Source organism: Pseudomonas sp. URIL14HWK12:I12, assembly GCF_003097135.1.
Taxonomy (GTDB): domain Bacteria; phylum Pseudomonadota; class Gammaproteobacteria; order Pseudomonadales; family Pseudomonadaceae; genus Aquipseudomonas.
This window is the reverse complement of record NZ_QEQL01000007.1, coordinates 279765-364679: the sequence shown is the minus strand read 5'-3', so window position 1 is coordinate 364679 and position 84915 is coordinate 279765. Positions and strand designations below refer to the sequence as shown.

General features: G+C 61.6%; 84 protein-coding genes and 1 pseudogene (1 of these 85 cut by a window edge). 42 read left to right on the top strand and 43 right to left on the bottom strand.

All coding sequences use genetic code 11. The features are described from left to right. The 7 genes and pseudogenes from F474_RS21020 to F474_RS20990 all read left to right on the top strand — a co-directional run. Positions 1-1050 (top strand): annotated as a pseudogene (locus F474_RS21020) (hypothetical protein); the annotation flags it as partial. A gap of 2 nt (positions 1051-1052) precedes the next feature. Further along, complete coding sequence (locus F474_RS23385; protein WP_371919437.1) at positions 1053-1835, top strand: DUF6708 domain-containing protein; 783 nt, start codon at positions 1053-1055, stop codon at positions 1833-1835. A gap of 83 nt (positions 1836-1918) precedes the next feature. Then, on the top strand, positions 1919-3226 hold the full coding sequence (locus F474_RS21010; RefSeq protein WP_097087699.1) for a CitMHS family transporter: 1308 nt from the start codon (positions 1919-1921) through the stop codon (positions 3224-3226). A gap of 31 nt (positions 3227-3257) precedes the next feature. Next, positions 3258-3998 (top strand): TerC family protein, encoded by a 741-nt coding sequence (locus F474_RS21005; RefSeq protein WP_097087702.1) that lies wholly within the window; start codon positions 3258-3260, stop codon positions 3996-3998. A gap of 113 nt (positions 3999-4111) precedes the next feature. After that, complete coding sequence (locus tag F474_RS21000) at positions 4112-5761, top strand: Na/Pi cotransporter family protein (protein ID WP_097087704.1); 1650 nt, start codon at positions 4112-4114, stop codon at positions 5759-5761. Positions 5762-5839: 78 nt separating this feature from the next. Beyond that, positions 5840-7234, top strand: a complete 1395-nt coding sequence (locus F474_RS20995) for a pitrilysin family protein (RefSeq protein ID WP_097088434.1) — start codon at positions 5840-5842, stop codon at positions 7232-7234. A gap of 67 nt (positions 7235-7301) precedes the next feature. Continuing rightward, on the top strand, positions 7302-8357 hold the full coding sequence (locus F474_RS20990; protein WP_097087706.1) for a DUF5924 family protein: 1056 nt from the start codon (positions 7302-7304) through the stop codon (positions 8355-8357). Here the strand turns inward: F474_RS20990 and F474_RS20985 are convergent. The 6 genes from F474_RS20985 to F474_RS20960 form a co-directional block, all read right to left on the bottom strand. Then, complete coding sequence (locus F474_RS20985) at positions 8339-9568, bottom strand: nucleoside recognition domain-containing protein (RefSeq protein ID WP_097087709.1); 1230 nt, start codon at positions 9566-9568, stop codon at positions 8339-8341. The genes F474_RS20990 and F474_RS20985 overlap by 19 nt on opposite strands. Before the next feature lie 47 nt (positions 9569-9615). Continuing rightward, positions 9616-10947: a glutamate/aspartate:proton symporter GltP gene (gene gltP, locus F474_RS20980; protein ID WP_097087712.1), complete on the bottom strand. Its 1332-nt coding sequence runs from the start codon at positions 10945-10947 to the stop codon at positions 9616-9618. A gap of 505 nt (positions 10948-11452) precedes the next feature. Continuing rightward, positions 11453-11920, bottom strand: coding sequence for an inhibitor of vertebrate lysozyme family protein (locus tag F474_RS20975; protein ID WP_097087715.1), 468 nt, complete (start codon positions 11918-11920; stop codon positions 11453-11455). Position 11921: 1 nt separating this feature from the next. Beyond that, a complete protein-coding gene (locus F474_RS20970) occupies positions 11922-12086 on the bottom strand; it encodes a DUF1328 family protein (RefSeq protein WP_097087718.1) in 165 nt (54 codons plus the stop codon). Positions 12087-12115: 29 nt separating this feature from the next. Next, the gene (locus F474_RS20965) at positions 12116-12394 is read right to left on the bottom strand and encodes a hypothetical protein (RefSeq protein ID WP_097087720.1); all 279 of its coding nucleotides are present in this window, start codon (positions 12392-12394) and stop codon (positions 12116-12118) included. Positions 12395-12570: 176 nt separating this feature from the next. After that, a complete protein-coding gene (locus F474_RS20960; protein ID WP_256577819.1) occupies positions 12571-13404 on the bottom strand; it encodes a BON domain-containing protein in 834 nt (277 codons plus the stop codon). A 207-nt stretch (positions 13405-13611) separates the two neighbouring features. Between F474_RS20960 and algB the strand changes: the two genes are divergently transcribed. Then, the gene (gene algB, locus F474_RS20955) at positions 13612-14958 is read left to right on the top strand and encodes a sigma-54-dependent response regulator transcription factor AlgB (protein ID WP_097087726.1); all 1347 of its coding nucleotides are present in this window, start codon (positions 13612-13614) and stop codon (positions 14956-14958) included. Then, positions 14955-16742, top strand: a complete 1788-nt coding sequence (locus F474_RS20950) for an ATP-binding protein (protein ID WP_097087728.1) — start codon at positions 14955-14957, stop codon at positions 16740-16742. The genes algB and F474_RS20950 overlap by 4 nt, the downstream gene beginning before the upstream one ends. A gap of 3 nt (positions 16743-16745) precedes the next feature. Here the strand turns inward: F474_RS20950 and F474_RS20945 are convergent, their stop codons facing one another. Next, the gene (locus F474_RS20945; RefSeq protein ID WP_097087732.1) at positions 16746-17378 is read right to left on the bottom strand and encodes an SCO family protein; all 633 of its coding nucleotides are present in this window, start codon (positions 17376-17378) and stop codon (positions 16746-16748) included. 185 nt (positions 17379-17563) lie between these two features. Here F474_RS20945 and F474_RS20940 point away from each other — a divergent pair, with 185 nt between their 5' ends. Next, complete coding sequence (locus F474_RS20940) at positions 17564-18202, top strand: hypothetical protein (RefSeq protein WP_097087735.1); 639 nt, start codon at positions 17564-17566, stop codon at positions 18200-18202. 1 nt (position 18203) lies between these two features. Here the strand turns inward: F474_RS20940 and F474_RS20935 are convergent, their stop codons facing one another. From F474_RS20935 to F474_RS20920, 4 genes are all read right to left on the bottom strand, one after another. Further along, complete coding sequence (locus tag F474_RS20935; RefSeq protein ID WP_097087737.1) at positions 18204-19730, bottom strand: SulP family inorganic anion transporter; 1527 nt, start codon at positions 19728-19730, stop codon at positions 18204-18206. Between the two features lie 217 nt (positions 19731-19947). Next, entirely contained in the window at positions 19948-20649 is a 702-nt protein-coding gene (locus F474_RS20930; RefSeq protein WP_097087740.1) for a carbonic anhydrase, read from the bottom strand. A 277-nt stretch (positions 20650-20926) separates the two neighbouring features. Continuing rightward, a complete protein-coding gene (locus tag F474_RS20925) occupies positions 20927-21982 on the bottom strand; it encodes a PA0069 family radical SAM protein (RefSeq protein WP_097087743.1) in 1056 nt (351 codons plus the stop codon). A gap of 75 nt (positions 21983-22057) precedes the next feature. Further along, a complete protein-coding gene (locus tag F474_RS20920) occupies positions 22058-22954 on the bottom strand; it encodes a LysR family transcriptional regulator (RefSeq protein WP_097087745.1) in 897 nt (298 codons plus the stop codon). A gap of 121 nt (positions 22955-23075) precedes the next feature. Between F474_RS20920 and F474_RS20915 the strand changes: the two genes are divergently transcribed. Both F474_RS20915 and F474_RS20910 read left to right on the top strand, forming a co-directional pair. Further along, positions 23076-23855 carry an N-acetylmuramoyl-L-alanine amidase gene (locus tag F474_RS20915; protein ID WP_097087747.1) on the top strand — a complete coding sequence of 260 codons (780 nt, stop codon included), beginning with the start codon at positions 23076-23078 and terminating at the stop codon, positions 23853-23855. 103 nt (positions 23856-23958) lie between these two features. Next, on the top strand, positions 23959-25563 hold the full coding sequence (locus F474_RS20910; protein ID WP_097087750.1) for an EAL domain-containing protein: 1605 nt from the start codon (positions 23959-23961) through the stop codon (positions 25561-25563). Here F474_RS20910 and F474_RS20905 read toward each other — a convergent pair. The 3 genes from F474_RS20905 to F474_RS20895 are packed head-to-tail and all read right to left on the bottom strand — an operon-like array spanning position 25560 to position 28059. Further along, complete coding sequence (locus F474_RS20905; RefSeq protein WP_097087752.1) at positions 25560-26333, bottom strand: MetQ/NlpA family ABC transporter substrate-binding protein; 774 nt, start codon at positions 26331-26333, stop codon at positions 25560-25562. The genes F474_RS20910 and F474_RS20905 overlap by 4 nt on opposite strands. A gap of 47 nt (positions 26334-26380) precedes the next feature. Further along, positions 26381-27052, bottom strand: coding sequence for a methionine ABC transporter permease (locus F474_RS20900; RefSeq protein ID WP_097087754.1), 672 nt, complete (start codon positions 27050-27052; stop codon positions 26381-26383). After that, complete coding sequence (locus F474_RS20895; RefSeq protein ID WP_097088436.1) at positions 27052-28059, bottom strand: methionine ABC transporter ATP-binding protein; 1008 nt, start codon at positions 28057-28059, stop codon at positions 27052-27054. Before F474_RS20895 ends, F474_RS20900 begins: the two co-directional genes overlap by 1 nt. 244 nt (positions 28060-28303) lie before the next feature. Here F474_RS20895 and katE point away from each other — a divergent pair, with 244 nt between their 5' ends. Further along, positions 28304-30412 carry a catalase HPII gene (gene katE / locus F474_RS20890; RefSeq protein WP_097087756.1) on the top strand — a complete coding sequence of 703 codons (2109 nt, stop codon included), beginning with the start codon at positions 28304-28306 and terminating at the stop codon, positions 30410-30412. Positions 30413-30420: 8 nt separating this feature from the next. On the opposite strand, the gene F474_RS20885 is transcribed toward katE, so the two are convergent. The 4 genes from F474_RS20885 to F474_RS20870 form a co-directional block, all read right to left on the bottom strand. Continuing rightward, positions 30421-31131 carry a PA5502 family lipoprotein gene (locus F474_RS20885; protein WP_097087759.1) on the bottom strand — a complete coding sequence of 237 codons (711 nt, stop codon included), beginning with the start codon at positions 31129-31131 and terminating at the stop codon, positions 30421-30423. A gap of 67 nt (positions 31132-31198) precedes the next feature. Then, complete coding sequence (gene znuB, locus F474_RS20880; RefSeq protein WP_097087761.1) at positions 31199-31984, bottom strand: zinc ABC transporter permease subunit ZnuB; 786 nt, start codon at positions 31982-31984, stop codon at positions 31199-31201. After that, complete coding sequence (gene znuC, locus F474_RS20875; protein ID WP_097087763.1) at positions 31977-32756, bottom strand: zinc ABC transporter ATP-binding protein ZnuC; 780 nt, start codon at positions 32754-32756, stop codon at positions 31977-31979. The genes znuB and znuC overlap by 8 nt, the downstream gene beginning before the upstream one ends. After that, positions 32756-33238 (bottom strand): Fur family transcriptional regulator, encoded by a 483-nt coding sequence (locus tag F474_RS20870; protein ID WP_097087766.1) that lies wholly within the window; start codon positions 33236-33238, stop codon positions 32756-32758. The genes znuC and F474_RS20870 overlap by 1 nt, the downstream gene beginning before the upstream one ends. A 64-nt stretch (positions 33239-33302) precedes the next feature. Here F474_RS20870 and F474_RS20865 point away from each other — a divergent pair, with 64 nt between their 5' ends. Continuing rightward, positions 33303-34223, top strand: a complete 921-nt coding sequence (locus F474_RS20865; protein ID WP_371916171.1) for a zinc ABC transporter substrate-binding protein — start codon at positions 33303-33305, stop codon at positions 34221-34223. Between the two features lie 89 nt (positions 34224-34312). Here F474_RS20865 and F474_RS20860 read toward each other — a convergent pair whose 3' ends face one another. Together F474_RS20860 and F474_RS20855 are read right to left on the bottom strand one after the other, a co-directional pair. Then, on the bottom strand, positions 34313-35266 hold the full coding sequence (locus tag F474_RS20860; RefSeq protein WP_097088441.1) for a homoserine kinase: 954 nt from the start codon (positions 35264-35266) through the stop codon (positions 34313-34315). Positions 35267-35303: 37 nt separating this feature from the next. Further along, complete coding sequence (locus tag F474_RS20855; RefSeq protein ID WP_256577820.1) at positions 35304-35594, bottom strand: DUF2782 domain-containing protein; 291 nt, start codon at positions 35592-35594, stop codon at positions 35304-35306. A 96-nt stretch (positions 35595-35690) separates the two neighbouring features. Here F474_RS20855 and polA point away from each other — a divergent pair, with 96 nt between their 5' ends. Further along, on the top strand, positions 35691-38450 hold the full coding sequence (gene polA, locus F474_RS20850) for a DNA polymerase I (RefSeq protein ID WP_165830353.1): 2760 nt from the start codon (positions 35691-35693) through the stop codon (positions 38448-38450). 257 nt (positions 38451-38707) lie between these two features. On the opposite strand, the gene yihA is transcribed toward polA, so the two are convergent. Continuing rightward, positions 38708-39331, bottom strand: a complete 624-nt coding sequence (gene yihA / locus F474_RS20845; protein ID WP_097088447.1) for a ribosome biogenesis GTP-binding protein YihA/YsxC — start codon at positions 39329-39331, stop codon at positions 38708-38710. Between the two features lie 229 nt (positions 39332-39560). On the opposite strand from yihA, the gene F474_RS20840 reads away from it, so the two are divergent. Next, complete coding sequence (locus F474_RS20840; protein WP_097087769.1) at positions 39561-40199, top strand: thiol:disulfide interchange protein DsbA/DsbL; 639 nt, start codon at positions 39561-39563, stop codon at positions 40197-40199. Positions 40200-40302: 103 nt separating this feature from the next. After that, positions 40303-42390 (top strand): diguanylate cyclase domain-containing protein, encoded by a 2088-nt coding sequence (locus tag F474_RS20835; protein ID WP_097087772.1) that lies wholly within the window; start codon positions 40303-40305, stop codon positions 42388-42390. 27 nt (positions 42391-42417) lie between these two features. Here the strand turns inward: F474_RS20835 and gudD are convergent, their stop codons facing one another. Further along, a complete protein-coding gene (gene gudD / locus F474_RS20830) occupies positions 42418-43767 on the bottom strand; it encodes a glucarate dehydratase (protein ID WP_097087774.1) in 1350 nt (449 codons plus the stop codon). Between the two features lie 229 nt (positions 43768-43996). On the opposite strand from gudD, the gene F474_RS20825 reads away from it, so the two are divergent. After that, positions 43997-44692 carry a FadR/GntR family transcriptional regulator gene (locus F474_RS20825; RefSeq protein ID WP_097087776.1) on the top strand — a complete coding sequence of 232 codons (696 nt, stop codon included), beginning with the start codon at positions 43997-43999 and terminating at the stop codon, positions 44690-44692. A 42-nt stretch (positions 44693-44734) separates the two neighbouring features. Here the strand turns inward: F474_RS20825 and F474_RS20820 are convergent, their stop codons facing one another. Then, positions 44735-45001, bottom strand: a complete 267-nt coding sequence (locus F474_RS20820) for a YheV family putative zinc ribbon protein (protein WP_097087778.1) — start codon at positions 44999-45001, stop codon at positions 44735-44737. After that, complete coding sequence (gene prlC / locus F474_RS20815; RefSeq protein ID WP_097088449.1) at positions 45001-47049, bottom strand: oligopeptidase A; 2049 nt, start codon at positions 47047-47049, stop codon at positions 45001-45003. The genes F474_RS20820 and prlC overlap by 1 nt, the downstream gene beginning before the upstream one ends. 93 nt (positions 47050-47142) lie before the next feature. Here prlC and F474_RS20810 point away from each other — a divergent pair, with 93 nt between their 5' ends. Together F474_RS20810 and F474_RS20805 are read left to right on the top strand one after the other, a co-directional pair. Then, positions 47143-47688 (top strand): gamma carbonic anhydrase family protein, encoded by a 546-nt coding sequence (locus F474_RS20810; protein ID WP_097087781.1) that lies wholly within the window; start codon positions 47143-47145, stop codon positions 47686-47688. Further along, a complete protein-coding gene (locus F474_RS20805) occupies positions 47685-48347 on the top strand; it encodes an HAD family hydrolase (protein ID WP_371916172.1) in 663 nt (220 codons plus the stop codon). The genes F474_RS20810 and F474_RS20805 overlap by 4 nt, the downstream gene beginning before the upstream one ends. On the opposite strand, the gene F474_RS20800 is transcribed toward F474_RS20805, so the two are convergent. After that, complete coding sequence (locus F474_RS20800) at positions 48307-49413, bottom strand: aminopeptidase (RefSeq protein WP_097087783.1); 1107 nt, start codon at positions 49411-49413, stop codon at positions 48307-48309. The two genes, F474_RS20805 and F474_RS20800, sit on opposite strands and share 41 nt — an antisense overlap. Before the next feature lie 79 nt (positions 49414-49492). On the opposite strand from F474_RS20800, the gene F474_RS20795 reads away from it, so the two are divergent. Further along, positions 49493-49912, top strand: coding sequence for a hypothetical protein (locus F474_RS20795; protein WP_097087785.1), 420 nt, complete (start codon positions 49493-49495; stop codon positions 49910-49912). A 48-nt stretch (positions 49913-49960) separates the two neighbouring features. After that, positions 49961-50377: a hypothetical protein gene (locus F474_RS20790; RefSeq protein WP_097087787.1), complete on the top strand. Its 417-nt coding sequence runs from the start codon at positions 49961-49963 to the stop codon at positions 50375-50377. Between the two features lie 3 nt (positions 50378-50380). On the opposite strand, the gene F474_RS20785 is transcribed toward F474_RS20790, so the two are convergent. Both F474_RS20785 and F474_RS20780 read right to left on the bottom strand, forming a co-directional pair. Continuing rightward, positions 50381-50611 carry a DUF1161 domain-containing protein gene (locus F474_RS20785; RefSeq protein WP_097087789.1) on the bottom strand — a complete coding sequence of 77 codons (231 nt, stop codon included), beginning with the start codon at positions 50609-50611 and terminating at the stop codon, positions 50381-50383. A gap of 1 nt (position 50612) precedes the next feature. Next, the gene (locus F474_RS20780) at positions 50613-51044 is read right to left on the bottom strand and encodes an OsmC family protein (protein ID WP_097087791.1); all 432 of its coding nucleotides are present in this window, start codon (positions 51042-51044) and stop codon (positions 50613-50615) included. 158 nt (positions 51045-51202) lie between these two features. Here F474_RS20780 and F474_RS20775 point away from each other — a divergent pair, with 158 nt between their 5' ends. Then, positions 51203-52204 carry an LLM class flavin-dependent oxidoreductase gene (locus F474_RS20775; RefSeq protein WP_097087794.1) on the top strand — a complete coding sequence of 334 codons (1002 nt, stop codon included), beginning with the start codon at positions 51203-51205 and terminating at the stop codon, positions 52202-52204. Between the two features lie 53 nt (positions 52205-52257). Here the strand turns inward: F474_RS20775 and F474_RS20770 are convergent, their stop codons facing one another. Together F474_RS20770 and F474_RS20765 are read right to left on the bottom strand one after the other, a co-directional pair. Continuing rightward, entirely contained in the window at positions 52258-52482 is a 225-nt protein-coding gene (locus F474_RS20770; RefSeq protein WP_097087796.1) for a DUF1161 domain-containing protein, read from the bottom strand. A 101-nt stretch (positions 52483-52583) separates the two neighbouring features. Next, on the bottom strand, positions 52584-52799 hold the full coding sequence (locus F474_RS20765; protein ID WP_097087799.1) for a dodecin: 216 nt from the start codon (positions 52797-52799) through the stop codon (positions 52584-52586). 152 nt (positions 52800-52951) lie between these two features. Between F474_RS20765 and F474_RS20760 the strand changes: the two genes are divergently transcribed. Continuing rightward, positions 52952-53275 (top strand): YqjD family protein, encoded by a 324-nt coding sequence (locus F474_RS20760; RefSeq protein ID WP_097087802.1) that lies wholly within the window; start codon positions 52952-52954, stop codon positions 53273-53275. Here the strand turns inward: F474_RS20760 and F474_RS20755 are convergent. Then, positions 53248-54165 carry a LysR family transcriptional regulator gene (locus tag F474_RS20755; protein ID WP_097087805.1) on the bottom strand — a complete coding sequence of 306 codons (918 nt, stop codon included), beginning with the start codon at positions 54163-54165 and terminating at the stop codon, positions 53248-53250. The genes F474_RS20760 and F474_RS20755 overlap by 28 nt on opposite strands. Positions 54166-54272: 107 nt before the next feature. Here F474_RS20755 and trpB point away from each other — a divergent pair, with 107 nt between their 5' ends. The 3 genes from trpB to F474_RS20740 all read left to right on the top strand — a co-directional run bounded on the left by trpB (position 54273) and on the right by F474_RS20740 (position 56879). Next, a complete protein-coding gene (gene trpB, locus F474_RS20750; protein ID WP_097087807.1) occupies positions 54273-55493 on the top strand; it encodes a tryptophan synthase subunit beta in 1221 nt (406 codons plus the stop codon). Next, entirely contained in the window at positions 55493-56302 is an 810-nt protein-coding gene (gene trpA / locus F474_RS20745; protein ID WP_097087810.1) for a tryptophan synthase subunit alpha, read from the top strand. The genes trpB and trpA overlap by 1 nt, the downstream gene beginning before the upstream one ends. Positions 56303-56462: 160 nt before the next feature. After that, entirely contained in the window at positions 56463-56879 is a 417-nt protein-coding gene (locus tag F474_RS20740; RefSeq protein WP_097087812.1) for an anti-virulence regulator CigR family protein, read from the top strand. A gap of 13 nt (positions 56880-56892) precedes the next feature. Here F474_RS20740 and F474_RS20735 read toward each other — a convergent pair whose 3' ends face one another. Next, complete coding sequence (locus F474_RS20735; protein ID WP_097087814.1) at positions 56893-57825, bottom strand: LysR family transcriptional regulator; 933 nt, start codon at positions 57823-57825, stop codon at positions 56893-56895. Positions 57826-57939: 114 nt separating this feature from the next. Between F474_RS20735 and betC the strand changes: the two genes are divergently transcribed. Both betC and choX read left to right on the top strand, forming a co-directional pair. Continuing rightward, positions 57940-59457, top strand: coding sequence for a choline-sulfatase (betC, locus tag F474_RS20730; RefSeq protein ID WP_097087816.1), 1518 nt, complete (start codon positions 57940-57942; stop codon positions 59455-59457). A gap of 35 nt (positions 59458-59492) precedes the next feature. Beyond that, positions 59493-60389: a choline ABC transporter substrate-binding protein gene (choX, locus tag F474_RS20725; RefSeq protein WP_371916175.1), complete on the top strand. Its 897-nt coding sequence runs from the start codon at positions 59493-59495 to the stop codon at positions 60387-60389. 48 nt (positions 60390-60437) lie between these two features. On the opposite strand, the gene aroE is transcribed toward choX, so the two are convergent. Both aroE and hemF read right to left on the bottom strand, forming a co-directional pair. Next, positions 60438-61259: a shikimate dehydrogenase gene (gene aroE, locus F474_RS20720; protein ID WP_097087820.1), complete on the bottom strand. Its 822-nt coding sequence runs from the start codon at positions 61257-61259 to the stop codon at positions 60438-60440. Positions 61260-61277: 18 nt separating this feature from the next. Beyond that, positions 61278-62213: an oxygen-dependent coproporphyrinogen oxidase gene (gene hemF / locus F474_RS20715; protein WP_097087821.1), complete on the bottom strand. Its 936-nt coding sequence runs from the start codon at positions 62211-62213 to the stop codon at positions 61278-61280. Positions 62214-62363: 150 nt separating this feature from the next. Between hemF and F474_RS20710 the strand changes: the two genes are divergently transcribed. Continuing rightward, positions 62364-63338, top strand: coding sequence for an NADPH:quinone reductase (locus tag F474_RS20710; protein ID WP_097087823.1), 975 nt, complete (start codon positions 62364-62366; stop codon positions 63336-63338). Here the strand turns inward: F474_RS20710 and F474_RS20705 are convergent. From F474_RS20705 to F474_RS20695, 3 genes are all read right to left on the bottom strand, one after another. Next, positions 63335-63889 carry an L-threonylcarbamoyladenylate synthase gene (locus F474_RS20705; RefSeq protein WP_097087825.1) on the bottom strand — a complete coding sequence of 185 codons (555 nt, stop codon included), beginning with the start codon at positions 63887-63889 and terminating at the stop codon, positions 63335-63337. The two genes, F474_RS20710 and F474_RS20705, sit on opposite strands and share 4 nt — an antisense overlap. Before the next feature lie 17 nt (positions 63890-63906). Then, complete coding sequence (gene dprA, locus F474_RS20700) at positions 63907-65031, bottom strand: DNA-processing protein DprA (protein ID WP_097087828.1); 1125 nt, start codon at positions 65029-65031, stop codon at positions 63907-63909. An 82-nt stretch (positions 65032-65113) separates the two neighbouring features. Then, on the bottom strand, positions 65114-66139 hold the full coding sequence (locus F474_RS20695; RefSeq protein WP_097087830.1) for a LysM peptidoglycan-binding domain-containing protein: 1026 nt from the start codon (positions 66137-66139) through the stop codon (positions 65114-65116). A gap of 103 nt (positions 66140-66242) precedes the next feature. Between F474_RS20695 and def the strand changes: the two genes are divergently transcribed. Genes def through F474_RS20670 form a run of 5 tightly spaced genes read left to right on the top strand, consistent with a single transcriptional unit; the run spans position 66243 to position 70749 of the window. After that, complete coding sequence (gene def, locus F474_RS20690) at positions 66243-66749, top strand: peptide deformylase (RefSeq protein WP_097087832.1); 507 nt, start codon at positions 66243-66245, stop codon at positions 66747-66749. 59 nt (positions 66750-66808) lie between these two features. Then, on the top strand, positions 66809-67741 hold the full coding sequence (fmt, locus tag F474_RS20685) for a methionyl-tRNA formyltransferase (protein WP_097087834.1): 933 nt from the start codon (positions 66809-66811) through the stop codon (positions 67739-67741). Then, positions 67738-69048, top strand: a complete 1311-nt coding sequence (rsmB, locus tag F474_RS20680) for a 16S rRNA (cytosine(967)-C(5))-methyltransferase RsmB (protein WP_097087836.1) — start codon at positions 67738-67740, stop codon at positions 69046-69048. Before fmt ends, rsmB begins: the two co-directional genes overlap by 4 nt. Before the next feature lie 12 nt (positions 69049-69060). Next, the gene (gene trkA, locus F474_RS20675; protein ID WP_097087838.1) at positions 69061-70434 is read left to right on the top strand and encodes a Trk system potassium transporter TrkA; all 1374 of its coding nucleotides are present in this window, start codon (positions 69061-69063) and stop codon (positions 70432-70434) included. A gap of 12 nt (positions 70435-70446) precedes the next feature. Continuing rightward, positions 70447-70749: a tetratricopeptide repeat protein gene (locus F474_RS20670; protein ID WP_097087840.1), complete on the top strand. Its 303-nt coding sequence runs from the start codon at positions 70447-70449 to the stop codon at positions 70747-70749. Between the two features lie 227 nt (positions 70750-70976). Here F474_RS20670 and F474_RS20665 read toward each other — a convergent pair whose 3' ends face one another. Both F474_RS20665 and F474_RS20660 read right to left on the bottom strand, forming a co-directional pair. Next, positions 70977-71864: a lysophospholipid acyltransferase gene (locus F474_RS20665; protein ID WP_097088453.1), complete on the bottom strand. Its 888-nt coding sequence runs from the start codon at positions 71862-71864 to the stop codon at positions 70977-70979. Between the two features lie 51 nt (positions 71865-71915). Then, positions 71916-72467 carry a DNA-3-methyladenine glycosylase I gene (locus F474_RS20660; protein WP_097087842.1) on the bottom strand — a complete coding sequence of 184 codons (552 nt, stop codon included), beginning with the start codon at positions 72465-72467 and terminating at the stop codon, positions 71916-71918. Between the two features lie 88 nt (positions 72468-72555). Here F474_RS20660 and glyQ point away from each other — a divergent pair, with 88 nt between their 5' ends. Genes glyQ through F474_RS20640 form a run of 4 tightly spaced genes read left to right on the top strand, consistent with a single transcriptional unit; the run spans position 72556 to position 76908 of the window. Continuing rightward, positions 72556-73503: a glycine--tRNA ligase subunit alpha gene (glyQ, locus tag F474_RS20655; RefSeq protein WP_097087844.1), complete on the top strand. Its 948-nt coding sequence runs from the start codon at positions 72556-72558 to the stop codon at positions 73501-73503. Next, entirely contained in the window at positions 73500-75554 is a 2055-nt protein-coding gene (gene glyS, locus F474_RS20650) for a glycine--tRNA ligase subunit beta (protein ID WP_097087846.1), read from the top strand. The genes glyQ and glyS overlap by 4 nt, the downstream gene beginning before the upstream one ends. A gap of 3 nt (positions 75555-75557) precedes the next feature. Then, positions 75558-76091, top strand: a complete 534-nt coding sequence (gmhB, locus tag F474_RS20645; protein WP_097087847.1) for a D-glycero-beta-D-manno-heptose 1,7-bisphosphate 7-phosphatase — start codon at positions 75558-75560, stop codon at positions 76089-76091. Positions 76092-76146: 55 nt separating this feature from the next. Next, positions 76147-76908, top strand: coding sequence for a 1-acyl-sn-glycerol-3-phosphate acyltransferase (locus F474_RS20640; protein WP_097087850.1), 762 nt, complete (start codon positions 76147-76149; stop codon positions 76906-76908). Positions 76909-77017: 109 nt separating this feature from the next. Here the strand turns inward: F474_RS20640 and F474_RS20635 are convergent, their stop codons facing one another. Both F474_RS20635 and F474_RS20630 read right to left on the bottom strand, forming a co-directional pair. Then, positions 77018-78640 carry an MFS transporter gene (locus F474_RS20635; protein WP_097087853.1) on the bottom strand — a complete coding sequence of 541 codons (1623 nt, stop codon included), beginning with the start codon at positions 78638-78640 and terminating at the stop codon, positions 77018-77020. Positions 78641-78734: 94 nt separating this feature from the next. Then, on the bottom strand, positions 78735-80390 hold the full coding sequence (locus F474_RS20630; protein ID WP_097087855.1) for a GMC family oxidoreductase: 1656 nt from the start codon (positions 80388-80390) through the stop codon (positions 78735-78737). Positions 80391-80540: 150 nt separating this feature from the next. Here F474_RS20630 and F474_RS20625 point away from each other — a divergent pair, with 150 nt between their 5' ends. Then, positions 80541-81428, top strand: a complete 888-nt coding sequence (locus F474_RS20625) for a LysR family transcriptional regulator (protein WP_097087858.1) — start codon at positions 80541-80543, stop codon at positions 81426-81428. Between the two features lie 183 nt (positions 81429-81611). Continuing rightward, entirely contained in the window at positions 81612-82100 is a 489-nt protein-coding gene (gene bkdR, locus F474_RS20620) for a Bkd operon transcriptional regulator BkdR (RefSeq protein ID WP_097087861.1), read from the top strand. A 64-nt stretch (positions 82101-82164) separates the two neighbouring features. Here the strand turns inward: bkdR and F474_RS20615 are convergent, their stop codons facing one another. The 3 genes from F474_RS20615 to F474_RS20605 form a co-directional block, all read right to left on the bottom strand. After that, on the bottom strand, positions 82165-82563 hold the full coding sequence (locus tag F474_RS20615) for a lysozyme inhibitor LprI family protein (protein ID WP_097087864.1): 399 nt from the start codon (positions 82561-82563) through the stop codon (positions 82165-82167). Between the two features lie 110 nt (positions 82564-82673). Then, positions 82674-83543, bottom strand: a complete 870-nt coding sequence (locus F474_RS20610; protein WP_097087866.1) for an NAD(P)-dependent oxidoreductase — start codon at positions 83541-83543, stop codon at positions 82674-82676. A 14-nt stretch (positions 83544-83557) separates the two neighbouring features. Continuing rightward, the gene (locus F474_RS20605; RefSeq protein ID WP_097087868.1) at positions 83558-84184 is read right to left on the bottom strand and encodes an RraA family protein; all 627 of its coding nucleotides are present in this window, start codon (positions 84182-84184) and stop codon (positions 83558-83560) included. Between the two features lie 99 nt (positions 84185-84283). On the opposite strand from F474_RS20605, the gene F474_RS20600 reads away from it, so the two are divergent. After that, positions 84284-84915 carry the 5' portion of a LysR family transcriptional regulator gene (locus F474_RS20600; protein ID WP_097088456.1) on the top strand. 268 nt of this gene lie beyond the right edge of the window, so 632 of the gene's 900 nt are visible here — the first part of the coding sequence; its start codon is at positions 84284-84286; its stop codon lies off the right edge, out of view.

Below are 84915 nucleotides of genomic sequence, written 5' to 3'. Positions count from 1 at the left end.
GGGTTGTGGTTTCAGCAGGACAGCTTGATGCGCAACCACAAGGCGTTGTTGGAGGTGGCCAGTGATGAACGCGCGGAGGCGCTGGCGGCGGTGGGGTCGGCGACGTTGGGGGTGATTGGGATGGGGGTAGAGGCGGCGGGGTTTGCGGTGAAAGCATTGCGGCCTGATTGGGTGGTGAGCTCGAAGGTAAATGCGCCAACGGTGGGGGGCAGGATTGCGACAGGTGGTGCGTTTATCGCTGCATTGGCGGGGGTGGCGGATGCTGTGCAATATGCTATGGCAGCAACTAGGACTGTTTCAAAAGGAGATGCAGTTAGTGCCCGGCATTATCTAACTGCCGCAACATTTTCGGCGCTTTCCGCGACTGCTTTTGGTGTTGCGGCGCTTGTAAGCTCAATGCTGCTACTTACAACCGGCCTGGGTATCGCTTTTATGTTGATAGCCTATACTTCTTACAGAGATGCAAAAAAAAATGAGTCCACGCCTATCGAAGAATGGATTAGAAAAAGCCGCTGGGGTCTACCTGATGAAAGCAGGCGCTGGTTAACCTCAGACCAGCTTGTAGCAGCTACAAACTCATTAAACGTCGCATTGATAGGCGCGTCAGCACACGTTTCTATCCAAATCAGGCCGATGATCGCCCCGACATCGTCAGATGACGCTCTGAGTCTGGCCTTCCGTGATCCGAACTCAATTCCAATGAACGCCTACCTCGTCTTCGAGATAAACCTGCCGCACTACGAACCTGAGCTATCAGCTTATGAATTTATAATTTTAGGTAAAAATCCGCTTTCTAAAGCGCTAAACATCCTCGCTTGCGGCAAAAGCGAAAAAAGCCTTGAAAGCCCAGGCCCGGACTTCCATATAGATAAAGTCATCGAAAAGGAAGGATCGATCTCGAAAGATTACAACCCCAAGCTCAAGCGACTGCGAATCGAAGGGACGGTCAGATCAATGGAATCCACCCTGCCGACCGCCTTAACCCTCTACGTAACCTACTGGGTGAGGAAGAACGATGCCAGACCCCTCAAGATTGTTTACAGCGACTAGCAATGTCTCATAAACAAACCCAAAAAAGCAGTTGCCTGCCTCAGTTAAACTCTCCCTGCAGGGGTTGGAAAAAAGATCTGCTCAATCCAGGAAAATGTAGTTCCCAAAAAAATTTAACACAACCGCCATTGCTGAACTCGCGAAACAGCATCACGATGGAGGTGTCACGAAAGTTCTCAATCCCCCGCGGCTTGTCGACGCTTCTAGCTGTGCCTTTTTTTATACTTGGCCCCTTGACTGTCGGCGTGACGATAAAGACTTGGATGGTAGCGGGGGTTATGACTGAGCTTATTTCCATATTAACGCTTGCATTGATGATTTGGTGCGTGGTCATTTTGATAAGAACGGATTTAAATACACCCCTAGACGAGCCAATACGCTTCAACCGTGCACGTCAAAAAATCTATGTTTATCGCTTTAAACCTCGTTGGACGGCCCCTTGGCGCCGCTGGCCTATCGAATTTTCCATCTATGATTGGCCGCAAGTGCGCGCAGAGCTTTGGTCCAGCGGCTCTGGGGTCTATTACAGATGCGGCACCATACTCTCAGTCGTGGATACCGGTACCGGCGAAGTCATAGACCGCTTCCCCATGAACCGCGACACGCTGTCCGAAGAACCATGGCTCTACATCCACACCTACATGGAAAAAGGCCCCAGCGCCCTCCCGCCGTTCGATACCCCACGCGACCCCAATGAGCTTGTGTGGTACAGCCCCTTTCGCCGCTGGGCGCCCAAGGTCAAGTGGCCCGAGGCCATCGACCGCGAGTCCACCACCGCGCCATGAAGCCCACCCATCCCCAGAAAGCCTCGTGAAAGCTTGCCCCACTACCATCGGCGCCAGAACACAAAAACAACAAGGGTGCTGCAATGTTGACCTTCCTTGGCTTTGCCATGGTCATCACCTTCATGGTGCTGATCATGACCAAACGGCTTTCCGCGCTCATCGCGCTGATCATCATCCCGATTCTGTTCGCCCTGTTCGGCGGCTTCGCCAGCAGTATTGGCCCGATGATGCTCGAAGGCATCAGCAAGCTGGCGCCGACCGGCGTCATGCTGATGTTCGCCATTCTCTACTTCGCCTTGATGATCGACTCCGGCCTGTTCGACCCGGCCGTGCGCGGCATCCTGCGCCTGGTCAAAGGTGACCCACTGAAGGTATCGGTGGGCACGGCGGTACTGGCGCTGGTGGTGTCGCTCGACGGTGATGGCGCGACCACTTACATGATCTGCTGCGCGGCCTTGCTTCCGCTGTACCAGCGCCTGGGCATGAGCCCTCGGCTGATGGCAGGGCTGATCATCCTGGCAGGTGGCGTAATGAACATGACGCCATGGGGCGGCCCCACGGCGCGCGCCGCCAGCGCGCTGCATGTAGACCCTTCGGATATCTTCGTGCCGATGATCCCGGCCATGCTGGCCGGTGTACTGGCGATCCTGGTGATCGCGTACTGGTATGGCAAGCGTGAGCGCGTACGCCTGGGCGAGTTGAAGCTCCCCGACGACCCCACTGCCCATAGCGAGATCAGCGTGTCGCAGTTCCCCGAAGCACGCCGCCCCAAGCTGCTGTGGTTCAACGCCCTACTTACTCTGGTGCTGATGGTAGCGCTGATCAACGGCCTGCTGCCGCTGCCGGTGCTGTTCATGGTGGCGTTCAGTATCGCGATGATCGTCAACTACCCGTGCCTGCAAGCTCAAAAAGACCGAGTGGCGGCCCACGCGGGCAACGTGCTGGCGGTGGTCGGCCTTATTTTCGCCGCGGGGATCTTCACCGGCATTCTGTCGGGCACCGGTATGGTCAGCGCCATGTCGAAAAGCCTGCTGGCGGTGATCCCTGAGGCCATGGGGCCTTATCTGGCCCCGATCACGGCGCTGGTGAGCATGCCGTTCACCTTCTTCATGTCCAACGATGCCTTCTACTATGGCGTGCTGCCCGTGTTGGCCGAAGCTGCCAGCCACTACGGCATCACCCCCGTAGAAATGGCACGCGCCTCGATCGTGGGCCAACCGGTGCATCTGCTGAGCCCGCTGGTGCCTTCAACTTACCTGCTGGTCGCGCTGGCGGGCATCGAGTTCGGCGATCACCAGCGTTTTACCCTTAAATGGGCTGTATTGGTGTGCCTGTGCATCTTGCTTGCGGCCTTGCTGCTCGGGACCTTCCCGTTGGTCGGCAGTCTATAACTCACCTAACTGAACGCTTAAAGGAACACGCATGGCCTGGTTGACCAGCCCCGAAATCTGGGTAGCTTTCTTCACGCTGACCGCGCTGGAAATCGTGCTCGGGATCGACAACATCATCATGATCTCCATCCTGGTCAGCCGCATGCCCAAGCCCATGCAGAGGCGGACGCGGCTGTTCGGCCTGGCGCTGGCGATGGTGACGCGCATTCTGCTGCTGCTCTCTATCACCTGGGTGATGCGCCTTACGGCCGACCTGTTCACCGTCTTGGGGCAAGGCATCTCCGGGCGTGACCTGATCCTGTTCTTCGGCGGCCTGTTCCTGCTGTGGAAGAGCGCTCAGGAGATTTACCACGGCATGGAAGGCGAAGAGGAAAGCAGTGATGCGCCCAAGAGCAAGGGCGGCAATTTCTGGTTCACCATCGTTCAGATTGCCATCATCGACATCGTTTTTTCGCTGGATTCGGTCATCACCGCCGTGGGGATGGTCTCGCACGTCCCCGTAATGATCGCGGCCATCGTAGTGGCCGTCCTGGTGATGATGCTGGCCTCCGGCGCCATCAGCCGCTTCATCGATGCGCACCCGTCGCTGAAGATGCTCGCGCTGTCGTTTCTGCTGGTCGTAGGTACCGTACTCATCGGCGAGGCATTCGACGTACACGTACCTAAGGGCTACGTTTATTTCGCGATGGCATTTTCCCTTGCCGTTGAAGCGATCAACATCCGCATGCGGACCGGCGCCGCCAAGCGCAAGCGAGACGTAGACGAGGTGTGAAATATTACAGTTTTGTTTCAAAACGAGCGCTTGCTGTGCCATTCTGAGGGGCTTCACAGCATCACACTTCACCGCCGGGTAGCCGGCGGCGCTCAACAGGGAGGCCGGAGTTCATGCTGACCCTGCTCAATCTCCTATCGGCCGTGGCACTGCTGGTGTGGGGCACACACATCGTGCGTACCGGCATTCTGCGGGTCTACGGCACAGCCTTGCGGCGGCTGCTGGGGCAGAACATGTCCAAGCGGCCGCTGGCGTTCATCGCGGGCATATTGGTCACCGCGGTGGTGCAGAGCAGCAACGCCACGGCGATGTTGACCACCTCATTCGTGGGCCAAGGGCTGATGACCCTGGTGCCGGCGCTCACCATCATGCTCGGCGCCGACGTAGGCACCGCCTTGATGTCGCGGGTACTGACCTTCGACCTGTCCTGGCTATCGCCTCTTCTTATCTTTCTGGGCGTAGTGTTCTTCTTGTCGCGCAAGCAAACGCGCGTTGGCCAGATGGGCCGGGTGGGCATTGGCCTGGGGCTGATCATCCTGGCGCTGCAACTGATCGTGGAGGCGGCCACGCCTATCACCCAGGCACAAGGCGTGAAGGTGCTGTTCGGCTCGCTGACCGGCGACATCCTGCTCGACGCCTTGGTCGGGGCGCTGTTCGCCATGGTCTCCTACTCGAGCCTGGCGGCAGTGCTGCTCACCGCCACGCTGGCCGAGGCAGGCGTGATCAGCCTTCCGGTGGCCATCGGGCTGGTGATCGGCGCCAATATCGGCAGCGGTCTGCTGGCGTTCATCTCCACCAACATGCAGAACACACCTGGGCGGCAGGTCGCGTTGGGCAGCCTGCTCTATAAGCTGCTGGGCCTTCTGCTGATCATCCCGGTGCTTGAGCCGTTGGCGCACTGGATGGACTCGCTCAACTACGATGCGCAGACGATGGTGATCGGCTTTCACGTGATCTACAACAGCCTGCGGTGCGCCATCTTGCTGCCGACCACCGGCTGGATGGCAAAACTGTGCAGTGCTCTGCTGCAGCCCCGCCCGCAAGCCCAGCGCGAAGCGGGGCCACGCCACCTGGACCCTGCCGCACTCAGCACGCCAAGCCTGGCGTTGGCCAATGCCACACGCGAAACCTTGCGCATCGGCGACATCGTCGAAAACCTGCTCAGGGCGATGCTCAACGTGTTACGCGGCCACCAGACTGCCGTAACTCAGGAGGTGCGACAGCTCAGCGATGAGGCGGAGGCGCTGTACAGCGCGGTGAAGCTTTATCTGGCTCAGATGCCGCGTGAAGACCTCAGCGACCAGGACAGCCACCGGTGGGCTGAAACCATTGAGTTGGCCGTCAACCTGAACCTGGCCAGCGACTTGATCGAGCGCATGCTGCGCAAGGTGCAACAGCAAAAAACCTCTCAGCGCCGCTCCTTCTCGGATGTCGGGCTGGAGGAAATGGCTGAGCTGCACACTCAACTGATGGCCAACCTGCGCCTGGGCCTGAACGTGTACCTCAGCGGCAACCCAGACAGCGCCCGCCAGTTGCTCAAGGCCAAGCGCACGTTCCGCGCGCTGGAGCGGCGCCTGGCGCACGCACATGTAAGCCGCTTGCAGCGCAAAGTGGTCCAGAGCATCGAAACCAGCTCGCTGCATCTGGAGCTGATTGCCGACATGAAGCGCATGAACTCCCTGTTTTGCGCCAGCGCCTACGCGGTTTTGGGCACTGCCGACACGGGCGCGTTGCTTGCCGAAGCGAATCAGGAAACGCCTTGAACGACAGGTTGCCGGCACAGTCTGTTGACTGAGCCGGTGCATGGCGTAGGCTTTGCCCGTTACCGCAAGGACGCCCGTATGCGCTGTTTGCTGTTGATCCTGCTGCTTTGCCTGCCACTGCCTTCTTTTGCCGCCGACCGGCTTCAGGTCGAAGGCTACCTGCTCGATAACGGCCTGCAGGTGTTGCTCAAGCCCAGCACCGAAAAAGGCCATGTGGCAATCCGCCTTGTAGTAGGGGTGGGCTTCGACGATTTCCCGTGCGCAACCCAGAAGTTGCCCCATCTGCTGGAGCACTTGCTGTTCAGCGGGCTGGACGACAGCGGCGAAGCGGGCCTGGAGCAACGCATGCAGGCGTTGGGCGGGGAATGGAACGCCTTCACCAGCGACGTCGACACCACCTTCGTTATCGAAGCCCCCTCGCGTAACCAGCGCAAGGTCCTGGACCTGCTGCTGGCGATCATCACCCGCACCGAGATGACTCAGGCCCGGCTCGAGGCAGCGCGCAAAATCGTGGAGCACGAAGACGGCGGGCACGCCTCCCACGTTCAACGCTGGGTAGACCGGCAGGGCCTGGGCCGCGAAGCCAGCGACCAATTGGCTGTGGAAATGGGCTTGCGCTGCGCCGATCGGGCTTCCCCCACCGGGCTCACGCTGGCGCAGGTCAACCAGGTACGCCAGCAGTGGTACGCCCCTAATAACATGACGCTGATCGTGGTAGGCGAACTGGACAAACTGCTGCCCGCCTACCTTGAGCGTACCTACGGCGACCTCCCAGCCAGCGAGCCGGGCGAGCACCCTGCCGCCACCCTGGAAGGGCACGCCGCCCAGCGCGAACGCACGCTCTACGCAGGTTGGGTAGGCGACGCAGCCACCTTGCACTGGTATTTCCTGGAACCAGACCTTCCCGATGACGTGCCCGCTGCTACATGGGACGTGCTGCAGGACTATCTGGACTGGGAGCTGTACAACCAAATGCGGCTCCAGCGTGGGCTGTCCTACGGGCCGTGGAGCGCGAACGAGGGTTTCGGCGACCAAGGCGTGATGAGCCTGAACGCCGGGGTGGACCGCGCCGATGTCCCGGCGGCCCGCCAGGCAATGAGCGACATGTTTCAAGGCCTGCGCACACATGGGCTGGACCGCCCGACGTTCGAGCGCATCAAGCTCGCCAGCCTCTCGCGCCAGGCCTGGGCGGTGCAGGGCAACAGCGCCTTGGCCGACTACTATTGGCAATCGTTGGCCGACTATGAAGACGGTCACTTCTCGGACCCGCAGAAGGCCCTGCGCGCGGTGACTTTCGAGCAGGCCAACGACGCACTGCGCCGCCTGCTGGCAGACCCGGGCTACGTGCGGGTGGAGCAACGGCTAATCACCTATGACCAACTGCAGTACGCCCTGGATTACGGCCCCTGGGCGCTGGCCGCGCTGTTCATCCTGATGATAGGCGCCGTATGGCTGCTGCGGCGCCGGCGTTGACAGGCGGGCAAGCAACGCCAGGTTCAAGCCGGTATCCTGTGCCCCTTCGCAGCTTCCCAGGCACCTCATGAAACCATTGCCCCCGATCATCCTGCGCATCATCGAACTGCTCAAACGCTATCCCGGCGTAGTGGCACTGTTTGGTTTCTGCTCAGGCCTGGGCAGTTTCATGCTGGTAGACCGGCAGGCCAAGCTGGCCACGCCCATTGCCATCGTGTTGCTGGTGAGCTGGGCCTGGCTGATGGTGGAAAACGCCGTGACCGGCTTTTTTGCCCGGCGCTTCAAGCGCGAGATCCCGGCAGCAGTGCTGCGCTACCTGACGCAGATGATTCACCAGGAAAGCCTGTTTTTCGTACTGCCGTTCTTCTTCATCACCACCAGCTGGAACAGCGGGCAACTGGTGTTCACCGGCCTGCTGGGGATGGCGGGGCTGGTATCGATCATAGACCCCCTCTACTACCACTGGGTGGCCCCTCGGCGCTGGCTTTTCCTGGCCATGCACACTTTGACGCTGTTCGCCGCGCTGCTCACTGCGCTGCCGATCATCCTGCACCTCACCACTGCAGAGAGTTTCCAGCTGGCCTTGGTTACGGCCATGGCACTGTCGTTTCCCAGCCTTGCCAGCAGTTTTCCTATCCGGACCTGGCGCCGTGCGCTGCTGCTGATCACTATCACGCTGATGGTGGGGGGCGCGGGGTGGCTATTGCGCACCTGGGTGCCGCCGGCCACCTTGTGGCTGACCGAGGATGCCGTCACCTTGGACCTCGACAATCAGACCCGCACCCATGGCGAGGGCTTGCAAAGCCTGACCGCCAGCCAAGCCCGCGGCGGCGTTTACGCCTACACCGCCATCAACGCACCCAGGGGCCTGGATGAGCGCATCTACCACGTGTGGGAGCTCAACGGTAACGACATGGACCGCATCCCGTTGGACATCCACGGCGGCCGCAAGGAAGGCTACCGGGCGTGGACCCGCAAGCAGAACTTCCCTGCCGACCCCACCGGCAAGTGGCGTGTGCGTGTGGAGACTGAAGACGGGCAGCTCATTGGCATGTTGAAGTTCCGCATCGAACCCGACGCAGCAGGTGCGGCGCCGGCGGCGGATCAGGCGAAGAACCAGTAGCACACCGCGATGGCTGCGATCACACCAGCCATCTCAGCCAGCAAGGCACAACCCACTGCGTGACGAGCACGCTGGATACCCACGGCTCCGAAGTACACCGCCAACACGTAGAAGGTGGTCTCGGTACTGCCCTGGATGGTGGCCGCCACCAGTGCCGGGAAGCTGTCTACGCCTTGGCTCTTCATGGTCTCGATCAGCATGGCCCGCGCAGCACTGCCGGAGAAGGGCTTGACCAGCGCCGTAGGCAGGGCGTCGACGAAGCGGGTGTCGATGCCAGCCCACTGTACGAGGTGGCGGATACCTTCCAGTAGCAGATCCAGCGCCCCGGAAGCCCTCAGCACCCCGATGGCGCAGAGCATCGCCACCAGATAAGGCAGCAGGCTCTTGGCGACATCGAACCCTTCCTTGGCGCCTTCGATGAATGTCTCGTATACCGGCAAGCGCTTGAGTGCGCCGACCAACAAGAACAATGTGATCAGCCCAAACAGCGTGACGTTGCCCAGGATCGAAGACAGGCTGGCCAGCGCCGTGGCAGAAAGGGTTCCAAGGAAGGCCATGAATGCGCCTAGCAACAATGCGCCTGGCACCAGATAAGCCAGCACCACCGGGTCCCACAGGCGCAGCCGCTGCATCACCGCCACACTCAATAGCCCTACCAGGGTCGAGCAACTGGTCGCCAGCAGAATGGGAAGAAATACCAAGGTCGGGTCCGGCGCGCCTTGCTGAGCGCGGTACATGAAGATGGTTACTGGTAGCAGCGTAAGAGAGGAGGCATTGAGGACCAGGAACAGGATCTGCGCATTACTGGCCACCGTCGCGCTGGGGTTGAGCTCCTGCAGGGCGCGCATGGCCTTCAGGCCAATGGGGGTGGCGGCGTTGTCGAGCCCCAGGGCATTGGCGGCGAAGTTCAGGGTGATCAGGCCCAAGGCGGGGTGGCCTGGCGGCACTTCAGGCATCAGCCGGCGGAACAACGGGCCGAGCACTTTGGCCAGCCACTCGACGATGCCGGCTTTCTCAGCGATCTTCAGAAAGCCCAGCCACAGGGTGAGGGTGCCGAACAGCAGCACCATGACTTCGACCGACAGCTTGGCCATGGCGAAGATACTTTCGACCATGGCCGCGAAGATGCCGCTGTTGCCTGCAAACAGCCATTGCCCTAGCGCCGATACCGCCGCTACCAGGAAAAAGCCGAGCCAAAGGCCGTTGAGCATCGAATATCCCCGTCAATTACGCTTGGCCGGGGATGATAACGCGCCTGTCAGGTGCGCTCCACTTCGCCCACCCGAGGTGCCTGCTTGGCACGCCAGTCAGGCAGGCTGTTCCAGTAGCGCTCACCCTTGGCATCGTTGTACATGCCCTCCCAACGGGCGATCACCAGTACGGCCAGCGCGTTGCCGACCACGTTCAAGGCGGTGCGCGCCATGTCCATGATGCGATCCACGCCTGCGATGAACGCCAGCCCTTCCAGCGGGATGCCCACGCTGCCCAAGGTGGCCAGCAGCACCACGAAGGAGACCCCCGGTACGCCGGCGATGCCTTTGGAGGTCACCATCAGGGTCAGCACCAACATGAGCTGCTGCCCGATCGACAGGTCGATGCCGTACAACTGGGCGATGAACAACGCAGCGATGCTCTGGTAGAGGGTCGAGCCGTCGAGGTTGAAGGAGTAACCGGTAGGTACCACGAAGCTGCTGATTGCTTTGGGCGCGCCGTAGGCCTCCATCTTTTCGATGATGCGCGGCAGCACGGTCTCCGAGCTGGCTGTGGAATAGGCCAGCACCAGCTCATCCTTGAAGATGCGGATCAGCTTCATCATCGAGAAGCCAAAGGCACGCGCCACCAGGCCCAGCACTGCCAATGCGAAAAAAGCGATGGCTACGTATACCAGGATTACCAGCTTGGCCAACGGCAGCAACGAAGCGAAACCGAAGTTGGCGACAGTCACTGCGATGAGGGCGAATACGCCAATCGGCGCATAGTTCATGATCATGTGAGTGACCTTGAACATCGTCTCGGAAATACCCTGGAACGTACGCACCAGAGGTTCGCGTGTTTCGCTAGGCAGGCTCGAAAGCCCAAGGCCGAACAAGACCGAAAAAAAGATGATTGGAAGCATTTCGCCACGTGCGACGGCCGCAAATACGTTGGCTGGTATCAGGTTGAGAATCGTCGCAATGAAGGCATGTTCATGCTGCACTTCGGCTGTAGTTTTGGTGTATTGGGAGATATCCACCGTGCCTAGAGTGCTCATGTCGATGCCGGTGCCGGGGTGAAAGAAATTGGCCAGCGCCAGGCCCACCACGATGGCGATGGTGGTTACCACCTCGAAGTAGAGGATCGTCTTCAGGCCAATGCGGCCCAATTTCTTGGCATCGCCTACGCCCGCAATGCCCACAATCAATGAGGAAATAACGATTGGCACCACGATCATCTTGATCAGCCGAATGAAGATGTCACCCGCCGGTTGCAAGACATTAGCTATCCACCAGGCCTTTTCAGCGCTGTAGTGGTTAAGCAGAGCGCCTACGGCAATCCCTAAGGCCAGGCCGATCAGGATTTGCCAGGCAAGGCTCAGACGTGCCTTTCTCATTATTGTGACCCTCTTCGATAATGGAGGTGTAACGGGGTATTTCTCGAAAAAGGGGCAACTATTCAGAGGATTACCACGGTCGTCTAATGCCGGATATGGCTATGCCATGCAATATCGGCATGAGAAAAAACCTAATCTATTCATCAGCTTAGGGGCTTTGGCGAGATGTTCGAATAACCGAACCGCCACAGGCTTGACGGCCTGGGCCTTAGGGAGCTGAATGCCGTCAAAGGGTTGTCAAGGGGTCGGAATTCCGAACAGCATCTGCATAGTGGCCTGCGCCTCATAAACCCGCCGAGCGGGCAAAAAAAACCGCGCTGGCGATGCACTCTTAACGTGCGCAACGCCAACGCGGTTTTTATGCCTGACCCGGCCCTTGCGGAGGCACTCCCTGTACCCCTAGGTCACTTCGGCTACACAACAGCCAAAGTATCCCGGCCCCCTGGTCATGCCAACGCCCCCTTCAGGCCTCGGCAGGTCGAGGTTCAACGCGTACACCGCAGGTTCAATACCAGTCAGGCTCTCTACGCAATTGCTCCATCAACATTTCTTGCATGCCCTCGTCAGGCTTACCCAGCCAACGGTAGTTGGCATGGCGTGTCGGCGACTTGTCCTGAGGCAGCTCTGCCGGGACCTGCACCCATAGGGCGTAGGCACGGGACTTGCCCCAATCGAAGGCGACGATAATCTGGTTGTTTCTACAACTTTGCTCTTGCTCGCAGACCTGGCCCACCAAGTACTTGTCACCGTCTTCGGTGGTGGCCGTCATGGGCGGGGAATAGCCGGAAAGGTTTATCACCCATTCAGGCAACCGCTCCTCACTCCTAACCACGTCAGCCCAGGCTGCCCGATACTCTTTATCAGTAGAGACGAGGTCACTGGCGCGGTCCTGGCCGTCGTTACCGGCCATTGCGGCAGCGCTGCTGGCGAGCAAAAGCCCCGCCAGCATTGGCTTGAGGATGCTGCGACCCATGTCAGAGCTTGCCGCGACGGCCAAAGAAGAACGACGCAACAAAGAGCACCAGGAACACCACGAACAGAATCTTCGCGATACCGGCTGCTGCGCCCGCGATACCCCCAAAGCCCAGAACTGCAGCGATGATGGCGATAATCAGGAAAGTAACGGCCCAACTCAGCATGGTATTGCTCCTTCAACGAGAGTGATCAGTCAGAACACCCAGCGCGGTTCACGCGGGGCTTGGTCGAACGTTTCCACCGTGCCGGAAGCCTGGAAGCGACCGGAGACCTGATTGCCGTTAGCACTGACTTCACTCAGGCGATGCAAGCTGGTGGCATGATTCATATGGATCAGTTGCTCAGCGGGCTGGTTCCAATAAAGAAACTGCTGGCAGGCAATCAGTGTGATCACCATCGCCAGCATGGCCGACAGGCCCTTGCGGACATTCAGGGTAGAAGCGGCAACGCTTTCACTGTGTTGGCGATTCATCCTGATGTTCCTCTCACTGAGCATGATTCATGGGTTCGGAGATACCATTGCAGCCCGCATGCCAAGTTTTAAAGAGGAATAAAATACTTCTAAATCAATTAGTTACAAAGATCCAGATGATTAGCGCGGCAAGCAAGATGCCCGATACCCCCTCCCGGTTCGGGCATCTTGCACGATCACTGAATCGCACCGCTGTGCGATACCTTGAGCAGATCTGGATCCACCCCGCGAACGCCCCTGATTCGGCGCGCCACTTCGACGGCCTGGCTCTTTTGCTCACTGCTGGCCACCTCCCCCGACAGGCTAACGACACCTTCCTGCACCTTCACCTCGATACTGAGGGCATCAAGGTTGCGGTCGTAGAGAAAGCTCGCTTTGACTTTGCTGGTAATCCAGGCATCGCTAACGCTTTGGTCAGTGATTTTTGCGTCGGTTTCAGCCTGCGTAGTCTGGGTATCGGCGGCGCTCAGGCTGATCAGGTTATTGACCACCGTTACACCGTCGGTGCTGCCCGCCAGCGTACCGGCCAGCAGCTTGGCATCGGCGGTCAGGGCCCGGCCTTTGAGCGTTACCGTCCCTGCGTCGGTGCTCACTTGGATGTCCGAGCCCGCTGTGGCCGCATTCCAGGTCAGCTTGGCGCGAATCGTAGCGGTCAGCGTGGCATCGTCGATCCGTTGTGCCACGGCTTGCCGGGCAGGCGGGCGTTCAGCGAGGCCAGGGTCGATAGTCAACCGGTTATCTACTTGGCTGGTGTCGCCAGCGGCTTGGGCGATCTGCGAAGCCAGGTCCTTATCTTGTTGGTTTTCCACCTTGCCAGTGAGCACCGCCTGCCCGTTGAGCATCTGAACCCCCAGGTCATAGGGGCTCAGGCGTTTGTTCAGGGCGAATGCCATCCAGATGGCACCTGCTTGCTCGCCGGGCGGCTTTGCTGCAGGCGCGGCCAGCGCCATGTGGCTCACAGCCAGGGCAGCGAAACCGGCCAGCCAGGCACGGGTAATATGACGTGGCATTGCGCTCTCCTTCATCGGGAATGAAGGCAAAGCCTAGCAAGGCAGGGGCAGGCCATTGCAACCCCGCATTTTTGCAGAATTTCAGCGGGTTATCGCTGTCTGTTTCCAATGGCTACCGCCAAGGGCGCTAAATGCTTCACAATCGGGCATTGCAACTTGCCCGATCAACGGGTAATCACATCGTACTTTTCTAGGGAGCGTCGGACGATGGAATCCGAGACGGGGCACCAGGGCCGCATACTGCTGGTGGACGACGAAGCGGCCATTCTGCGCACCTTTCGTTATTGCCTGGAAGACGAAGGCTACAGCGTGGCCACAGCCGCCAGTGCTGCGCAAGCCGACGCCTTGCTGCAGCGCCAGGTGTTCGACCTCTGCTTTCTCGACCTGCGCCTGGGCGAAGACAGCGGCCTGGATGTGCTCGCCCAGATGCGGGTGCAGGCACCATGGATGCGCGTTGTGATCGTAACGGCCCATTCGGCAGTCGACACCGCCGTCGACGCCATCCAGGCCGGCGCTGCCGACTACCTGGTCAAACCCTGCAGCCCCGATCAGCTGCGCCTGGCCACGGCCAAGCAGCTGGAAGTCCGCCAGCTCTCGGCGCGCCTGGAAGCGCTCGAAGGCGAAATTCGTAAGCCAAAGGATGGCCTGGATTCCCACAGCCCAGCGATGATGGTGGTGCTGGAAACGGCTCGCCAAGTCGCCGTAACTGATGCCAACATTCTTATCCTTGGCGAGTCGGGGACGGGTAAGGGCGAGCTTGCTCGCGCCATACATGGCTGGAGCAAGCGCGCCAAGAAGGCCTGTGTGACCATCAACTGCCCTTCGCTGTCGGCCGACTTGATGGAAAGCGAATTGTTTGGTCACAGCCGTGGCGCCTTCACTGGCGCCAGCGAGAGCACCTTGGGCCGGGTGAACCAGGCTGACGGCGGTACATTGTTTCTCGACGAGATCGGCGACTTCCCTCTCGCCCTGCAGCCCAAACTGCTGCGTTTCATCCAGGACAAAGAATATGAAAGGGTCGGCGACCCGGTCACCCGCCGGGCCGATGTCCGCATCCTCGCGGCGACTAACCTGAACCTTGAAGACATGGTCCGAGAAGGGCGTTTCCGCGAAGACCTGTTGTATCGCCTGAACGTGATCACGCTGCACCTGCCTCCGCTGCGCGAGCGCAGTGAGGATATCTTGACTCTGGCCGAGCGTTTCCTGGCCCGTTTCGTCAAGGAATATGCCCGCCCCGCCCGCAGCTTCAGTGATGAGGCTCGCTCGGCACTGCTCAATTACCGCTGGCCCGGCAACATCCGCGAGCTGCGCAACGTGATCGAGCGCGCAAGCATCATTTGCCCTCAGGAGAAAGTCGAAGTCAGCCACTTGGGGATGGGTGAGCAACCTACGGCCAATGCACCTCGTATTGGGGCAGCCATGAGCCTGGACGAGCTGGAGAAAGCCCATATCGGTGCGGTGCTAGCTACCAGCGATACGCTTGATCAGGCTGCAAAAACGCTGGGCATCGACGCCTCCACCCTGTATCGCAAGCGCAAGCAATACAACCTATGAAACTGTCGATGAAGCTGCGGACTCGGCTGTTCCTGAGCATTTCGGCACTGATCACCGTTGCGCTGCTCGGGTTGTTGCTTGGGCTGATCAGCGTGATTCAGATCGCCGACAGCCAGGAAAGCGTGATGCGTAGCAATGTCGACACGCTCGAAACGGGCCTGAAACTGCGGCAAAAGCTGGGCGACCAGTTGGTGATGACGATGGCCAATGCACCGGACGTTGCGGCCCTCACCAAAGCCCAAGGCGATTTTCAGGGCCTGTTGGACAAGGCCGTCGCCCTCCCGGCAAGCACGGTGGAGCATGTAGCCTTCGCACAGGCGAGCCAGGACTACCAACGTTACCTGCAGTTATACGCTCAGGCGCTCGCCGAAGGTCGGCCGGTCAACACCGATCCGGCCCTCACCCAGGCGTTCAACGCAGTGCGCGGCAACCTGATTGCCGCGTACAGGGCTACCATCGACTCCATCGGCGCCAATGGGCAGATTGCTCACCGCCACGCGTTGTGGATCTCAGGGCTCCTTGGGCTGGTCGGGATCGCTGTACTGGTTGTCGGTTTCTTGACCGCAAACCGGGTGGCACGGCGCTTCGGCGAGCCGATCGAGTCGTTGGTCAAGGCTGCCGATCAGATCGGCAAAGGCAACTACGAGGTTGTGCTGCCGCTGTCCCGAGCCCCCGAAATGAGCTTGTTGACACGGCGTTTCGGGAGCATGGCCAAGGCGTTGCGCGAGCATCAGGCAACGAATGTCGACGAGCTATTGGCCGGCCAGCAACGCCTCCAGGCGGTGCTCGACAGCATCGACGATGGGCTGTTGATGATTGATCGCGAGGGCCTGCTGGAGCATCTGAACCCTGTCGCTCAACGCCAGCTGGGCTGGGAAGACGACCGGCTGGGCATGAGCCTGGGCCAGGCCCTGGAGCGTCCCGACCTCGACGAACATCTGCGGCTGATCCTCTGCGGTGGTTCGCTGGAAAGAGCTCTTGAAGACCTGAGCTTCGAGGTAGGGGGCGAGCCTCGGCTTCTAGCCTGCAGCCTGACGCCGGTCACGCACCCCTCCGAGCAGATTCTGGGCGCGGTCATGGTGTTGCACGATGTCACAGAGCAGCGTGCCTTCGAGCGGGTACGCAGTGAATTCATCCTGCGGGCATCCCATGAACTACGCACCCCGGTTACGGGTATGCACATGGCCTTCGGGTTGCTTCAGGAGCGCCTGCGCTTCGAGCCAGCCTCACGCGAGGCAGACCTGTTCGGCACCGTGAAGGATGAAATGCAGCGGTTGATGCAGTTGATCAACGACCTGCTCAACTTCTCGCGCTACCAAAGTGGGCAGCAAAAACTCACGCTGGCGCCCTGCAACGTGCAAGCGCTGCTTGAGCGTGCATACCAACGGCATGCACCGGCCGCCACTGCCGGGCATATCGAATTGTTGATGGACGTGCCGGATGGGCTGCCACGGGTGCAATGTGACGAAGCCCAGCTCGACCGAGTGCTGGATAACCTGCTGGACAATGCAATCAGGCATACGCCAGAAGAAGGTCACATTCGTTTGCAGGCGCGTCGCCATGCCGAGCGGGTGATCATCAGTGTCGAAGACACTGGGGAAGGAATTGCCTATGGCCAGCAGGGCCGAATCTTCGAACCTTTCGTGCAGGTAGGCCGCAAGAAGGGTGGCGCCGGCTTGGGCCTGGCGTTGTGCAAGGAGATCCTTCAACTGCACGGGGGGCGCATGGGCGTCTATTCCCGACCAGGCCAAGGCACACAGTTTTATATGGCATTGCCTATCTGAGCGTCAGTCGCGCCTAAGCAATGCCGGTAATACTGCTTTCAGCTTCTGGCTATCGAACGGTGCGCGGATAAACCCGCGCAAACGCCCGTCGGGCCCTACCAATGCAAGGTTCCCGCTGTGCTGCACGGTGTAATTGGGCTTTGTGGTGTCGGGCGGCACGAATGGAATGCTCACGGCCTCCGAGAACTTTGCCAGCACTTGCGGCTGCCCGCTGAGGCCCTTGAAGCTTTTGTCGAAATAATTCAGATATTGCTTGAGCCGCTCAGGCGTATCCCGGGCCGGGTCTACGCTAACCAGGTAAACCTGCAGCCGCTGCGCTGCGACAACAGGCAATTGAGCGCGAAGGTTTCGCAGCTGGGCCAGGGTTGTTGGGCAGATGTCGGGGCAAAAGGTATAGCCGAAGAACAGCAAGCTCCAATGATTTTTGAGCTGGTCCAGCCGCACGGGTTGCCCAGCCTCGTCTAGCATTTCCAAGGCGGGCATTGGCCGGCCCTGCTGCAAAAGAATGATGCCGGCGCCCAGCAATTGTGGGTCGTCTGCCAATTCGCGCTTTTCCAGCATGCTCGGCGCCACGCCTGCGATCATGATGGTAACGACTGCCAGGAGGCCGAAGAGGATTTTCTGGTTTCTGGACATGATGGGCCATGCACACATAGAACGGTGTGCCACCTTACCCCATCTCTATGGTCGCTGCGCAGTCGGGGGCATATAACCCCGCTGACAGTTATGGCACCGATCTATGACAAATATGTCTTACAAGGGGCCAATGGCCAGCTATCGTATCGACCCTTACGTTGGCAACAACATTTCGTGGAGAGTTCATGAAAACCGCCGCATTGCGCGAGCAAATCGAGCGCGCCCACGCTCATGAAGAGGCCACTGGCCAGTTACGCCTGCAGCTGGAACGTCAGCTACCTGCCTTGCATCCGTCTATCACTTTCGAAAGCAGCGAGCCTAAAGACGCACTGGTGGCGTTCGTCAGCGCTTATATCGAACAGGTTCCGGACCTGATAGACGCGGCGGCGACCGTTGCGCGCGAAGCCGGCATCGAGTCGCAGATCAAGCCGGTGCTGCAGATTGCCGAAGATTACTTCTTCACCCCGCCTCACATCATGCATGGCCATGAGGGCCTGGACTGCCTTCTGGATGAAGCGTACTTGGCTCACCGGCTGGTCGAAGAAGTGAACGACCTGTACATCCGGCATTTCAGCCAGCCGTTGATACCGCTCGATACCACAGTGGCTAACTTGATCGCCCACCAGCTGATCGGCGAAAGTTTTGCGAACCAGCTCGATGAAGTGGTGCACCATTCGGTAGATAACTTACTGGACGAAGACAGTTTCACGCTGGAGTCGGTGCAGGCTTACAAAAGCACCTTGACCAGCCCCGAGACAGGCGCAGCCTGGAAGCGCTGGCCGTGCCTGTCTCGTCAGCTGGGTATCGGCCTGGATGTAGCCTGAGTCAACCCATGCCTGCGTGGGTGCGCAACTGCCCTTCGATCCTGCGCTTGAGGCCTCGGCTCTCGATGATCATGCGCGAACCACTGGCCTGGTTGGCACGGCCCCAGTCCTCGAGCAGCTCAAGGCAAGAGTGGTCGATGTAGTTCAAGTTACCGAGGGGCACATAGACGCGTGTGCCAGGCTCGATGCTGTCCAATGCTTTGGTCAGCGCCGGCACCTTGAGGAAGGTCGCCGAGCCGGCCATGCGCAACTCAACTTCCTGCTCGCCAGTGGGCACTACCTGGATCTTCAAGCGAGCGGCCTTGAGCGCCAGGCGCACCAACGTCAGCGCAAACCCCAGTAGCACGCCGGTCAGCAGGTCGGTGAACACGATCGCCAGTGCAGTTGCCGCATAGGTGAACATTGGCATCCGGCCGTAGCGGCCCAGGCCGCGCAGGGCTTTGAAGTCCACAAGCTTCACCCCGGTGAATACCAGTACGCCGGCGAGGCTGGCAATCGGAATGCTCTGCAGCAGGCTCGACAGCAGCACGACGAACCCTAACAACCATACGCCGTGCATTACCGCCGAATAGCGAGTCTGGGCCCCGGCTTGGACGTTGGCCGAGCTACGGACGATCACGCCGGTCATCGGCAGTGCACCGACGACGCCACAGAGCATGTTGCCGACACCCTGGGCGGATAGCTCACGATCGAAATCCGAGCGAACGCCGCTGTGCATACGATCCACCGCAGCGGCCGACAGCAGGGTCTCTGCGCTGGCAATGAAGGCGACCGCCACTGCCGCGATCAGAATGGCTGGATCAGCGAGGCTCATCAACCCTGCCGGGGTGATCCAGTCGATGGCCTGGGTAAGGTTGGCGGGCACTTCGACACGACGAACCGGTAGTGCAAAGGCAAGGCTCACCACGGTGGCGGCTGTTACACCCAGGAGAGCGCCGGGTACGAAACGCAAACCCGCAGGCTTGAGCTTTTCCCAGGCGTACATGATTGCGATCGTCAGCAGCCCAAGCAGGCCGGCTTGCCAACCTGCACCGCCGCCCAGTGTGGGCAGGGACTCAGCCACCGCGCCGGGGAACTCCATCAGGTTCTGCAACCCGGATGGCTGTGGGGCTTGATCGAGCATGACGTGCACCTGCGATAACACAATCAGCACACCGATACCCGCCAGCATTCCGTAAACCACCGCAGGCGCGGTGACGCGGAACCAGCAACCGAGGCGCAACCGCCCGGCCACCAACTGTAGGAAGCCTGCCATCAGCAGAATAGGACCCAACATGGGCAAGCCATGTTGGCGCACCAGCTCGAACACCAGCACGGCAAGGCCTGCAGCCGGGCCACTGACCTGCAAGGGCGAGCCTGCCAGCATACCTACGACGATACCGCCGATGATCCCGGTGATCAGCCCTTTGGCGGGTGGAACGCCCGACGCAATGGCGATGCCCATGCACAGCGGCAACGCCACCAGGAACACCACCACGGAGGCCATCAATTCCCTTGGCATCGCGGCCTTGGTCTGAGAAACGTTCATGTTCACTCTCCTGAATGAGCATTCAGGCCCGGCACCGCCGCGTCCCTGGCAGGCACGCACTCACGACTTCTTAAAAACAATGGCGGCAGCAAGCCGCCCCTTGCTTCGAAGGGGTGCGCAATACCGTTGTTATTATTATTGAAAAGCGGCGATGGCCTCGGCTGCACACACTAGGTGTGCAGCCGTCGCTGGCCTGTAGTTCAGATCGACTGGGCGATCAAAAGCGGCCTTTAGGGCTCGCACTGGGGATATTCGTTGCCTGGCTCAATGACACGAAGCGGTCTTCGGTGGCGTCATAAGCTTTGATCTCGCTGGTTTCGATGTTGTAAACCCAGCCGTGGATGAACAACTGCCCGCTGGCAAGGCGCGATGCCACTGAAGGGTGGGTACGCAAATGCTGCAGCTGTGCAATCACGTTCTCTTCGGTAAGCACACTCATGCTTTCAGCTTCGGTCGCGCAGTTACAGTTATCGTGCACAACGGTCTTGGCCACTTCAGCGTGGCGCAGCCAGGCTTTTACCGTAGGCATCGTCTCAAGGCTGTCAGGGTTTAGCACCGCGCGCATTGCGCCGCAATCAGAGTGCCCGCACACGATGATGTGCTGCACGCCCAGGGCCATGACCGCGTACTCGATGGCCGTGGATACACCGCCGTTCATCTGCCCGTACGGCGGCACGACGTTACCGACGTTGCGAGTCACGAACAGCGTGCCTGGCGAGCTGTTGGTGATCAGCTCAGGGACGATTCGTGAGTCGGCGCAGGTAATGAACATGGCGCGAGGGGCCTGGGCGGTAGCAAGCTTCTTGAACAACTCCTGCTGCTGCGGAAACACTTCTTGGTGGAAATGCCGGAAGCCGTCGACGATATGCTTGAGGGCCTCTTCCGCACTGTTAACCGGGGTCTGGTCCTTGGATGTCATGCTCTATCCTCTTAAACGGGTCAAGTTTCCCACACAGATGGGTAATAAATCCTACACCGCTGTTGAACGATGTCGAGCTTTGCAAGTGTGACTGAATGAGACAATTTTCAAAGTAAACACTCAAGCTTAAAAAAAGCTTAAAGCCGACCGCTCAAAACCGGCCTGCACAGCGCATTCACAGTGAATAGCGCGATATCATTATAGTGGCGTGAGAGCGCTTTTTTTCACAACTTTGTATAGCAATTGGATATCAACTTTTTGGATCAACTTTTGAGCGTCAAAGTAGTGCCATTTGCCGCCCTGGTGGGCAAAATTGTGAAGTATCCAAAGACAACCCATCACGGCTCTGCAAGCCGTTGCGCCTGAGCGCGTGAGCGAAACGCTGTGCCAGCAGGTCTGCAAAAACCCCCTCGCCGCGCATGCGAACGCCGAAGCTTGGGTCATACAGCTGCCCCCCGCGGCTCTGCCTTACCAGGCTGAGCACGTGGTTCATGCGTTGCGGGTAATGGTCATGCAACCACTGCTCGAACAGCGGCGCGACCTCCAGGGGCAGGCGCAGGAGCATGTAGTTCGCGCTAAGCGCCCCCGCCTGCGCAGCCTCACGCATCAGGGCTTCGAGTTCATGGTCATTCACCATGGGAATCATCGGCGAGCACAATACCCCGACCGGCACACCGGCCTCAGTCAGCCGGCTGATCACTCGCAGGCGAGCGCCCGGCGCGGCCGCCCGAGGCTCCAGCACGCGCTTGAGGTCGTCATCGAGCGTGGTGAGACTTACCATCACCCGCACTAGCCGCCGCGCCGCCAGCTCACCCAAAATGTCGAGGTCCCGCAGAATCAATGCGCCCTTGGTCACGATCGTTACCGGATGGCGATAACGGAGCAGTACCTCGAGCACTTGGCGCGTAAGCCGGTATTCCCGCTCGATGGGTTGATAAGGGTCGGTGTTGGCGCCCAGATTGATCGGCGCGCATTGATAGCTTCGCGCGCTGAGTTGCTCTTCCAGGCGAGAGGCTGCGTTGGTCTTGGCGATCAGCCGGGTTTCGAAATCGATGCCAGGGGAGAGGTCCCAATAGGCGTGGCTGGGCCTGGCATAGCAGTAGATGCAGCCATGCTCGCAGCCACGGTAGGTATTGATCGATCGGTCGAACGGCAAGTCAGGTGAGGTGTTGCGGCTGATGATGCTTTTGGCGAGCTCGATACGTACCTCCGTGCTTGCGGTAGAAGGCACGTCCTGTTCCCAGCCGTCGTGTTCGGCAGTGCTATGGCTGGCGGCGAAGCGGTTGTGCGGGTTGCTGGCGGTCCCGCGGCCGCGGATAGGCGCGCTGTGCATGGCGAATCTCTCTATACTGTATGTACACACAGTATCAAGGCGGCAGCTAATGTTGAAGCACCGATTGATCCGAGGTTACAGATCTTCTGGAGGCTGGTAGTGCCTGAGGATTTCGACCAGCCGTTGTGCTGCGGGCGACAAATAGGCACCGCTGCGCCACGCCACCCCCACCTGGCGCGTGAAGCGCGTTTCCTCGAGCGGCACGACTCGCAGCGGGGCCACCGCCCGCGCGTTTTCCAACGATTGGCGGGTCATGAAGCTCAACAGCCCCGTGCTGGCGACCATGCGCGGAGACAACGTGATCAGGTTGGTTTCTATCTGTACAAAGGGCGGCGGCAGCTGGTGCTGGAGGAAGAGATGGTCGATCCAGCGGCGCCCCAGCGTACTGCTCGGCGGCAGGATCCAGCGGTACTTGCACAGCTGCGCAAGGCTGACAGGTTCGGCGAACAACGGATGATCGGCGCCGGCCACCACCATCGCATGGTCTTCTAGCAGCACGTGGGTCGTAAGGCCCGGGTCGTTGCTGTTCATCGGGCCGATGACGATGTCCAGCTCACTGCGGCGAAGGCCATCCTTGAGCACATCGTCCTGCCCGACCACAACCGACAAAGTGATTTCCGGTGCCTGGGCAATCAATTCGGCGACCAGGTCAGGCAATAGGTATTCGGTCATGGTCGCGGCACAACCCAGGCGGATATTGCCCAGGGCGCCACTTGCGAAGTCTCGAATCTCACGGCGGGTTTCGTCCGCGCCTTGCAGCAGGGCCTTGCTTCTGGCGAGCAATAGCTGGCCAACGGGGGTCAGGCGAATACGGCGCCCCTCGCGACGAAACAGCTGAGCACCCAGCGACTCCTCCAGCCGCTGGATGCTCTTGCTCAGCGCAGGCTGGCTCCGGTTGAGCCGCTCGGCTGCCTGGCCCAGGTGCCCCAGCTCGGCAATCGTTTCGAAATAGGCAAGGTCGCGAAGGTCCATGGCAGCCCGCTGCAAGATGTAGTGACAGCATCGTACCGCAACGAAGGCTGATGGCCGCGCACGTACTGCGTCCGCGTGCGTTACAATGTTGCGTTTCCTGCCAGCACTGATGCCACGCCCTATGAAGCCTTACCTCGCCTTGCTTTGTTTCGCCCTGCTCGCCGGTTGCGCCTCGGGGCCCCGCATCGATACCAGCCATCCCTCGGCCAACTACGACAGCCGCATACAGTTCGTGGTGATGCACTACACCTCCGCCTCCCAGGAGCGCTCGTTGCAGTTGCTGACGCACGGGCAGGTCAGCGCCCATTACCTGATCGGCGACGACGCCCAGGCCACTGTCTTCAAATTGGTAGACGAGCAATACCGCGCCTGGCATGCCGGAGAGAGCGAATGGGACGGCCGTACCTGGCTCAACTCCAGCTCGATTGGCATCGAGATCGTCAACCCCGGTTACAATGACACCCCCAATGGCCGCGTCTGGTATCCCTACAGCGAGGCGCAGGTCCAGTCCCTGCTTTACCTGCTGCGCGACATCGCTAGCCGATACCGCATCGACAAGCGCAACTTCATCGGCCACAGCGACATCGCACCACTGCGCAAACAGGATCCCGGCCCGTTGTTCCCCTGGAAGCGCCTAGCCGCCGAAGGCTTCGGCGTATGGCCTGCCGAAGCAGCGGTCGCCCAGCAGAAGGCCCGCTTCGACATCAACCCGCCCAGCATTACCTGGTATCAGGAGCAACTGTCACGGCTAGGGTATTCGATCCCACAAAGCGGTACCCTCGACACCGCGACCCAGCGGGTTATTGCCGCCTTCCAGATGCACTACCGCCCGCAGCGCTACGACGGTGTGCCTGACGCACAAACCGCTGCGCTCATTCAGGTGCTGCTGAACATGCGTTGAGCTTGCACCGGTCGCCGCTTTGGCTTAAATAGGGGGGCCGATCGGGCGTGAGGGCCCAGCGTTTTCGGAATATTTGGCCCTCTGGTCATCGGGACAGCTGATCATGCTGCTTTACCTTCTATTGCTGCGCCACCGCATTAGCCGCCCAGGTGTGTGCGCTGTGCTGGTCGCCGCGCTTGCGCTGGCTTTGCTCTGCACCTTCAGCCACTGGCTGATCCGCCATCAACAGCTCGAAAACGAACGCGAGCTGATGAACGCCCGTGGCGAACGGTTCGTCGGCCGGCTGGAGCAGATCTTCGCCCAGTTACGCAGCGCTGTGGACGAGCTCGACCAACAGCCTGTGCGCGGCTGTGGCGAGCCTATGCTGCAGTTGCTGCGGCAGGTAGGCATCGATTACCGCTTCGTCTTCGAAGCTGCTTACTTGGAAGGCGGCAAGGTTTGCTCCAACCGCATGCCGGTGCCAGTGACCAGCACCGTGCACTCGCCTGACCTGCAGGGCGAAACCTACAGTTACTGGCTAAACACAACCGAAGAACCCGACGAGAACCGCGCAGCGCTCATGATGGGGCGCGGCGAATTCCGCGTTTCGACCTCGCGCGGGCATTTGAGCGATGTCGTCGAGCTGCCTGCCCATGGCAGCTTGCTGATGGTGGTCGACCAGGGCCGCCAGGCCATTCCGGTGCTGGGCCCGGCACAGGCCTGGCCGCCGCCCGGCCTGCCTCCTACCCCAACCAACGCACTGTCGGTCACCGACGATCATTTGATCTACCGCATGGCCACGCGCTTTCCCGACTATCAGCTGGTGATGATCACGCCGCGCGCCGAGCTGCCATCGCTGATGGAGACACCGCTGTGGCTGTTCTACCCCTTCAGCTTGTTGCTGGCGTTGCTGACCGGCTGGACCGTGTTCCAGTCGCTGACCCAGCGCCAATCGCTGGAGTCAGCGCTGCAGGGCGCCCTGCGTCGGCGCGAGATTCGCGTGATGTATCAGCCTATCTTCGACCTCGACAGCCGCCGCTGCGTCGGTGCCGAAGCGCTAGTACGCTGGCGCCGCCACGACGGCAGCCTGACCAGCCCAGAGCTGTTCATTCCGTTGGCCGAGAACAGTGGCCTGATCCGCCATATCACCGACTTCGTGCTGCAGAGCATTCTTGAGCAGCTGGGAACAGTTCTGCGGGCAAATAAAGAGTTGTACGTGTCGGTGAACCTGGCCGCCTGCGACGTGACCGAGCCACGTATCGCTTCGGTAGCCGCTCGCCTGCTGAAGATTCACCGGGTATTGCCCACCCAGATTGCCTTCGAGGTAACCGAGCGTGGCCTGGTGGATGTGGATTTGGCGCAGAAAACGCTCGGAGCCTTCCGAGAGCGGGGGCACAAGGTGTTGATCGATGACTTCGGCACTGGTTACAGCAGCCTGGCTTACTTGCAGAACCTGCCCGTGGACTGCCTGAAAATCGACAAGGCCTTCGTCGACGCCCTGGGGGAGGATGCTGCCAGCAGCGGAGTAGCCCCGCACATCATTCGCATGGCGCACGCACTGGGCATGAAGGTCATCGCGGAGGGGATAGAATCCGAAGCCCAAGCCGAGCTGCTGCACGGCGAGGGCGTGGACTACGGCCAGGGCTGGTTGTTCGCCGAGGCCCTGGACGCCAGGCAATTTCGCGAGCTGGTGGCGATGCCGGCCGGCCCATTGCCCAGCATGGCTTAGAACGCAGGCAAAACCGCGCCTTTGTATTTTTCCAGAATGAACTGCTTGAGCTCGGGGCTGTGCAGCGCAGCGGCGAGCTTCTGCATGGCCGGCGAATCCTTGTTGTCCGGGCGGGCAACCAGGATATTCACGTAAGGGGAGTCCTTACCTTCGATCACCAGCGCATCCTTGGACGGGTCAAGCTTGGCCTGCAAGGCGTAGTTGGTATTGATCAGGGCCAGGTCGACCGTGGTGTAAACGCGGGGCAGGGTGGCCGCTTCAAGCTCGCGAAACTTCAGATCCTTGGTGTTCTCGACGATGTCCTTGGGCGTAGAGAGGATATCGGTGGGGTTCTTCAGCTTGATCAGGCCAGCGCTCTGCAGCAGCAACAGGGCGCGGCCGCCATTGGTAGCATCATTGGGGATGACGACCGTAGCCCCACCCGGCAACTCGTCGAGCTTCTTGTACTTGCTCGAATACGCGCCCAGCGGCTCCAGGTGCACACCGGTAACGGCGACCAGGTCAGTGCCTTTACCCGCATTGAACTCGTTCAGGTAAGGTTGATGCTGGAAGAAGTTCGCATCCATCCGCTTCTCGGCAACCTGCACGTTAGGCTGCACATAGTCGGTGAACACGCGCACGTTGAGCACCACGCCTTCCTTGGCCAGCTGGGGTTTGACGAACTCCAGGATCTCGGCGTGGGGCACCGCGGTGGCGGCCACGTTGAGGGTTTCGTCGGCGTGTGCTTGCAGCGCGAACAGCGCGGCACAGGCAACCAGCAGTTTTTTCATGAATCAACTCCTTGTGAAAGCCGCCTGGCAGGCGGCCAGGCATTCATTTACTTGCGAGAAAAATGCGCGACCAGGCGGTCACCCAGCGACTGCACCACTTGCACCAACACGATCAGAATTACCACCGTTACCACCATCACATCGGTCTGGAACCTCTGATAGCCATTACGGATGGCGAGGTCGCCGAGGCCGCCAGCGCCTACGGCGCCCGCCATGGCGGTGTAACCCACCAACGCGATCGTGGTCACGGTTACCGCCGCGATGATGCCCGGCAAGGCCTCAGGAAGCAGTGCACGGAAAACGATCTGGCGAATGGTTGCACCCATTGACTGGGTTGCCTCGATGATGCCCCGGTCTACCTCCCGCAGAGCTGTTTCCACCAAACGCGCGAAGAACGGTGCCGTGCCCACCACCAACGGTGGGATGGCCCCTGGAACACCGAGCGAGGTGCCGGCAATCAGCGGCGTGATGGGCATCATCAGCACCAGCAGGATAATGAACGGCAGAGACCGTAAAAGGTTCACCACTACCGAAAGGCATTGGTAGACACGGCGGCTTTCAAGCAGCTGCCGTGGGCTGGTCAGGAACAGCACCACACCCAGCGGCAGGCCCAGCACCACGGTAAACAGCAGTGACCAGCCCAGCATCAGCAGTGTATCGCGGGAGGCCTCCCAGATCTCGAGCACGTCGACATTAGGGAAAAGGCTGAGAATATCCATCAGCGCAGGACCTCCATATGCACATCGGCCGCAGCGAAGCGGGCGAAGGCGGCATCCAGATCGCCGCCGGTGATTGCCAGGGTGAGCTGGCCGTAGGGGTTGTCCTTGATACGGTCGATACGCCCCGCCAGGATGCTGTAGTCGACACCGGTTTCGCGAGCAACGGTGCCCAGCAACGGGGCGTAGGTGGCCTCGCCCTGGAAAGTCAGGCGCACGATGCGGCCTTGGACATGGCGGAAGTCGTCATGCTGTGCGTTTTCGTCGACCTGTTCGTCTTCCTGAACGAAGCGGCGAGTCGTCGGATGCTGGGGGTGCAGGAAGACCTCGGCCACCGGGCCCTGCTCCACGATACGGCCGGCGTCCATCACCGCGACCTGATCGCAAACCCGGCGGATCACGTCCATCTCATGGGTGATCAACACGATGGTCAGCTTCAATTCGCGGTTGATCTGCGCCAACAGTTGCAGCACCGAAGCCGTCGTTTGAGGGTCCAGCGCACTGGTCGCCTCATCGCACAGCAAAATCTTGGGCTGGGTAGCCAGCGCACGGGCAATGCCTACACGCTGCTTCTGGCCGCCGGAGAGCTGGGCGGGGTACTTGTTGGCGTGGTCGGCCAAGCCTACGCGGGCGAGCAAGCTCGCTACGCGCTCATCGATCTCGCGCTGGGCAAGGCCGCCGGCCAGGCGCAATGGCAAGGCGACGTTATCCGCCACCGTTTTGGACGCCAGCAGGTTGAAATGCTGGAAGATCATCCCGACCTGCTGGCGTAAGCCCCGCAGCTGGCGGGCATTCATCGCTGTTACATCTTCGCCGTCGATGACCACCCGGCCGCCACTGGGCGCCTCGAGCCGGTTGATCAAGCGCAACAGCGTGCTCTTGCCAGCCCCGGAGTGGCCAATCAGGCCGAACACCTGCCCCTGGGGCACCGTCAGCTGCGTGGGATGCAGGGCGGGGATGTCTTTCCCGGCCACGCGGTAAGTCTTGTGGACGTCGTGAAATTCAATCAAGGAACGGACCTTTTGGGCACGAAAGGGGGGCTGATAGCCAAAAAAGTCGGCCATTTTACCTGACCTGGCCGACGGCCTTTAGCATTAATTGTGTTCGGCTGCACGATTTGAGGCATATCCCCGACCGGCTGCCGAAAAAAGGGAACAACCGTCTTTCTCATCCAGTCACTACCCAGACACCGTCGATTGCATTTATGCGTCACGAGCCCTGCCAAGGGGCCTGCGCAACTGAGGAGAGGGCTGAATGAAACAAGGCAAGAGCGAGTTGGCCGGCACTGACGCACCAGACCGGGCCAATCACAACCCCAAGACTGACGCGCTGGAGAACTTCCGGTCCGATGCCACCGGCCAGGCCCTGCGCACCAACCATGGTGTGAAGGTCAGCGATAACCAGAACACGCTGAAGGCTGGCGCTCGCGGGCCCTCCCTGCTCGAAGACTTCATCATGCGCGAGAAGATCACGCATTTTGACCATGAGCGAATCCCTGAACGCATCGTGCACGCACGTGGCTGCGCGGCGCATGGCTATTTCGAGTCGTACGCCGACCACGGCGACCTGACCAAGGCCTCGTTCTTGCGCGGCAAGGGCAAGCAAACGCCGGTATTCGTACGGTTCTCGACCGTTCAAGGCCCACGAGGCTCCGGCGACACCGTTCGCGATGTCCGCGGTTTCGCTGTGAAATTCTACACAGACGAGGGTAACTTCGACCTCGTTGGCAATAACATGCCCGTGTTCTTCATCCAGGACGCAATCAAGTTCCCGGACTTCGTACACGCAGTTAAACCCGAACCGCACAATGAAATCCCCACAGGCGGCTCGGCGCACGACACCTTCTGGGACTTCGTGTCACTCGTGCCCGAGTCGGCGCACATGGTCATCTGGGCAATGTCGGACCGCGCCATTCCCAAGAGCCTGCGCAGCATGGAAGGGTTCGGTATCCACACCTTCCGCCTGATCAACACTGAAGGCAAAGCAGTGTTCGTGAAATTCCACTGGAAGCCGGCCCAAGGCGTTTGCTCGCTGGTCTGGGATGAAGCGCAGAAGTTGGCGGGTAAAGATACCGATTTCCACCGCCGCGACCTCTGGGAAGCCATCGAAATGGGTGACTATCCGGAGTGGGAACTGGGCGTCCAGGTTGTGCCGGAGGAAGACGAGCACAAGTTCGACTTCGACCTGCTGGACCCCACCAAGATCATTCCAGAAGAGCTGGTACCCGTTACCTTGCTGGGCAAGATGGTGCTCAACCGCAACCCGGATAACTTCTTTGCCGAAACCGAACAGGTTGCTTTCTGCCCGGGCCACATCGTGCCAGGGATCGATTTTTCCAATGACCCACTGCTTCAAGGCCGGCTGTTCTCCTACACCGACACACAGATCAGCCGCCTCGGCGGGCCCAACTTCCACGAAATCCCGATCAACCGCCCACTGGCCCCAAACCACAATGGCCAGCGTGACGCGATGCACCGCATGACCATCGACAAGGGTCGCGCTTCCTACGAGCCCAACTCGATCGACGGGGGGTGGCCGAAGGAAACACCCCCTGCAGCACAAGGTGGCGGTTTCGAGACTTACCAGGAGCGTGTCGAAGCGCACAAGGTACGTGAGCGCAGCGAGTCGTTCGGCGACCACTTCTCCCAAGCACGCCTGTTCTTCAACAGCATGAGCGAGCCCGAGAAGGAACACATCATTGCCGCTTACAGCTTCGAGTTGGGCAAAGTCGACCGAGTGCACATCCGCGAACGCCAGGTGAACGAGATTCTGGCTAATATCGACGCCAACCTCGCGGCCCGGGTAGCCAAGAATCTCGGCTTGCCGGCTCCTGCTGCAGGCACCAAGGGCAAACAAGCCTCGTTGAACGAGTCGCCAGCGCTGAGCCAGCAAAACCTGCTGCCAGGCAATATCAAGAGCCGCAAAGTGGCGCTGCTGGTTGCCGACGGCAGCGAGGGCAAAGCAGTGGATATCGTGCGCAAGGCGTTGGCAGCAGAAGGCGCGCATGCCAAGGTATTGGGCCCTACCTCTGCACCGGTGAAAACCGCCGAAGGCAATACCCTGGAAGTTGATGCATCGATGGAAGGCCTGCCTTCAGTCGCTTTCGACGCTATCTGGGTGATTGGCGGCGACGCTGCAGTACAGGCGCTTTCGCAGGATGGTGTGGCCAAGCACTTTGTGCTTGAAGCCTACAAGCACCTCAAGGCAATCGGCGCCTGCCCAGGCGCCAAAGCATTGATCGACGGCCTGCAGCTGGATGTAGACGAAGGCTTGGTGATCGGCGACCCGGCCAAGTTCATCAAGGCCATCGGCCAGCATCGCGTTTGGGCGCGCGAGCCCAAAGCTAAGGCCATCCCGGCGTGAAGTGAGGGTCAGGGCTTGGCCGGGCTCACTATGACGATGGCCGGCTGAGCCCGATCTACCCGGTGCGAGAGCTTCCATTCAAGCGCCGGGTTCAGTTTGTTCACTCGCTTGCGCAACAGTGCCTCCAGCCAGGGGGCATCCGCCTTGCGCGGCACCTGAATCACCACATCGCAGTTGTAGTTGACGACATCGGTCGCGATGTCGTCGAGCTGCGCCTGCATCTTGCGAATGTGAGTGGTATCCAAGGCCACTGGCGTGCTGGTAGCGGCCGGGTCAATGACCTTTGCCGCGGGCTTGGCTTCAGCCGCCTTCAGTGCAGCCTCGGCTTGTTCGAGTTCAGCCTTGCGCGCCTGAGTGATCGCACCGTTGACGCCGCCAACCAGGGCAGGCGCCTTGGGCATCAAGGCACGCGCACGGGCCAGGGCGGTAGCCGCTGCGTTCACATCACCTTTTTGCAAGGAAACCTGGCTGCGTTGCAGGTAGGCCTCTGCGAGCTCGCGCTGCAGGCTGTCGGCTGCCGGGTCGGCCGGGCTCTGGGCCTGAAGGGTATTGAGCTGATCTTCGGCTGTGGCCAGCTCACCACTGGCAATGTTCTGCCGTAACATGTCCACCGCCGAAGGCGCGGAAGCAGGTGCAGGCTCTGGGGGCTTGCCTGCGCAAGCGGCCAGGCCCAGCGAAACCCACGCGACCAGCAGACAGCGAAGGACAGGAGATGTCATTGCAGGCAATTCTCTAGTTGCGCAAAATCCGCGCAGTCTACACGCTAACCGGGCACACGAAAAAGCCCTAGGCGCGCCGGGGCAGGGCAAAGCTGAACAGAAACAGCAGCGCTGCACTGACGACGATCGAGGGCCCGGCCGGGGTGTCTTTGAACCACGACAGCGACAGGCCAGCGCACACGGCCAATACGCCAAGCACGCTCGCGCCTACCGCCATCTGCTCGGGCGAGCGCGCGTGTCGCTGCGCAGCCGCCGCTGGAATGATCAACAACGAAGTGATCAACAGCACACCTACGATCTTCATCGCCACCGCGATTACGATAGCGATCAGCAGCATCAAACCCAACCGCAGGCTCGCCACCGGCAGGCCCTCGACCCTGGCCAGCTCCTCATGCACCGTGATCGCCAGCAGCGGCCGCCAGAGCAACGCCAGCAGCACCAGCACGGTTAGGCTGCCGCCCACGATCCAGTAGAGATCCCCCAGGCTGATGGCCAGCAGGTCACCGAACAAGTAGGCCATCAGATCGATGCGCACCTCGCGCATGAAACTCAGCACTACCAGGCCGAGCGATAACGTGCTGGGGGCCAGAATACCGAGCAGGGTGTCCGACGCCAGTGGCTGGCGGCGCTGCAAGGAGACCAGCACTACCGCCAAGAGCAAGCAGCCCACAGTGACGGCCAGCGCAGGGCTGACGTTCAGTGCCAGGCCAAGGGCCACCCCCAGCAAGGCTGCGTGGGAAAGGGTATCGCCGAAATAGGCCATGCGCCGCCAGACCACGAACGAGCCCAGCGGCCCGGCTACGACGGCCAGCGAAAGGCCTGCCAGCAAGGCATAAAGTAGAAAATCAGCCATGGTTGCAGTGGGTACCGTGCGAATGCGTGTGCCCGGCGCCGGCGACCACTTCGCCGTGCAAGGTGTGGGCATGGTCGTGATGATGGTGATAGATCGCAAGGTTGCGTGCGGCATCACCGAACAGCTCCACGAAGGCCGGGTCACCGCTGACCTGTTCAGGGTGGCCCGAGCAGCACACGTGCCGGTTCAGGCACACCACCTGGTCGGTGGTGCTCATTACCACGTGCAGGTCGTGAGACACCATCAGCACACCGCAGCGATGGCGATCGCGCAGCCGGGTGATGAGGCTGTAGAGCTCGGCCTGGCCGGCGACATCCACCCCCTGCACAGGCTCGTCCAGCACGAGCAGTTCAGGCTCGCGCAGCAGCGCACGGGCCAGCAGCACGCGCTGCATCTCACCACCGGAAATGGCCTGGATAGGGCTGTCGATGACGTGCGCCGCACCGACCTCGCCCAGTGCCGACAGCGCCTGCTCGCGGGCAACGCCCGGTACTAGCCGCAGGAAGCGCAGCACAGACAACGGCAATGTCGGGTCAACCTGTAGTTTTTGCGGCATATAGCCGACCCGCAGCCTGGGCTTGCGCCATACCGTGCCGCTGTCGGGCGCGAGCAGCCCCAGCACCGAGCGCACCAGGGTCGTCTTGCCTGCACCGTTGGGGCCGATGAGGGTGACGATCTCGCCAGGCCGCACGGCCAGGTCTATACGGTCAAGCGTGTTCTGGCCTGCAAATGAAACCGTTACCTGCTCCAGGCGAATCAATGCGTCGCTCATCAGGCTGCCTTGCAGTTGGTGCACAGGCCCACGACTTCGACAGTTTGCGACTCCACCGAAAACCCAATGCCTGCGGCCCCTGCCTCAATGGCTTGAGTGATGCTGGGCTGCTCTAGTTCGACGGCGACATGGCAATGACGGCAGATCAGGAACTGGCCTTGGTGAGCATGCTCGGGATGGGCGCAGCCCATGAAGGCGTTGAGCGATGCCAGGCGATGCACCAGGCCGTTCTCGAGGAGGAAATCCAGCGCCCGGTAAACCGTAGGAGGCGCCGCCCGGCGGCCGTCCTGCTCGCTGAGCACTGCGAGAATATCGTAGGCGCCCAGCGGCTTATGGCTTTGCCAGACCAGCTCGAGCACGCGCTTGCGCAGCGCGGTGAGGCGCAGGCCTTTCTGGGCGCAGATGGCATCGGCCTCAGACAGCGCGCTGTGCACGCAGTGAGAGTGATCATGAGGCTGGTTGGCCAAAGGCGTTTTTTGCATGGGCGACGACCTGGGCTGGAGACGTTATTATGTTACCCGCTAAACGGGCCTGAGGGTGTGCATTGTGCCGAGTTTTATACGTGTTTTCGTGTTTTTGGCGCTCAGCGCCTTGTCCCTAGGGGCCGCGGCCGAGGTGAAGGTGCTGACCAGCATCAAGCCGCTGCAGTTGATCGCCGCCGCCGTTCAGGATGGGGTGGGTACGCCGGCAGTTTTGCTGCCGCCAGGTGCTTCGCCACACCACTATGCGCTACGCCCGTCCGATGTTCGCCGTGTGGCCGACGCGGACCTTGTGTACTGGATCGGCCCAGACATGGAAGGCTTCCTGGGCAAGGCCTTGCAGGCCCGCAGCAAGCCAACTGTCGTGGTGCAGAACCTGCCGGGGCTGAGCCTGCGCCGCTTCGCTGAAAGCGGCAGCTCGCATGCTGAAGAAGACGCTGACGAACACGACCATGACCACCGCCCCGGTTCGCTGGACGCCCACCTGTGGTTATCCACTATCAATGCCAGGGTCATCGCGGCACGCATGGCGACCGACCTGGCCCAGGCGGACCCTGCCAACGCCAGCCGCTACCAGGCCAATGCAGAGGCATTCGACAAGCGCCTTGACGCACTCGACGCTCGCATCAAGGCTCGCGTAGCAGGCATCCAGGGCAGGCCTTACTTCGTGTTTCACGAAGCTTTCGATTATTTCGAAGATGCCTATGGCCTCAATCATGCGGGAGTTTTCGCAATAGCGTCGGAAGTACAGCCCGGCGCACGGCACGTTGCCGAAATGCGCCAGCAACTTCAGACGGTGGGCAAGGCCTGCGTTTTCAGTGAGCCGCCTCTACGGCCGAGGCTTGCCGAAACACTCACCACCGGCCTGCCGGTGAAGTTGGCCGAGCTGGATGCGCTAGGCGGTTTTGGCGAGGTCAGCGCCGATGGTTATGAGCGGTTGCTCGACACACTGGCCAATAATCTCGCGGGTTGCCTCGAGAGCCTTTGAGCGTCTCTGCAACCTGGCCGGCCACCGCTCGCAACTGTAAAAGGCCTGCTGGCCCGGCAACCCGGCACGCAGGCACTCCAGCTGAAGGCTCAGAATGCGAAGGGCAGCGCCAGCGATACTTGCTGGCGCTGGGCCAGGCGCTGCTGGAATTGCGCGGGGTCATGCACCACCACGTCACGGCCGGCGAACGAAGCCGCCGCTATCAAACGCGACAGCCAGAACCGCACACAGGCCACGCGCAGCATCGTTGGCCACAGCTCGGCCTCGGCCGGCGTGAAATGGCGCAGCGCCGAATAGCCGGCCAGAAATGCCTGAGCACGCCCCAGATCAAGGCTGCCATCGTCGCATGAGCACCAGTCGTTGAGGCTGATGGCCACGTCGTAGAGCATCGGCCCAGAGCACGCGTTGTAGAAGTCGATCACGCCACTGATGTGATTGCCTTCGACCATGACGTTGTCACGAAACAGGTCGGCGTGCAGGTTGGCCTGCGGTAACGCCATGATCGCCTGCTGGTGCTGGGCGATTTCGGCCAAGGCAGCCTGCAGCAGGCTGGCCGCCTCCGGAGCCATGCCACGGGCCAATTGCTCACCCTCTTCGAGCATCCATGCCAGGCCGCGGTCAGTGCGGCGCTCGATCATGCGCTCGCCGCGGGTGGCCAGGTGGATGCTGGCGACCAACCGCCCGGCCTGGTTGCACAGCTCGGCATTGGGCGCGTGGGGGTGCTTGCCAGACAGCCGCGGCTGCAACAGCGCGGGCTTGCCTTCCAGCTCACGCAGCGCCTCGCCGGCAGTGGTGCGAATGGCGAAGGGCACCGGCAGGTCGGCGTCATGCAGCACGTCGAGCAGCTCGATGAAGAACGGCATCTCGCTCACCGGCCCGCGCTCGACCAGCGTCAGCACGAATTCACCCTGTTCGAGGCTGATGAAGAAATTGGTGTTTTCACTGCCGGCGGCAATGCCCTGGAAATCCAGCAGACGGCCCAAGCCATAGGGGGCGAGGAAGGTTTCGAGCTGGGGCCGGCTCAAGGGCGTGAAAACAGACATGGGGAAGCGCGCCAGGTTGGTTGAACGGGCCGGCATTCTACCACTGCAACAGCGTCCATTGAGGGATGTGCAGTGTGGGTTTGCCCATGTGGTTCAAATCATTGCCGCTGCCGTCGGCCGGGGCAAGGATATAGGGCTTGCCGTGCGCTGGAATGACCTTAACCTGATACAGCTGGCCGCGGATGCGGTATTCCTGGATGCGCGTATCGCCCTGGGCGTACTCGGTCACCTGAGTGCCGTCCGTTCGTGGTTCGCCGGCGGCCAGGGCAGGGGTGGCAAAACCGGTGGCCAGCGTGGCAATCAGCATCAGGCAGGGAAACGGGCGCATGTTAACCTTGTCTCTTTGTGGTTCTCGAACCCCGACATTCTACTGGGCAGTCACGCCAGCTGGCGCTGCCTTCCCGCCAAAAGGTTGATTCTGCCCATGAGCCAAGCGCCTCTCGTCCTGGTGGACGGTTCGTCCTATCTGTACCGCGCCTTCCACGCGCTGCCCCCTCTGGCCACCTCCAAGGGCATGCCCACCGGGGCGGTCAAGGGCGTGCTGAACATGCTCAAGAGCCTGCGCAAGCAATACCCGAAAAGCCCTTTCGCGGTGGTTTTCGACGCCAAGGGCGGTACGTTTCGCGACGAACTGTTCGCCGAGTACAAGGCCAACCGGCCGAGCATGCCCGATGACTTGCGCGTGCAGGTCGAGCCGCTGCACCAAAGCGTCCGAGCGCTGGGCTACCCGCTGCTGTGCATCGAGGGCGTGGAAGCCGATGACGTGATTGGCACCCTGGCCCGGCAAAGCGCAGCCGGCGGTCGTGAAGTGGTGATTTCCACGGGCGACAAAGACATGGCGCAGTTGGTGAGCGAGCACATCACCCTGGTCAACACCATGAGCGGCAGCTCGCTGGACGTGCCTGGGGTGCGCGAGAAGTTCGGCGTGGGCCCGGAGCACATCATCGATTACCTGGCGCTGATGGGCGACAAAGTCGATAACATCCCTGGCGTGCCCGGCGTCGGTGAAAAGACTGCCCAAGGCCTGCTGACGGGCATCGGCGGTGGCCTCAAGGAGCTTTACGACAACCTCGACAAGGTGCCTGCGCTACCGATCCGCGGGGCCAAGGGCCTGCCGGCCAAGCTCGAGGAGCATCGCGAGATGGCCTTCCTGTCCTATGAGCTGGCCACGATCAAAACCGACGTCCCGCTGGATATCCATGTCGATGCGCTGATCTGCGGCGAACCAGACCGCGATGCCCTGATCACCCTGTACTCCGAGCTGGAGTTCCGTGGCCCGCTCGATGACCTCATGCGCGAATCGGCCGCTGCCGGCACTGCCGAAGCCGCCGAGGCAGCGCCTATCGCCGAGGTGAAGTACCACACCGTTCTGGACCAGGCCAGCTTCGATGCCTGGCTGCGCAAACTTGAAAGTGCAGAGCTGTTTGCCTTCGATACCGAAACCACGTCCCTGGACGCCCAACGCGCCCAGTTGGTCGGGCTGTCATTTGCGGTCGAGCCTCATGAGGCCGCTTATATCCCGCTCACCCATAGCTACATGGGTGTGCCCGAGCAACTGGACCGCGACACCGTGCTGCTGGCGCTCAAGCCGCTGCTGGAAGACCCGAACCGGCCCAAGGTGGCCCAACACGCCAAGTACGACATCAATGTGCTGGCCAACTGCGCGATCGGTGGCGACCCGGCGGCTGGCATTGAGGTGCAGGGGGTGGCCTTCGACACGATGCTCGAATCCTACGTGCTTGACTCCACCGCCACCCGGCATGACATGGACAGCCTGGCCCAGCGTTACCTGAATTACACCACTGTGGCGTTCACCGACATCGCCGGCAAGGGCGCCAAGCAGCTGACCTTCGATCAGATCGCCCTGGAGCAGGCAGCCCCCTACGCCGCGGAAGACGCAGACATCACCTTGCGCCTGCACCAAGTGCTCAGCGAAAAGCTCGCCGAAGTTCCGAGCCTGGAGCCAATCCTGAGGGAGATCGAGATGCCCTTGGTTCCCGTGCTGGCGCGTATCGAGCGCACCGGTGCGTTGGTCGACGCAGCGCTGCTCGGCGCGCAGAGCCTGGAGCTGGGCGAGAAACTGGTGGCACTGGAGCGTGAGGCGTTCGAGATTGCGGGCGAGGAATTCAACCTGGGGTCGCCCAAACAGCTGGGCGCGATCCTTTACGAAAAGCTCGGCCTGCCGGTGCTCAGCAAAACCGCGACCGGCCAGCCGTCCACCGCCGAGGCAGTGCTTGCCGAACTGGCCGAACAGGATTACCCACTGCCCAAGGTGCTGATGCAGTACCGCTCCTTGAGCAAGCTCAAAAGCACCTATACCGACAAGCTGCCGGAGCAGATCAACCCACGTACCGGGCGCATTCACACCTCCTACGGGCAGGCCGTTGCAGCCACGGGGCGCTTGTCTTCGAGCGAGCCGAACCTGCAGAACATTCCGATCCGCACCGCCGAAGGCCGGCGTATTCGCCAGGCCTTCGTGGCAGCACCCGGCTACAAGTTGCTCGCGGCCGACTATTCGCAGATCGAGCTGCGCATCATGGCGCACCTGGCCAAGGACGAAGGCCTGCTCCATGCGTTCCAGAACAACCTCGACGTGCACCGGGCCACCGCTGCCGAGGTGTTCGGCGTGGAGCTCGACGCGGTCACCCACGATATGCGTCGCAGTGCCAAGGCCATCAACTTCGGCCTGATCTACGGCATGAGCGCCTTCGGCCTGGCGCGGCAGATCGGCGTCGACCGCAAGCAGTCGCAGGACTACATCGACCGCTACTTCACCCGTTACCCCGGGGTGCTGGCCTACATGGAGCGCACCCGGGCGCAAGCCACCGAACAAGGCTTCGTCGAAACGCTGTTCGGCCGGCGCCTGTATGTGCCCGATATCAAAGCCAAGAACCCGGCCCTGCGCCGCGGCGCCGAACGCACCGCGATCAATGCGCCGATGCAGGGCACCGCTGCGGACATCGTCAAAAAGGCCATGATTGCAGTGGACGGCTGGTTGCAGAGCAGTGCCGTGGATGCCCGCATGATCCTGCAGGTGCATGACGAACTGGTACTTGAGGTGCGCGAAGACCTGGTCGAGCAGGTGAGCCAGCAACTGCGCGAGCACATGGGCAATGCCGCTCAGCTGGACGTCCCCTTGCTGGTGGAAGTAGGCATGGGCAGCAACTGGGATGAAGCTCACTGAGGCAGATGAAGCGCGGCGCGTGTTTGTGAAACCTGCTTCATGAACACGCGGCAAGGCCTCTGGGAGGGAACTTAGCCCCTCCTCAGGCACTCAGAGTGTGCGAATGGCTTATCAAGCCGTTCGATGCTCCTAGTGTTGTGTTAAGTGTTGGCAGATAGCCGGGTGGGCCGAAAGGCGCCCCGGCATTGAACCCCCGGACCTTCCTCCTCCCCCACGTGAAGGCCGGGGCTTTTTTTCGCCTGCGCTAAAGCCCGCCGTTAGGCTTCGGCGGTGCCCATCCACTGCGCCAATACCTGATAGGCCTCGTCCAGCCCCTGGCGTTTGGGCGCAGAGAACAACTGCAGGCTTACGCTCTTGCCCCAGCCTTTGTGCACCTCGCTCTGAACCTTGAGCAGGGTGTTCTTGGCCGCGCCGAAGGTGAGCTTGTCGGCCTTGGTCAGAAGGATGTGCATCGGCATGCCGCTGGCAACCGTCCAGTCGAGCATCATGCGGTCGAAGTCGGTCATCGGGTGGCGCACGTCCATCAACAGGATCACACCCTTGAGGCACTCCCGGCTGCCCAGGTATGCCTCCAGGTGGCGCTGCCAATGCTGCTTGAGGGGAATCGGCACCTTGGCGAAACCGTAGCCGGGCAGGTCGACCAGCCGCCGATCGTCGTCGAGGCGAAAGAAGTTCAGCAACTGCGTGCGCCCCGGGGTCTTGGACGTGCGCGCCAGGCTCGCATGGGTCAGGGTGTTCAGCGCACTGGACTTGCCAGCGTTGGAGCGCCCGGCAAAGGCGACTTCATAGCCTGAATCGTAAGGGCATTGATCGACCTTGGCCGCACTGATGGCGAAGGTGGCTTGTTGGCACAGGCCAATGAGCGGGTTCTTGAACGACATGGGCATCCCGGGGGCAGCTGGGCAAAGGCGGGAGTATATCGCCTTGGCCTTGTCCGTGCCGTCATGGCGTTAACCTTGGCTTCATCGGGCAAACATAAATTTGCCTCAGCGTCGCGGTTAGCACGCCTTTCAGGCCACATCAGCCGTTACACTATCGAACTCACCCTTGTTTGCATCGGTCATAGCGCTCGTTGTATTCAAGCGATCCCCCAAGTGTCAGGAGTCAAGCATGCGTAACCTGATTGTCAGCGCAGCCCTAGCGCTGGTCAGCCTGTTCGGCGTGGCCAGCGCGGCCAACGCCGCCGATATCGAAGCCGGCAAGCAATACACCGTTCTGGACAGCCCGGTCCCGGTGTCACAACCCGGCAAGATCGAAGTGGTCGAGCTGTTCTGGTACGGCTGCCCGCACTGCTACGCTTTCGAGCCCTACATCAACCCCTGGATCGAAAAACTCCCGGCCGATGTCAATTTCCACCGCATCCCTGCGATGTTCGGCGGTATCTGGGATGTTCACGGCCAGATGTTCGTGACCCTCGAAACCATGGGCGTTGAGCACAATGTGCACACGGCCGTGTTCGATGCCATCCACAAGGAACACAAAATGTTCAAAACCCCCGAAGAGATGGCTGACTTCGTCGCCACCAAAGGGGTAGACAAGAACAAGTTTCTGGAAACCTACAACTCGTTCGCCGTCAAGGGCATGGTCGCCAAATACAAGCAGCTGGCGCAGGCCTATGGCGTAAGCGGCGTGCCGACCATGATCGTCAATGGCAAATACCGCTTTGACCTCGGCTCGGCCGGCGGCCCTGAAGAAATTCTCAAGGTCGCCGATACCCTGATCGAGAAAGAGCGGCAGGCCAGCAAGTAAACCGTAGCGCCAGCCCTGCGAAAGCGCTCTTTGCCCCGCACATGCGGTGGTAAAGGGCGCTTTTTGCGTTTCATGACCCTCATTCACCGGCACCTCGCCCGCCATGACCGAAGACGCCCAGCGCTGGAAAGAAAAATACCTCAAGAGCATCGAGGATCAGGAAAAGCTCGAGCGCCGCTGGAACGCGCGCCTCGATTTGCTGCGCCGAGGCCTTGTGCGCAGCACGCTGGCGGCCGAGGGGGCCGACAAAGCGGTGGACGCCTGCATGAAGGAAATGCGCGAAGTAGTGCGCACCGACAACATGGATGCCGCCCTGGCTACGCTGATCCCCCGCCTTGAAAAGGCCGTGCTCGACTCTGAGCAACGCCGTGAGACCCGCGTCAATCAGATTTCCACTGCACTGGCTTCATTGGTCACTCAGTTACAAGCGCTGCCACTGCCCAAGGACGCCAGCCGCCCGCTGCGCAAGTTCGCCGGGTCGCTCGACAAGCGTGCCGGGCAGAGCCGCGAGCTGCCATTGTTGCTGACGGAGCTCAGCAGCCTGCAAGGGCAGGCACTGTCGGCGCTTGAGCCCACCGAGCCAGTGGTGCGGCCGGGCCTGCTGGAACGGCTGTTCGGCAACCGGGCCGAAGCCGCAGATCAAGAGCCTGCGCAGCCTCCGGCCAGCGATGCCGCACCCCTGGCAACCGCCCTCGCTGAAGCTGAGCCCCCTGTAGCCCGCGCCACTGGCCAGGTAGAGCCAGAACCCCCGGCTGCCCCAGTCGAGCCGATCCCTCCGGCCGTGGAACCTGCCGCCAGCACCCCTGAGCCAGTACCAATGCCAGAGGCAATGGTCGAATCCGATCCTGAGCCTGAGCCCGAGCCTGAACCCAAGGCGCCGCAGGATATTGAGGTCGAGGTCGAGGCCGCTGTGGCTGAACCTCAGCCGCCACAGCCCATCGCGCCCGCCGAACCCTTGCCGACCGCACTGGCGCCGATGGTGGCGCCCGCCACACCGCTAGCCGCCCCAGCGCCTGCACCGCTGCGCTCGGCATTGCTCGACAGCCTTCCACTGCCCGACCTGATGGCCCAGGCCATCGCAGCCGCAGACCCTGACGCGAGCGATGAAGACCTGCTGTACGTTCTGCCCGAGTCGCCCGAGCCGTCCTACAGCTCGGTGGCCAACCACATCGAAAGCACGATGCTGGGCATGCTTGACGACCTCACATTGCCCGAACGCCTGCTGCCCCTGGCCGAATCGATGCGTGGCAGGCTCGCCCACGGGCTGAACTGGTACGAACTGCTGCCGCTGCTCGACGATGTCGCCGTTCTGGCCTTGGCCATCAGCGACCACGGCCAGCTGGAGCTGCAGCGCTACCTGGCCGAGCTCAACGAGCGCTTCGACCATTTCATCGATCAACTGCAGGTCACAAGCGAAGGGCATAGCCAGAGCCAGCATGCCGCGCATCAACTTGATCGGTCGCTGCGCGAGCAAGTCGGCGGCCTACGCGATTCCGTCAACCAGGCTCCCGATGCCGCAGGCTTGCGTCGGGTTCTAGACAATCGACTTGAGGGGTTGGTCGGCACACTCGACGAGCACCGCAAGCAACGGGAACTGCGTGACCAGGAAACCGCGCAGCGGCTGCAGGGGTTGGCCGAACGTATCGCCAGCATGGAACGGGAAGCCCAGCACTATCGTGAAAGCCTCGAAGCGCAGCGGCAAAAAGCGTTGCTCGACCCGCTGACCAGCTTGCCCAACCGTGCCGCTTGGGGCGAACGGCTAGAGCAGGCGATCACCCAGCGAGAAGGCAGCGATTCGGCCTTGCAGGTGGCCATATTCGACCTGGACCACTTCAAGGCGATCAATGACGGTTATGGTCACCTGGCCGGCGATAAGGTGCTTAAGATCATCGCTACGGTGCTAAGCCGGCACTTGCGCCCTGGCGATTTCCTGGCGCGCTTTGGCGGCGAAGAGTTCGTGCTGCTGATGCCCGCCACCCAGCCGCCGGCCGCTCATGCCCTGCTGGAGACCCTGCGGGGCGCCGTCGAAGCCTGCCCTTTCCACTTCAAGGGTGAGCGGGTGACGATCACTGTTTCCATCGGCAGCACCGCCTTTGCACCGGGCGAGCCTGGCGACTCGGCGCTCAAGCGCGCCGATCAGGCCCTGTACAAGGCAAAGGGTGCTGGCCGTAACCGGATAGAGCAGCTCTAAGGCCACAGGCCGGGCACAGCCCGCCGATCACCTGACCAGGCAGGGTTTTTTGTTGTCGTAAGTCCAGTTCGGGATCAGGAACTGCATGGCAACCGCATCGTCACGTGCGCCCAGGCCCATGCCTTTGTATAGCTCGTGCGCCTTGGCCACTTGGTCCATGTCGATTTCCACGCCCAGGCCAGGCTTGGCCGGCACCTTCACCTCGCCCCCCACAATCTGCAATGGCTCGCGCGTCAGGCGTTGGCCGTCTTGCCAGATCCAATGCGTATCGATAGCCGTAATGTTGCCCGGCGCTGCGGCGGCCACATGAGTGAACATGGCCAGTGAGATGTCGAAATGGTTGTTCGAATGCGAGCCCCAGGTCAGGCCCCAGTCGTTGCACATCTGCGCCACACGCACCGAACCCTGCATGGTCCAGAAATGCGGGTCAGCCAGCGGAATGTCGACAGACTGCAATTGGATGGCATGCCCCATCTGGCGCCAATCGGTAGCGATCATGTTAGTGGCGGTTGGCAGCCCCGTAGCGCGGCGGAACTCGGCCATCACTTCCCGCCCGGAATAGCCGTTCTCGGCACCGCATGGGTCTTCTGCGTAGGCCAGCACCTTATGCTGGTCACGGCACAGGCGGATCGCTTCCTGCAGTGACCAGGCACCGTTGGGGTCCAGCGTGACACGCGCCTGCGGGAAGCGCTCGGCCAGGGCGGTGACCGCCTGGATTTCGTCATCGCCGCGCAGCACGCCGCCTTTGAGCTTGAAGTCTTCGAAACCGTACTTTGCATGTGCCGCCTCTGCCAGGCGCACCACCCGCTCAGGGGTCAAAGCCTCTTCATGGCGCACGCGGAACCATTCGTTGTCGGCATCGGGCTCACTGCGGTAGGCCAGGTCGGTCTTGTTACGGTCGCCCACATAGAACAGGTAGCCGAGCATCTTTACAGCGTCGCGTTGCTGGCCTTCACCCAACAGCGCGGCCACAGGAACGTCGAGAAACTGCCCCAGCAGGTCAAGCAAGGCGGCTTCCACCGCCGTTACGGCGTGCACAGTGATGCGCAGGTCGAACGTCTGCAGGCCGCGCCCGCCGGAGTCCCGTGCGGCGAACTCGCGGCGCATGTCGTTGAGAATGCGCTGATACTGGCCGATGGACTGCCCCACCACCAGGCTGCGAGCATCCTCCAGTGTCTGGCGGATTTTTTCTCCGCCCGGCACCTCGCCCACGCCGGTGTGGCCGGCGTTGTCCTTGAGGATCACGATATTGCGCGTGAAATAAGGCCCGTGCGCACCTGAGAGGTTCATGAGCATGCTGTCGTGGCCGGCCACCGGCACGACTTGCAACTCGGTGATGATCGGCGCGCTGCCCACGGCATTGTTGGTGTTGTTCATGGGGATGTCCTTGGGGTCGATAACGGTATCGCTTGAGAACGACTCAAGCCTACGAGACTGGTCGATAGACATCATACGACTAGATTTTGTGGCTGACAACGCTTGCGGATTAGCGCCTCACAGTCACGAGATGCCCCCTAATTATCGGGCCGTTCCGGTAAGATCTCTGTTGTATTACAACTACTACTCAGACTACGCTGGCGCCCGTCAGCCTCCTCGGGATTCCATCATGGCGAACCCTTCCATACGCAAACGCGGCCAAAGCCTTGCCCAGGGGCTGGTCGATGCACTCAGCCAGCGTATCCGTGCGGGTACTTTTGCCGCCGGAAGCAAGTTGCCTCCCGAGAACACGATCGTTCAAGCCTACGGTGTTAGCCGTACAGTGGTACGTGAAGCGCTGTCGCGGCTACAGGCAGCCGGGATGGTGGAGACGCGCCACGGCGTAGGCACATTCGTGCTGGCCGGTGAACCGGGCCTGCGCCTGGCCGCCGATACCGCGCACGCCGTCGGAAGAATTCTGGATGTACGCCTCGGGCTGGAAAGCCAGGCAGCCGCCCTTGCGGCCCGACACAGGCAGCCGACCCACCTGCAGGGTATGCGCGAAGCGCTTGACGACTACCAGGCCAACCCGGGCAATGACGAACACTGCGCCGCAGCAGATTGGCAATTTCACCTGCTGATAGCCGAAGCCACTGGCAATCGTTATTTCACCGAGCTGATGCTGCACCTGGGCCGGGGCATGATTCCACGCACCCAGGTCAAGCCGCTGGAGCGTGGCGGTGACGACCTGTCTGCGCTAGCGCTGCCGGCAGCTCGTGAGCACGAGGCGATCTACAGTGCCATCCAGCGTCAGGACAGCGACGGCGCCCGCGCAGCTATGTGGCTGCACTTGTCCAATAGCCGGGAGCGCTTCAAGGCAAGCTGAGGGGTTGCGCGGCACCTCTTGGAGAAGGTGCCGCGCGAAGCGTTACTTCTTGAGCTTGGGGTTGGGGAAAAACTGCACCGTCTGAACCTTAGGCTTGGGCTTGGCCTGCGCCTGGTTCACCCGCGTGCCGAGCTCACGGGGCACTGACTGCCCTTGAGCGTTGAGCGTGTCTGAATAGCCGCAGGCCACGCACTCGCGGTGCGGCACGTCGTCTTCGCTCCACATCATCAGCTTGTCCTGCTCGCTGCAAGCAGGGCACACCGCTCCGGCGATGAAGCGTTTCTGGGTTTTGGTCACGATAGGCTCCATCAAGCAGCGCGCTCATCCAGGCCGCTATGGCGCAGCAGTGCATCGATCGATGGCTCACGGCCACGGAAATCGACGAACAGCACCATCGGCGCCTGCGAACCGCCACGGGCAAGAATTGCATCACGGAATGCCCGGCCGGTATCGCCGTTGAGCACGCCTTCTTCCTCGAAGCGCGAAAATGCGTCGGCAGACAACACCTCAGCCCACTTGTAGCTGTAATAACCCGCTGCGTAACCCCCGGCGAAAATATGCGCGAAGCTGTTGGGGAAACGGTTATAGGCAGGCGGGCGCATGACCGAGACCTCATCACGCACCGCCTCAAGCACCTGCAGCACCGAGCGCCCGTCGCCATGGGTGGCGTGCAGCTCGAAGTCGAACAGCGAGAACTCCAGCTGGCGCACCATCATCAAGCCAGACTGGAAGTTCTTGGCGGCCAGCATTTTGTCGAGCAGGTCTTGAGGCAGCGGCTCGCCGGTTTCGTAATGGCCAGAAATCAGCGCCAGGCCCTCGGGTTCCCAGCACCAGTTTTCCATGAACTGGCTGGGCAGCTCTACCGCGTCCCAGGCTACGCCGTTGATGCCAGACACACCGGCATGTTCGATACGAGTGAGCAGGTGATGCAGCCCGTGGCCGAATTCGTGGAACAGCGTGGTCACTTCATCGTGGGTCAGCAGGGCGGGTTTACCGGCGACGGCTGGGGTGAAGTTGCACACCAGGTTCGCCACCGGGCTCTGCAACGCCCCCTCGGCCGTGCGGCGCCTATCACGCGCGCCATCCATCCACGCACCGCCACGCTTGTTGGCGCGAGCGTAAAGGTCGAAGAAGAAGCGCCCCACATGCTGGCCGTTTTCCCTGATCTCGAACAGGCGCACATCTGGGTGCCAGCTGTCGAACCCTGGGAGCTCGGCGATCTGGATGCCGTAGAGCCGCTCGACCAGGCTGAACAGGCCGCTCAGCACTTTGTCGATGGGGAAGTAAACCCGTAACGCCTCTTGGGAGACGCTGTAACGCTGTTCGCGCAATTTTTCGCCGTAGTAACCGGTGTCCCAACTTTGCAGGTCCGGGCAGCCTTGCTCGGCGGCGTAGGCCTTGAGCTCTTCGAGGTCTTTGGCGGCGAAGGGTTTGCTGCGATTGGCCAAGTCCCGCAGGAAGTTCAGCACCTGGTCGCTGCTCTCGGCCATCTTGGTCGCCAGGCTCTTCTCGGCGTAGTTGGCAAAGCCCAGCAACCCGGCCAGCTCCTGGCGCAGGTCGAGCAGCTGCTGCATCACGGGGCCGTTGTCGTTCTGCCCGGCATTGGGGCCTTGGTCAGAGGCGCGCGTGCTGTAGGCGCGGTACACCTCTTCACGCAGCGCACGGTCGTCGGCATAGGTCATCACAGCGTAATAGCTGGGGAACTCCAGAGTAATCAGCCAGCCTTCAAGGCCCTTGGCCTGAGCGACTGCAGCCATCTGCGCCTTGGCCGAATCAGTGAGCCCGGCCAGTTGCGCCGGGTCAGTGACGTGCTTGCTCCAGGCCTGGGTGGCGTCGAGCAGTTGGTTGGAGAACTGGCTGCCCAGCTCGGAGAGCTTGCTTTGCACTTCGGCGTAGCGCTTCTGCTTCTCGGCAGGCAGGTCGATACCCGACAGGCGGAAGTCCCGCAGCGAGTGCTCCAGTGTGGTTTTCTGCCCCACATCGAAGCCCGCCGCCTCAGGGCTGTTCGCCAGCGCCTGGAAGGCGTCGAACAGCTCGCGGTTCTGGCCGATCTCGGTAGAGTAGGCGCTCAATGCCGGCAGGCAGGCTTCATACGCCTGGCGCAGCTCGGGGCTGTTGCACACGGCATTGAGATGGCTCACCGGGCTCCAGGCAGCGCCCAGCCGGTCGTTGAGCTCGTCCATCGCCAGCACCAGGCCATCCCAGGTCGGCTTGCTCGCCTGGTTTTGCAAGATGCCGACCAGGGCAGCCCGGTTATCGCTAAGGATCTGTTCAATGGCCGGTTGCACATGCTCGGGGCGGATCGCCGAAAACGGCGGCAGGTCGTAGGGCTGAAGCAGCGGGTTGTTCTCGCTCACGGTCTTTGCACCTTGGCTCTGAAGAATCATGGGACCATCTTAATTACAATCGACCCCGACCGCAGCAAATCGGCGGCATCAAAGGAGGCTATCGTGTCCATTCGAAGGTTCGAACAACATGCTCCCCAATTGGGGGCCAAGGTATTCGTCGACCGCAGCGCTGTGGTGCTGGGCGATGTCGAGATCGGTGACGACAGCTCAGTCTGGCCACTCACAGTGATCCGCGGTGACATGCATCATATCCGCATCGGCCAGCGCACCAGCGTGCAGGACGGCAGCGTGCTGCACATCACCCACGCCGGGCCTTTTAACCCTGAGGGGTTCCCACTGCTGATCGGTGACGACGTAACCATCGGCCACAAGGTCATGTTGCACGGTTGCACGCTAGGCAGCCGGATTCTGGTGGGCATGGGCAGCACCATAATGGATGGCGCGGTCGTCGAAGATGAAGTGATCATCGGCGCCGGCAGCCTGGTGCCGCCAGGCAAGCGCCTGCAAAGCGGATACCTCTACGTAGGCAGCCCGGCCAAGCAGGCGCGCGCCCTGACCGACAAAGAGCGGGCCTTTTTCACCTACAGTGCGGCCAACTACGTCAGGCTCAAGGATCGCCACCTCGCGGCGGGGTACGACCGCGCATGAACCTGGGCCATCGCAATATCCTTTTCGACCTCGACGGTACCCTGACCGACCCCCGTGAAGGTATCACCCGGTCGATTCAGTACGCCCTGGGCAAGCTTGGCATCGATGAACCCGACCTCGCCAAGCTCGAGCACTTCATCGGCCCTCCGCTATTGCAAGCATTCATGCAGTTCTATGGGCTGAGCGAGGCCAAGGCCTGGGAAGCCGTGAACCACTATCGCGACCGGTTTCGCGTGACCGGTCTGTATGAAAACGAAGTGTTCGAAGGGGTTACCGAGCTACTCGAGACCCTGGTCGCTCAAGGGCGGCATCTGTACATCGCCACCTCCAAGCCCTGGGAGTTCGCCCGTGAGATTGCCCGGCATTTCAACTTTGCCCGGCACTTCAAGGTGATCTACGGCAGCGAGCTGGACGGCACCCGCACCAATAAGGTCGACCTGATTGCCCATTTGCTCGAGCAGGAGCGCCTTGAACCTGCCCAGACCTTGATGATCGGCGACCGCAAGCACGACCTGATCGGCGCGCGCGCCAACGGGCTCGATTGCGTGGCGGTTGGCTACGGCTTCGGCAGCGAGGCCGAGCTATTGGGCGAAACACCCACGTACCATTTCGCCACGCTCAAGGCACTGCACCAGGCGTTTTCACCTCCGCGGGCATGAGCGCCTGCAATGCCGCCGAGCGTTGGGCGGTGGGGAGGGCGCCGAGCCGTTGCACCTCAGCATAGAAGCGCGGCCAGTTACCCCCCTGCTGCGCGAACAGCTCGGCAAAGGCGGGCACCCACTGGTCATACAAACCAAAGGGCAGCAGCTTAGCGTTGTTCAAGGGTGAGTACACCCAAGCGTCGTAACGGCGGTCACCCTGCCATTGCCGATCGCGCAGCTGTTGGTAATCGCGCCTCAGGCGCTCGAATTGCTCAGCCTTGGCCTGGCGCATGGCTTGGCGCGACAGCGGCTGGCGATACAGCGCCTCCAGCCGTTGGCGGGTGCCCAGCACCAGTTGCACGAATTGCTCACGCTGCGCTTGCCGCCCAGGGTCGGCAGGGGGCAGCTTGCGCCAGGCACGCCATTGCCGTGTGCCTTCCTGCTCGACGAAGGTGGCGAATGACTCATTGAACTGAGTGTCGTTCTTCACATAGAAGCGCTGGTGGGCGAGCTCATGGAAAATCAGCGTATCCAGCCGTTCCTGGCCCCACCCGGTCATGGTGCTGATGATCGGGTCGTCGAACCAGCCCAGTGTGGAATAGGTTTCGACACCGCCCAGATAGACGTCCTTGCCCTGCTGGCGGAGCAGCGCAGCGGCGCCCCTGGCATCGCCCTGGGCATAGAAGCCCTGATAGGCCACGCAGCCTGCGATGGGAAAACAATTCGTTAGCGGTTGCAGCGAGAACTCATCGGTGGCGAATACGTTCCACACCACGAACCGCCGGTGGATGTCCGCGTAGAGCCGATAGCTAGCGTTGTCGGGCAGGTGGAGCTGCTCGCTCGCGAAACGCCTAGCCTGCAGGGCCTGGCTCAGGTACTGCCGCAGTGGGGCGGGGCGCGAAGCGTCAGCGATGACCTCCTCTACCGGCTCGCGAGCCTGCAACAACTGCCACTGGCCCTGAGCGAGCTGGCCATAATAGCGAACGCTTGAGCAACCGCTGAGCAGGCAAAGTAGCAGCAAGGGAACCCAGCCCCTGCTGAAGTTGTCTCGTTTGCCGTGGCGGGTGCGCCCTGGCTGGATCATTCCTGCCCCCTGTGCAGCCCTGAGGCGACGTAGATCGCCATCCACCATTGCCCCCATTTTGCTGCTTCGGAGTGCGACAATGCGTGAAAATTTGTTACTTTGCTGCCTGCTTGCGCTGCCAGGCTGCTCACTGATCGGCCTGCCAAGCCCCGACCCGCACCAGGCGTGGGTGGACCTTCAGGTGCCACAGAACAATTCGCTGCATGCTCAGGAAGTCGATGCCAAACAGTGGGAAGACAAACGCTATTTCGAAGTGCAGCCCGGCAGCCATGAACTGACGGTTCGTTACCAGTTCGCCGTGGCCCCCACGAACATCGGCCCAGACGCCAACCCCTTGTGGCGTGATTGCCAGCTCAACGTCAAGTTCGCCCATTTCAATGCCGGTGAACGGTACCGCCTGCAGGCGGGCACTGTAGGGTTCACCCCATGGGCCAAGCTCTACGACGAACAGAACAAGCTGGTCAGCAAAGGGGTACCCGCAGGTTGCCAGCGCGCCTGAAGATTTGGGGATATGCTAGGCCAATCGATGCCCCCCTGGAACTGAATGATGCGCTCCAAGCCCGCCCTGCTGGCCGTATTGGCCCTACTGAGTGCCTGCAACACCACACCTCTGCCCGCGCACGATTCGGCGCAGGCCTGGGTCGACCTGAGCATGCTCGGCGGTAAGGCAATACTCGCTGAGAAAGTCGACGGCAAGCGCCTCGATGACGGGCGTTATTTTCAGCTTAAGCCGGGCTCTCACACGCTGGAATTTCGCTATGACTATGAAGTGAATATTCCCCTCACGATCATGAGCCAGCCGAGTGAGCGCATGTGTTACATCACCGTGCAGTACGACGGGTTCAAGGCCGCAGAGCGCTATCGAATCCAGGCCCGTAGCCTGGGCATCGAGCCCAGCGCCCTGCTGTACGATTCAGCCAATCAGGTTGTCGCTCAAGACAAAAGCAACTACTGCCTGTGGTAGCCGTCAGCCGTTTTTCTGATAGATGATTTTGCGAGTGCCATTGGCGCAACTGCCTACGATCATGGACGGGTCTTTCGCATCGGCGTTGTCCACGATCTCAAGGGTGTAGTCGGCCACGCCATTGGATTGAATCTTGGCCTCGATCTCGGCCTTCAACGCTTCGCAATCAAGCGGCGCGGCGCTGGCGCTGCCGGCCCACAGGGCGAACACGCACCACAACGCCGCGCGCTTCACCTTAATTCACCAGCGAAGCGTCGAGGGTGATGTCGGCATTGAGGACTTTCGACACCGGGCAGCCGACCTTGGCTTTGTTGGCCAGCTCTTTGAACTGCTCTTCGGTAGCGCCAGGCACGCTGGCCTTGAGCGTCAGGTGCACGGCAGTGATCGTGAAACCATCGGGCTTCTGCTCAAGCGATACTTCGGCCTGGGTATCGATGGCGGTCGCGGTCAAGCCTGCCTCGCCGAGAATCATCGACAGCGCCATGGAGAAGCAGCCCGCGTGGGCCGCCCCGATGAGCTCTTCGGGGTTGGAGCCTTTAACGCCCTCGAAACGCGCCTTGAAGCCGTAGGGCAAATCGCTGAACGCGCCGCTGCCCACGGAAATTTTCCCGGTGCCGTCTTTCAAGCCGCCTTCCCAGTGAGCGGACGCTTGTTTCTTGATAGTCATGCTACCTCCTTGGGTATTGTGCTGGTTCAATAAAAGGTCAGAGGCCCACGCATGGGCCAAGTTCAGTTGGTTTGCACGTCAAGGCGAATGCGTTCAATGTAGTCGCCTGACAACTAAAAAAACGGCGCGGGGGTGTCATTTTTTTAAGTGGAGTGTTCATGGGTACGTTGGCAAGCATCAAATATTCGGCGCTGGACCTTGTGCCAGTCCGTCAAGACCTGGGCCCTGCGCAATCGCTGCGCAATTCGCTGGACTTGGCCCAACACGCGGAGCGCTGGGGCTACACCCGTTTCTGGGTAGCCGAGCACCACAATATGGACGGCATCGCCAGTTCCGCCACCTCGGTGCTGCTCGGGTACCTGGCAGGCGGCACCTCGACCATCCGCGTCGGCTCGGGCGGCGTCATGCTGCCCAACCATGCACCGTTGGTGATCGCCGAACAGTTCGGCACGCTGGCCAGCCTTTATCCTGGCCGGATCGACCTCGGCCTGGGCCGTGCACCCGGCTCCGACCAGATGACCGCCCGCGCGCTGCGCCGGGAGCGCTCAGGCTCGGCAGACGACTTCCCGGATGATGTGGCAGAGCTCGCCGCTTACCTGGGCCCTCGCACGCCGGGGCAACGGGTGATCGCCGTGCCGGGCAGTGGAACCGAGGTGCCCATCTGGCTACTGGGCTCGAGCCTGTTCAGTGCGCAGTTGGCCGGTATGCGCGGCTTGCCTTATGCCTTTGCCTCGCACTTCGCCCCACGGCTGATGCATGAGGCGGTACGTGTCTACCGTGACCATTTCACACCCTCGGCCACGCTGGCCAAACCCTACGTGATGCTCGGCGTACCGCTAGTGGCGGCCGACTCCGATGAGCAGGCCGACTACCTGGCCACTTCGGTCTACCGGCGCATTCTCAACCTGATCCGCGGGCAAAGCCTGGTGCAGCAACCACCGGTGCCGAGCATGGAAGGGCTGTGGTTGCCCCATGAGAAAGATACGGTAGGCAGCTTCCTAGGCCTTGCCATGATCGGCAGCCCCGCGAAGATTCGCGGCAAGTTGGAGGTGCTGCTTGAGCAAACTCAGGCCGATGAGCTGATCTTTACCTGCGACCTTTACGAGCATACCGATCGGCTGCACTCGTATCGGTTGCTGTCACAAATCATGAGCGCGTGAAGCACGAAGCCCGGCATATGCCGGGCTTCGTTCATCTGTAATCAGGCGGAGCATCAGCCTCGTTTGTAGACGATCTCCTTGGTGCCGCCCTCGCAGCTCCCAACGACCTTGCCATCGGCGGCGCTGCCTTTGTCGACCACTTCCAGGCTATAGCCTGAAACGCCCTTGGCCTTGATCTTGGCGTCGATATCGCTCTTCACGGTATCGCACGAGGTGCCAGCGGCGAACGCGGACCCTGCCATACCCAACAACCCTACAGCCAACAAAAGTTTTTTCATCGGTCTCGTTCCCTGGTCTGTTGATACTGCTCAGCTATCCTGGCCCATTCGAAGGGCACCACCGTATTAACGTAAAACGGTTTTTTTAGCCAGTGCCTGGGTCAACTGTTGGCGATCTTGAAGCCCACTTTGATGGTCACCTGAAAGTGAGCGACCTTGCCGTCAAGGATGTGGCCGCGGGTTTCCATTACTTCGAACCACTCCATCAGATCGAGCGATTTGCTGGCTTCGGCCAACGCATTGTTGATGGCGTCTTCGATACTGGTTGTGGAAGAACCTACCAGCTCGGTCTTTTTGTAGGTGTGATGATCAGACATGGCCTTGCTCCTGTTCAGGGCGTACGCCACCGGCTGGTGGCTTATACCTGTTAAGGGGCGAAGCGGCAGCAAAAGTTCACCCCGACCGCACTTTCGCCAAGCGGTGAAGTCCCACCTCTACACAGCAACTCACCCGCAGGAGTGAACACCCCATGGCCAATTCGCTACGTAAAGCATCGCTGCAAAGCATGGAAGCCGAGATCGAGAGCCTGTTGCGCTCGCTCGAAGGCCTCAAGGACGACGCCACCGATGAGTCGCGCAAGACCATCAAGAATCTCAAGGCAAGCGCAGAGTCGGCGCTCAAGCAATCGCGTAGCCTGCTGGCGGATGCGTACGAAGAAGTGAAAGTCAAAACTCGCGAAACCAGCATTGCAACCCGCGACTATGCTCAAGAGCACCCACTGACCACCGCCGGGATCGCCGTAGGTGCCCTGGGCCTGCTCGCTGCCTACTTGCTGTGCAAGCGTTCTGACTGATCCTCGCTGCCCAGCGCGGCAGCGAGCCACGCTGCCAGCCGCTGGGCACGCCCGTCTGCAGCACGCCGAGGCACCCATAACGCGAGGCGTGCTGGGGTCTGGCTGAAGCCCCAGGGTGCCGCCAGGCGCCCTGCCTTTAGGTCATCGGCTACCAATACTTCGGGCGCAATCGCTACGCCCAATCCAGCCACCGCCGCCTCTAACAGATAGTAAAGGTGTTCGAAGCCCTGACCTTGCGTCAACGACTCGGGCGCCAAACCATTGCGCCTGGCCCATTCTGGCCACGCCTGGGGGCGAGACAATGTGTGCAAAACGGGCTCATCAAGCAAGGCATGCGCCGGGACACCGGACAACTGCTCGAACCTGGGATGGCGCGGGCTGAGTACCGGGCCGATACGTTCGGGCGCCAATTCGTGCACCTGCATCTGGGCGGGCCACGGCGGCTCAGCGAACACCAGCAGGGCATCCCAAGTCGCACTGCGTGGGTCGACATCGCCTTCACCGGCCGATAAGTGCAGGCGCAGATCAGGCAGGTCGGCATTGAGCTGCCCCAATCGTGGGATGAACCACCGGGCGAGCAAGCTTCCCGAGCACCCTAGCAAAAAGGGCGCGCCCTCCTGAGCCTGGCTCAACTGCGCACAGACCTGCCTCAACCGCCCAAAAGCCTCGTCGCACACATCGCGCAATCTAATGCCGGCGTCTGTGAGTTTAAGGCCGCGGCCATCTTTTACGAACAACGGTACGCCTAGCTCGTCCTCCAGTAGCCTGAGCTGCCGGCTAACGGCACCATGCGTCACGTTCATGTTCTCCGCAGCTTGGCTCACGCTGCCAGACCGAGCGGTGGCATCGAACGCTCGCAGGGCATTCAGAGAAGGAAGATCACGGCGCATATAGGTGAGTTTTCCTGACAGGTTATGGCGATCTTATCGGTTTTCAGCCTGGCGTGGGGTAGGTAAAGTGAACCCATTGTCTAGCCACCCTCCCGCAGGAGTGATCCATGACCCAAGCCCAATACCGCAGCGGCCCTGATACCAACGGCCTGTTTGGCCAGTTCGGTGGCCGCTATGTCGCCGAAACCCTGATGCCGTTGATTCTGGACCTGAACCGCGAATACGAAGCGGCCAAGGCTGACCCAGCGTTTCTCAAGGATCTGGCGTACTTCCAGCGTGACTATGTAGGCCGCCCAAGCCCGTTGTATTTTGCCGAACGCCTGACCGAGCACTGTGGCGGCGCCAAGATCTACCTCAAGCGCGAAGAGCTCAACCACACCGGCGCTCACAAGATCAACAACTGCATTGGCCAGATCCTGTTGGCCCGGCGCATGGGCAAGCAACGCATCATCGCCGAGACCGGCGCAGGCATGCACGGTGTAGCGACCGCCACCGTCGCTGCACGCTTCGGCCTGAAGTGCGTGATCTACATGGGCACTACCGATATCGAGCGCCAGCAAGCGAACGTGTTCCGCATGAAGCTGTTGGGCGCCGAGATCGTCCCGGTCACTGCTGGCACCGGCACCCTGAAAGACGCCATGAACGAAGCGCTGCGCGACTGGGTGACCAACGTTGACAGCACCTTCTACCTGATCGGCACCGTCGCCGGCCCACACCCTTACCCGGCAATGGTGCGGGACTTCCAGGCGGTGATCGGCAAGGAAACCCGTGAGCAGTTACAAGCGGCCGAGGGCCGCCTGCCCGACAGCCTGGTCGCCTGTATCGGTGGCGGCTCCAACGCCATGGGCTTGTTCCACCCGTTCCTGGATGACCAGAGCGTTCGGATCATCGGTGTCGAAGCCGCAGGCCACGGTATCGCGACCGGCCAGCACGCGGCCAGCCTCAACGGCGGCCGCCCAGGCGTGCTACACGGCAACCGCACGTTCCTGCTGCAGGACGAAGACGGCCAGATCATCGACGCCCACTCGATCTCTGCAGGCCTGGACTACCCCGGCATCGGCCCTGAACACGCGTGGTTGCATGACATCGGCCGGGTGGAGTACACCTCGGTCACCGATAATGAGGCTCTGGCAGCCTTCCACCAGTGCTGCCGCCTGGAAGGCATCATTCCGGCCCTGGAAAGCGCCCATGCGCTGGCCGAAGTGTTCAAGCTCGCACCGACGCTGCCCAAAGACCATCTGATGGTCGTCAACCTCTCCGGTCGCGGCGACAAGGACATGCAAACCGTAATGCACCACCTGGACCTTTCGACGCGGGAGAAACACTGATGAGCCGCCTGCAAAACCGCTTCGACGAGCTCAAGCAAGCCAACCGCGCCGCGCTGGTCACTTTCGTCACCTCCGGCGACCCGGACTACGACACCTCGCTGGCGATCCTCAAGGGCCTGCCGCAGGCTGGCGCCGATGTGATCGAGCTGGGCATGCCGTTCACTGACCCGATGGCCGATGGCCCGGCCATCCAGCTGGCCAACATCCGTGCCCTGAAGGCCCGTCAGACCCTGACCAAGACCCTGCAGATGGCCCGTGATTTTCGGGCAGGCGACCGCAGCACGCCGCTGGTACTGATGGGCTATTTCAACCCGATCCATAACTATGGCATCGAGCGCTTCATCGCCGATGCGACAGAGGCCGGCGTCGACGGCCTGATCGTGGTCGACCTGCCGCCAGAGCATAACCACGACCTGTGCGACCCGGCACAGGCTGCGGGTATCGACTTCATCCGCCTGACCACCCCCACCACCGACGACGTGCGCCTGCCCACCGTGCTGAACGGGAGTTCCGGGTTCGTCTACTACGTGTCGGTGGCCGGTGTGACCGGGGCCGGCTCGGCGACCGCCGAGCACGTGACCGAAGCCGTGGAGCGCCTGCGTCGGCATACCGACCTGCCGATCAGCGTCGGCTTCGGCATCCGCACCCCAGAGCAAGCAGCCGCCATCGCGCGCCTTGCCGACGGCGTGGTCGTGGGCTCGGCGCTTGTCGATCAGATCGCCAAGGCTGCGACGCCGGGCGAGGCTGTCGAAGGCGTGTTGGGCTTGTGCAAACAGCTGGCTGAAGGCGTACGCAGCGCCCGCCTGTAAGGGCGAATGTAAAGGCAGTGCCAGGGCAGGGTAAAGTTTCGGATACAGAGGAATTACCTCGGTTTTTCAGGCACTAACGGGCAAGAACGCAAGGGGCGCGAGCACAGGGTTCGCGCCCCTTTTTGTTGCCCGCGTGCGGGCGCTCGCCGAGGAATGAATGATGAAATGGCCCACCTCACTGATCAGTGCGCTGAGTGTTGCACTGTTGGCTACAGCGCCTTTGGTTCAAGCCGACCCTGGCCCGGACAAACATGGCCCAGGCCATGGCGGCCACCCACCAGCGGCTCATGGCCAACCCGGCCGGGGGCCGCAACCACCCCGCGACTTTGGCCCGGTGCGCCAGAGCATCAGCGATCATCGGGGCGATTTCGGTCACGGCCGACCCATGCCACCCGGGGTACACCTGGTCAAAGGCCAGCCTTTGCCGCACGGCTATGGCCGCCCGCTCGATCGCCGCGCCCTGGCGCACCTGCCTCGCTATGACGGCTACGAGTGGCGCCGGGTCGGTCCAGACGTGGTGCTGGTAGCGGTGGGCACCACCGTGATTTACGAGATCCTGAGCGGCGTGCTGAACTAACGCTGCCTGCGCATCAACGGGCGAACCGTTCCGGGGCCAGCGGGCCGACCTGCTCGGCCAGCAACCAGTCGACAAAACGCTGGATGGTCCGGCTGCGGCGCTTGCGCGTGGGCAATACGACGTAATAACCCATGTTCGAGCGTGCACTCTGTTCGAACGGGCGGCACAGCAAGCCTTGGTCGAGCAGGGCATCTACCAGGTGCTTCCAGCCGATGGCGACCCCCTGCCCGGCGATCGCAGCCTGGATCAGCAAAGTGTAATTGTCGAAACGCAACTGGCCTGGAGTGGGCTGGGCGGGAATTTCCCAATGGCGAAAAAGCCGCGCCCAGTCGAACCACTGGCTGCTGGTTTCGCCACGCAAGTGCAACAGCGGCAGCTCGCGCAACGCCTTGAGCGACAGCGGCGTAGCGGCGGTATCCAGCAGCCGGGGGCTACACACCGGAAATACCTGCTCATCGAACAGCCAGTGGCTCTCGCCTTGGCGGAATCGACCATCCCCGAACAGCACGGCGACGTCGATATCGCTGCGCAACATGCCATGGCTGCGCTCGGAGGTGACCAGGCTCACATCCACCTGCGGGTGAGCCTGGTGAAAACGGTGCAGCCGCGGCATCAGCCAATAGGCGGCGAAGGCGAAGTCCGTCGCGACCTGCAGCACTTCGTGCTGGCCTTGCGCAGTGATGGCGCCCAGGCCCGTGTCGATATTCTGCAGGCCCGCCTGCACATGCTCGAACAAGGTAGCGCCGGCATCGGTCAGGTCTATCCCGCGGTACACCCGGTCGAACAGGCGCACGGCCAGTTGCTCCTCAAGGCGTTTGATCTGCTGGCTGATGGCGGGCTGGGTAGTGCCGAGCTCCGCAGCGGCAGCGGTAAAACTGCGATGCCGCGCGGCGGCTTCGAAGGCACGCAAGGCATCGAGCGAGACCGCTCCGAGACTTTCAAACATAAGCTGCACTTATCCTAGGCATTATCGACTACGGTATTTACGCCAACGGACGCGGCCCTTCATTCTATTCCCAGCAATATCGCATAACCCACCACAATGGAACGCTGCGATCTTATGAAACGCAAGAACATTCTATTTCTGATGGCCGACCAGATGGCCGCACCTCTGCTGCCGTTTTACAACCCGTCGCCGATCAAGTTGCCTCACCTTTCGCGCCTTGCCAGCGAAGGGGTGCTTTTCGACTCCGCCTACTGCAACAGCCCGTTGTGCGCACCCTCGCGCTTTACCTTGGTCAGCGGCCAACTCCCCAGCAAAATCGGCGCTTACGACAACGCTGCCGATTTCGCCGCCGACGTCCCTACCTATGCCCACTACTTGCGCAAGCTGGGCTACCACACTGCGCTGTCGGGCAAGATGCACTTCTGCGGCCCGGATCAGTTGCATGGCTACGAGCAGCGCCTGACCAGCGATATCTACCCTGCCGACTACGGCTGGGCAGTGAACTGGGACGAGCCAGACGTGCGCCCCAGCTGGTACCACAACATGTCGTCGGTGCTGCAGGCCGGGCCGTGCGTGCGCACCAACCAGCTCGATTTCGACGAAGAGGTGGTCTTCAAGGCCCAGCAGTATCTGTATGACCATGTACGCGAGGCCAGTGGGCGCCCCTTCTGCCTGACCGTGTCGATGACCCATCCGCACGACCCCTACACCATCCCCAAGCCGTTCTGGGACCTGTACAGCGACGACGACATCCCGATGCCGGCGAACGTGCCCGACCAACAGGCGCTCGACCCGCACTCTCAGCGGCTGCTCAAGGTCTACGACCTTTGGCGCAAGCCGCTACCGGAAAACAAGATCCGCGATGCCCGCCGCGCTTACTTTGGCGCGTGCAGCTACATCGACCACAACGTCGGGCGGCTGCTGGCCACGCTGGAAGAATGCGGCCTGGCCGATGACACCATCATCGTGTTCTCTGGCGACCACGGCGACATGCTGGGAGAGCGCGGCCTCTGGTACAAGATGCACTGGTTCGAGATGTCGGCACGAGTGCCTTTGTTGATCCACGCCCCGGGCCAGTTCGGCGCCAGGCGGGTCAGTGCTTCGGTTTCCACCGCCGACCTGCTGCCAACGCTGGTGGAGCTGGCCGGGGGCCAGGTGCAGCCACAGCTGCCGCTCGATGGCCGCTCGCTGCTGGGCCACCTTGACGGCAGCGGCGCCCACGATGAAGTGTTTGGCGAGTACATGGCCGAGGGCACGAACAGCCCGCTGATGATGATCCGCCGCGGCGACTACAAGTTCATCTACAGTGAAGCCGACCCTTGCCTGCTGTACAACGTGCGGCAAGACCCTCACGAACGCGAGGACCTGAGCAGCGCGCCCGATCACCGTGAGCTGTTCGACCGCTTCCTGGCCGAGGCACGGGGTAAATGGGACATGCAAGCGATCCACCAACAGGTGCTGGCCAGCCAGCGGCGGCGCCGTTTCGTCGCAACCTCCCTGGCCCAGGGCCAACTCAAGAGCTGGGATCACCAGCCGCTGGTCGATGCCAGCCAGCAATACATGCGCAACCATATCGACCTGGACGATCTGGAGCGCAGGGCACGTTATCCACAACCCTGCCAATCCGAGTAGAAAAAGGGGAAGCCATGAAGACGATAACCACCGTGATGGCCGCAAGCATGATGGCCGTGAGTGCCGGCGCTTGGGCCGAACAAAGTTGCAGCCCGGTCAGGATGGCCGACCCGGGGTGGAGCGACATTGCCGCGACCAACGCCATCACCGGCTTTTTGCTGGAGAGCATGGGTTATCAGGTGAAGGTAGACTCACTGGCAGTGCCGATCACCTACGGCGGCCTGCGCGACGGCCAGGTGGACGTCTTCCTGGGTAACTGGATGCCCGCGCAGCAAGGTTTCTACGACCAGTTCATCGCCAACGGCAAGGTGGTGCAACTGGCCAAGAACCTGGAAGGCACCGAATTCACGTTGGCTGTCCCGGATTATGTATACAACGCAGGCGTGCATGACTTCGCTGACCTCAGCAAGCAGGCCGACAAGTTCGACCACAAGATCTACGGTATCGGTGCGGGGGCGCCGGCCAACCAGTCGCTTCAGGACATCATCAAGAAGAATGACTTCAACCTCGGCGACTGGAAGCTCACTGAGTCCAGCGAGCAGGCCATGCTCGCCGAGGTAGACCGCGCCGTGCGCCGCGAGAGGTTCATCGTGTTCCTGGGCTGGCAGCCGCACCCGATGAACGTGAAGCTGAAGATGAAATACCTGACCGGTGGCGAAAAATACTTCGGCGCAACCGGCAGCGTGTTTACCTTGACCCGCCCCGGCTATGCCGAGGCCTGCCCGCAGGTCGGCAAGTTGCTGACCCAGCTGATGTTCACGCCCGAGATGGAAAACACCATCATGGCCGACGTGGTGGATACCAAGAAGAGCAACACCGATGCGGCCAAGGCCTGGCTCAAGGCCCATCCAGAGGTGCTGGATAAATGGCTGGCCGGCGTGAAGACGGTCGACGGCAAGGAGGCACTCGCGGCGGTGAAGGCCAAGCTCTGAGCAATGTGAATCAAGGCCGGCCTGCCACTTGATCACCGGCCTAAGCAGCTAGCCCAGTTGCTCCCGCAGTTGGCGAAGCACCACGGCAGTGTCCACCTCCACGCTTCGCCAGGCGCGGAACGCCACTGCAGCCTGCTCCACCAGCATGCCCAGCCCATCGATCGCCTGGGCCGCCTTATGCTCGGAGGCCCAACGTAAGAAAGGCGTGGGCTCTTTGCCATACATCATGTCGTAGCACAGGGTGCGGCCGGGGGCGATGAGGCTGGCCGCCAACGGTGGCAGTTCCCCTGCCAGGCTGGCGGCGGTGGCGTTGATGATCACGTCGAACGGCTCGGCGAGCACACCGAAAGCGCTGGCGCTTACCGGCCCCAGTTCGGCGAACATCTCCGCTAGAAGCTCGGCTTTTTCCAGCGTGCGGTTGGCGATCACCAGCGCCTCGGGCTCCTGTTCCAGGAGCGGCTCAAGCACCCCACGTACGGCGCCGCCCGCACCTAGCAACAGAATGCGCTTACCCGCCAACGTAGCGCCGGCGTTGCTCATCAGGTCGCGCACCAGGCCTTCACCATCGGTGTTGTCGCCTCGCACGCTGCCATCTTCCAGGCGGCTGAGCATGTTTACCGCGCCGGCCCGCCGGGCACGCTCGGTCAGTTCGTCACACAGGCGGAACGCCTCTTCCTTGAAGGGTACGGTCACGTTGGCCCCCAGGCCGCCCTGATGGAAGAAGCCCCTGGCGCAAGCCGTGAACCCGTCCAGCGGTGCCAGCTGAGTGCTGTAGTCCAACTGCTGTGCTGTTTGCTCTGCAAAGAGGCGGTGGATCAACGGCGATTTGCTATGGGCAATCGGGTTTCCAAAAACGACGTAACGGTCCATTACAGAAACTTCCTGCGGTCAAGGCGCGTGGTTTTCAGGGTTCAGGCCGAGCCAGTCACGGTCCTGAAGAAAGTAGTCGGTCAGCCGTGCTTCAGCGCTGCCAGGCGCAGGGCGCCAATCGTAGCCCCAGCGCACCTGCGGTGGCAGCGACATGAGGATCGACTCGGTACGCCCGCCCGACTGCAGGCCAAACAGTGTGCCGCGGTCGTAGACCAGGTTGAATTCGACGTAACGCCCGCGGCGGTATTCCTGGAATTCACGTTGCTCCGGCGTCCAGGCGAGCTGCCGGCGCCGCTGTACGATGGGCAGGTAAGCCTCGATGTAAGCGTCGCCGATCGCGCGCATGAAGGCAAAGCTGGTGTCGAAGTCCCATTCGTTCAGGTCGTCGAAGAACAACCCGCCGATACCGCGGGGCTCACCGCGGTGCTTGAGATGGAAATAGCGGTCGCACCAGGCCTTGTAGCGCGGGTAGACGTCCGCGCCGAACGGCGCACAGGCCCGTTCGGCCACCCGGTGCCAGTGCACGCAGTCTTCTTCGTGGGCGTAGTAGGGCGTAAGGTCGAAGCCGCCGCCGAACCACCACACCGGCTCTTCGCCTTCCTTCTCGGCAATGAAAAACCGCACATTGGCGTGAGAGGTCGGCACATGAGGGTTGTGCGGGTGAATCACCAGCGACACCCCCAGCGCTTCGAACCCGCGCCCGGCAAGCTCAGGCCGGTGGGCACTGGCCGAAGGAGGCAGCCCGGCGCCGAAGACATGGGAGAAGTTGACGCCCCCTTTTTCGATCAGCGCGCCTTCTGCCATCACCCGCGTACGGCCGCCACCGCCGGCCTCGCGCACCCAGGCCTCTTCGGTGAAACAGCCGCCGCCGTCTTCGGCTTCAAGTGCCTGGCAAATGCGGTCTTGCAGGCCCAGCAGGTAGGTTTTGACGGCTTCGGTACGGGGGTGGCTCATGGACTGACCTCGACGCGAGGGGCGCCAGCGGCACTGGCGGCCCGGTGAAAACGGCGCCCAGCATATCACCGAGCCGGGCGTGCCAGCAGTTGACGAAGCTGCTGCAAAGGCGTCCGATAGGTGCTTTGCCCCTGCCCGAAGGAGATCACCATGGCCAAACGTATCCAGTTCGACGCCACCGGCGGCCCGGAAGTCCTGCAATACGTCGACTACACCCCCGCCGAACCAGGCCCGAATGAGGTGCGGGTACGCAACAAGGCCATCGGCCTGAATTACATCGACACCTATTTCCGTGGCGGCCTCTACCCGATCTCGAACTTCCCATCAGGGCTTGGCACCGAAGCTGCGGGCGAAGTCGAGGCCGTCGGCAGCGCCGTCACCCATCTGAAACCGGGTGACCGCGTGGCCCATGCTGGCGGCCCCCTGGGTGCCTACAGCGACGTCCATGTGCTACCGGCCAACGTGCTCGTGAAGCTGCCGGAAGCCATCTCGTTCGAACAGGCCGCAGCGGTGATGCTCAAGGGTTTGACCGTGCAATACCTGATGCGCCAGACGTATCGGGTGGAGGCGGGCGAAACTATTCTGTTTCATGCGGCGGCGGGGGGTGTAGGGCTGCTGGCCTGCCAATGGGCCAAGGCCCTGGGCGCCAAGGTGATCGGCACCGTCAGCTCCCCGGAAAAGGCCGCCAAGGCCAAAGCCGCCGGTGCCTGGGAAGTGATCGACTACAGCCATGAGAACGTGGCCCAGCGGGTGCTGGAACTGACCGACGGCAAGAAGTGCCCGGTGGTCTACGACGGCGTGGGCAAGGATACCTGGGAAACCTCACTCGATTGCGTGGCTCCTCGCGGCCTGCTGGTGAGCTTCGGGAATGCGTCCGGCGCAGTAAGCGGGGTGAACCTTGGGGTGCTGGCCAGCAAGGGGTCGCTGTACGTCACACGCCCCACCCTGGCCACCTACGCTGTGCCATCGGCGCTGCAAGGCATGGCAGACGAGCTGTTCGGCATGATCACCAGCGGCAAGCTGAACATCGAGATCAACCAACGCTACCCGCTGGCCGAGGCGGCCAAGGCCCACACCGAGCTTTCCGGCCGGCGGACCACAGGCTCGACCATTCTGCTGCCCTAAGGGCGGATGACCTCACCCGAGCGCAGGTCGCGAATCACGCTCGGGTTCTTGCGCCCGCCCAGCGGGCCACCGAGCACGTGGTCAACCTGGCCACGGAAGTACTGTTCGACACGCAGCCGTGTACGCGCAGGCTCCTTGCCTTGGGGGTTGGCAGAGGTGGACACGATCGGCCCGACCAGCGCGCACAGTTCACGTACCAAAGGGTGGTCACTGACCCGCACGGCAACGCTGTCATGCTGGCCGGTGATCCACTCCGGTAGCAGGTCACGGTGCGGCACCAGCCAGGTGTTGGGGCCTGGCCAGGTAGCGGCCATTTTGTCGAGCCAGTCCTGGGGATAATCTTCGAACAGGAAGTCGAACTGGCGGATGTTATCGGCGATGAGAATCAACCCCTTGGCCATCGGCCGCGACTTGATCGCCAGCAGGCGGATCACCGCGTCTTCGTCCCAAGGGTCACACCCCAGCCCCCAGACTGCTTCGGTCGGGTAGGCAAGCACTGCGCCTGCCCGAATAGCTCGCGCGGCCTGTTGCGTGCGCCAACTGCTCACCATGTCTGTCACTCCCCGTTTCAACGTGCGCGCAGTGTATCCGGCAGTGGCCTGGCAAACCATCGCCCGGCTTCAGAAACGACCTGCCCGGCGACCTCGAGTTCAGTCAGGGCCGCCAGCAGGCGCGGCAGCGGCCAGCCCATGTCGCGGGCGAGCGCTTCACTGCTTCGGGGCCCTGCAGCCAGTTCGCAGAGCACGGGGTCGTTGATAGGCACAGCAGTGGGCATGGCTGCAGCGTAGGCAGACCAGCCGGCGAGCCCTTCGAGGATGTGCTCGACACTTTCCACCAATTGCGCACCGTCACGGATCAACTGATGGCACCCCCTCGCACCGGGGTGGTGAATGGAGCCAGGCACGGCGTACACCTCCCGGCCCTGCTCAGCAGCCAGGCGCGCGGTGATCAAGGAGCCGCTGGCCAGCTGGGCCTCAACCACCAGCACACCGAGACTCAGGCCGCTGATCAGGCGATTACGCCGTGGGAAGTTATCCCGAGCCGGTGGTGTAGCCAGCGGGTATTCTGAAATCAGCGCGCCACCGGCTTGCACCAGCTCCTCTGCCAGGCCCTTGTGCCGCTGTGGATAAATATTCTCAAGCCCCGTGCCGAGCACTGCCACAGTGCCGCCGCCTGCCCTGATCGCCCCCCGATGCGCGGCGCCGTCGATACCAAGGGCCAGCCCGCTGGTGACGACGAAACCGGCCCCGGCCAGCGCCTGGGCGAAAGCCTGTGCGGTATCCAGCCCGGGGGTGCTGGCCCGCCGGCTACCAATGATCGCGAGCTGTGGCCGCTCGAGCAGGGCGGGGTTGCCGCGTACGAACAATAGCGGCGGAGGGTCGGCGATTTCCTTGAGCAAAGCAGGGTAGTCTGGGTCATCCCAAGCCACCAGGCGCCGGCCAGGCTGCTCAAGCCACCGGCTGGCGGCCAGTGCGGCATCCCGCACAGAGGGCTCCCGACGCGCTGCAGCACTACTGGCCTTGAGGCCCAGCGCACGCCAGGCGGCCGCCGGCGCAGCCAGCGCCGCACAGGCGCTGCCGAAGGCGTGAATCAGTCGGGAGAAGTGGATGGCACCGACATCTGGAAGCAGATGCAGGCGCAAACGAGCGTCCAGCTCGGCGGGCGAAGGCCCGATGGGTTCGAACAATGGCATGGGATCATCCTTGATCTCAGCGCCACAAGCGCGATTGCAACGCCTGTGGATAACTCTGTTGATGAATGTTGTAAAAACGCCACTATGGGTTGGTGAACTTGTCCATGATAGCGAGGGAACGGGTAGCGTTTAGCACTAGACCGTAGCTGAGTTTTTCGTAGGTACGGAAGACCATCAACATCCCGGCACGCTCGTCGGGCACCTTCACCTGCTCACCCGTGACGCGGTCACGCACGGTTTCGCCGGTCTTGTAGATGGCGAGCACATTGCCTTCTACGAGCCCATCCCGGCGGCCACGGTCGAGCGTCACCACATCATACTTGCCGATCTGCGTCACGCCGCGCGGCACGTCGAGGATGGTGCCGTGAACCTCGCGGCTTGGGGGGCTGGGGTAGAAGAACGAGTTCACTGGCATCAGGCCGGTGGGGAAAAGGCGGTCGCCCAGGCGAACCTCAGCGTTGGAAGCCTGCAGGTTGAGTGTGGCCATGTCACCTTCCAGGGCGACTACCTCGGCGCCACCGATGTTGTCGGCGTTGATGCCCAGCACTTCATGAGTGGCGGGGTCGAAGTAAGTCTTGCCTTGGCGAAAGATACCGTAGGCGCTCTGGTTGGCGTCGAACTGCCCGCGCCCATAGATGCGATCACCTCGCCCGCTCAGCACCCGCTCCTGGTTGCCGGCAACGATATAGGGTGCTCGGGCGAAGTCCTCGGCCGAATCCACTACCCGGTTGTCGAGCAGGAAGGCGTTGATCGCACCCAACGGGATGGTCGGAATCGCCTGGGCAACCGGGCTGGTGCGTACAGTAGGTGAAAGCTTGATGGTGCCTCGGGACGCACCGCGCTGCACCGAAAGCCGTGGCTGGCCATCGACGAAGGTGAGCACCAGGGTATCGCCGGGGTAGATCAGATCAGGGTTGGCGATCTGCGGATTGGCGTGCCAGATCTCGGGCCACTGCCAGGGCTTGCTGAGGAACCTGCCGGATATGTCCCAAAGCGTGTCGCCTTGGACTACCGTATAGCGCTGTGGATAACCGTCCCTGAGTTGCACTTGCGCCTGCGCCAGGCCGCTGGCGGCCAACAACAGCAGGGCCAGTAGTGATTTCCTCATGCCGTGAATCCCTTTATCATGTACGCATTCGTCAATGCCCGCGCCCGGCGGGTCGCCCCTGAGCGCATCGCTGACATTACCTTAAAGCACGGCACTTGAGCATATGGCTATTTTAAACATTCTCGAATTCCCGGACCCTCGCCTGCGCACCCTTGCCAAGCCTGTGGCCGAGGTCGACGACAGCCTGCGCCAGTTGATCGACGACATGTTCGAAACCATGTACGACGCCCCGGGCATCGGCCTGGCGGCTACCCAGGTCAACGTGCACAAGCGTGTCGTGGTCATGGACCTGTCCGAAGATCGTAGCGAACCCCTGGTGTTCATCAACCCGGAGTTCGAAACACTGACCGATCAAATGGACCAATACCAGGAAGGCTGCCTCTCGGTACCCGGCTTCTACGAAAACGTCGACCGGCCGCAAAAGGTCAGGATCAAAGCCCTGGGCCGTGACGGCCAGCCCTTCGAAATGGTCGCCGAGGGCCTGCTGGCGGTCTGCATCCAGCACGAGTGCGACCATTTGAACGGCAAGCTGTTCGTCGATTACCTGTCTACGCTCAAGCGCGACCGGATCAAGAAGAAGCTGGAAAAACAGCACCGCCAGCAAGCTTGACCACCCACTTCAACAAAGGCTTGCCCAGGCAAGCCTTTTTTATTTGATGGTTAGAACCGATGCGCATCGTTTTTGCCGGAACACCTGAATTCGCCGCTGAACACCTCAAAGCGCTGCTGGCCAGCGATCACGAAGTGATTGGGGTCTATACCCAACCTGATCGCCCGGCCGGCCGCGGGCAAAAGCTGATGCCAAGCCCGGTCAAGCAACTGGCTCTGGAGCACGGCATCGAGGTGTACCAGCCCGCCAGCCTCAAGCCCACCGAGGCCCAGCAGGCCCTCGCGGCGCTGCGGCCCGAGCTGATGGTGGTGGTGGCCTATGGCCTGATCCTGCCGCAGGCGGTGCTGGACATCCCTCGCCTGGGCTGCATCAACAGCCATGCGTCACTGCTGCCGCGCTGGCGCGGCGCGGCGCCCATCCAGCGTGCCGTGCAAGCGGGCGACGCCGACAGCGGCGTGACTGTAATGCGCATGGAAGCGGGGCTCGATACCGGCCCAATGCTGCTGAAGGTCAGCACGCCCATCAGTGCCGAGGATACCGGCGGCAGCTTGCATGATCGCCTGGCGCTGCTGGGCCCAGGCGCTGTCCTGCAAGCTATCGACGGCATCGCGGCAGGCACGCTGCCAGGCGAGCGGCAGGATGACACCCTTGCGACCTATGCGGACAAGCTCAACAAAGATGAGGCTCGCCTGGATTGGCAGGCCGATGCGGCAACACTGGAGCGGGCGGTTCGTGCGTTTTTCCCTTGGCCGATCTGCCACAGCACGCTCAACGGCGAACCGATCAAGGTGCTTGCGGCCAACCTGGCCGAGGGCAACGGGCAGCCCGGTGAGATCATCGCTGTGGATAAAACCGGCCTGCTGGTCGCCTGCGGCCAAGGCGCCCTGCGCCTGACGCGCCTGCAACTGCCCGGTGGCAAGCCTCTGGCGTTCAGCGACCTGTTCAATAGCCGTCGCGAGCAATTCACCCTCGGCACGGTACTGGGCCAATGAGCCCGCGCCTGGCAGCCGCCCGAGCACTGGCTGCGGTGCTGGCGGGCAAGGCCTCGCTGGGTGGCTCGCTGCCCCCGCAACTGGCCAAGGTCGACCCGCGAGACCGTGGCCTGGCTCAAGACCTGGCCTTCGGCGCCGCACGCTGGGAGCCTGCGCTTTCGCTGTTGATCGGCAAACTGATGCAGAAGCCTTTCAAGGCCAATGATCTGGACCTGCAAGCGTTGCTGCTGGTCGGCCTCTACCAGCTGCTGCACAGCCGGGTGCCGGCCCATGCGGCAATCGGCGAGACAGTAGCCTGCGCCGACAAGCTCAAGAAACCCTGGGCCAAGGGCCTGCTCAACGCGGTGCTGCGCAACGCCCAGCGGGACGGCGCACAAACGTTGCAAGACATGAACAACGACCCGGTCGCACGCACCGCTTACCCGCGCTGGCTGCAAAAAGCCTTGAAGGCTGCCTGGCCCGAGCACTGGGAAGCACTCTGCGTAGCGAGCAATGCCCACCCGCCCATGACGTTGCGGGTGAACGTTCGCCACCACCAGCGTGACCACTACTTGCGCGTGCTGGACCAGGCCGGTATCGCGGCGCACCCCTGTGCTTTCAGCGCCGATGGCGTAACGCTAGCCCAGGCCTGTGACGTAGACCAGTTGCCAGGTTTTGCCGAGGGCTGGGCCAGCGTACAGGACGAGGCCGCGCAACTGGCCGCTGGCCTGCTCGAGCTCAAGGCAGGCCACCGGGTGCTCGATGCGTGCTGTGCACCTGGCGGCAAAACCTGCCACCTGCTCGAACAGGAGCCGGGCTTGGCTGAAGTCGTGGGTATCGACCTGGAGCCCAAGCGCCTGGCACGCGTGCAGGACAACCTCGCCCGCCTGGGCCTGCAGGCCACGCTCATTGCAGCAGACGGCCGCGACACCGGCGCCTGGTGGGACGGTAAGCCTTTCCAGCGGATCCTGCTCGACGCGCCCTGTTCGGCCACCGGCGTGATTCGCCGCCACCCCGATATCAAGCTGACCCGCCAGCCCGATGACATTCCGGCGTTGGCTCAGTTGCAAGGCGAGCTGCTCGACGCCCTGTGGAAAACCCTCGAGGTTGGCGGCGTACTGGTCTATGCCACCTGTTCGGTACTCCCGGCCGAAAACAGCGAGAACATCGCGGCCTTCCTGGCTCGCACCCCAGGCGCACGCGAGCTGGCCCTCACCACGGGCGCCGGCATCGCCCAACCCCATGGGCGCCAATTGTTGCCCCAGGAGGGTGGCCATGACGGGTTCTACTACGCCAAATTGATCAAGATCGCCGCTGCCGCGGCCTGACGGGAGCCGATCATGAAGATCATCATTCTGGGCGCCGGCCAGGTAGGTGGCACGCTGGCCGAATACCTGGCCAGCGAAGCCAATGACATCACCGTGGTAGACACCGACGGCGATCGCTTGCGCACCCTGGGTGACCGCCTGGACATCCGTACCGTGCAGGGCCGCGGTTCCTTTCCTACGGTGCTGCGCCAGGCCGGTGCCGAGGATGCCGACATGCTGGTGGCCGTCACTAGCAGCGACGAGGCCAACATGGTCGCCTGCCAGGTTGCCTACACGCTGTTTCACACGCCCACCAAGATCGCCCGAGTGCGCGAGGCGGCCTACCTCACGCGAGCGGGCCTGTTCGACAACGATGCCATTCCGGTGGATGTACTGATCAGCCCAGAACAGGTGGTAACCAATTACATCCGCCGCCTGATCGAGCATCCCGGCGCCCTGCAGGTGATCGACTTCGCCGACGGGAAGGCGCAGCTGGTGGCCGTGAAGGCTTATTACGGCGGCCCGCTGGTCGGCCAGCAGCTGCGCCAGATTCGCCAGCACATGCCCAATGTGGATACACGCGTGGCAGCGATCTTCCGCCGCGACCGGCCGATCACCCCCCGTGGCGACACGGTGATCGAAGCGGACGACGAGGTGTTTTTCATCGCGGCGCGTAACGATATCCGGGCCGTGATGGGCGAGCTGCGCACCCTGGACCAGAACAACAAGCGAATTGTCATCGCCGGCGGCGGCCATATCGGCGAGCGCCTGGCCGAGGCCATCGAAAGCCGCTATCAGGTCAAGATCATCGAGATGAACCCGGCACGCTGCCGCCAGCTCTCTGACACCCTCGACAGCACCGTGGTGCTGCAAGGCAGCGCCTCTGACCGTGACCTGTTGCTAGAGGAGAACATCGCCCAGGCGGATATCTTCCTGGCGCTGACCAACGATGACGAGGCCAACATCATGTCGTCGCTGCTGGCCAAGCGGCTGGGCGCCCGCAAGGTGATGACCATCATCAACAACCCTGCCTACGTTGACCTTATCCAGGGCGGCGAGATCGATATCGCCATCAGCCCGCAGCTGGCCACCATCGGCACGCTGCTGACCCACGTGCGCCGGGGCGACATCGTCAGCGTGCATTCTCTGCGCCGCGGCGCGGCTGAAGCCATCGAGGCCATTGCCCACGGCGACGCGCGCTCGAGCAAGGTGGTGGGGCGCTCCATCGGGCAAATCAACTTGCCCAGCGGCACCACCATCGGCGCGATCATCCGTGCCGATGAGGTGCTGATCGCCCATGACAGCACGGTGATCGAGAGTGGCGATCACGTGATCTTGTTCGTTGTGGATAAAAAGCAGATCCGGGACGTGGAAAAGCTCTTCCACGTGGGGTTGAGCTTTTTTTAAGAGGAACCTGCCGTGATCGAATCACTGGAAAAGATGCTGGCCAAGGGTGTGGATAACTCGCTGTTGCGTTTTGGGCTGGGTAAAGCCTACCTTGACCAGGGCAATGGGGCACTCGCTGCCGAGCACCTTGCGCGCTGCGTTGCGCTGGACGCCGGCTATTCCGCAGCATGGAAGCTGTTAGGCAAAGCGTACAAGTCGACCGAAAATTTAGCCGAAGCACGCCGGGCCTGGGAGCAGGGCATTGAGGCGGCGCGATCACACGGGGATAAGCAGGCAGAAAAAGAAATGGCGGTGTTCTTGCGCAAGCTGGGCTGAGCCGGCTGAGGGCGCTGTAAACCACTCAAGCCCCCCTTTTGGACCCCATAGCTGCGCTACATAATCAAGGCCGCATTGGCTATGACACAGCTTGCCCACAACTTACCCACAGGCTGGGTTCGACATTTCTGCGTGTAACCCAAGTCGACCGTCAAGAATGCGGTTGCGGTGATCACCTGTGCGTGGCCTATATTTTCGGCGCAGCATCTCCAAAAAACTCACTACCGTCAGTACCAACGCGCCTCACCCGCCGGGCGCTTCTTGAAGCGTTTCATGCTCCACATGTATTGGTCGGGATACGCGCGCACATAACGCTCCACCACCCCACTCATCGCTGCCACTGCCTCTTCGGTATCAGCGCTGTACATGGCCTCAGGCGCCGCTTCGATGATCACCTTGAAGCCGCTGCCATCGGGCAAGCGCAGCGCGTGCAGGAAGACCCCCACCGCTTTACCGCCGCTGAGCATGTTGGGCACGAACTTGCTGGTCAGCGCCTGGGTGCCCAGAAACGGCACGAACACGCCGGCCGACTCTGCGGGCTCGGGATCGGCGGGGATACCTACCTGGCCGCCTTTGCGCACCTCTTTGATGACGCTGAGAATGCCTTCCTTTGTAGACGGCGCAACGCGGTTGCCCAACTGCACGCGCTGCTTGCGCAACAGCTCATCGACCGCTTTCTGCTTGGGCGGGCGATAGAAAATGATCGGCTTGCACTGGTGGCAGTAGAAGTGGTTCAGCACCTCCCAATTGCCCAAATGGCTGGTGATACCCACCACTCCCTTGCCGCTGGCCAGCGCGGCTTGCAGCACCTCAAGGCCCTGCACTTCGCGCACCAGCGCCAGCGAACGCTCGGCCGGCCAGATCCACGCGCAGGCACTTTCGGTGAAAGACCGGCCAATGCCTTTGAGGCTGCGCCCGACCAGTTGCTCGCACGCAGCAGGGTCCATTTCCGGGAAACACTTGGCCAGGTTGATACGAACCACCTCCCGAGAGCGATTCGGCAGCTTCCACATCAACCAGCCAATGGCAGCGCCGACGCCCTGGACGGCGCGCCAGGGCAACAAGGCGAAGGTTTTGAGCGCGCCCACCAGCAGGGCGCCTTTGAAGGTTTCCACAGCATCTTCCCGTCGCAGCTTTCGGTTGCGCGGCATTCTACCCGATGCGCACTACCCAACCAGCGGCATGTAGCGGTCGCAATCGGTGGTGTGGTCCATCACCATGCCGCTGGCCTGCATGAAGGCGTAGCAGATGGTCGGCCCAACGAAGGTGAAGCCGGCCTTTTTCAAGGCTTTGCTCATGGCACGAGCTTGGTCGGTTTCAGTGGCGATGGTTTCACGGCTGGCGTGATGGTTGATGATCGGCTGGCCGCCGACGAAGCTCCATAGAAACCCTGCCGGGTCGGGCAGCGCCAGCCAGGCCTGGGCGTTTCGCCGGGCTGCCTTGAGCTTGAGCAAGTTGCGGATGATGCCCGGGTCTTGCATGCGCGCATCGATTTCATCGTCTGTCATGCGCGCCAGGCGCTCGGGGTCGAAGCCGAACAGCACCTGCCGGTAACGTTCCCGTTTGCGCAGCACGGTGATCCACGAGAGCCCGGCCTGGAAGCCTTCAAGCAGCAGCAGCTCGAACAGGCGTGCCGGGTCGCGCAAGGGCACACCCCATTCCTGATCGTGGTAAGCCTGATAGAGCGGGTCTTCGGAACACCAGAAGCAACGGGGCATCTTGCCGTCCTTGGGGGTGGTGGGGGGTAGGGCGATTCGCGGTATACTCCCGCTCTTTACATGTGCAGCCCAAGAGACAGGTGACTTCGTGACCCAGCCTACGCCAGCCGTGCGTACCTTCCAAGACTTGATTCTCGCCCTGCAGCAGTACTGGGCCGAGCAAGGTTGTGTGGTGCTCCAGCCCTACGATATGGAAGTAGGCGCGGGCACCTTTCACACGGCGACCTTCCTGCGCGCCGTCGGCCCCGAGACCTGGAACGCCGCCTATGTGCAGCCCAGCCGTCGGCCGGGCGATGGCCGCTACGGCGAAAACCCCAACCGCCTGCAGCACTATTACCAGTTCCAGGTGGTGCTCAAACCGAACCCGGCGAATTTCCAGGAACTGTACCTGGGCTCGCTCAAGCGGATCGGGCTCGACCCTGAAGTCCACGACATCCGCTTCGTCGAAGACAACTGGGAGTCGCCGACCCTCGGCGCGTGGGGCCTGGGCTGGGAGATCTGGCTCAACGGCATGGAAGTGACCCAGTTCACCTACTTCCAGCAGGTCGGCGGCATCGAATGCTACCCGGTCACCGGTGAAATCACCTATGGCCTTGAGCGCCTGGCCATGTACCTGCAAGGCGTAGACTCAGTCTACGACCTGGTCTGGACGGACGGCCCGTTCGGCAAGGTCACTTACGGCGATGTGTTCCACCAGAACGAAGTGGAGCAATCGACCTACAACTTCGAGCACGCCAATGTCGAGAAGCTGTTCGAACTGTTCGACTTCTACGAAAGCGAAGCCAATCGCCTGATCGAGCTGCAGCTGCCGCTGCCGACCTACGAAATGGTGCTCAAGGCGTCGCACACCTTCAACTTGCTCGATGCACGCCGGGCCATTTCGGTCACCGAGCGCCAGCGCTACATCCTGCGCGTGCGCACCCTGGCCCGCGCCGTCGCGCAAAGCTACCTGCAAGCCCGCGCTCGCCTGGGCTTTCCGATGGCATCACCCGAACTGCGAGACGAAGTGTTGGCTAAGCTGGAGGCTGCGCAATGAGTGCTCAAGATTTCCTGGTAGAACTGGGCACCGAAGAATTGCCACCCAAGGCGCTGCAGGCGTTGGGTGAGGCATTCCTGGCGGGCATCGAGAAGGGCCTGCTGGCCGCGGGCCTGAACTACACCGGCAAGCAGTTCTACGCAGCGCCTCGCCGCCTGGCCGTGCTGATCAACGGTCTCGACGTGCAACAGGCCGACCGCGCCATCAACCTTGACGGCCCGCCCGTGCAGGCGGCGTTCGACGCAGACGGCAACCCCACCCAGGCAGCCTTGGGCTTCGCCCGCAAATGCGGTGTGGATATCTCCGAAGTCGACCGCAGCGGCGCCAAGTTGCGTTACAGCCAGAACATCAAAGGCAAGCCCACCGCCAGCCTGCTGCCGACCATCGTCGAGGACTCGCTGAACGACCTGCCGATTCCCAAGCGCATGCGCTGGGGGGCTCGCAAGGAAGAGTTCGTGCGCCCAACCCAGTGGCTGGTGATGCTGTTCGGCGACGACGTCGTTGATTGCACACTGCTGGCCCAGCGCGCAGGCCGTGATTCTCGCGGTCACCGTTTCCATCACCCAGAGGCCGTGCGCATTCAGTCGCCCGCCAGCTACCGCGAAGACCTGCGCAAGGCCTACGTGCTGGCTGACTTCGCCGAGCGCCGCGAGCTGATCGCCAAGCGCACCGAAGCCCTGGCCCTGCAGCAGGAAGGCACCGCCATCGTGCCGCCGGCGCTGCTCGATGAGGTGTCCGCGCTGGTGGAGTGGCCAGTCCCGCTGGTGTGTTCGTTCGAGGAACGCTTCCTCGAAGTGCCCCAGGAAGCGCTGATCACTACCATGCAGGACAACCAGAAGTACTTCTGCCTGCTCGACGCCGATGGCAAGCTGCTGCCGCGCTTCATCACCGTGGCAAACGTCGAAAGCAAAGACCCGCACCAGATCGTCTCGGGTAACGAGAAAGTCGTACGCCCGCGCCTGACCGACGCCGAGTTCTTCTTCAATCAGGATAAGAAGCAACCGCTCGAAAGCTTCAACGACCGGCTGCGCAACGTCGTATTCCAGGCTCAATTGGGCACCGTGTACGACAAGGCCGTGCGTGTTTCGCAACTGGCTGCCTGGATCGCCCCGCGCATCAAGGGCAACGCAGACCGCGCTGCGCGCGCCGGCCTGCTGTCCAAATGCGACCTGGCCACCGAGATGGTGGGCGAATTCCCCGAAATGCAGGGTATCGCCGGTTATTACTACGCCACCCATGACGGCGAGCCCGACGACGTCGCCAAAGCGCTGAACGAGCAATACATGCCGCGTGGCGCCGGCGCCGAGCTGCCCGAGACCCTCACCGGTGCGGCCGTAGCGCTGGCCGACAAGCTCGACACGTTGGTCGGTATCTTCGGCATCGGCATGTTGCCCACCGGCAGCAAGGACCCCTACGCCCTTCGCCGTGCCGCCCTGGGCGTGCTGCGCATTCTGATCGAGAAGCAACTGGACCTGAACCTGGCCGAGGCGGTCGAGCATGCCATCGCACTCTACGGCAACAAGGTGCAAGCCGCCGCGTTGTGCGAACAGGTGCTGGAGTTCGTCTTCGACCGCCTGCGAGCGCGTTACGAGGACGAAGGCGTGGACGTAGCCTGCTACCTTGCGGTGCGCGCGCTCAAGCCAGGCTCGCCGCTGGACTTCGACCAGCGCGTGCAGGCTGTGCAGGGCTTCCGCAAGCTGCCCGAGGCCGAGGCATTGGCCGCAGTGAACAAGCGCGTGTCCAACCTGTTGAGCAAAGCCGAGGGCAATGTCGCTAGCAGCGTCGAGCCCAAGTACTTCGACAACGCCAACGAGTTCTCGCTGTACTCGGCCATCCAACAGGCCGACCATGCCGTTCAGCCGATGTTCGAGGCTCGCCAGTACAGCGAGGCCCTGGCCCGCCTGGCAGCGCTGCGCGAGCCGGTAGACGCCTTCTTCGAGGCGGTCATGGTCAATGCCGAGGATGCCAACGTACGGGCCAACCGCTATGCATTGCTGGCGCGCCTGCGCGGGCTGTTCCTGGGCGTGGCCGACATTTCGGTGCTGGGGTAAGGCGTGAAGCTGCTCATTCTCGATCGCGACGGGGTAATCAACCAGGATTCCGACGCCTACATCAAGTCGTTGGAAGAATGGATTCCGATTCCAGGCTCGATCGGTGCGATCGCTGGGCTGAGCAAGGCGGGCTGGACGGTGGCAGTGGCTACCAACCAGTCCGGCATCGCTCGCGGCTACTACCCGCTGGCCACGCTCGACGCCATGCATGCGCGGTTGCGCGAGCTGGTGGCGGGTGAGGGTGGCCACTTGGGCTTGATCGTTTATTGCCCCCACGGGCCGGATGAGCGCTGTGCTTGCCGCAAGCCATTGCCAGGCATGCTTGACCAGATCGCTGCGCACTATGGCGTACCGCTGGAAGGCGTATGGTTCGTGGGCGACAGTGCAAGCGACCTGCAGGCCGCCCGCGCCGCAGGTGCCCAACCCGTGCTGGTGAAGACCGGCAAAGGGGAACGCACCCTGCACAAAGGCCTGGAAGCCGACACCTTGGTTTTCGAGGACCTGGCCGCCGTGGCCCAGGCACTTATCCACACTTAGAACAGCCAGGCGCCTGGCGCTATAGCGCACAGTTGCCATTACGGAACACATCGCCATGACCAAACAGTCGACCGGTCGCGTCGCCTTGTTCTACTTCATCCTGGCCAGCAGCTCGCTGGTTTGGTGCACCCTGAGCGTTGTGATCGCGCCGTTTCTGCCGTTCGCCAAGCGCTACCGGTTCGTCAACGGCCACTGGTGTCGCTTCGCGATCTTCCTGGCGCGTATCGTGCTAAAGCTGGATGTCCGCATCACCGGCGTGGAGCACATACCGGCGCAGCCCTGCGTGATCGTGTCTAATCACCAGAGCACCTGGGAAACCTTCTTCCTGTCCGCCTACTTCCAGCCCATGAGCCAAGTGCTCAAGCGCGAATTGCTGTTCGTGCCGTTCTTTGGCTGGGCCATGGCGATGCTCAGGCCCATCGCTATCAACCGGGACAACCCCAAGGAAGCGTTGAAGCTGGTAGCGACCGAGGGCGACAAGTTGCTCAAGGACGGTGTATGGGTACTGATTTTCCCGGAAGGCACGCGAGTGCCGTATGGCCAGATCGGCAAGTTCACCCGAAGCGGCGCCGCCCTGGCCGCCAATGCTGAATTGCCCGTCCTGCCGATTGCCCACAACGCCGGCAAGTACTGGCCCAGGGAAGGCTGGGGCAAATACAGCGGTACCATCGAACTGGTGATAGGTGAACCTATGTATGCCCAGGGCAAGGGCCCCCGTGACATAGCTGCCCTGAACGACCGCGTACAGGCTTGGAACGCCTCGGCCCAGCGTGCCATGGGTTCGCTTCCCGAAACGGCCGAGACGCCCGCCGCCTGACTGTGGATAAGTTGTGAGCAACACCTAGAATAACTTTTGTGATAAGCAGCTAACTCTCTGAATTAGCTGCTTATTTTCTTACGTTCTTATTGTGAATTACGTTAAAAATTCACGTCCGCGTAATGTCTACGTCTTTGGTTTCCTTCAGGCAGGTAAGGCTGACAATCACGCTTACCGCCGTCACGATTACTGGGTACCACAGCCCGTAGAAAATGTTGCCCGTGTACACCACCAAAGCGAAGGAAACGGTGGGCAGCAGCCCCCCGAACCAGCCGTTGCCGATGTGGTAGGGCAATGACATCGAGGTGTAGCGAATGCGCGTCGGGAACAGCTCCACCATCAAAGCTGCAAGCGGCCCATAGCACATCGTGGCAATCAGGATCAGTGCAAAGATGACCGCTACCACCATCACCTGGTTGACTTGCCCTGGGTCGGCCTTGGTGGGGTAGCCTGCGGCAGTCACCGCACTCGCCAATGCCGCCTGATCGAAGCCGGTAATCCGGGTATCGCCCACCGAAATCACTACATCACTGCCTGCCGGCGCGGCCTGGCTGGTATAGGGCAGGCCGGCTTTGACCAGAAAGGTTTTCACCTTGTCACACGGGCTGTCGAAACGGGCCTTGCCCACCGGGTCGAACTGGAATGTGCAGGTGGTGGGGTCGGCCATCACGGTGATCGGGGCCTGAGCACTCGCACTGTCGATGGCAGGGTTGGCATAGTGGCTCAGCGCTTTGAACAGCGGGAAATACAGCACCGTCGCCAGTATCAGGCCCGTGAGCAGGATGGGCTTGCGGCCGATCCGGTCGGACAGCCACCCACAGATCACGAAGAACGGTGCGCCCAGTATTACGGCAACGATCATGAGGCTGTTGGCCTGGCCTGGGTCCATTTTCAGGATCTGGGTGAGGAAGAACAGCACGTAGAACTGCGCGGTGTAAAAGGTGACCGCCTGGCCTGCGTTGATGCTGAACAACGCGATCAATACCACCTTCAGGTTTTGCCACGAGCCGAACGACTCCCGGATCGGCGCTTTGCAGGTTTTACCCTCCGCTTTCATCTTCAGGAATGCCGGAGACTCATGAAGGCTTAGTCGAATCCAGGTCGAGATGCCCAAAAGCACGATCGACAGCAGGAACGGCAGCCGCCAACCCCACACCTCGAACTGGTCGCCACTCACATAACGACAGGCCATGACGACGATCAGCGACAGCAACAGCCCCAACGTCGCGGTCGATTGTATCCAGCCTGTGTGATGGCCGCGCCTGTTGGCGGGGGCGTGCTCTGCCACGTAGGTGGCAGCCCCGCCGTATTCGCCGCCCAGGGCAAGCCCCTGCAGCATGCGCAGCACGATCAGAATGACGGGCGCAGCGATGCCGATGCTGGCATAGGAGGGCAGCAGGCCCACTGCGAAGGTCGACACCCCCATCAGCACGATGGTGACCAAAAAGGTGTACTTACGCCCGATCATGTCGCCAAGCCGGCCAAAGACCAACGCGCCAAAGGGCCTCACCAGAAAGCCCGCGGCGAAGGCCATCAAGGCGAAGATGAATGCAGTGGTGTCATTCACCCCAGCGAAGAACTGTTTACTGATGACGGCGGCCAAGGCGCCGTACAGAAAAAAGTCATACCACTCGAAAACGGTGCCCAGTGAAGAGGCGAAGATGATCTTGCGTTCTTCTCGCCTAGCGTCGGGCGCGGCAGTGGCTGGGTGGGGCTGGGTGTAGTCCGTCATGGGTCTGGTCCTTGGCCCCGCTGGGGCACAGTGATTATTGTTGTTGTCCACTGTCAGCCCCAGCCGACTGCATTGCCGGGGCTCTGTCTTCGCTTCAGATTGCTATGGGTTGCAGTTCGTCCTTTCGGTTTGCGGCCGCCAGCCTAGTAGGGCCTTGCAGGATCAGTTGGGCGGCTTTTTCCGCGATCATGAGGGTAGGGGAGCAGGTATTTCCAGAAACAATAGTAGGCATGATTGAAGCGTCTGCGACGCGCAACCCCGGCACACCGTGCACTCGAAGCTGATCATCTACGACCGCGTGGGTGTCATGGCCCATGCGGCAGGTGCCTACCGGATGGAAAATCGTCGTGCCGATTGCCCCTGCTGCTTGGTGCAGATCCTCATCGTTCTGCAAACTGGCGCCGGGCAGGTATTCCTCTGGGGCGAAGCGTGCGAGGGAGGGCGACCCAACGATACGGCGGGTGAGCCGAATCGCCTTAGCAGCCACGTCCAGGTCCTGGGGGTGGCTCAGGTAATTGGGGTCGATGCTCGGCGCGCCCTGGGCGTCGGCAGATTGAATGACAACGCTTCCACGGCTCATTGGCCGCAAGTTGCACACCGACGCAGTGAATGCGGGGAAGGTATGCAACGGCTCGCCGAAACGGTCCAGGGAAAGGGGCTGTACGTGGTACTGCAGGTCGGCGCTGGATTGCTCGGGGCTGGACCGGGCAAACGCGCCCAACTGGCTCGGCGCCATGGCCAATGGCCCACTGCGGTCATAGAGATAACGAAGCCCCATGCCCATTTTGCCCCATACCGAGTTGGCGACCTGGTTCAAGGTCCGAGCCTGGGTGACCTTGTAGATCAGCCGCAGCTGAAGATGGTCTTGCAGGTTCGTACCTACACCCGGCATGTCACGCCTGAGCTTGACCCCCGCCGCCTGCAATACAGCCGCCGGCCCGAGGCCCGAGCGTTGCAGAATGGCAGGCGACCCGATTGCCCCGGCGCACAGGATCACCTCGCGGCGCGCGTGAAAGCTGCGCCGCGCACCTTGGCAAATAGCTTCGATACCCTTGGCACGGTCACCCTCGAAGATCAGGCGATCGGCTATGGCCTGAGTCACTAAGGTGAAATTGGTACGGCCCATGATAGGCCGGATGAACGCTTTGCCCGAATTCCAGCGTACACCGGCTTTCTGGTTGACCTGAAAGTAGCCACAGCCTTCGTTGTCGCCGGTGTTGAAGTCATCCACGGCGGGGATGCCCGCTTGCCCTGCAGCAGCGCGAAAGGCATCCAGAATGGGCCAGTGGTAGCGTTGGCGCTCAACGCGCCATTCGCCGCCACCCCCATGCCACTGGCTTTCGCCACCGAAGTGGTTTTCGCTTTTCTTGAACAGCGGCAGCACGTCCTTCCAGCCCCAGCCACTACAGCCCTGGGCCGCCCAACCGTCGTAGTCGCGCGCCTGGCCTCGCATGTAAATCATGCCGTTGATCGACGAGCAACCGCCCAGCACCTTGCCCCTTGGATAGCTCAGGCTGCGGCCATTCAGATGAGGTTGCTCTGTTGTCTTGAAGCACCAGTCGGTTCGGGGGTTGCCAATGCAATAGAGATAACCCACCGGGATGTGTATCCAGGCGTAGTTGTCGTTGCCGCCGGCTTCGAGCAGCAGCACGCGTACGCTAGGGTCGGCAGATAGTCGATTGGCGAGCAGGGCGCCTGCAGGCCCGGCACCCACGACGATGTAATCCCAAGTTTCGCTGGCTGGTGGCATTGGCCCCTCCGCGTTTTGTTTTTATTTTTCGCAATTGATAGTGGTTGATCGAAACCACCTTGCCTACCGGCGTTTTCGCTCACTGGCTGTGCGTTTTCGCACAACTGTGCTGAGCTGTATTTCAAGAATAAAAATACTCGCGGGCCCGGAATGTTCGATTGGAATGATTTGAAATTCTTTCTAGAGCTACACCGCAGCGGCCGCTTACTGGCCGCCGCCAGGCGCCTCGGCACCACCCATACCACCGTTGCCCGCCACGTCGAGCGCATCGAGCAGGCCTTGGGTACCACGCTATTCGTTCAGCATGCCGCCGGGCATGTACTCACACCTGCAGGGCAGGCGTTGGTCGCCCACGCTGAAGCCATGGAGAACGCTGCCCTGCTGGCCGAGGAGGCGATCACCCAGAACCTTGTGCCTTTGGGAAAGGTACGGCTTGGCGTCACCGAAGGGCTGGGGGTGGCGTTTCTGACACCTCGCCTGAACGAGCTGCTGGCGTGCTATCCCGGTCTGGAACTGGATATGGTTGCCGTCCCCCGGTTTGTTAGCATCCTCAACCGCGAGGCGGAAATCAGCATCCAACTGGAGCGGCCCCAAGCCGACCTGCTGATTACCCGCAAACTCACCGATTACCGCCTCGCGCTCTACGCGAGCCCCGCCTACCTGAAGCAGGCGCCGCCCCTCAACAGCGGGGAGCAGCTGGGCCAGCATCAATGGATCGGTTATGTAGACGACCTGCTGTTCAGCCAAGAGCTGATGTTTCTGGACAGCTTCTGCCGCTCACCCAACGTGGCCTTTCGCAGCACCAGTGTGCTAGCCCAGCAATTCGCTGCCCGTGCGGGCCTGGGCATTGCCGTATTGCCCAACTACATGGCCGCGACAGACCCCGGCCTGGTAAGGGTGTTGCCCCACGAGTACCTTCAGCGGAGCTACTGGATCAGCTCTCGGCGCGAGCTGCACAAAGCTGTTCGCCTAAGGGTGGTTTGGGATGCTTTGTTGGTACTCTGCGAAAAAAATCAGGACATCCTGATGGCACCGTGATTGTTTCGTACTTTTCCGTACAACTATTGAGTTTATATCCAGCATTTACTGAATGGTATGAAATAAAATCCACTACGTAACACGTACAAAAATCGGCGCGAATCAGTAGCTGTCACGAATCTGTGGTTTTTGGAGCTATACAGAACCGCCAGGATTGAACAAAAAATGCACAGGAGCCCTTGAATGCGAAAACTGGACCGTGCCGATATCGGCATCCTCAACGCCCTGCAAGACAACGCCCGCATTACCAATGCGGAGCTGGCGCGTTCGGTCAACCTTTCACCCACGCCCTGCTTCAATCGCGTCAAGGCCATGGAAGAGTTGGGGTTGATCCGGCAGCAGGTGACCTTGCTGGCCCCGGAGCTTCTGGGGCTGCATGTCAATGTGTTCATTCACGTAAGCCTGGAGAAGCAGGTCGAGGATGCGCTAGCGCGCTTCGAGCAAGCGATTTCCCAGCATGACGAAGTCATGGAGTGTTATTTGATGAGCGGGGATGCAGACTTCCTGATCCGCGTACTGGTGCCAGACATCCATGCGCTGGAGCGCTTCATCATGGACCACCTGACGCGTTTCCCTGGGGTGGCCAATATCCGTTCAAGCTTTGCGCTCAAACAGGTACGCTATAAAACTGCATTGCCGCTACCCGCAAATGGGCTTGTGGTAGGAAATTAGAACCTTTAAGGAGGAGGGGGCTGAGGCCCGCGCTAAAGCACGCGGGGCATACACAGCAGGGGTGTCAGCCGGGGAAATAGCTATTCAGCTGTTTGGTACGCTGTTCTGTGTGCTGCTGCTTACAGCCCAGCATCACAAGCCCTCTCAAGGTACCGCCTATATGCGCCTGATACTGCGCGTCGCAGTCCGCATCGCGGAAGGTAATCCAGGCTCTCTGGGCGGCGATGAGCTTGCGACGGGCTGCGGCATTGTCTTCCCCTGGTGCAGAAGGGCCCGAAAAACGCTGAAGCAAGCGCTTATAGGACGTGTTCAGCTCGTCATCGGCCGCCTGGAGGGCGCTCTGGGCGCATGCCTGCATATCGGCGGTACTCACGGCCTCGCCACAGGCTTTCGCAGCGTAGGCGCCATTACACGCGATCAGTAGCATGGGTAGCGCGAGGGCAGGGTGTATCAGCTTCAGCATAAAACCTCCGGAACAAGATCTCGGAGGGTAGCAGACGCCCTTACGTCAACATAACCGGGGGTAAGGCCTGCCCGCACTGCGTTGCTCCACTCACTTTGCGACCGTGCGCTTCACCTGGGCACACCGTTCACGTCGAACAACCATTGGAACGCTTGCTCAAGGCTAGGGTTAGCGGGTGGCGGTGTATGGCCGCTGATCTGCTCAGTGGTGCGCTGGAACAGGGCCTTCACGCCCGGCATGACGGCAACCGGCAAACCGGCCGCGCTGAGCTGCCGCTCGGCTTCTTCCACTTCCTTGAGCCGGCGCGGTGCGTGGATGACATGCGTTCGAACCAAAGTGCTGAGGAAGTCGCGCAAACTGGCCTGGTCGATATCGCTCAGCGCGTCGTGCAGCTGGCCGGTGACGCCCTGTTTTTCTGCGGCCATGAAACATTCTATGGTGAGCGCCTCAAGGCCTTTGGTGAACACACTGCGCAATATCTTCAGCGCCGCTGCATCACCCGCTGCCCCGCCGGCCACCGGCTTCAGAGTGGCACCTGCGCTCGCGAACACGCCCACAGCTTGTTCAATGGCGTCTCCGGCGCCCAGTAGGTTGGTCTTCTCCTGGGTCAGGGCGATCGCGCCGAGAATGGCGACATCCACATAACTAACGTTCCGTTGTGCGGCGTAGGCCGCTGCCGTTCGGATTTGCTCGGGATCGGCAGTGGTCATGTCCACGAACAGCGTGCCCGGTGGCATCGCGTCAAGGGCCTGCCTGGCCACTTCCAGGGATACGGTGCCGAAGACACACGAGACGACCACATCGCAGCCGGCTACGCCTTGGGCGGGGGATGAGTGAATGAGCACTCCCAATTCTGCGGCGAATGTGGTGGCTGCAGCAGAGGGCTTAAGGTCACACAAGATGATTTCATGGCCCGCCCTGGCCCAAGGGCGTGCATAGGTAAGGCCCACTTCGCCAGCGCCGATAATTGCAATTTTCATGGTCGTATTCCGCTTCAATGCGCCGCGTAGGCGCCCTTGTAGGTACCGGCCGCAATCTGGGCCAGCATTTCCGCTTCCTTTCGCTCTGTTGCATGGCAGCGTTGTAGCAACTCCGCAGCCTGTGCCGCGGGGAAGGCAACCACGCCATCGTGATCAGCCACCACGATGTCACCTGGCGCAACGAGCATGCCGGCAATGCTGACTGGAACATTGATCTCGCCCGGGCCGTTTTTGTAAGGCCCACGGTGAAACCCAGCACGTGCGAAGACGGGGAAGTGATGCTGGCCGATGGTGGCCAGGTCACGAATCGCCCCGTCCACTACCACGCCGGCAGCACCGCGCTTCTCAGCGATCGCCGCCATGATGTCGCCCATCAGGGCCCGGCTCAAATCCCCACCGCCATCTACCACCAACACTTGCCCTGGGCTCAATAGCTCCAAAGCTTGGTGGATGGCCCGATTATCGCCGCAGGGCACCTTCACCGTCAGTGCCAGCCCGGCCATGGTGCCTTCGATTCGGTGGAAGGGGCTGAGCCGTGCGCCTGGAAGGCGATCAAGGCAATCACTGATGATCGAGGTGGAAGTCTGCGTGTAAGCCTGCACGAGCGCCCTGAGTTCCGGGCTGGGGGCGATTGCATTCATGGGTATTTCCTCATTGGCGAGTGACGTTGAGGATAAAGACGCTGGTGAATAGAAAAAGCGATATTATTGGATGCTCATTCATTCTTAAAAGGAATGGCCGTGCTCACACTCCGCCAACTGGAAGCACTTCACTGGATTGAACGCCTTGGCACCTTTGAGCGAGCGGCTCAACATCTGCACACCACGCAGTCCGCCATATCCAAGCGTGTCCTTGAGCTGGAACAGTCCACCGGCCTGCAACTGTTCGATCGATCACAGCGCGGTGCCCGGCTGACTGCCGCCGGGGAGGAAATTCTGGTATTGGGCCGGCAGATGCTGGTGCTCGCCGAGCGGATCGGCTCCCTCAAAGAGGGGAACCAGCTAACCTCACGCCGCCTGCGGTTGGGGGTGACCGAGCTGACGGCCCTGACATGGCTACCGCGCTTGATCACCCAATTGGTGAATGACTTCCCTGGCCTGACGGTCGAGCCGGAGGTCGACATGAGCCGGCATCTTCACGAGCGGTTAATGGACGACCTGATCGATCTCATCATCATCCCCGACACGTTCACCGCCCCAGAGGTCACCTCCGTGCCCCTGGCTACGGTAGAAAACGCCTGGATGGCTGCCCCCGGGTTGATCAGCCAATCCGGGGTGGTCAGCCTGCGAGACTTAGCCACCTACCCTGTGCTGGTCCAAGGTAAAAAATCCGGTTCCGGGCTCTTCGTGAACAAGTGGCTGGGTGCCCGAGG

What these genes read in the sequence shown, in the direction of transcription:
- F474_RS20635 (WP_097087853.1), bottom strand. Translation starts at nt 78,640, where the DNA reads ATGACGGACTACACCCAGCCCCACCCAGCCACTGCCGCGCCCGACGCT.
- F474_RS20900 (WP_097087754.1), bottom strand. Translation starts at nt 27,052, where the DNA reads ATGGATATTCTCAGCCTTTTCCCTAATGTCGACGTGCTCGAGATCTGG.
- trpA (WP_097087810.1), top strand. Translation starts at nt 55,493, where the DNA reads ATGAGCCGCCTGCAAAACCGCTTCGACGAGCTCAAGCAAGCCAACCGC.
- trpB (WP_097087807.1), top strand. Translation starts at nt 54,273, where the DNA reads ATGACCCAAGCCCAATACCGCAGCGGCCCTGATACCAACGGCCTGTTT.
- F474_RS20870 (WP_097087766.1), bottom strand. Translation starts at nt 33,238, where the DNA reads ATGCAAAAAACGCCTTTGGCCAACCAGCCTCATGATCACTCTCACTGC.
- F474_RS20775 (WP_097087794.1), top strand. Translation starts at nt 51,203, where the DNA reads ATGGGTACGTTGGCAAGCATCAAATATTCGGCGCTGGACCTTGTGCCA.
- F474_RS20770 (WP_097087796.1), bottom strand. Translation starts at nt 52,482, where the DNA reads ATGAAAAAACTTTTGTTGGCTGTAGGGTTGTTGGGTATGGCAGGGTCC.
- katE (WP_097087756.1), top strand. Translation starts at nt 28,304, where the DNA reads ATGAAACAAGGCAAGAGCGAGTTGGCCGGCACTGACGCACCAGACCGG.
- F474_RS20710 (WP_097087823.1), top strand. Translation starts at nt 62,364, where the DNA reads ATGGCCAAACGTATCCAGTTCGACGCCACCGGCGGCCCGGAAGTCCTG.
- znuB (WP_097087761.1), bottom strand. Translation starts at nt 31,984, where the DNA reads ATGGCTGATTTTCTACTTTATGCCTTGCTGGCAGGCCTTTCGCTGGCC.
- F474_RS20965 (WP_097087720.1), bottom strand. Translation starts at nt 12,394, where the DNA reads ATGAATCGCCAACACAGTGAAAGCGTTGCCGCTTCTACCCTGAATGTC.
- F474_RS20795 (WP_097087785.1), top strand. Translation starts at nt 49,493, where the DNA reads ATGCGTGAAAATTTGTTACTTTGCTGCCTGCTTGCGCTGCCAGGCTGC.
- F474_RS20625 (WP_097087858.1), top strand. Translation starts at nt 80,541, where the DNA reads ATGTTCGATTGGAATGATTTGAAATTCTTTCTAGAGCTACACCGCAGC.
- F474_RS20920 (WP_097087745.1), bottom strand. Translation starts at nt 22,954, where the DNA reads ATGGACCTTCGCGACCTTGCCTATTTCGAAACGATTGCCGAGCTGGGG.
- F474_RS20905 (WP_097087752.1), bottom strand. Translation starts at nt 26,333, where the DNA reads ATGAAAAAACTGCTGGTTGCCTGTGCCGCGCTGTTCGCGCTGCAAGCA.
- bkdR (WP_097087861.1), top strand. Translation starts at nt 81,612, where the DNA reads ATGCGAAAACTGGACCGTGCCGATATCGGCATCCTCAACGCCCTGCAA.
- F474_RS20950 (WP_097087728.1), top strand. Translation starts at nt 14,955, where the DNA reads ATGAAACTGTCGATGAAGCTGCGGACTCGGCTGTTCCTGAGCATTTCG.
- fmt (WP_097087834.1), top strand. Translation starts at nt 66,809, where the DNA reads ATGCGCATCGTTTTTGCCGGAACACCTGAATTCGCCGCTGAACACCTC.
- F474_RS20925 (WP_097087743.1), bottom strand. Translation starts at nt 21,982, where the DNA reads ATGCACAGCGCGCCTATCCGCGGCCGCGGGACCGCCAGCAACCCGCAC.
- F474_RS20660 (WP_097087842.1), bottom strand. Translation starts at nt 72,467, where the DNA reads ATGCCCCGTTGCTTCTGGTGTTCCGAAGACCCGCTCTATCAGGCTTAC.
- F474_RS20915 (WP_097087747.1), top strand. Translation starts at nt 23,076, where the DNA reads ATGAAGCCTTACCTCGCCTTGCTTTGTTTCGCCCTGCTCGCCGGTTGC.
- F474_RS20960 (WP_256577819.1), bottom strand. Translation starts at nt 13,404, where the DNA reads ATGCCACGTCATATTACCCGTGCCTGGCTGGCCGGTTTCGCTGCCCTG.
- F474_RS20840 (WP_097087769.1), top strand. Translation starts at nt 39,561, where the DNA reads ATGCGTAACCTGATTGTCAGCGCAGCCCTAGCGCTGGTCAGCCTGTTC.
- glyS (WP_097087846.1), top strand. Translation starts at nt 73,500, where the DNA reads ATGAGTGCTCAAGATTTCCTGGTAGAACTGGGCACCGAAGAATTGCCA.
- betC (WP_097087816.1), top strand. Translation starts at nt 57,940, where the DNA reads ATGAAACGCAAGAACATTCTATTTCTGATGGCCGACCAGATGGCCGCA.
- rsmB (WP_097087836.1), top strand. Translation starts at nt 67,738, where the DNA reads ATGAGCCCGCGCCTGGCAGCCGCCCGAGCACTGGCTGCGGTGCTGGCG.
- F474_RS20835 (WP_097087772.1), top strand. Translation starts at nt 40,303, where the DNA reads ATGACCGAAGACGCCCAGCGCTGGAAAGAAAAATACCTCAAGAGCATC.
- F474_RS20800 (WP_097087783.1), bottom strand. Translation starts at nt 49,413, where the DNA reads ATGATCCAGCCAGGGCGCACCCGCCACGGCAAACGAGACAACTTCAGC.
- F474_RS20610 (WP_097087866.1), bottom strand. Translation starts at nt 83,543, where the DNA reads ATGAAAATTGCAATTATCGGCGCTGGCGAAGTGGGCCTTACCTATGCA.
- F474_RS20630 (WP_097087855.1), bottom strand. Translation starts at nt 80,390, where the DNA reads ATGCCACCAGCCAGCGAAACTTGGGATTACATCGTCGTGGGTGCCGGG.
- F474_RS20765 (WP_097087799.1), bottom strand. Translation starts at nt 52,799, where the DNA reads ATGTCTGATCATCACACCTACAAAAAGACCGAGCTGGTAGGTTCTTCC.
- F474_RS20605 (WP_097087868.1), bottom strand. Translation starts at nt 84,184, where the DNA reads ATGAATGCAATCGCCCCCAGCCCGGAACTCAGGGCGCTCGTGCAGGCT.
- polA (WP_165830353.1), top strand. Translation starts at nt 35,691, where the DNA reads ATGAGCCAAGCGCCTCTCGTCCTGGTGGACGGTTCGTCCTATCTGTAC.
- F474_RS21005 (WP_097087702.1), top strand. Translation starts at nt 3,258, where the DNA reads ATGGCCTGGTTGACCAGCCCCGAAATCTGGGTAGCTTTCTTCACGCTG.
- F474_RS20825 (WP_097087776.1), top strand. Translation starts at nt 43,997, where the DNA reads ATGGCGAACCCTTCCATACGCAAACGCGGCCAAAGCCTTGCCCAGGGG.
- F474_RS20910 (WP_097087750.1), top strand. Translation starts at nt 23,959, where the DNA reads ATGCTGCTTTACCTTCTATTGCTGCGCCACCGCATTAGCCGCCCAGGT.
- F474_RS20860 (WP_097088441.1), bottom strand. Translation starts at nt 35,266, where the DNA reads ATGTCTGTTTTCACGCCCTTGAGCCGGCCCCAGCTCGAAACCTTCCTC.
- F474_RS20975 (WP_097087715.1), bottom strand. Translation starts at nt 11,920, where the DNA reads ATGGGTCGCAGCATCCTCAAGCCAATGCTGGCGGGGCTTTTGCTCGCC.
- choX (WP_371916175.1), top strand. Translation starts at nt 59,493, where the DNA reads ATGGCCGCAAGCATGATGGCCGTGAGTGCCGGCGCTTGGGCCGAACAA.
- znuC (WP_097087763.1), bottom strand. Translation starts at nt 32,756, where the DNA reads ATGAGCGACGCATTGATTCGCCTGGAGCAGGTAACGGTTTCATTTGCA.
- F474_RS20780 (WP_097087791.1), bottom strand. Translation starts at nt 51,044, where the DNA reads ATGACTATCAAGAAACAAGCGTCCGCTCACTGGGAAGGCGGCTTGAAA.
- algB (WP_097087726.1), top strand. Translation starts at nt 13,612, where the DNA reads ATGGAATCCGAGACGGGGCACCAGGGCCGCATACTGCTGGTGGACGAC.
- F474_RS20755 (WP_097087805.1), bottom strand. Translation starts at nt 54,165, where the DNA reads ATGCGCCGTGATCTTCCTTCTCTGAATGCCCTGCGAGCGTTCGATGCC.
- F474_RS20735 (WP_097087814.1), bottom strand. Translation starts at nt 57,825, where the DNA reads ATGTTTGAAAGTCTCGGAGCGGTCTCGCTCGATGCCTTGCGTGCCTTC.
- F474_RS20740 (WP_097087812.1), top strand. Translation starts at nt 56,463, where the DNA reads ATGAAATGGCCCACCTCACTGATCAGTGCGCTGAGTGTTGCACTGTTG.
- F474_RS20615 (WP_097087864.1), bottom strand. Translation starts at nt 82,563, where the DNA reads ATGCTGAAGCTGATACACCCTGCCCTCGCGCTACCCATGCTACTGATC.
- def (WP_097087832.1), top strand. Translation starts at nt 66,243, where the DNA reads ATGGCTATTTTAAACATTCTCGAATTCCCGGACCCTCGCCTGCGCACC.
- dprA (WP_097087828.1), bottom strand. Translation starts at nt 65,031, where the DNA reads ATGCCATTGTTCGAACCCATCGGGCCTTCGCCCGCCGAGCTGGACGCT.
- F474_RS20790 (WP_097087787.1), top strand. Translation starts at nt 49,961, where the DNA reads ATGCGCTCCAAGCCCGCCCTGCTGGCCGTATTGGCCCTACTGAGTGCC.
- F474_RS20760 (WP_097087802.1), top strand. Translation starts at nt 52,952, where the DNA reads ATGGCCAATTCGCTACGTAAAGCATCGCTGCAAAGCATGGAAGCCGAG.
- F474_RS20990 (WP_097087706.1), top strand. Translation starts at nt 7,302, where the DNA reads ATGAAACCATTGCCCCCGATCATCCTGCGCATCATCGAACTGCTCAAA.
- F474_RS20985 (WP_097087709.1), bottom strand. Translation starts at nt 9,568, where the DNA reads ATGCTCAACGGCCTTTGGCTCGGCTTTTTCCTGGTAGCGGCGGTATCG.
- trkA (WP_097087838.1), top strand. Translation starts at nt 69,061, where the DNA reads ATGAAGATCATCATTCTGGGCGCCGGCCAGGTAGGTGGCACGCTGGCC.
- gudD (WP_097087774.1), bottom strand. Translation starts at nt 43,767, where the DNA reads ATGAACAACACCAACAATGCCGTGGGCAGCGCGCCGATCATCACCGAG.
- F474_RS20970 (WP_097087718.1), bottom strand. Translation starts at nt 12,086, where the DNA reads ATGCTGAGTTGGGCCGTTACTTTCCTGATTATCGCCATCATCGCTGCA.
- yihA (WP_097088447.1), bottom strand. Translation starts at nt 39,331, where the DNA reads ATGTCGTTCAAGAACCCGCTCATTGGCCTGTGCCAACAAGCCACCTTC.
- F474_RS20995 (WP_097088434.1), top strand. Translation starts at nt 5,840, where the DNA reads ATGCGCTGTTTGCTGTTGATCCTGCTGCTTTGCCTGCCACTGCCTTCT.
- F474_RS20695 (WP_097087830.1), bottom strand. Translation starts at nt 66,139, where the DNA reads ATGAGGAAATCACTACTGGCCCTGCTGTTGTTGGCCGCCAGCGGCCTG.
- F474_RS20885 (WP_097087759.1), bottom strand. Translation starts at nt 31,131, where the DNA reads ATGACATCTCCTGTCCTTCGCTGTCTGCTGGTCGCGTGGGTTTCGCTG.
- F474_RS20940 (WP_097087735.1), top strand. Translation starts at nt 17,564, where the DNA reads ATGAAAACCGCCGCATTGCGCGAGCAAATCGAGCGCGCCCACGCTCAT.
- gltP (WP_097087712.1), bottom strand. Translation starts at nt 10,947, where the DNA reads ATGAGAAAGGCACGTCTGAGCCTTGCCTGGCAAATCCTGATCGGCCTG.
- F474_RS20705 (WP_097087825.1), bottom strand. Translation starts at nt 63,889, where the DNA reads ATGGTGAGCAGTTGGCGCACGCAACAGGCCGCGCGAGCTATTCGGGCA.
- F474_RS23385 (WP_371919437.1), top strand. Translation starts at nt 1,053, where the DNA reads ATGTCTCATAAACAAACCCAAAAAAGCAGTTGCCTGCCTCAGTTAAAC.
- F474_RS20935 (WP_097087737.1), bottom strand. Translation starts at nt 19,730, where the DNA reads ATGAACGTTTCTCAGACCAAGGCCGCGATGCCAAGGGAATTGATGGCC.
- F474_RS20930 (WP_097087740.1), bottom strand. Translation starts at nt 20,649, where the DNA reads ATGACATCCAAGGACCAGACCCCGGTTAACAGTGCGGAAGAGGCCCTC.
- F474_RS21010 (WP_097087699.1), top strand. Translation starts at nt 1,919, where the DNA reads ATGTTGACCTTCCTTGGCTTTGCCATGGTCATCACCTTCATGGTGCTG.
- F474_RS20820 (WP_097087778.1), bottom strand. Translation starts at nt 45,001, where the DNA reads ATGGAGCCTATCGTGACCAAAACCCAGAAACGCTTCATCGCCGGAGCG.
- F474_RS20945 (WP_097087732.1), bottom strand. Translation starts at nt 17,378, where the DNA reads ATGTCCAGAAACCAGAAAATCCTCTTCGGCCTCCTGGCAGTCGTTACC.
- F474_RS20805 (WP_371916172.1), top strand. Translation starts at nt 47,685, where the DNA reads ATGAACCTGGGCCATCGCAATATCCTTTTCGACCTCGACGGTACCCTG.
- hemF (WP_097087821.1), bottom strand. Translation starts at nt 62,213, where the DNA reads ATGAGCCACCCCCGTACCGAAGCCGTCAAAACCTACCTGCTGGGCCTG.
- F474_RS20855 (WP_256577820.1), bottom strand. Translation starts at nt 35,594, where the DNA reads ATGCGCCCGTTTCCCTGCCTGATGCTGATTGCCACGCTGGCCACCGGT.
- F474_RS20640 (WP_097087850.1), top strand. Translation starts at nt 76,147, where the DNA reads ATGACCAAACAGTCGACCGGTCGCGTCGCCTTGTTCTACTTCATCCTG.
- aroE (WP_097087820.1), bottom strand. Translation starts at nt 61,259, where the DNA reads ATGGACCGTTACGTCGTTTTTGGAAACCCGATTGCCCATAGCAAATCG.
- F474_RS21000 (WP_097087704.1), top strand. Translation starts at nt 4,112, where the DNA reads ATGCTGACCCTGCTCAATCTCCTATCGGCCGTGGCACTGCTGGTGTGG.